This window comes from Streptomyces sp. NPDC039430, from assembly GCF_055639435.1.
Window position 1 is genome coordinate 194473 of sequence record NZ_JBVKAK010000006.1, and the last position, 115343, is coordinate 309815.

The 115343-nt window shown below is 71.1% G+C and carries 88 protein-coding genes, 1 tRNA gene and 1 pseudogene (1 of these 90 running past the window's edge); 40 read left to right on the plus strand and 50 right to left on the minus strand.

The window, feature by feature from the left end; translation table 11 throughout:
• Window positions 1-84 precede the first annotated feature (84 nt).
• Window positions 85-747: a TetR/AcrR family transcriptional regulator gene (locus ACZ7LS_RS17435; RefSeq protein ID WP_382515948.1), complete on the minus strand. Its 663-nt coding sequence runs from the start codon at window positions 745-747 to the stop codon at window positions 85-87.
• A 184-nt stretch (window positions 748-931) separates the two neighbouring features.
• Between ACZ7LS_RS17435 and ACZ7LS_RS17440 the strand changes: the two genes are divergently transcribed.
• From ACZ7LS_RS17440 to ACZ7LS_RS17475, 8 genes are all read left to right on the plus strand, one after another.
• Complete coding sequence (locus tag ACZ7LS_RS17440) at window positions 932-1294, plus strand: hypothetical protein (protein ID WP_382877777.1); 363 nt, start codon at window positions 932-934, stop codon at window positions 1292-1294.
• 114 nt (window positions 1295-1408) lie between these two features.
• Window positions 1409-2035, plus strand: coding sequence for an SRPBCC family protein (locus ACZ7LS_RS17445; RefSeq protein ID WP_382515942.1), 627 nt, complete (start codon window positions 1409-1411; stop codon window positions 2033-2035).
• Window positions 2036-2597: 562 nt separating this feature from the next.
• Window positions 2598-5036, plus strand: coding sequence for a sensor histidine kinase (locus ACZ7LS_RS17450; RefSeq protein ID WP_385132627.1), 2439 nt, complete (start codon window positions 2598-2600; stop codon window positions 5034-5036).
• Window positions 5033-5437, plus strand: a complete 405-nt coding sequence (locus ACZ7LS_RS17455; RefSeq protein ID WP_382877782.1) for a roadblock/LC7 domain-containing protein — start codon at window positions 5033-5035, stop codon at window positions 5435-5437. Before ACZ7LS_RS17450 ends, ACZ7LS_RS17455 begins: the two co-directional genes overlap by 4 nt.
• Before the next feature lie 64 nt (window positions 5438-5501).
• The gene (locus ACZ7LS_RS17460) at window positions 5502-6704 is read left to right on the plus strand and encodes an ABC transporter substrate-binding protein (protein ID WP_382665209.1); all 1203 of its coding nucleotides are present in this window, start codon (window positions 5502-5504) and stop codon (window positions 6702-6704) included.
• Between the two features lies 1 nt (window position 6705).
• A complete protein-coding gene (locus ACZ7LS_RS17465) occupies window positions 6706-8766 on the plus strand; it encodes a branched-chain amino acid ABC transporter permease (protein ID WP_385132630.1) in 2061 nt (686 codons plus the stop codon).
• The gene (locus ACZ7LS_RS17470; protein ID WP_385132633.1) at window positions 8763-9689 is read left to right on the plus strand and encodes an ABC transporter ATP-binding protein; all 927 of its coding nucleotides are present in this window, start codon (window positions 8763-8765) and stop codon (window positions 9687-9689) included. The genes ACZ7LS_RS17465 and ACZ7LS_RS17470 overlap by 4 nt, the downstream gene beginning before the upstream one ends.
• Before the next feature lie 10 nt (window positions 9690-9699).
• Window positions 9700-10428 carry an ABC transporter ATP-binding protein gene (locus ACZ7LS_RS17475; protein ID WP_382515929.1) on the plus strand — a complete coding sequence of 243 codons (729 nt, stop codon included), beginning with the start codon at window positions 9700-9702 and terminating at the stop codon, window positions 10426-10428.
• A 76-nt stretch (window positions 10429-10504) separates the two neighbouring features.
• Here the strand turns inward: ACZ7LS_RS17475 and ACZ7LS_RS17480 are convergent, their stop codons facing one another.
• From ACZ7LS_RS17480 to ACZ7LS_RS17520, 9 genes are all read right to left on the minus strand, one after another.
• The gene (locus tag ACZ7LS_RS17480; RefSeq protein WP_385132635.1) at window positions 10505-11722 is read right to left on the minus strand and encodes an FAD-dependent monooxygenase; all 1218 of its coding nucleotides are present in this window, start codon (window positions 11720-11722) and stop codon (window positions 10505-10507) included.
• A gap of 173 nt (window positions 11723-11895) precedes the next feature.
• Entirely contained in the window at window positions 11896-14871 is a 2976-nt protein-coding gene (locus tag ACZ7LS_RS17485) for a glycoside hydrolase family 2 TIM barrel-domain containing protein (protein WP_382515923.1), read from the minus strand.
• Between the two features lie 59 nt (window positions 14872-14930).
• A complete protein-coding gene (locus ACZ7LS_RS17490; protein WP_385132638.1) occupies window positions 14931-17660 on the minus strand; it encodes a glycoside hydrolase family 38 N-terminal domain-containing protein in 2730 nt (909 codons plus the stop codon).
• 84 nt (window positions 17661-17744) lie between these two features.
• Window positions 17745-18551 (minus strand): carbohydrate ABC transporter permease, encoded by an 807-nt coding sequence (locus ACZ7LS_RS17495; protein ID WP_382665276.1) that lies wholly within the window; start codon window positions 18549-18551, stop codon window positions 17745-17747.
• Between the two features lie 47 nt (window positions 18552-18598).
• Window positions 18599-19564, minus strand: coding sequence for a carbohydrate ABC transporter permease (locus ACZ7LS_RS17500; protein ID WP_382515918.1), 966 nt, complete (start codon window positions 19562-19564; stop codon window positions 18599-18601).
• 7 nt (window positions 19565-19571) lie between these two features.
• The gene (locus ACZ7LS_RS17505; protein ID WP_382515915.1) at window positions 19572-20906 is read right to left on the minus strand and encodes an ABC transporter substrate-binding protein; all 1335 of its coding nucleotides are present in this window, start codon (window positions 20904-20906) and stop codon (window positions 19572-19574) included.
• Window positions 20907-21120: 214 nt separating this feature from the next.
• Entirely contained in the window at window positions 21121-22125 is a 1005-nt protein-coding gene (locus tag ACZ7LS_RS17510; protein WP_382515913.1) for a LacI family DNA-binding transcriptional regulator, read from the minus strand.
• Window positions 22126-22359: 234 nt separating this feature from the next.
• Window positions 22360-22791 carry a PPOX class F420-dependent oxidoreductase gene (locus ACZ7LS_RS17515; protein WP_385132642.1) on the minus strand — a complete coding sequence of 144 codons (432 nt, stop codon included), beginning with the start codon at window positions 22789-22791 and terminating at the stop codon, window positions 22360-22362.
• A 102-nt stretch (window positions 22792-22893) separates the two neighbouring features.
• Entirely contained in the window at window positions 22894-24324 is a 1431-nt protein-coding gene (locus ACZ7LS_RS17520) for a tannase/feruloyl esterase family alpha/beta hydrolase (protein WP_385132645.1), read from the minus strand.
• 350 nt (window positions 24325-24674) lie between these two features.
• On the opposite strand from ACZ7LS_RS17520, the gene ACZ7LS_RS17525 reads away from it, so the two are divergent.
• Window positions 24675-25328 (plus strand): cutinase family protein, encoded by a 654-nt coding sequence (locus ACZ7LS_RS17525; RefSeq protein ID WP_382515904.1) that lies wholly within the window; start codon window positions 24675-24677, stop codon window positions 25326-25328.
• 73 nt (window positions 25329-25401) lie between these two features.
• Here ACZ7LS_RS17525 and ACZ7LS_RS17530 read toward each other — a convergent pair whose 3' ends face one another.
• The 4 genes from ACZ7LS_RS17530 to ACZ7LS_RS17545 form a co-directional block, all read right to left on the minus strand.
• Entirely contained in the window at window positions 25402-26331 is a 930-nt protein-coding gene (locus ACZ7LS_RS17530) for a LysR family transcriptional regulator (protein WP_385132648.1), read from the minus strand.
• Window positions 26332-26537: 206 nt separating this feature from the next.
• A complete protein-coding gene (locus ACZ7LS_RS17535; protein ID WP_385132651.1) occupies window positions 26538-27299 on the minus strand; it encodes an SDR family NAD(P)-dependent oxidoreductase in 762 nt (253 codons plus the stop codon).
• Entirely contained in the window at window positions 27296-28183 is an 888-nt protein-coding gene (locus tag ACZ7LS_RS17540; RefSeq protein WP_385132653.1) for an SMP-30/gluconolactonase/LRE family protein, read from the minus strand. The genes ACZ7LS_RS17535 and ACZ7LS_RS17540 overlap by 4 nt, the downstream gene beginning before the upstream one ends.
• Entirely contained in the window at window positions 28180-29709 is a 1530-nt protein-coding gene (locus ACZ7LS_RS17545) for a UxaA family hydrolase (RefSeq protein WP_385132656.1), read from the minus strand. Before ACZ7LS_RS17545 ends, ACZ7LS_RS17540 begins: the two co-directional genes overlap by 4 nt.
• 360 nt (window positions 29710-30069) lie before the next feature.
• Here ACZ7LS_RS17545 and ACZ7LS_RS17550 point away from each other — a divergent pair, with 360 nt between their 5' ends.
• On the plus strand, window positions 30070-31626 hold the full coding sequence (locus ACZ7LS_RS17550; protein ID WP_382875624.1) for a ricin-type beta-trefoil lectin domain protein: 1557 nt from the start codon (window positions 30070-30072) through the stop codon (window positions 31624-31626).
• On the plus strand, window positions 31623-31778 hold the full coding sequence (locus ACZ7LS_RS17555; protein WP_382665222.1) for a hypothetical protein: 156 nt from the start codon (window positions 31623-31625) through the stop codon (window positions 31776-31778). The genes ACZ7LS_RS17550 and ACZ7LS_RS17555 overlap by 4 nt, the downstream gene beginning before the upstream one ends.
• Here ACZ7LS_RS17555 and ACZ7LS_RS17560 read toward each other — a convergent pair.
• Window positions 31771-32361, minus strand: a complete 591-nt coding sequence (locus tag ACZ7LS_RS17560; RefSeq protein WP_382969018.1) for a hypothetical protein — start codon at window positions 32359-32361, stop codon at window positions 31771-31773. The two genes, ACZ7LS_RS17555 and ACZ7LS_RS17560, sit on opposite strands and share 8 nt — an antisense overlap.
• A gap of 263 nt (window positions 32362-32624) precedes the next feature.
• Window positions 32625-33086 carry a hypothetical protein gene (locus ACZ7LS_RS17565; RefSeq protein ID WP_385132661.1) on the minus strand — a complete coding sequence of 154 codons (462 nt, stop codon included), beginning with the start codon at window positions 33084-33086 and terminating at the stop codon, window positions 32625-32627.
• Between the two features lie 229 nt (window positions 33087-33315).
• Between ACZ7LS_RS17565 and ACZ7LS_RS17570 the strand changes: the two genes are divergently transcribed.
• From ACZ7LS_RS17570 to gap, 5 genes are all read left to right on the plus strand, one after another.
• Window positions 33316-36192 carry a CHAT domain-containing protein gene (locus tag ACZ7LS_RS17570; protein WP_385132664.1) on the plus strand — a complete coding sequence of 959 codons (2877 nt, stop codon included), beginning with the start codon at window positions 33316-33318 and terminating at the stop codon, window positions 36190-36192.
• 31 nt (window positions 36193-36223) lie between these two features.
• On the plus strand, window positions 36224-36682 hold the full coding sequence (locus tag ACZ7LS_RS17575; protein ID WP_385132667.1) for a hypothetical protein: 459 nt from the start codon (window positions 36224-36226) through the stop codon (window positions 36680-36682).
• Complete coding sequence (locus tag ACZ7LS_RS17580; protein WP_385132670.1) at window positions 36682-37548, plus strand: hypothetical protein; 867 nt, start codon at window positions 36682-36684, stop codon at window positions 37546-37548. The genes ACZ7LS_RS17575 and ACZ7LS_RS17580 overlap by 1 nt, the downstream gene beginning before the upstream one ends.
• Window positions 37549-37740: 192 nt before the next feature.
• Entirely contained in the window at window positions 37741-38697 is a 957-nt protein-coding gene (locus ACZ7LS_RS17585; protein WP_382969012.1) for a GlxA family transcriptional regulator, read from the plus strand.
• Window positions 38698-38804: 107 nt separating this feature from the next.
• The gene (gene gap / locus ACZ7LS_RS17590) at window positions 38805-39803 is read left to right on the plus strand and encodes a type I glyceraldehyde-3-phosphate dehydrogenase (RefSeq protein ID WP_382515868.1); all 999 of its coding nucleotides are present in this window, start codon (window positions 38805-38807) and stop codon (window positions 39801-39803) included.
• 46 nt (window positions 39804-39849) lie between these two features.
• Here the strand turns inward: gap and ACZ7LS_RS17595 are convergent.
• The 6 genes and pseudogenes from ACZ7LS_RS17595 to aztB form a co-directional block, all read right to left on the minus strand.
• Window positions 39850-39930, minus strand: a pseudogene (locus tag ACZ7LS_RS17595) (ATP-binding protein); the annotation flags it as partial.
• A 66-nt stretch (window positions 39931-39996) separates the two neighbouring features.
• Window positions 39997-42888, minus strand: coding sequence for a golvesin C-terminal-like domain-containing protein (locus ACZ7LS_RS17600; protein ID WP_385132674.1), 2892 nt, complete (start codon window positions 42886-42888; stop codon window positions 39997-39999).
• Window positions 42889-43110: 222 nt separating this feature from the next.
• Complete coding sequence (gene aztD / locus ACZ7LS_RS17605) at window positions 43111-44304, minus strand: zinc metallochaperone AztD (protein WP_385132677.1); 1194 nt, start codon at window positions 44302-44304, stop codon at window positions 43111-43113.
• On the minus strand, window positions 44301-45293 hold the full coding sequence (aztC, locus tag ACZ7LS_RS17610; protein WP_385132679.1) for a zinc ABC transporter substrate-binding protein AztC: 993 nt from the start codon (window positions 45291-45293) through the stop codon (window positions 44301-44303). The genes aztD and aztC overlap by 4 nt, the downstream gene beginning before the upstream one ends.
• Entirely contained in the window at window positions 45290-46513 is a 1224-nt protein-coding gene (locus tag ACZ7LS_RS17615) for a hypothetical protein (protein WP_385132682.1), read from the minus strand. Before ACZ7LS_RS17615 ends, aztC begins: the two co-directional genes overlap by 4 nt.
• On the minus strand, window positions 46510-47397 hold the full coding sequence (aztB, locus tag ACZ7LS_RS17620) for a zinc ABC transporter permease AztB (protein ID WP_385132684.1): 888 nt from the start codon (window positions 47395-47397) through the stop codon (window positions 46510-46512). The genes ACZ7LS_RS17615 and aztB overlap by 4 nt, the downstream gene beginning before the upstream one ends.
• Window positions 47398-47447: 50 nt before the next feature.
• Between aztB and aztA the strand changes: the two genes are divergently transcribed.
• From aztA to ACZ7LS_RS17635, 3 genes are all read left to right on the plus strand, one after another.
• Window positions 47448-48152 (plus strand): zinc ABC transporter ATP-binding protein AztA, encoded by a 705-nt coding sequence (gene aztA / locus ACZ7LS_RS17625; protein ID WP_385132687.1) that lies wholly within the window; start codon window positions 47448-47450, stop codon window positions 48150-48152.
• Window positions 48153-48356: 204 nt separating this feature from the next.
• A complete protein-coding gene (locus ACZ7LS_RS17630; RefSeq protein WP_382877496.1) occupies window positions 48357-49484 on the plus strand; it encodes a glycoside hydrolase family 43 protein in 1128 nt (375 codons plus the stop codon).
• Between the two features lie 76 nt (window positions 49485-49560).
• A complete protein-coding gene (locus ACZ7LS_RS17635) occupies window positions 49561-50325 on the plus strand; it encodes an IclR family transcriptional regulator domain-containing protein (RefSeq protein ID WP_385132690.1) in 765 nt (254 codons plus the stop codon).
• A gap of 495 nt (window positions 50326-50820) precedes the next feature.
• Here the strand turns inward: ACZ7LS_RS17635 and ACZ7LS_RS17640 are convergent.
• A tRNA-Pro gene (locus ACZ7LS_RS17640) sits at window positions 50821-50897 on the minus strand.
• 108 nt (window positions 50898-51005) lie between these two features.
• Here ACZ7LS_RS17640 and ACZ7LS_RS17645 point away from each other — a divergent pair.
• Window positions 51006-51488 carry a DUF309 domain-containing protein gene (locus tag ACZ7LS_RS17645; RefSeq protein ID WP_382515842.1) on the plus strand — a complete coding sequence of 161 codons (483 nt, stop codon included), beginning with the start codon at window positions 51006-51008 and terminating at the stop codon, window positions 51486-51488.
• On the opposite strand, the gene ACZ7LS_RS17650 is transcribed toward ACZ7LS_RS17645, so the two are convergent.
• From ACZ7LS_RS17650 to ACZ7LS_RS17660, 3 genes are read right to left on the minus strand one after another with little or no spacing between them, the layout of a single operon-like run.
• A complete protein-coding gene (locus tag ACZ7LS_RS17650) occupies window positions 51478-52182 on the minus strand; it encodes a LutC/YkgG family protein (RefSeq protein WP_385132693.1) in 705 nt (234 codons plus the stop codon). The two genes, ACZ7LS_RS17645 and ACZ7LS_RS17650, sit on opposite strands and share 11 nt — an antisense overlap.
• The gene (locus ACZ7LS_RS17655; RefSeq protein WP_385132696.1) at window positions 52179-53618 is read right to left on the minus strand and encodes a LutB/LldF family L-lactate oxidation iron-sulfur protein; all 1440 of its coding nucleotides are present in this window, start codon (window positions 53616-53618) and stop codon (window positions 52179-52181) included. Before ACZ7LS_RS17655 ends, ACZ7LS_RS17650 begins: the two co-directional genes overlap by 4 nt.
• Entirely contained in the window at window positions 53615-54334 is a 720-nt protein-coding gene (locus ACZ7LS_RS17660; RefSeq protein WP_382515834.1) for a (Fe-S)-binding protein, read from the minus strand. Before ACZ7LS_RS17660 ends, ACZ7LS_RS17655 begins: the two co-directional genes overlap by 4 nt.
• A gap of 132 nt (window positions 54335-54466) precedes the next feature.
• Here ACZ7LS_RS17660 and cobF point away from each other — a divergent pair, with 132 nt between their 5' ends.
• On the plus strand, window positions 54467-55372 hold the full coding sequence (gene cobF / locus ACZ7LS_RS17665) for a precorrin-6A synthase (deacetylating) (RefSeq protein ID WP_385132698.1): 906 nt from the start codon (window positions 54467-54469) through the stop codon (window positions 55370-55372).
• Between the two features lie 119 nt (window positions 55373-55491).
• Here cobF and ACZ7LS_RS17670 read toward each other — a convergent pair whose 3' ends face one another.
• Window positions 55492-58830: a family 78 glycoside hydrolase catalytic domain gene (locus ACZ7LS_RS17670; RefSeq protein ID WP_385341597.1), complete on the minus strand. Its 3339-nt coding sequence runs from the start codon at window positions 58828-58830 to the stop codon at window positions 55492-55494.
• Between the two features lie 303 nt (window positions 58831-59133).
• On the opposite strand from ACZ7LS_RS17670, the gene ACZ7LS_RS17675 reads away from it, so the two are divergent.
• Window positions 59134-61503, plus strand: coding sequence for a discoidin domain-containing protein (locus tag ACZ7LS_RS17675; RefSeq protein ID WP_382515826.1), 2370 nt, complete (start codon window positions 59134-59136; stop codon window positions 61501-61503).
• A gap of 67 nt (window positions 61504-61570) precedes the next feature.
• Here the strand turns inward: ACZ7LS_RS17675 and ACZ7LS_RS17680 are convergent, their stop codons facing one another.
• The 6 genes from ACZ7LS_RS17680 to ACZ7LS_RS17705 all read right to left on the minus strand — a co-directional run bounded on the left by ACZ7LS_RS17680 (window position 61571) and on the right by ACZ7LS_RS17705 (window position 66452).
• Window positions 61571-62419, minus strand: coding sequence for a cupin domain-containing protein (locus ACZ7LS_RS17680; RefSeq protein ID WP_385132704.1), 849 nt, complete (start codon window positions 62417-62419; stop codon window positions 61571-61573).
• Window positions 62416-63396: a DUF6807 domain-containing protein gene (locus ACZ7LS_RS17685; protein ID WP_382665238.1), complete on the minus strand. Its 981-nt coding sequence runs from the start codon at window positions 63394-63396 to the stop codon at window positions 62416-62418. The genes ACZ7LS_RS17680 and ACZ7LS_RS17685 overlap by 4 nt, the downstream gene beginning before the upstream one ends.
• The gene (locus tag ACZ7LS_RS17690) at window positions 63393-64658 is read right to left on the minus strand and encodes a Gfo/Idh/MocA family protein (protein WP_385132706.1); all 1266 of its coding nucleotides are present in this window, start codon (window positions 64656-64658) and stop codon (window positions 63393-63395) included. Before ACZ7LS_RS17690 ends, ACZ7LS_RS17685 begins: the two co-directional genes overlap by 4 nt.
• A gap of 182 nt (window positions 64659-64840) precedes the next feature.
• On the minus strand, window positions 64841-65260 hold the full coding sequence (locus tag ACZ7LS_RS17695; RefSeq protein WP_382515815.1) for an ATP-binding protein: 420 nt from the start codon (window positions 65258-65260) through the stop codon (window positions 64841-64843).
• Between the two features lie 131 nt (window positions 65261-65391).
• Window positions 65392-65727, minus strand: coding sequence for an STAS domain-containing protein (locus ACZ7LS_RS17700; RefSeq protein ID WP_382515812.1), 336 nt, complete (start codon window positions 65725-65727; stop codon window positions 65392-65394).
• A 206-nt stretch (window positions 65728-65933) separates the two neighbouring features.
• Window positions 65934-66452 carry a MarR family winged helix-turn-helix transcriptional regulator gene (locus tag ACZ7LS_RS17705; RefSeq protein ID WP_382881995.1) on the minus strand — a complete coding sequence of 173 codons (519 nt, stop codon included), beginning with the start codon at window positions 66450-66452 and terminating at the stop codon, window positions 65934-65936.
• Between the two features lie 135 nt (window positions 66453-66587).
• Between ACZ7LS_RS17705 and ACZ7LS_RS17710 the strand changes: the two genes are divergently transcribed.
• Entirely contained in the window at window positions 66588-67718 is a 1131-nt protein-coding gene (locus ACZ7LS_RS17710; protein WP_382515807.1) for a PP2C family protein-serine/threonine phosphatase, read from the plus strand.
• Between the two features lie 69 nt (window positions 67719-67787).
• On the opposite strand, the gene ACZ7LS_RS17715 is transcribed toward ACZ7LS_RS17710, so the two are convergent.
• The 4 genes from ACZ7LS_RS17715 to ACZ7LS_RS17730 form a co-directional block, all read right to left on the minus strand.
• Window positions 67788-68246, minus strand: a complete 459-nt coding sequence (locus ACZ7LS_RS17715) for an ATP-binding protein (RefSeq protein WP_382515804.1) — start codon at window positions 68244-68246, stop codon at window positions 67788-67790.
• A 100-nt stretch (window positions 68247-68346) separates the two neighbouring features.
• Window positions 68347-68808, minus strand: coding sequence for a response regulator (locus ACZ7LS_RS17720; protein ID WP_382515801.1), 462 nt, complete (start codon window positions 68806-68808; stop codon window positions 68347-68349).
• Window positions 68805-70526 (minus strand): sensor histidine kinase, encoded by a 1722-nt coding sequence (locus tag ACZ7LS_RS17725; RefSeq protein WP_382665243.1) that lies wholly within the window; start codon window positions 70524-70526, stop codon window positions 68805-68807. The genes ACZ7LS_RS17720 and ACZ7LS_RS17725 overlap by 4 nt, the downstream gene beginning before the upstream one ends.
• Entirely contained in the window at window positions 70520-71953 is a 1434-nt protein-coding gene (locus ACZ7LS_RS17730; protein WP_382665244.1) for a PP2C family protein-serine/threonine phosphatase, read from the minus strand. Before ACZ7LS_RS17730 ends, ACZ7LS_RS17725 begins: the two co-directional genes overlap by 7 nt.
• 156 nt (window positions 71954-72109) lie before the next feature.
• On the opposite strand from ACZ7LS_RS17730, the gene ACZ7LS_RS17735 reads away from it, so the two are divergent.
• Window positions 72110-72415, plus strand: a complete 306-nt coding sequence (locus tag ACZ7LS_RS17735) for an STAS domain-containing protein (protein WP_382515793.1) — start codon at window positions 72110-72112, stop codon at window positions 72413-72415.
• Between the two features lie 9 nt (window positions 72416-72424).
• Here the strand turns inward: ACZ7LS_RS17735 and nhaA are convergent, their stop codons facing one another.
• Together nhaA and ACZ7LS_RS17745 are read right to left on the minus strand one after the other, a co-directional pair.
• On the minus strand, window positions 72425-74260 hold the full coding sequence (gene nhaA, locus ACZ7LS_RS17740) for a Na+/H+ antiporter NhaA (protein ID WP_385132801.1): 1836 nt from the start codon (window positions 74258-74260) through the stop codon (window positions 72425-72427).
• Between the two features lie 117 nt (window positions 74261-74377).
• Window positions 74378-75091 (minus strand): GntR family transcriptional regulator, encoded by a 714-nt coding sequence (locus tag ACZ7LS_RS17745; protein WP_382515790.1) that lies wholly within the window; start codon window positions 75089-75091, stop codon window positions 74378-74380.
• A 103-nt stretch (window positions 75092-75194) separates the two neighbouring features.
• Between ACZ7LS_RS17745 and ACZ7LS_RS17750 the strand changes: the two genes are divergently transcribed.
• From ACZ7LS_RS17750 to ACZ7LS_RS17815, 14 genes are all read left to right on the plus strand, one after another.
• Window positions 75195-76529, plus strand: coding sequence for an MFS transporter (locus ACZ7LS_RS17750; protein ID WP_385132712.1), 1335 nt, complete (start codon window positions 75195-75197; stop codon window positions 76527-76529).
• 1 nt (window position 76530) lies between these two features.
• On the plus strand, window positions 76531-77895 hold the full coding sequence (locus ACZ7LS_RS17755) for an acyclic terpene utilization AtuA family protein (RefSeq protein ID WP_385132714.1): 1365 nt from the start codon (window positions 76531-76533) through the stop codon (window positions 77893-77895).
• A gap of 2 nt (window positions 77896-77897) precedes the next feature.
• Window positions 77898-78224, plus strand: coding sequence for a DUF4387 domain-containing protein (locus ACZ7LS_RS17760; RefSeq protein ID WP_382515783.1), 327 nt, complete (start codon window positions 77898-77900; stop codon window positions 78222-78224).
• A gap of 151 nt (window positions 78225-78375) precedes the next feature.
• Entirely contained in the window at window positions 78376-80655 is a 2280-nt protein-coding gene (locus tag ACZ7LS_RS17765) for an MMPL family transporter (RefSeq protein ID WP_385132718.1), read from the plus strand.
• Window positions 80652-81353: a response regulator transcription factor gene (locus ACZ7LS_RS17770; RefSeq protein ID WP_385132721.1), complete on the plus strand. Its 702-nt coding sequence runs from the start codon at window positions 80652-80654 to the stop codon at window positions 81351-81353. Before ACZ7LS_RS17765 ends, ACZ7LS_RS17770 begins: the two co-directional genes overlap by 4 nt.
• The gene (locus tag ACZ7LS_RS17775) at window positions 81350-82801 is read left to right on the plus strand and encodes a sensor histidine kinase (protein WP_382515775.1); all 1452 of its coding nucleotides are present in this window, start codon (window positions 81350-81352) and stop codon (window positions 82799-82801) included. The genes ACZ7LS_RS17770 and ACZ7LS_RS17775 overlap by 4 nt, the downstream gene beginning before the upstream one ends.
• A gap of 112 nt (window positions 82802-82913) precedes the next feature.
• Complete coding sequence (locus tag ACZ7LS_RS17780; RefSeq protein ID WP_385132724.1) at window positions 82914-84119, plus strand: CaiB/BaiF CoA transferase family protein; 1206 nt, start codon at window positions 82914-82916, stop codon at window positions 84117-84119.
• Between the two features lie 204 nt (window positions 84120-84323).
• Window positions 84324-84458, plus strand: a complete 135-nt coding sequence (locus tag ACZ7LS_RS17785; RefSeq protein WP_382515769.1) for a Dickkopf N-terminal cysteine-rich domain-containing protein — start codon at window positions 84324-84326, stop codon at window positions 84456-84458.
• A 290-nt stretch (window positions 84459-84748) separates the two neighbouring features.
• Window positions 84749-85009, plus strand: a complete 261-nt coding sequence (locus tag ACZ7LS_RS17790) for a hypothetical protein (protein ID WP_382515766.1) — start codon at window positions 84749-84751, stop codon at window positions 85007-85009.
• Window positions 85003-86478: a hypothetical protein gene (locus ACZ7LS_RS17795; protein ID WP_385132727.1), complete on the plus strand. Its 1476-nt coding sequence runs from the start codon at window positions 85003-85005 to the stop codon at window positions 86476-86478. Before ACZ7LS_RS17790 ends, ACZ7LS_RS17795 begins: the two co-directional genes overlap by 7 nt.
• Window positions 86479-86550: 72 nt before the next feature.
• Window positions 86551-86826, plus strand: a complete 276-nt coding sequence (gene adfB, locus ACZ7LS_RS17800; RefSeq protein WP_382515761.1) for an actinodefensin-associated protein B — start codon at window positions 86551-86553, stop codon at window positions 86824-86826.
• A gap of 75 nt (window positions 86827-86901) precedes the next feature.
• Window positions 86902-87720, plus strand: a complete 819-nt coding sequence (locus ACZ7LS_RS17805; protein ID WP_385132729.1) for a hypothetical protein — start codon at window positions 86902-86904, stop codon at window positions 87718-87720.
• Entirely contained in the window at window positions 87710-90187 is a 2478-nt protein-coding gene (locus ACZ7LS_RS17810) for a S9 family peptidase (protein WP_385132732.1), read from the plus strand. The genes ACZ7LS_RS17805 and ACZ7LS_RS17810 overlap by 11 nt, the downstream gene beginning before the upstream one ends.
• Before the next feature lie 3 nt (window positions 90188-90190).
• Window positions 90191-92092: an ABC transporter ATP-binding protein gene (locus tag ACZ7LS_RS17815; RefSeq protein ID WP_385132735.1), complete on the plus strand. Its 1902-nt coding sequence runs from the start codon at window positions 90191-90193 to the stop codon at window positions 92090-92092.
• Here ACZ7LS_RS17815 and ACZ7LS_RS17820 read toward each other — a convergent pair.
• From ACZ7LS_RS17820 to ACZ7LS_RS17835, 4 genes are all read right to left on the minus strand, one after another.
• A complete protein-coding gene (locus ACZ7LS_RS17820) occupies window positions 92043-93029 on the minus strand; it encodes a hypothetical protein (RefSeq protein WP_382515749.1) in 987 nt (328 codons plus the stop codon). The genes ACZ7LS_RS17815 and ACZ7LS_RS17820 overlap by 50 nt on opposite strands.
• A 268-nt stretch (window positions 93030-93297) precedes the next feature.
• On the minus strand, window positions 93298-94002 hold the full coding sequence (locus ACZ7LS_RS17825; RefSeq protein WP_385132738.1) for an RES family NAD+ phosphorylase: 705 nt from the start codon (window positions 94000-94002) through the stop codon (window positions 93298-93300).
• A gap of 1 nt (window position 94003) precedes the next feature.
• Entirely contained in the window at window positions 94004-94741 is a 738-nt protein-coding gene (locus tag ACZ7LS_RS17830; RefSeq protein ID WP_385132740.1) for a hypothetical protein, read from the minus strand.
• A 41-nt stretch (window positions 94742-94782) separates the two neighbouring features.
• Window positions 94783-98862 (minus strand): CHAT domain-containing protein, encoded by a 4080-nt coding sequence (locus ACZ7LS_RS17835; RefSeq protein WP_385132743.1) that lies wholly within the window; start codon window positions 98860-98862, stop codon window positions 94783-94785.
• A 501-nt stretch (window positions 98863-99363) separates the two neighbouring features.
• Between ACZ7LS_RS17835 and ACZ7LS_RS17840 the strand changes: the two genes are divergently transcribed.
• The gene (locus tag ACZ7LS_RS17840) at window positions 99364-100767 is read left to right on the plus strand and encodes a cytochrome P450 family protein (RefSeq protein ID WP_385132746.1); all 1404 of its coding nucleotides are present in this window, start codon (window positions 99364-99366) and stop codon (window positions 100765-100767) included.
• Between the two features lie 156 nt (window positions 100768-100923).
• On the opposite strand, the gene ACZ7LS_RS17845 is transcribed toward ACZ7LS_RS17840, so the two are convergent.
• The 3 genes from ACZ7LS_RS17845 to ACZ7LS_RS17855 all read right to left on the minus strand — a co-directional run bounded on the left by ACZ7LS_RS17845 (window position 100924) and on the right by ACZ7LS_RS17855 (window position 103444).
• Window positions 100924-101190, minus strand: a complete 267-nt coding sequence (locus ACZ7LS_RS17845) for a hypothetical protein (RefSeq protein WP_382515736.1) — start codon at window positions 101188-101190, stop codon at window positions 100924-100926.
• Window positions 101191-101338: 148 nt separating this feature from the next.
• On the minus strand, window positions 101339-102541 hold the full coding sequence (locus tag ACZ7LS_RS17850; RefSeq protein ID WP_385132749.1) for a cytochrome P450: 1203 nt from the start codon (window positions 102539-102541) through the stop codon (window positions 101339-101341).
• A gap of 150 nt (window positions 102542-102691) precedes the next feature.
• Window positions 102692-103444 carry an SDR family NAD(P)-dependent oxidoreductase gene (locus ACZ7LS_RS17855; protein ID WP_382515730.1) on the minus strand — a complete coding sequence of 251 codons (753 nt, stop codon included), beginning with the start codon at window positions 103442-103444 and terminating at the stop codon, window positions 102692-102694.
• A gap of 288 nt (window positions 103445-103732) precedes the next feature.
• Here ACZ7LS_RS17855 and ACZ7LS_RS17860 point away from each other — a divergent pair, with 288 nt between their 5' ends.
• A complete protein-coding gene (locus ACZ7LS_RS17860; RefSeq protein ID WP_385132752.1) occupies window positions 103733-105166 on the plus strand; it encodes a M20/M25/M40 family metallo-hydrolase in 1434 nt (477 codons plus the stop codon).
• A gap of 345 nt (window positions 105167-105511) precedes the next feature.
• Here ACZ7LS_RS17860 and ACZ7LS_RS17865 read toward each other — a convergent pair whose 3' ends face one another.
• The 4 genes from ACZ7LS_RS17865 to ACZ7LS_RS17880 form a co-directional block, all read right to left on the minus strand.
• A complete protein-coding gene (locus tag ACZ7LS_RS17865) occupies window positions 105512-105961 on the minus strand; it encodes a hypothetical protein (RefSeq protein ID WP_382515724.1) in 450 nt (149 codons plus the stop codon).
• A 7-nt stretch (window positions 105962-105968) separates the two neighbouring features.
• Window positions 105969-112889: a polymorphic toxin-type HINT domain-containing protein gene (locus ACZ7LS_RS17870; RefSeq protein ID WP_471064871.1), complete on the minus strand. Its 6921-nt coding sequence runs from the start codon at window positions 112887-112889 to the stop codon at window positions 105969-105971.
• Window positions 112890-113009: 120 nt separating this feature from the next.
• On the minus strand, window positions 113010-113942 hold the full coding sequence (locus ACZ7LS_RS17875; RefSeq protein WP_385132758.1) for a LamG domain-containing protein: 933 nt from the start codon (window positions 113940-113942) through the stop codon (window positions 113010-113012).
• 339 nt (window positions 113943-114281) lie between these two features.
• Window positions 114282-115343, minus strand: the 3' portion of a protein-coding gene (locus tag ACZ7LS_RS17880) for a DUF418 domain-containing protein (RefSeq protein WP_385132760.1). Its footprint extends 126 nt past the window's final position; 1062 of the gene's 1188 nt are visible here — the last part of the coding sequence; its start codon lies off the right edge, out of view — the gene reads right to left on this strand; the stop codon is at window positions 114282-114284.

Genomic DNA, 115343 nt, shown 5'->3' on the forward strand with positions numbered 1-115343 from the left:
CCGCACCTCCCCCACCCCCCCCCCCCCCCCCCCGCCCCCCCCCCCCCCCCCCCCCCCCCCCCCCCCCCCCGCCTGCCGTACGGCTCACGCCCGGTGTGCCGCCAGGGCGTCCAGTTCGGCCGCGTAGAACAGGGCGGGGTCGAAGCCCATTCCGGTGAAGTGGCCGGCGAGTTCCAGGGACAGGACGCCGTGCAGCCGGGTCCAGAACGTGAGGGCCAGCTGAAGGACCGGGGGCGGGGCCGGGTGTCCGCCTGCCCAGGCCCGGTGGTCTTCCAGGTGCGTGCTGAACGGTGTCGTGGGGGTGTCCGGGGCGAGCGCCAGGCACGCGTCGAGCAGTGTTGTCATGATCTCGTTGGAGATACCGGTGATGTCCTCGGGCGCGTGGTAGCCGGGGACGGGGGTGCCGTAGATGAGGAGATACCGCTGCGGGTCCTCCAGGGCCCAGCCGCGCAGAACGTGGGCCAGTCCGGCCAGTCCGGCCGGATCGGCACCGGAGGCGGCGGCCGTGCGGAGGGCGTCGGCGAGGCTTCGGTACGCGTCCCGGATGAGTTCGGTGATCAGCTCGTCCCGGCCGGCGAAGTAGCGGTAGAGCGCGGGTCCGCTCATGCCCATCCGCTTGGCGATCGCGTTGAGGGAGAGCGCGGACGCTCCCGCCGTCGCGATCTGCTCCCAGGCGCGCTCCTTGACCTCAGCGCGCACCTGGGCGCGATAGCGCTCGCGGGGGGTCTCCGTGTCTGGTTTCGCCATGTCCGCCACCTTCCCCAGCCTTATGGCTATAAGTTCACGATTTCGTTAGAGGCTATCACGCACCCTGTTGACCTGCCGGTTCGCGTTGCGTTATAACTTCTAACGAACGCACGGACTTCTAACTCAGTGCGGAGTGCGCGGTCCGGCCGCGCGACCACGCACACCACCGGATGAGGAGAACGCCATGACCACCACGATCGCGTCACACCCCGCCCGCACAGGCCGGCGCGTTCCGCTGCCGGTGACCGTCTCGGCCTGGGCGGTCCCCGTCATGATCGTCGGTCAGTTCGCCCTCATCTCGGGCATCCCGGTCGTGATCGCACTGGTCGGCGCGCTCCGCCGGGTCCCCGACCGGGCGGTGCGCCGGGCGGCCACGCTGGTCGCCGTCACGTTCGCGATCCCGCTCACCGTATGGCTGACGCGGCCCGACGGGGCGCCGAGCCTGTCCAAGGACATGCACCCCGGGTTCGCCGGGCTCATCGTCGCCGCGTCCGCCGTCCTCCTGGTGACCCTCCACCGAGCCCGCCGGCGCCTTCCCGCACGGTGACACCACCCACCCGGTGACACCACCGCCCGGATCGCCGCTCGTCTCCCGCTCAGCCGCCCGCCTCCCGCTCACTTCACACACCACGCTCACCCAGCGATCACCGAGGAGATCACCATGTCCCGAATCCGCAGCACCGGCGTCCGCGCCGCCCTGTTCACCGTCCCGCTCGTCGTCGCCGGTGTGCTCGGCACCGCCGCCGCGCCCGCCGTGGCCACCCCGCACCCCGGCAAGCCCCTCACCTGCCGCGGAGAGGGCGTCGACCCCGAGGCCCTCGTCCGCGCCAGGACCGAGACGGTGATCAACGCGCCGCTGAGCACGATCTGGAAGCTGCAGACCGACGTGGAGAGCTGGCCGTCCTGGCAGCCCCACGTCGAGACCGTGGAACGCCTCGGCCACGGCCCGTTCCGGAAGGGTTCGGCGTTCCGCTGGACGACCCCGATACCCCCCAATCCCGCGACTCCCGCCACCAGCCTGGAGATCACCTCGACCGTCGAGCAGCTCAAGCGCGATTCGTGCATCCGCTGGACCGGTCCCGCTATCGGCGAGGGACTGCGCATCGACGGTGTCCACGTATGGAACTTCACCAAGGTCAAGGGCGGCGTCCTCGTGCGCACCGAAGAGACCCACACCGGGGCTCAGGTCGAGGCGGACGTGCCCACCGCGACCAAGATCCTCGCCGACGGCCTCGAAGGATGGCTGGACGACCTGAAGACCGCCGCCGAGGCCCGCGCCTGCCACTAGACCCTGCCCGGTCGCACTGAACCACGCACCGGACCAGGACCGCGCCGCCGTCCTCCTCAGCCCTGCGCGAGGAGGGCGGCGGCACGGCGTTCCGGCCGGCGCCGCAGACGTAATGGGTGATCAGATCTAACCATTCCACAACGAAGAGCGAAAATCTGATGGACCGTCACATCAACTCGCCCTGGCCGCCCCTTGGACATTCCGCCGGCCGTCGGTCACCCGGGAGGAAAGCGCCGGTACGCTGGTGAAGCGCTGAACCGCCGAGCCGATTCGGTCATTCCGATTGACCTCAGGGGGGACTCCTCCCCGGACACGCGTGACCCGGTTGGATCGTTCCCAGACTGCCGGGCGCGCGCGAATTTCCCCGATGCGCGCGCCCGTTGGCGTGCGCTACGGCTTAGGATCGGGCCGCGCAACTGGGGCCTCCTCCGCCTCATCCGCAACGATGCGCCACTGCCCCACCGACCTAGCAGCGCCCCCCACCGACACCCCGCCACAACCCGTTAACAGGTATCAGCGTGTCACCGATGCTCAGTACCGGTTCCGGCGATGGAGCCGCGCAGTGAAAATCAATCGTCGCCTCGCCCTGCTCGTCACCGCGCCTCTCACCGTGGCCGTCGCCTTCTCGGGCCTGGCCCTCGCGCCCGCGACCAACCAGGCGCTCCAGGCCAACCGGCTGACCGAAATGGTCGAAGTGGCCTCCACGGCAGGCGAGTTGACCCACCAGTTGCAGCGCGAGCGGATGGCAGCCACCGCGCTGGTCTCCCAACAGGGCGATACGGAGGCGTTCCAGGAAAGATCGCAAACGACGGATACGGGCATCGCCGCGTTCCGCGACCAGATCGCGCGGCTGTCCGAGGTGCCCGGCAGCGCACAGGGCGCGCTGGACCGTATCGAGCGCTTCTTCGACGAAATGCCGTCCCTGCGCGCCCAGGTGCGCTCGGGCGACATCACCATCTCCGCGCTCGCCTTCGGCTACCGGATCGTGATCGCCGACCTCAACGGCTACCGCGAGGGCATCGCGCAGGCCGACGGCGTCGACGCCGACATCGCGGACCGGATCCGCGCCGCCGCCGCTCTCTCCGAGGCGGCCGAGCACACGGCCCAGCAGCAGGTCACGGTGTTGCGGGCGCAGGCCGCCGGCGGCTTCACGACGGCCTCGCAGCGTACGTTCGACGCCGGCCGGCTGGGGTACACCGAGTCGATCAACGTCCTGTTCGACCTCGGCCCCGGCCAATGGCGGACCTGGCTGGAGCGCACCCTCTCCGGCGCGAAGGCGCTGGAGGCCCGACGGCTTGAGGACGAGATCGGGCGTACGGGAACGAGCAAGGGCATCGACGTCACCCCGAAGGAGTGGCAGAAGGCTTCGCAGGACCGTCTGACGCTGCTGCGCTCGGTGGAGAGGCGGATCGACGAATCCGTCTTCTCGACGGTCTCCGACGCGCGCACCACGCTCTTCTGGATATCCGGGGCCGAGGTCGCCCTGGTGCTGCTGACCCTGGTCGGCGCCGTCATCGTGGCCATTCGCCTGGGTCGCGTGATGATCCGCCGGCTGCGTGATCTGCGCAACGCCGCGCACGAGGTCGCCCACACCGGGCTGCCCGCCGTGATGAGCGAACTGTCCCAGCCCGGCGCACTGAGCGGCGCGACACCCGAGCAGGTCGCCCGCGCGACCGGCAACCCGATCAGGACCACGGGCGAGGACGAGATCGGCGAGGTCGGTGAGGCCTTCAACGCCGTCCACCACGAAGCCGTCCGGCTGGCCGCTCAACAGGCCCACATCCATGAGCAGTTCGCGGATACGCTGGTCGGAGTCGCCCGCAGGGGCGCGCAGTTGACCACCGTCATGGTGTCCGAGCTGGACGCGGTGCAGCGCGACGAGGCCGATCCCGCGCGGATGAAGACCCTCTTCGCGCTCGACCACCTCGCCATCCGCATGGAGCGCAACACCAACAGCCTGCTGGTGCTCGGTGGGTTCGGGCAGGCCCGGGTGCGCTCGCAGGACGTCGACTGCTCCACCGTCATCATGGCCGCGGCCCAGCAGATCGAGCGGTTCGACCGCGTGTCGCTCGGTGTCGTCGAATCGGAGATCGGCATCGCCGCCCGCGCCGTGCACGACGTGGCGCACATCCTGGCGGAACTCCTCGACAACGCGACCCGGTTCTCACCCCCCGACAAGCAGGTCGGCGTCGCCGTATGGCGGCTGTGGGACCGGGCCGTCGTGCAGATCGTCGACGAGGGAGTGGGGATCACCGCGGAACGCCGCGCCGCCTGCAACGCCGCGCTGCGCGAGCCGCGGTCGGGCATCGGAGACATCCGGTCCATGGGTCTGCACGTGGTGGCGCGGCTCGCCGCGCGTCACGGCATCACGGTCGAGCTGTGCGACTCGTCGGGTCCCGGCACCATCGCCGAGGTCGCACTGCCCGCGAGCGTGCTGGCCCCGGCCCCTCGGAAGGCCGCACCGCCGCCGCGTGGCACGCTCGGCGAGGACCGTGACCACGGCAGCCGTGACCACGGCAGTCGTGGCAACGGTGTGCGCTACAAGGCGCCTCGTCCGGCCACACAGCCCGACCGGCCCGGCCGGACGCCGCGCACGGCCCAGGACGCGGGCGACCGGGTCGCACCGCCCGGTGACACCAACGGAGCGGGCGGGTTCCGGGGTGGCGCTTCCGGCGCCGGCGCCGGCACGCGCGAGCGGGAGCGCGGCACCGCGCCCGCCCGGCGGCCCCTGCGCGACGAGCCGGTCTCACGCATCGCCGGAGTCAGCTCCTCCGGACTGCCCGTGCGACAGCGCAACGCGCCCCCGCAGCGGGCCGGTTCGGGCAAACGGGACGGCACCGAACAGCGTCCCGGCGCCGCCACGCCCAGACCCTCGCCCCGCCGCCGGGACTCCCGGCAGGTCTCCGACGTCCTGGCGGCCTACGCCCAGGGCATCAACAGGAGCACCAACCAGCGCCGGCGTTCCACCACCGACGACGACACCGAACGGAGCGAGAAATGACCTCACCCGCCGACCTGAGCTGGATCCTGAGCGACTTCGCCGGGCGTATCCCGGAAGTCACGCAGGCGATAGCCGTGTCTGTGGACGGACTCGCGCTGGCGTACACCGGTGTGGACCGGGACGACGCCGACCGGCTGGCCGCCATCGCCTCCGGCGTCGTCAACCTGCTGTCCGCCGCCGCCCAGTTGACGAACACCGATCCCGTCGAGCACAGCCTCACGGCGATGGAGGGCGGCTACATGTTCTCGATGGCCGTCTCCAGCGGCGCGTCCCTGCTGGTGACCACCACCAGGGACGCGGACATCGGTGAGGTCAGCTACATGATGTCCGAACTGATCAACCAGGTCGGCGACTCGCTGTCTCCCCAGGTCCGCGAGCCGAGCACCGATCACGCGCGCTGATCACCTGGCCGTTCCCGCACGACCGGACCACCCGCTCTGCCCGTTCCTACCGATGAGAGTCCTTATGTTCTTCGACCTGTCCCTTTCGCGCCGCCGCAGACTGCGGCCGGTCGGCGCTGCCGCCCTCGCCCTCGGTCTGGCGGCCGTCACCGGGTGCAGCGGTGACAGCGGCGCCGGCGACGACACCGTGAAGGTCGGCCTGGTGGCTTCCCTGTCCGGCACGTACAAGCCGGTCGGCACCGACCTGCGGGCCGGCTTCGAGCTGTACCTGGACACCCACGGCAACAAGCTGGGCGGACGCGAGGTCGAGCTCATCGTCGCGGACGAGGGCGACGGTCCGCCGACCGCCGTTCCCGCGGCCACCAAGCTGGTCAAGAAGGACAAGGTCGACGCGCTGACCGGCTTCGTCGGCGGAGGCTCGGTCAACGCGGTGCTGCCGCTGGTCAACCAGGCCAAGATCCCCTTCCTGGGGTCGAACGGCCGGCCGCCCGTCAAGGACCTCGAATACGTGTGGACGACGAGCTTCCTGTCCGACGAGCCGGGCAAGGCCATCGCCCCGTACGTCAAGGAGAAGGTCGACGGACCGGTCTACGCGATCGGGCCCGACTACCAGGGCGGCTACGACGAACTGCGCGGCTTCACCGAGGAGTTCAAGCGGCAGGGGGGCAAGCTCGCCAACCCCGACGGGAAGACCGCCTGGACGCCGTTCCCGAAGACCACCAACTTCATGCCGTACTTCGCCGAGATCGCGAAGACGGACGCCAAGGCGGTGTACTGCTTCTACGCCGGCAAGGCCGCGATCGACTTCGCCAAGCAGTACGCGCAGTCCGACATAGCCGACCTGCCGCTGTACACGGCCTTCGTCACCGAGGGCAGTGTGCTCCAGGCGCAGGGCGACGCGGCGAAGGACATCTACTCGGTCCTGAACTACGCGCCCGACCTCGACAACGCGGCCAACCGTAAGTTCGCCGCCGACTGGACGGCCAAGCACGACACGCAGCCCACCACGTACGCGATGGCGTCGTACGACGCGGCCGCCGTGCTGGACCAGGCGATCGCCGATGCCGCGAAGGGCGGTGACGTGACGCCGGGGACCATCAACAAAGCCATCGCGGACCTGGGGCAGATCGACAGCCCGCGCGGCGCCTGGGAGTTCGGCGACAAGGCGCACTCGCCGGTGCAGAACTGGTATCTGCGTCAGGTGCGGCCGGACGGCAACCAGCTGGCCAACGTCATGGTCCAGGACCTGGCGACGCTCGGCGGCTGACATGGAACTCCTCGATGCCCACCTCATGCCGGCGGTGGACGGTGTGGCCTACGGGCTGCTGCTGTTCGTGGTCGCCGCCGGCCTGAGTCTCGCCTTCGGCACCGCGGGCGTGCTGAACCTGTCGCATGGCACCCTGTACGCCATCGGCGCCTACACGGGCGCCGAGCTGAGCGACGGAACCTGGGGCGGCCTCGTCCTCGGGCTGGCCGCCGGGACCGCGGCGGCGTGCCTCGCGGGAGCGGGGCTGTCCGCCGCGACGGTTCCGCTCGCCCGGCGTGGGCATCTCGCGCAGGCACTGCTGACGTTCGGGCTCGCCCTGGTCGGCGGTGATCTGCTCATCCAGTTCTTCGGGGCGGACGAGCTTCCGGTACGCGTCCCCGAGGCGCTCGACTCCTCGGTGACGCTGCTGGGCCACCGGTACCCCGCGTACCGGCTCTGCTTCATCGTGATGGCCGTGCTGCTCGCCGCGTTCGGCACGTGGGCGCTGACCAGGACCCGCGTGGGCGCGACGGTACGGGCCGCCGCCGACGATCCGCAGATGCTCGCGGCCACCGGCCACAACCCCCGGGCGGTGCACACCGGCGTCCTCGCGGCGGCGGGTGCGCTGGCCGGTGCGGCGGGCGTGCTCGGGGCGCCGATCATCGGTCCCGGGCCCGGCACGTCCGAGAACGTACTGATGCTGTCCCTCGTGGTGGTCGTGCTCGGCGGGCTGCGCTCGCTGTGGGCGACGTTCTTCGCGGCGATCGCCGTGGGCGAGGTCCAGACGCTGGGCGTCTCGGTGGCACCGGACCTGGCACCGTACCTGCTCTTCGCCGCGATGGCGGCGGTGCTCGTGCTCCGCTCCCGGTTCGCGGAACCGGCGGCCGCACACGGCCCGGAGGGTCCGTCCTCGGATCCGGTGGCCCGGCTCCGCCGCCATCTCGCCGCGCGGTCGCCGCGACCGCGGCCTCGCGGCGCGGCGGCAGCGACGGCGACGGCGACGCCCGGCAGGGGCGGGGGCGCGCTTCCGGAGATCCGGTGGCTCCCGCGCGGGGCCGCGTGGCGGCGGGCCGCCCCGTTGCTCGTGACACTCGCGGTACTGATCGCGTTGCCGTGGCTGCTCGATTCGTACAGCATCTCGCTGGCCGGTTCGGCCCTGGCCCTGGGGCTGCTCGCGGTCAGTGTCACCATCCTCACCGGCTACGCGGGGCTGCCCACCCTCGGGCAGACCGCGCCGTTCGCCGTCGGCGCGTACGCCACCGCGAACCTCGCCCAGGCCGGGTGGACCATGGGCCCGGTCCAGATCGTCCTCTCGGCCCTCGCGGCCGCGGTCTTCTCCGCGGTGACGGGGCCCGCCGTGATCCGGGCCCGTGGCACGACCGTGCTGATGATCACGCTCGCCGTCGGCGAGCTGACGGGCGCGGTCATCAACCAGTTCAAGTCCGTCACCGGCGGCGCGGACGGTCTCGTCGGCTTCCCGTCCACACAGGCCCTGTGGGGCGGAGAGGGGATGTCCGGGGAGAGCGAGGTCTACACCTACGCGCTCGTCGTCGCCGTCATCGCCGTCACCGTCACCCTGCTCGTGCTGCGCTCCCCCGCCGGGAAGCTGCTGACCGGCACCCGCGGCGCCGAGGCGCGGATGCGTGCCTCGGGACACCCGGTGGGGCGCTACCTGCTGGTGGCGCACATCTGCGCCGGGGCGCTGGCCGGTGTCGGCGGCTCGCTGATGGTCACCGTCCAGCAGTACCTCTCCCCCGCCGACGTCGGCTTCGAGATCGCCGCGTTCGCGCTGCTCGCGGCCGTCATCGGCGGTACGACGTCCGTGATCGGCGCCCTGATGGGCGCCGGGCTCATCGTCATCACACGGGACTGGGTCGCCAGTTCGTGGCCCGGCCATGGACCGCTGCTGCTCGGCGTGCTGTTCGTCGCCGCCGTGTACCTGCTGCCCCGTGGCCTGGCAGGGCTGCGCGGCGGATCCGGGCGGGGCGGGCCGGCTCCCGGCGGGTCCGGGCCCGACGACCGGCCGCCGGCCTCGTCCACGTCCGCGCACACCCCGACCCCCGCCGGGAAGGTCTCCCCATGACGCCCACACCGACCGCCGCGTCGGCATCCCCGGTGCTGGACCTCACGCGTCTCACCCGCAGGTACGGCAGTCTCACCGCCGTCGACGACGTCAGCCTGCGGCTCCCCGCGGGCGCCCGGCACGCCGTCATCGGTCCCAACGGCGCGGGCAAGACCACCCTGCTCAACCTGATCGCGGGCACCGACCGGCCCGACCAGGGCACCATCGTCCTGAACGGCACGGACATCACGCGTACGGCCACCGCAAGGCGCAGCCGGCTCGGCATCGCACGCAGCTTCCAACAGCCTTCGGTGATATCCGAGTTGACGGTGCTGGACAACGTCGTACTGGCCGGCTGGCCGCATCATCCGAAGCGCCGCGGCGCCTGGCGCAGCCCGTCCCGCTACCGGCTGCACACGGAGTCCGCCGGCCGCCATCTGGAGGCGGTCGGCCTCGCGGACATCGCCCATCGGCCGGCCTCCACGCTCTCCCACGGGCAGCGCCGCATGCTCGATCTCGCCGCCGCGCTGGCGGGCGAGCCGCGCCTGCTGCTCCTGGACGAGCCGGCGGCCGGGCTGACCGACGGCGACATCGGCCGGCTGCTCGGCGTCCTCGGGGGTCTGCCGGAGAGCGTCGCGATCATCCTGGTCGAGCACCATGTCGAGGTCGTCGCCCAACTCGCCTCGACGGTGACGGTGTTGGCCGCCGGACGGGTGCTGGTCACCGGCCCGACCCAGGAGGCGCTCGCACACCCCGAGGTCCGCGACGCGTACCACACCACCGGCACGACGGCGGACAGGACCACGGCCGGTGCCGCGCGGCCCACCACCGCAGCGTCCACCGCCGCCGCGTCCACCGCAGCGTCCACCGCCGCCGCTTCCACCGCCAGCGCGTCCGCCACCGATCCGTCCGACACCGGCCCGTCCGCCGACGCGAGAGGGTGACCGACCCCCGATGCTCGAACTCACCGGCCTGACCGCGGGCTACCACGGCGGCACCGTCCTCCACGGACTCGACCTGTCGGTGCCCGCCGGCACGGTCCACGCCATCGTCGGCCACAACGGCGCCGGCAAGACCACGCTCGTCCACACCGTCGCCGGGCTGATGCGCCCCGGTGCCGGCGTCGTACGGCTCGACGGCCGGGATGTGACAGGGCAGCCCGCACACCGGATCGCCCGCGCCGGCATCGGCCTCGTACCGCAGGGCCGCCGTGTGTTCGCCGGGCTCACCGTCGCCGAACACCTGCGGCTGTCCTACCGTCCGCCGCGCCGGGGCGACACCACGCGCCCCAGCGTGTGGACCCCCGCGCGCGTCCTGGAACTGCTGCCCAGGCTGGGCGAGCGCCGGGGCAACCGGGGGACGGATCTGTCCGGCGGCGAACAGCAGATGCTGGCACTGGCCCGCGCGCTGCTCGGCTCCCCGAAGGTACTGCTGCTCGACGAGCCGACCGAGGGCCTCGCGCCCGTACTCGTCCAGCAGGTCTACGAGTTGGTGACCACGCTGGCGGACGAGGGCCTCGCCGTCGTGCTGGTCTCCCCCAGCCCGGCCCAGGCTGCCGAGTGCGCCCGTACGCTCACGGTCCTCACCTCGGGACGGACGACGCTGCGGCTGGACGGCGCGGACGCCCGTGCCGATGCCACCGCGCTGTACGCCGCGCTGGAACTCGCGCCGACGGCCGGCTGAGACACGGGCGGCGCCCGCCCGGGGGCGGTGACCGGCACACGGTCACCGCCCTCCTCGCGCTCCGGGGCCCCCGGGGCTACTCGGTCTTGATGCTGTGGCCGCCGAAGCCACTGCTCCGGTCGGAGCCCCTGTTCTGGTCCTGCCACCACACGTCGAACTCCGGCTGCCCCATGGCTGACCAGTCCGGTGTGTTCTCGACCTGCGCGCCGCCCATCCGGCGGGCGAGGGCGACCATCGCCGCCCCGACGGCGCGGCGACCGGCGTCGTACCTCTCCAGGACTTCCCGCCAATCGCTCCCGGCCACCCAGGCGGCCTCCAGGGCGGTGGCGTCCTGGAGCGCCTTCACACTGCCGCCGCCGATGTGGGGCCGGGCGACGCTGGCGGCGTCGCCGACGAGCACCATCCGTCCCGAGGTGTACCGCGGCACCTCCAGGTCGTAGATGGGCTGGATGAAGGTGGTCTCGGGAGGCGTACGGAGCACCCTGAGGGCCCAGTACGGCGGGAAGGTGTCGGCCACCAGGGCGCGCAGACGCGCGATGAGCTCCGAGTGCAGACGGCCCGGCGGCAGGGAGGTCGGGGTCAGCAGGTCGGGGTGGAGGCCGTCGGTCCGCGGGGGCCTGGTGTAGAGGACCCAGTTGAGCCGGTGCCCGCCGACGCCGTCCGGGATGCGGTAGATCATGCAGTGCCCGCCGGGGAAGACGACGTTGTGCGCGTCCCGGCCGTCCGAGGGAAGGCCGTCGACGTCCGACGACGTACCGCGCCAGCCGATGTAACCGGCGTACGTCGCGCCGGCGCCGGGGAACATAGCCTCGCGGACGACGGAACGGTACCCGTCGGCGCCGATCACGACGTCGAAGCGCTCCTGGTATCCGTCCGCGAGGCGCAGTGTCACGCCGTCGGTGTCCGGCTCCACGCCGGTGACCATCGCGCCGGACCGGTAGGAGACCTCCTCGGGCACCCGGCGGCGCAACTCGCTCCACAGGGAACCCCAGTTGTAGGCGCGGAAGGGGAACGGCTGCTCGCCGACGGCCCGGCCGTGGTCCGCCTCGCCGTCGCGCACGCTCCACACCCGCCGGGTCAGTGGCGCCCAGGGCATCTCGGGGGCCACATAACCGGCGCGCCTCAGCTCCTCGTACCGGTCGTCGTGGAGGGCGATCCCCACTCCCCTGTCACGGAGTCGGGCGTCGGCTCGCTCGAAGACGGTGATCTTCCCGGCTCCGCCGCGCGACGCGGCCAACGCCGTGGCACACCCCGCTATGCTGCCGCCGACCACAGCGACGCTGCCTCCACGCATGACTGGCTCTCCACTCACTTGGTGTCCCGGTCACCGTTCCGGCCACTGTTCCGGCCGCTGTCGCGTCGGCGTGACCGGCCGGAAATCCGCTTGCACTGGCGCTCGTTGTCCCTTGATCCGCGTGGGACCTGGACGGAATCCTATCGAGCATGCGGCCAGTGCCCGGCCCGGAATCACCCTGCTGTGATGCGGAGCCTGACGGTGCGGGATTCGGGGCGAAGCGCGAATTCAGGCCATACGTCCGGTCCGCAGGCCCGTGAGCCGAGCCCGTGCTGGGCCGCGTCGATGATCAGGTGACTCGTCGTCGACTCGGGGAGTTCGAAGGGGTGTCGGGCCCGTGCGATCTGCTGTGGGGTGTGGCGGCTGAGTGTGAAGCCGGGGCGCCGGCCACGGGTGTCCGGAAGTGTCGTGATGTGCAGCACTTCGGTGCCGGCGCTCGTCAGCGCCAGCTCCCGCAGCCGTGAGCGGTGCCCCGTCTCCTGCGGGCGCGCGTAGTCCACGGAGAGCTCGCGGACGGTCGAGGAGAACCGGCCGGTGCGTGCGGCGCGGAGACTGTCGGGATAGGACTCGAACGGGCCGAGCCCGAACCACTCGGCGCCGTCCACGGGAGCCTCGCCGTCGGGCAGCTCGAAATGGATCCCGATCCGCGGCCACACCGTCAGCCATCCGCTCGACGGCTCTGTCTCCACGCGCAGTTCGAGTGCGTCGCCCACGAGCGACCAGACCGTCTCCATGAGCACGGACGAGGCGGAGTTCGCCGCGGCGACTCTGGTGAGAGTGCGCAGGGCCGTCGCGGTCCGCTCCACGGACAGACGACGCGTGATCAGCCGGTCGAGACCGTCGCGACGCCACAGTTCGGCGTTGGACACCCCGGCGACTCCGGCGTCACTCTCCCCGACGTCCTCCGACGCGCCTTCGTCGTTGTCGGTCGGGGCACGGAACAGTTCCAGGCGCGGGCCGGCCACGGCGCGGCCGGCGAGACGTACGAGGGCCCCCTCGGTGAACTCGGCGATTCCGAGCGTCAGTGTGCCGTCGCTCGGCCGCCAGCCGGTTTCGGGCCGGACAGCGGTCGTGGGACGGCGCGTCGTGCGGTCCAGTTGCGCGGTCGCGATCACATGCCCGGCGCCCGCCCAAGCGGTCCCCGCCGCCAGTACGGCGTCCACGGTGAGCCAGGTTTCCGCGTCTCGCGCCACCGGGATCCGGGGCAGCGGCACACGCGCCGACCCGCCCGCCGCGATGACGGGAACCTCCATGTCCCCCTCGTCCACGGGCCTCCCGTCGTGCTCGACGCGCCAGCGGAAGCGCAGGTCGGACGTGTCGGCTGAGTGCCGCAGACTGGTCAGCGCGAGCTCGTCGCCGTCGAAGGCGAAGCGGACCGGCTGCGCGACCGCCTTGAACTCGTGGAGGCTCGGGGTCGGGACGTCGTCGCTCAGCAGCATGCCGTCCATCACGAAGTTGCCGTCGTGCACGGCCTCTCCGAAGTCGCCGCCGTACGCGTAGTAGGGCGTGCCGTCCGGGGCCGTCGTCAGGATGCCGTGGTCGCGCCATTCCCAGACGAAGCCGCCGTGCAGCCGGGGGTGCTCGTGCACGAGCGCCTCGTACTGGTCGAGCGCTCCCGGCCCGTTGCCCATCGCGTGGGCGTACTCGCAGAGCAGGAACGGCTTGGTGCGCTGCCGGGCGCCCTGCGCGGGCGTGCAGTTCAGCAGCGGCGCGCGTGAGCCGTCGGTGCCGATCTGCTCGGTCTCGGTCACCGACGCGTACATCCGGGAGTAGATGTCGGTGTACTCGCCGGCGTGGTCGCCCTCGTAGTGCACGGGGCGTCCGGTGTCACGGGCATGGACCCACGCCGACATCGCGGCGAGGTTGCTGCCGGTCCCCGCTTCGTTGCCGAGCGACCAGATCACGATGCTGGGATGGTTCTTGTCCCGTTCGACGGTGCGCTCGACGCGGTCGAGAAACGCGGCACGCCACGCCGGGTCGTCGCTCGGATTGCCGGTCCAGTCGAGGTGGTCGAAGCCGTGCGTCTCCAGATCGCATTCGAGGACGACCCAGAATCCGAGTTCGTCGGCGAGATCGAGCAGCCGTGGATGCGGCGGGTAGTGGCTGGTGCGGATCGCGTTCACGTTGAACCGCTTCATCCGGGCCAGGTCTTCGCGGGCGTGCTCCTCGTCGAAGACGCGTCCGCGCTCGGGGTGGGTCTCGTGGCGGTTCATCCCGTGGAAGACGACGCGGCGGCCGTTGACCAGGAACTGGTCACCGGCAATCTCGACCGTGCGGAATCCCACCCGCAGGACGACGCTCTCCGCGGCCGTCGACACGGTGGCGTCGTACAGGCGTGGCCGCTCGGCCGACCAGGGCTCCACGCCCTCGACATCGAGCGGGGCCACGTCGGCCGCCGTCGCCCAGACCTGCTCGACGCCGAGTTCGGGGAGGCGAAGGGTGACCGGGAACGCGGCCGCGTCGGCGGTGATCTCCGGCTCGATCCGTCCGCGCCCCTGCTCGAACCCGGTGCGCAGCCAGACGTCCTCGATGCCTCCGGCGGGCCGCGCGATCAGGGTGACGTCGCGGAAGATTCCCGGCAGCCACCACTGGTCCTGGTCTTCGAGATAGCTGCCCGCCGACCACTGGTGCACGCGTACGGCGACGACGTTGCCACCCGGGCGCACCGACGAGGTCACATCGAATTCGTGGGCGAGCCGGCTGCCGGCGGCGACGCCGATCTCGTCGCCGTTCACCCAGACTTTGAAGAGGGACTCGACACCGTCGAACCGCAGCACGACACGCTCGGCCTCCGACCAGTCGGCGGGCACCTCGAAGTGGCGGCGGTAGTCGCCGGTGGGGTTCTCGTCCGGGACGTGGGGCGGGTCGATCGGGAACGGGAACTGCACGTTCGTATAGATCGGCCGGCCGTGGGCCCCGTCGTCCTGGAGCACCCAGTGGGAGGGCACCGGGATGCTGCCCCAGCGGCTGTCGTCGAAGCCTTCTGCCGCGAAATCCGCTGCCAGCGCCGCCGTGGGCGACAGACGGAAACGCCAGTGCCCGTTCAGCGAACGAGTGGGGGCGTCGGAGTGCAGCCACGAGCGCGCCGAGCGCAGCGCGCCACGCCCTGGTGTGGTGTCCGATACGTACGCGGGAAGCGGGGAGTGCACGAGGTCACAACTCTCTCTTGATGACGAAAGGGGTCCGAACGCCGGGCGCGAGCGGTTGCCTACCGGACCACGACTGTTCTGATCTCCCATGGGCCGAGGGCGAGTTCCAGTCCGTCCGTGACCGGTGTCGCGGAGAGCGGCCGGCCGAGCAGGTCGACCGTGGTGGCTTCGGTGAACGCGCCGGTCACGCGGGCGGCCGAGTCCGTGTCGCTCATCGCCGCCAACCGCACCTCGGTGCCGGAACCGTGCTCGCCCTCGACCCGGCGGATGCTCGATACGAGGATGTCCGCGCCCTCCACGCGCAGGCCGGCCGCGTCGGGCGGCAGTGGGCCTCCGGCGGGCGCGGTCCCGCGGGCGACCAGCACGTCGTTGCGGAAGTCCTCGGCGAGAGCGATCGCGTTCGCGCCCTGCCAGCCGGCCGACGAGGGGACGACGGCGAAGCGGTTCTCGACGCGCATGCCGAGATCCTGCGCGCCGGGTGCGGGGATCTCGCTCGCGGCGGGCTCGTCGCGGAGCGGATGGATGTTGACGCTGATGGAGCCGATCGCGCGCAGCAGCGTGAGGGCGATATCGGAGCCGTCGCCGACGAGTTCGTACTCGGTCGCGTGGTCGACGAGTACGTTGGCGGCGCCGGCCGACACGAACGAACTCGCGGGGAAGGTCGGGAGCGGATATTCGCCCCAGCCGCCCTCGGCGGTGAGCCCGCGTTCGGTGACGGCGAACTGCCCGGCGGACGCGGACACGGTCACCGGCTCGGGCAGGGGTACGTGGAAGCGCAGCCGGTGGTCGGCCGACTGGTTCAGGAACGATGTGGAGACCCGTACGAACGGCTCGCCCGCCCGCACCTCCACGAGTGTCTCCACCGGGGTCGGCACGGTCCGGCTGTCGCGCAGGTCGCGCTCGTCGGAGGAGAGCGCGGCGGGCCACTCGTACACGCGCGTGACACGTGTCCTCGCGCGCAGCGGGCCGTCCTCCAGGAGTTCGACGGTGACCTCGGTGGGCTCGGACACGAGCACGTCCTGGGCCGGCGGGGCGTAGTTGTAGCTGTCGCCGCGGTCGCCGCCGTCGACGAGGCGGCCGGCCCCGCGCAGCACGGTGCCGTCGGACCCGGTCACGTCGAGGGTGCCGTCGGCGGCGATCGCGACCCCGACCAGTCCGTTCGAGAGCGTGCGGTCCGTCGCGGACGCGGGTGCGGACGTCGTCGGCCGCGCGGGGGTCGGGTCGCCCGGTTCGACGCGGAATCCCGCGAGTCCCGAGGCGGGTACGTGTACGGGCACGAGCGCGGTCGCGCGAGCCTCCTCCAGCGTCAGCACCCGCCATTCACCCGGCTGCGCGGCGGCCGCGGCGGCGACCTCCCGGCGCAGGATCAGCAGGTCGAACGGTCCGCTGGACGGCACCTCGGCGAGATGGAAGACGAGCGATCCCGGGGTGAGTTCATAGTGGTCGATGAGACGGCCGAAGAGCTCGCGGCGGTGGATGCGGCGCAGCACACGTTCGAGCTGCGAGGCGTCCATGCGCTCGTCGCTGAGCACGGTCGGGGCCTCGGAAACCAGCTGCACGGGATGCGCCGAGCCGTCGGCCGCGGTCGCGACCAGGACGCTTCCGGCGGGCGGGGCCGCGACGTCCACCTCGACCAGCGCCGTGCGCGGGAACGGCAGCGGGTTGGCGACCAGATAGGCGTCACTCGGCATCCGGTCGGCGGGCACTGCGAGGGCCGCGTCCCGCACCGCCCGCGCGGTCTGCGCGGCTTCGGCGAGACGTGCTTCGACCTGATCGGAGGTCTCGTCGGTACCGGAGCCGACGACCGAGTCGTGCGCGGTCGACTCGATGATCTTGTGCCATGCCAGCGAGAGGAACGGCGAGTCGTCGCGCCGGGTCCACAGCGCGTTCAGCCGCTCGGCGTGGTCGATGGTGCGCTCGGCGACGGCCATCCGCTGCTTGAGCCCGAGCCGCACGGAGAGCACGCCCGGGAGGATGTTGCCGCGCACATGGCTGCGCAGTTCGCCGGTGACGACGGCGGAGACCTCGTCGCGCGCGTGCCCGCGGATGTACTCGTCGAGCGTCGCGATGGTGATGGCGCGCTCGTCGCCGGACGCGCGCCGCAGCCAGGAGGCGAGCCGCGGGTCGGGCGCGTTGTGGTCGGTGCCGGCCATCGCGAGCACGGGGTCGTCACCCCACCGGTCGGCCGTCATCTCCGCGTACTCGCCGAGCGCGCGCCCGATCTGGTCGGGCACCAGCAGGACGTCGAGACCGTTGTCATAGCCGTCGAAGAGGAACTCCGTACGCACCTCGGAGCCGTCGGGAGCGCGCCAGCGGAAGGCGTGACCGTCGACAGAGCCGGGCACGCCGCGCCACAGCGCCGCGTGCTCGATTCCGGCGCGCGCCAGGATCTGCGGCATCTGCGCGACATGGCCGAACATGTCCGGCAGATAGCCGATGGGCATCGAGCCGCCGAGTTCCGCCGCGGCCGCCCATCCCATCTGCAGATTGCGGACGATGGTCTCGCCGGAGCAGAGGAACTCGTCGAGCAGGATGAGCCAGGGCCCGATGGCGAGCTGACCGCCGGCGACCAGGGCCGCGACTCGGTCGCGGTTCTCCGGCCGCATCTCCAGGTAGTCCTCGATCGCGGCCATCTGCCCGTCGACGGTGAACCGGAAGTCCGGATTCGCCTCGGCCGTCTCCAGCACCGTGTCCAGCGCGGCGACCAGCCGGTGCCGGAAAACCTGGAAAGGCTCATACCATTCCCGGTCCCAGTGGAAATGGGGCACGAAGACGGCGGAGTTTCGCATAGCGGGAGAGGCTTTCTGTTGGCGGGGGCATGGGTGAGCGGGGAGAGCGTCGCTACGGGGCTACGGCGCTACGGCGCTACGGCGCTACTTGAGGGAGCCGGAGGCGAGCCCGGTGCGCCAGAACCGCTGGAGGAGGATGAAGACGATGATCACGGGCACGATCGACACCAACGAGCCGGTGATCACGGATTCCTGGAGGAGCGGGGCACGGGCGGTCTGGCCGTTCCACTCGTAGAGACCGAGTGTGATCGGGAAGAGAGACTCCTTCTGCAGCATCACCATCGGCAGGAAGAAGTTGTTCCAGATGGCGACGAACTGGAACAGGAAGATGGTCACCAGCGACGGCCCCATCAGCTTGAACGCCACCGAGAAGAACGTACGGAACTCGCCCGCGCCGTCGATGCGCGCCGATTCGAGGATCTCCTCGGGGACGGCCGCGGCGGCGAAGATACGGGCGAGGTAGACACCGAACGGGCTGACGATGCTGGGCAGGAACACCGCGAGGTAGGTGTTGACGATCCCGGTCGCCGAGAACAGGAGGAACAGCGGAAGCGCGAGCGCGGTGGTGGGCACGAGCACACCGCCGAGAACGACGGAGAACAGGAACTCACGGCCCCGGAACCTGAACTTGGCGAGCGCGTAGCCGCACAGCGCGGAGATCAGTGTGCCGACGGCCGCGCCGAGCACCGCGTAGATGACGCTGTTCAGGGCCCATCGCCCGAAGATGCCGTCGCTGCGGCCGAACAGGGTACCCAGATTGCTGAACAGGTTGAAGTCCGAGAACGCCAGCCCGTTGGTGGAGGCGAGGTCTCCTTGCGGCTTCGTCGCCGCGACGATCAGAAAGTAGATCGGCAGCAGGAAGTAGATCACCAGGAGGAACATCAGGGACATGGCGGCCGTACGGCTGACGCGGCTCTCCCGGATCAGGGTCTGGTTGCTCACAATCCGGCCTTCTTCGAAGTCAGTCGCATGAATCCGAAACTCAAGACGAAGGTGATGACGGCGATGACCACGGAAATCGCCGCTGCCTGCTGGTAGTTGTTCCCGGAGGCCACGGCATACGCGAGCATGTTCGGTGTGTACGTGCTCGATATGTTCGAGGAGATCTGGCGCAGCACGGCCGGCTCGGCGTAGAGCTGGAGCGTGCCGATGATCGAGAACACCGTGGTGAGGATGATCGACGGGGCGATGATCGGGACCTTGATCTGCCACGCGATCGTCCAGTTGCTCGCACCGTCGAGCTTGGCGGCTTCGTAGAGCTCCTGGGGGATCGACTGGAGCGCCGAGTACATGATCAGCATGTTGTAGCCGGTCCAGAGCCAGGTGGAGACGTTCGCCGCCGACCACAGCACAGCACCGGGGCCGAGGAAGTCGGGCTGGAGGCCGATGTTCTTCAGCAGGTCGACGATGGGGCTGAGCTGCGGCGAGTAGAGGTACGACCACATGATCGCGGCGATGACACCGGGCACGGCGTACGGCATGAACGCCGCGATACGGAAGAACGACTTGAGCCTCAGCAGGGGGGTGTCGAGCAGCAGCGCCATGATCAGCGCGACGAACAGCATGACCGGCACCTGCACGATGCCGAACAGTGCGATGCGCCCGATGCTGGCCCTGAACTCGGCGTTCTGGAACACCTGCACGTACTGCTCGAAGCCGCCGAAGGTCGTGTACGACGTGCCGAACTGGCCGCCGGTGCGGCGCACGACCAGGAAGCTCTGCCAGATCGCGTAGCCGACCGGTACCAGGTAGAACAGCACGAACGGAAGGAAGAACGGGGTCAGGAACGCGGCGATGGTGCCCGCGCGGGGGCCGACGCTGTGACGCCGGGGGCCGGCGCCCTGACGGCGGCGGCCCCCCGTGGCCGCCACCGCGCGGGTCTCGCGAGTCGCGATATCAGTCATGCCCCGGTCACTTGCCCGCTGTAGCCGGGATCGCCTGATCCTTCATCGACTTCAGCGCGGCCGCCTGGGCGGCCGAGAGCGCGTCGGTGAGCGTGCCGCTGCCGGCTGTCGCCTTGGCCATCGCGTCCTGGAGCGCCAGGTTCACCGTCTTCTGGGTGGGGCCCCAGGAGAAGCCGGTGTCGATCTTCTTGGACGAGTCGGCGAAGACGTCGAAGATCTTCTCGTTGTTGTAGTACGGGACGCCCTGCGAGAGTGCGGGGAGCTGCAGACCCGCGGTGGCCGCCGGGTAGAGGCCGCCGAGCTTGTTCTCCAGCGCGAGGGCTTCCGGGTCGGTGTTCAGCCAGGAGTTGAACTTGACCGACTCGTACAGGTGCTTGCCGCCCTTCATGAACGCGACGGTGGATCCGCCCCAGTTGCCGGACGCGGTGCTCGAACCCCAGGTCGGCATCGGGACGATCGACCACTTGCCGGCCTGGTCGGGGAGGTTGTCGCGGAACATGCTGTAGCCCCAGGAGGCGCCGACGTAGCTGGCGATCTGGTTCTTCTGGTAGGCGGCGTACATCTGGGTCGAGCCGTTGGCGAGGTCGGTGCGCACGAGCTTGGCGGCGACCAGCTTCTGCCAGTACTCGGCGACCTGCTTGCTCTGCTCGGAGGCGACGGTGACCTGCCACTTGTCACCGGAGTACGTGTACATATTGGCGTTGTTCTGCCAGAGGAGCCCGTTGAACCACTCGGCGTTCTTCGGGTCGAAGAACGTCATGCTGATGCTGGGGTCCGCCGTGCGCAGCTTCTCGGCGGCCGCCGCGTACTCGTCCCAGGTCTTCGGGATCTCGATGCCGTGCTGTTTGAAGATGTCGCTTCGTACGTAGAGGGCCATCGGGCCGGTGTCCTGCGGGAAGGCGAACACGCCGGTGTCCCCGAAGCTGGTCTGCGACCAGGTCCACGGCACGAACTTCGACTTGGCCGCGGGGGCCGCCGAGCAGGCCGAGGCGTCCTCGAAGGCGTTCTGGGTGCGCAGGCTGGGCAGTTGGTCGTAACCGACCTGAGCGAGATCCGGCGCCTTGCCCGCCTTGAGGGCGTTGCCGAGGGTGCCGTACTGGTCGTTGGAGATGTTCTTCGTCTGAACCTGGATGTCCGGGTTCTTCTTGTTCCACAGGGCGACGACCTGCTCCATGCCCGGCACGGTGTTCCAGTACTGGAGGGTGACTTTGCCCTTGGCGGGCGCGCAGGAGGCCGCGGACGCGTCCCCCGACGGAGCGGGTGACGAACACCCGGCGAGTACGGCGATGCCGGCTGCCGCGGCGACGACGGCGAGGCGGATGCGCGTGACGGTGTTGCTCATACTTTCCTTACCAGAGAACGACTAGCGACGGCGCTGGACGGGTCGACGTTGACACCTCGGGCGAGATGCCTTACTGGTCGGAACGGTCGGGGCTTGGCGAGCCCGTCTCCGTGAGCGCTCCCGTGAACGTTCACGGGAGCTCTGAATTGTTCGGAAGTGTGCGCTCCGGTGCGATCTCATGTCAAGACTTTCGGTCATGCACGAGTCCGGCAGGTTAAGCGGAGCCGCCCAACCGCAGCTCGGCCCGGACGACGAGCTCGTCGTCCGCGAGCGGGTCCACCCCGGTCAGCAGCCGTGCGGCCTGATCGATGGCGAGCGCGCCGAGCCTCCGTGTGTCGAGGGCGACGCTGGAGAGCGGGGGCTCGACGAGGGCGCCGAGCTGCAGACCGTCGAAGCCGATCACGGCGAGGTCCCCCGGGACGCTCCTGCCGAGCCGGCGCGCCTCGCGCAGGACGCCGATCGCGATGATGTCGTTGAAGGTGAGGACCGCGGTGACATCGGGATGGGCGGCGAGCAGGGTGGTGAGCGCCGCGCCGCCACCGTCGGCCGACTGGTCCGCGCCGACGACCCTGCCCGCGTCGATCCCGTACGCCGCGGCGGCCTTCGTGAACCACTCGCGCCGGATGCTCGGCTCGGCGCGGCCGTCGTGGTCGAGCATGCCGATGCGCTTGTGGCCCGCGGCGACCAGGTGCGCGATCGCGGCGTGGACGCCCTCCTCGCCGTCGATCCTGATCGAGCTGAACCGCGCGCTGTGGTGCTCGCGGCCGATGAGCACCACCGGGACGCCGCGGGTGAACAGTTCCAGCTCGTCCTCGGAGCAGCTGAAGTAGCCGACGACCGCGTCCACCTGCGAGGCGATCACCTGGAGCGTGCCGAGTTCCTCTTCGGCCCTGTCCGCGGTGTCGTATACGACCACGTGCCAGCCGCGGGCCCTGGCCGCCTCCAGAGCGGCCGCGGCGACCTCGGTGAAGAACGGGTTGAGCAGGTCCGGGATCACCAGCCCGATGGTGATGGTGTCCTGCCGGACCAGACCGCGCGCGAACCGGCTCGGCCGGTAGCCGAGCTCGCGGGCGGCGTCGAGCACGCGCTGTTTGGTGGAGACGTCGATCTCGTCCTTGTCGTTGAGTGCCCGCGACACGGTCTGCCGTGACACCCCGACGGACCTGGCGACGTCATTGATCGTGACCTTCCGGGGTTCCGTCCCCGACGACATCACCATCGCGTACCTCCCGGCTGCTCGCGGGTGCCGATGCGCCCGCAGGGCCCGAGTATGCCCGTGCGTGGCGCGGCGGCGCGAGATCGGCCGCCCTTCCGAGCGCGCTGCCGCGCCGGCCGGCACCACTGCCGGGCCACGAAGATCATCCGGGAGCCGCACGCGTGAGCACGGCCGATGGACCGCTGTGCGACCGCCCCCGGTGGCGGTCGCACACCGTCTCCCGCTTCTGCTGTCCCGTCAGCTGATGTCGGCCCCGTACACGTAGTCGACGGTCATCGTGATGAGCACCCTGCGGTCGGAGACCATCACCGACCGGTACTCGTCCCAGTCCGGGTGCTCCCCGGCCGCGGCGCGGTAGTAGGCCACCAGCGCATCGGCCTCGGGCCCGTGCGGGTCGGTCGCCGGCCCGATGAGCGTCGCGACGCCCTCGGCGGTGGCCCAGGACCGGCCGTCGGGACTGGTCACCTCCAGCGTGGCCCGCGGATCCCCGCGCAGGTTCGCGATCTTGGCCGCGCCCGCACGCGTCGACACCTGGATGACGCCCGCCTCCTCGTCGTAGAGGGGCAGGACGGGAGAGAGCTGCGGACGCCCGTCCTTCTTGATGGTCGCGAGAACACCGAGCCGGCTCTTCGCGAGCAGCGCACGCGGGTTGAACGATGCAGTGGTCATGGCAGGATTATCGGCCTTCACCAGACGTGGTGCTCGACCCGGCGGCTGTTCGGGCAGATGCGGGACCGCGCCCGGGGAACCGGGCCCGGCTCTCTCGTCGGGTCATCCGGCGGCGGCCGCCCCGGATGAAGTGGTCCCCAGCGCACAGGAGTTCACGACATCGCCGGAGGCCGGCCTCGGGACGGTACGGCTCGCCGGCGGGGCCGCGCCGCGCTCGACCCACTGTGTCAGCGCCTCGAACGCGCTCCGGTAGCAGGGCAGGACCGGGCGCAGCCGGTCCGGATACGTGTCGTGGAGCCCGTCGACATGGGTGCCGCCCTCGATCGTGTAGTAGCGGTGCAGCCGGGCCCGGCGCTGGTCGTCGATCATGCGCGCGTAGACATCCGAGTCGGTGGCGATCGGCAGCAGCGTGTCCAGTGAGCCCTGGAGCGTGATCATGGGTTTGCCGATTCTGCCGGTCAGCGACACGCGCTCGACGGCCCGGTGGACGGAGCGCGGCCGGGCCGCGTAGTCGTACGAAGCGTCCGAGGCACACGGCGCGAGAATCTCCGCGGTCGTCGAACCGGCCGACGTACCGGGGCAGTCGGGGTCGTACGTGGGGTCGAACTCGGCTCGGTAGACCTTCTGTGTCAGCCCCCAGTAGGCGGTCTGGTGATAGGGCCAGAGGAACTCGCTGCCCGGGGCGAACCCGGCCGCGTACATGTCGTCGGCTCCCGCGCCGCCCGCCCCGTACGCGACAGTCGTCGGCAGATACGTGAGCAGGTTGGGTCCGCCCTCCGTCCAGAGCACGCCCTCCCAGTCCACCCCGCCGTCGTACAGCTCGGGATGGTTCTCCAGCTGCCAGCGGGTCAGATAGCCGCCGTTGGAGGTGCCGGTCATGTACGTACGGCGCGGGGCATGTCCGTACGCGCGCTGGACGGCCTTGCGCGCGGCGCGGGTCAACTCCGTTGTGCGGCTGTTCCATTCGGCGACCGCATCGCCCGGCCGGGTACCGTCCGTGTAGAAGTCGGGGCCGCTGTTCCCCTTGTCGGTGGAGGCGAAGGCATAGCCCTGGGCCAGCACCCAGTCGGAGATCAGCGGGTCCAGCGAGTACTGCTTGCGATTGCCGGGCGCGCCGGTCACCACCAGGCCGCCGTTCCAGCGGTCGGGCAGCCGGATCACGAACTGGGCGTCGTGCTTCCAGCCGTGGGTGGCGTTCAGCCGCGAGGAGTCGGGGAAGTAGCCGTCGATCTGGACACCGGGCACGCCCGAGGGGTTCTTGGTGCCCTTGGCGAAGAGCGGGGACCAGTCGGTGGAGTCGGTGTACCGCGTGCCGGCGAGCGCGGCGGTGGTCATGTCCGGCAGACAGGCCGTGGTCTGGAATTGCGCGCCGGGTACGGAGACACGCTCACGTGCGCCGCAGTGGGACAGCGCCGCACCCACCGCCGTACCGGCCGCCGAGGGCGGTACGGCGGCGGGTGCGGGTGCGGCGCCGGTCGCCGTGACAGCCAGCAGCATGGCGACCGGCACGGCGACACCTGTTCTCACACGCATGGATCTCCTCCGATGGGCTCGCCCCCGGTCGGGTGCGTCATTGCCATGGCGCACATCGTCAGCGCCGTCGGCCGGCCGGGCCATATGGACGGCCCATAGTTCCGGGAGCCGGGAAGTGGAGCGAGCACCCACCAAGCGTGGCCAACGGCGGGAACTCGGTGATCTCCCAACGAGCCCCGGCTTGCGCGGCGTTGGGGCGACCCGTCGGTCGGGCCCCGGCGCGTTTCATCGGAATGTCATCGACCACTGCCACGGTCATCCGGTGACCTCGGCCGACCGCGTACCGCCTCGGAGGTGTTCCGCCTCGGAGAGCGGACGCGGCGGGCCGACTACATGGGGAGAAGATTCGAATGCGAACACGAAGGATCGCGGCCGCGTCAGCCGGTCTGCTGCTGACCACCGGGCTCTCAGTGGCACAGGGGTCCACAGCACAGGCGGCGGCTCCGTGCGAGGGCACCTACACGATCGTTGTCGGGGGCACGGGCAGCTCGTGGAACAACGACGGCTTCTACGGCAACATCCAGCAACACGTCGGGTACCCCACCCAGATTCCCAACGGGGCGAGCGCACGGGCGGGCGTCAATGAGCTGAACCGGCTGGTCCGCGACCAGCGCGCCGCGTGCCCGGGACAGCACGTCAAGATGGCCGGGTACTCCCTGGGCGCCGCGGTGGTGCACATCTGGGTCACCGAGAACTGGCCGACGTTCGACAACGTCAACGCCATTCTCATCGCGGACCCCAAGCGCCAGGGCCCGCCCGGTGCCAACGGCGGATCCGTACCGTTCGGGGGCATCGTCGGCGCTCCGCTCGCCGGTGCCGACAGGTCCTTCGGAAACGTGCCCGTCAAGACGATCTGTCACTGGGACTACGTCTGCGACGAGTCCGCCGGCATCTGGACCTATCCGGGCAACCACGTCAAGAACTACCCGGAGGACTTCAACATGGATCACCACGACGACGGCGCCAACGAGCAGTGGTACAACGGCGCCTGGTATCCCTGGTAACCACGGAAGCCCCGCTGGTACGGATGCTCGCCGGCAGGGCGGCGGCCGGCGCTGTTCGGTGGAACAGCGCCGGTCAGCTCGCGATCGCCTGTACGCCGGGCGGCAGCCGCGCTCGTCCCTGAACATCGAGGAACGCTTTGACGCCGACGGTGTCCGCGCGCCGTCGCGCCCAGAACAGGGCGACTTCCCGGAAGGCGGTCGGGGAGTCGATCGTGCGGATGGCCAGCCCTTCGGTGCTGGTGGTCCGCAGTGCGAGGCGGTTGATGACACCGACGCCGAACGCGGAGCGGACCAACGCGACCAGGGTGGTCGGCTGGTCGGTCAGATACACGATGTCGGCCCGCCCGGATGCCTCGCCGAGCGTGTGGCGCAGATCGAACCCGCCGCCGTCCTCCTCGCTGCCGGCCGGATTGCCGATGAGCGGCCGCTCCCGGATGTCCTCGACGCTGACCGACGACTGCCCGGCGAGGGGGTCGTGTTCGCGCATCACGGCGACGATGTCCTCGCGCCAGATCGCGCGATGGCAGAGCGTCGTCTCGCGCATCTTCGGCAGCAGGGGCCGGAACGCGAGGTCGACGGTCCCGTTGACGGCCATCTCCTCCAGTGTCGAGGCGTTGCCCTCGAACAGGTCGACCGTCATGCCCTGGTACTGCGACTTCAGCTCCCGCAGCACCGCCGGCAGATAGGTCGAGCTGACGCTCGGATAGCTCCCGATACTCACACGCGCGACGAAGCTGTCGAGTGTGCCGCGTGCCGCGTCGACGCCGCGCTGCAACTCCAGCAGGGCCGTCATGGCATGCCCACGGAACAGCCCGCCCGCCTCGGTCAGGCGGATGGGGCGGGCCTTGCGGTCGAAGAGCGTCACCCCGAGGGCGTGTTCGAGCGCGGCGATATGGGCGCTGACCCGCGACTGCGACAGGTGCAGTACGAGGGTGGCCGCACCGAAACCGCCCTTGTCGGCCACCGCGAGAAAGCTGCGCAACCAGGCGGTCTGCAGCGACATGGCATCCCGGGGATCGCGCGGAGGCAGGTCGTCCGTCCCGTACGTCGTCCCCGCCGGATCCGCTGTGCCCCCGAGGCGTTCCGTCCTGGGCTCTTGCACGTGGAGGCCCTCCACTCGCACCGGTTCCGCGGCCTGTGGATCCGTTGCCCGAGCGTAATGGCCCGTGCGGTGACGCCGCTACGGCGCGTCCGCCGAGGCCCGCGCGCTCACGCCGCCGTCATCCCGCCGTCCAGGACGAGGGCGGCTCCGTTGACGAATCGGCCGTCGGGGCCCGCGACGAAGGCGACCATGGCCGCGATCTCCTCCGGCGAGCCCATCCGGCCGTCGGGCTGCCGCTCCGCCATCGCCTCGCGCGCGGCGACCGGGTCCGGCGCGTTCGCCAGGATCTTCCCGATCCACTCGGTCTCCACGGTGCCGGGGCAGATGGCCACGCGGCGAATTCCCTCGCGGGCGTGGTCCACGGCGATCGCGCGGGTGAGTCCCACCAGCCCGGCCCTGGACGCGCAGTACGCCGCGCGGCGGGCCATGCCGACCTGACCCGCCACCGAGGCGATGTTGACGATCACTCCGCCGCGGCGGTCGGGCATCAGCGGCAGCGTCGCCCGCGTGGTGAAGAAGGGCCCGGTGAGATTCACCGTCAGGACGCGGTTCCCGTCCTCGTCGCTCGTCTCCAGCACGGTCACGGCCACGCCGGTCCCGGCCACGTTGACGAGCACCTGCGGGGCGCCGGCCGTCACCGCGATCTCCCGGGTCACCGCGCCGGCCTCCAGCGGATCGCACAGGTCCACGGTGAAGGCGTGCGCCTGCCCGCCGGCCTCCTGGATCCGCGCACACGTCGTGGCCAGGCCGGCGACGTCCAGGTCCAGCAATGCGACATGGTGGCCCTCGCGCGCGAGTCGCACGGCGGTGGCGCGCCCGATGCCCGAGGCGGCGCCGGTGACCACGGCGATCTTCCCGCTGAATCTCATGCCGGCACCTCTCGTGCGGAGTGGAAGCGGGCCGACGGCCGGCCCGGGGTGTCGGCGGTGCGCCGCAGCACCGATCCCGACAGGGGCCAGTCGGCCAGCTGAGCCGCGGTGAGCCCGATCGACGCCGAGGTGATGTACATGGTGCGCAGGCCGGGCCCGCCGAAGACGACGCTCGTCGGGCGCGGGACGGGCACCGGCAGCCGCTCGGCGAGGGCGCCGCGCGGGGTGAAGCGGCTCACGTGGGCGCCGTCCCAGAAGGCGCACCACACCTCGCCGTTCGCGTCCACCCGCAGCCCGTCGGGGATGCCCGGGAGCGACGACGTGTCGACGAAGACCTGACGGTCCGTGGCCGCCCCGGACTCGACGTCGAAGGCGTACCGGTAGATCACGTCGGCGCGGGAGTCCACGAAGTACATCCAGCGCCCGTCCGGCGACCAGTCGATGCCGTTGGGGCAGTAGAAGCCCTCGTCGACCACGGTGTGGACGCCACCGGCGTCCAGCCGGTGGAGCCGGCCCACGGCACGGGTCTCACCGTCCTCCAGCGAACCGGTCCAGAACCGTCCCGCCGGGTCGACCGATCCGTCGTTGAAACGGCAGGCCGGGCGGTCCGCCTCGGGATCGGCGAGGAAGGTACGGTCGCCCGTGCCGGCGTCGAGCAGATGCCAGCCGGTGCGCAGACCGGCCACGAGGACGCGCGGATCGTCGGTGAGACCGAGGCAGCCGACCTGTGCGCCGGTCTCGATCCGCCGCGGCCGGCCGGCGCCGGAGGCCTGGGCGAAAACGACCCCGGCGACGATGTCCACCCAGTACAGGGTGTCGGTGCGCGCGTCCCACAGCGGACCCTCGCCGAGGGTGGCCCGCCCGTTCCAGAACACTGATGTCACACTACGGCTCCCATCCGCCACGGCACGATCTCCTCGGTGCCGAATCCGAGCTCCTCGGACTTGCTGGGCGTCCCCGACGCCATGTCCATCAGGGCCTCGAACAGCAGTGTCCCCTGGCGGAGTTGCTCGTCACTCGACATGGCAGAACCGGCGTCGAAATCGATGTCACCGCGCATCCGGTCGTACAGCCCGGCCGTGGTGCTGATCTTGAGGCAGGGAGCGGGCCTCGATCCGAAGACCGACCCGCGTCCGGTCGTGAACGCCAGCAGGTTCGCCCCGCCCGCGACCATGCCGGTCGCCGAGACCGGGTCGTATCCGGGGGTGTCCATGAGGGTGAGACCTGGTGCCGTGACCGGCTCCGCGTAGGCGACGACGTCGTTGAGCGGGCTCGTACCGCCCTTGAGGACCGCGCCCAGCGACTTCTCCCAGATGGTGGTGATGCCGTCGGCCCGGTTGCCCACGGACGGGTTGTTGTCCAGCTCCGCGTCGTTGCGTGCCGTGTACGCCTGCCACCAGGCGATCAGTTCGTCGATACGGCGGCCGACGGGTGGTGTGGCGGCCCGCCTGCGCAGCAGGTGCTCGGCGCCGTAGATCTCGGGGGTCTCACCGAGGACGACCCGGCCACCGGCGGCGACCAGGAGATCGGCCGCCACCCCGAGAGTCGGGTTGGCGGTCAGGCCCGAGTACGCGTCGCTCCCGCCGCACTGCAGGCCGAGCGTCAGCTCCGCGACCGGAATGGGCATCCGCTCGACGCCCGCGGTCCGCGCGGCCATCGCCTCGACGCGGTCCAGCGCGGCATTGACGGTGGCGGCCGTCCCGCCCAGGTCCTGGATGACGAGCGTCTCGACGGCGAGGGCGTCGCCGAAGATGTTCCCTGGCTGGTTGATCTCGCAGCCCCGGCTGACCATCAGGACCCCGGCGACGTTCGCGTGCCCGGCGTAGCCGCGCAGGGTGCGGCGCAGGATGTCGTCACCGGCGGTGCCCTCGGCCATGCCGCAGCCCAGGTCGTGGGCGAGGGCGATGACCCCGTCCAGACTCGGCGCGGTGACGCGGGCGTCGGCGGTGTGCGCGATCATGCGGGCGACCGTCGACGAACAGTTGACGGTCGGAAGCACGGCGATGTAGTTGCGGGTCGCCGCCCGGCCGTCCGCGCGGCGGTAGCCGAGGAAATGGTCACGCGTCGGGGCGGCCGGCGGGGTCCACACCGGCGGCCGGGCGGGAGGAGCCGCGACACCGACGCTGTGCGGCCCGACGCCGAGGTTGTGCAGGTGTACGTGGGCGCCGGGCGGGATGTCCCGCAGCGCCACGCCGATCACCTCTCCGTACTTGTGCACCGGCGCGCTCTCCGCGACGGCCCGCACGGCGGCCTTGTGGCCCGCCGGGATGTCGTCGGTCACGGCGACCGTCCCGCCGGAGACCCGGATCAGCGTTCCACGCGCGACGTCGTCGCGTACGAGTCCGACGTCGTCCGCTCCGTCGCGCGGGACCAGCGGCACAACGGCCCCGGTCGGTGTCGGCGCGGTCATACGGGATCCGACGGACGCGGAGACTGAGGGGGCATCGCCATGCGGCCCAACCCAGAACGGGCGGCGCCGTACGGCGAAGCGCGAGTAGCAGGACGACGTCATCCGGAATCCGGATGACCACGGGCGGCGAGGGCCCGGCGTCCACGTGAGCCGGCCGCGGCCGGACGCGACCGCTTCGCGACCGGGCGGTGGATCCGGACCGGTCCCGGCTATCCGCCACACGGATCGACGCGTTCCGAAATACGCGATCGACGCCCTCGGGAAGCGCCGCTACGTTCATGTCCACGTTGTTAACGGCGCGTTGCCCTCCACGTCGGGCCGCGTCCGGCCATTCTCGCGCGCCAAGCCGGAGAGGAAGCCATGCCACGCCCCCACCCCACCGCACCCCCGCCTGCCCGCGCCCGCCTCGGCCGCCGTGTCGGCACCTGGATGCTGGCCGTACTGGCCGTGCTGGTCCTGGTGCCGCTCAAGACGGTGTCCGACGCGTCACCGGCCGCCGCCGACACCCGACTCGCCCCCGGCCAGTTCCAGGGCGTGCACTGGTCCCGCCTCGGAGACAACTTCACCTTCGACCGGCTGGTGCTGCAGGGGCTGTCACCGAACGACGACTACAACTCCGCCAGGACCAAGGCCGACGGGATGTTCGCCGCGTTCCAGAGCACCCTGGGCGCCAACACCGTCCGGCTGCCGATGAATCCCGCCACCGCGAGCTGGAACACGTACAACGCCGTCATCGACGCCGCGACCGCCAGAGGCTTCAAGGTCGTCCTGTCCTACTGGTCGGAGGACGGCAGCAACAGGATCACGGACAGCTACCTGCCCACGTGGAACCGGATGTGGGACACCGTCATAGCCAGATACCTGGCCAACCCGCTGGTCTACTTCGACCCGATGAACGAGCCCGTCGGCTTCACCACCGCCGAGTGGCTGAACTTCGCGGCCAATTGGATCACCCGCGCGAGTGCGGCCGGCCTCCCGAGGGACCGGATGTTCATCGAGGGCGCGCAGATCGACGGAGGCGGCTGGGGATCCGACCTGAGGCCGCTGTGCGACGACTCCCGCTTCAACGGGGTCTACCTCGCGATGCACCGCTACGCCTTTCCTTATGAGGCGCGGACCTACGCGTACTGGGTCAACGACATCAAGACCCTCATGGGCAATTGCACCGACCGCACCGTCATCGAGGAGTTCGGCGCCGACGCGGACAACGGCATCGACTACGACGCCACCCCCAGCGCCACGACCCCCAAGGAAGTCGCGTTCCTGCGCGCCATCACCGACGTCATCCACGACTACGGCCTGGGCGCGATCTGGTGCCACGGAATCGGCGGGCGGACCACGAGTCCGGACCACGACTCGCTGAACATCCTCCGGCTCTTCAGCGCGTTCGGCGGCGGCACCCAGAATCTGCCGCTGTGGGAGCCGAACCCCACGGCCGTCAACCGCCTCCTGTACGCCTTCGGCACCTCCCGTTCGAGCACGACCCGGCTGCGCAACGTCGGCTACGACGCGTGTCTCGACGTCCCCGGCGCGTCCCAGGCCAACGATGTCCGGCTCCAGGTCGCGGGCTGCGGGAGCGGCGGCAACCAACGGTGGACCCGGAAGTCCAACGGACAGATCAGCGTCTACGACGGGACGAAATGCCTGGACGCGTTCGGCTTCGGCAAGACCAACGGCACGCCTGTCGTCAGCCATGACTGCACAGGCAACTCCAACCAGCGGTGGTACTTCTTCTCCGACGGGACGGTCCGCGGAGCCGACTCCCGCCTCTGTCTGGACGCCGACCTGGCCGGCCGCCAGAACGTCCAGCTCTGGTCCTGCGGGAACGGCGACAACCAGAAGTGGCGGCCCTTCCAAGGCGTGCCGAGGAGCCTCGCCGGACACACGCGGGCCGGTCACGGACAACGTGAACCGTGACCGGCGGCATCGATCCGGCCTCCGGACTCGCCGGAGCGGGCGCGGGCATGGGCGGCAGCCCGTTGCCGCTGGACATCGTCGGCGCCGTCGTCCTCGGCGGCACCAGTCCGTTCGGCGGGCGAGGCAGCGTGCTGCGCGGCGTACTCAGCTGACCATGATCGGCCCGGCGGTGGCGATGCACTTGGTCTGGTCGGCGGCCACGGCCGCGCAGCCGTTGCCCGGGGTGGCCGTGTAGCCGGCCGGGGTGAAGATGATGACGTTGCTGTTCAGACCCCACGCGCCCGGGGGCACATTGACCCTGCCGACGGTCTCGGCGATCGTGCCGGTGATGTCGTACGTGCTGCCCGGGTAGTAGGAGATGTCGCTGCCCCATACGTACGAGTGGCTGACGCCGTACATCCGTACGACGACGCCGCACACCACAACGGACCGCCAGGAGAGCTGATGCGGCTGGGTGGGCGGGTGTCCGATGCCGTTGGGCGTGGTGACCTCGCAGGTGTACGACCCGCCACTCACGTTGTTGGTGAAGGTGACGATCGCGTTGCCTTCGGCGGCAGCCGCCGAGGGCGCCGTCGCGGAGGAGGCCGCGCGCTCGGCCGGCTCGGCAGCCTGAGCCGCGCCGGAGCCGGCCACGAGAGAGGACGCGGCGACGCCCAGCGCGGCGATGGCAGTGCCTATGGTGCGGTGAATCGAACGGGGGAGCACGGGCATACCGACCCTTCGTTGGCGCGACATCGCAGGCAGCGTTCCGGTGCTTCGGCCGTCTCGGTCGACGGCCAGAGAAATGGTGGCTTCCAACGGGCAGGCCGGTCAAGGGTTTGAACGTTCCAATCCACTGTTCGAACGTTCCAATCGCCCCTCGGACCGACCCTGTGGAAGCAACTCCCACCGATGGTAGGGGCGTTCGTACGGCCTCTTCAGTGCACGCTGGCGTGCGCGAGACCCGCGAGGCGCACGTTTCCTTCAGCGGCGGCGAGCGGGCCGCGCCCAGCGAGATGTCATCGAGGCGTACGCCGCGTACGCCGCTGCGGATTCGTCCCGGGGCCGATCGTGGCGGCGCGCAGCGCGGACCACTGCAGGACGGCGAAGCCGGCGACGGTCAGCGCCTGCACCGGGATCCAGACGGCGCCGGCCGTGGTCGGCTCCAGCCAGAGCGACAGCGCGGCGACGCTGAGGACGGCCCACAGCAGATTCGAGCCGACGACAAGCTTCACGGGCAGCCGCGGCGGCCGGCGACGGGTCGCGAGAAAGCCGACTCCGGCCCCGAACAGAGCGAGAAACACGCCCAGTCCGAGCAGGACGCTGTCGTCGACCCCGAGCAGCCGTCCGAGCGGTCCCGATACCGCGGCGTACGCCAGTCCGTTGACACCGGTGACGACGGCGTCGAGCGCGAGGAACCGGCGCAGCGTCGTCTGCGGTTCGGTGGTGCGGGAGATGCCGGCGAGCAGAGTTGCGGACATGGCGAATCAGCCTCCATCGAGGTCATACGGGCTGGTCGGAAGCCGGTACCCGGATGGAGTGCGCCATCCGGGTTCCGGTACCGCAAGCGTGCCGGGCGAAGCGGGGGGCGTCGATTACGCGCGAGGTAATGGGCTCGTCGTGCGGCACAAAGGACCCGCGCGGCACCGCTCCGGTCGTATCCTCTGTGCGATGTGACAGGGGATACGGCGCGTCGCCGTGTGGGGGCCTGTGACGGCTGTCGCGCTGGCGGGCGGTGGTGCGTGGGGGCACTGGCTGGTGGGACACCGGAGCTTCCGGTTCGGCCCGCACGATCAGCCTGTCCACGACGCGGAGCGCAACGCGGTCTACCGTCCCGATCTCGGCGGCTGGTTCGATCTCGACTCGGCCACCCTGTCCTCGTTCACGCCCGACTCACCCCTGCTGGCCTACTCGATGCCGTTCGTCGGCGCGGTCTCCAGCGCGTTCTTCGCTCTGTCGGCGGTCTGGGCCATCGGGCACCGGCGGATGCTGGGGCAGGTCTGGCTCGGCTACCTCCGGCGGCCGGTCACGATGCTGCCCCGGTACTTCCTGCTCATCGGTATCTGGGTGGCCGCCCTGACGGTGCTGGCGGTCATGAGATGGGACCAGCTGGAGACGATTCTGACGAGCGACACACCGACCGCGGTGTTCCTCGGGGCGGTCGTCGGCCAGTTGCTGCTCCCGTTCTTCCTGGTCTACCTCCCGTGGCAGGCGGACAGGCTGCTGGGACTGGCCGGCATCTATGTCCCCGACCGGCTCGTCCGCTCCCGCCGCGGCCGTGGTGCCGCCACCAAGCAGGACGCGCTGCGCGGGAGAGCCGACCAGGCCGAGCGGTTCCGCCTGTCCACGTCCCGCGACTTCTCCGCCCTGGCCTGGTCGTTGAAGGCCGACGCGCTGCTCGGCCTGATGACCGAGCGCGGCAACGACACGGACGTGCTGGAGGAGGCGCTGCGGGACGGTCCGGCGGCGCTGGGTGCTCCGCGCCACGCCCTCGACCGGGCCTTCGCCGTGATGGACCGGCCGGGCCTCAAGAACGTGGTGGCGCGGGCGTTCATGCTCCGCTACGAGTGGACCGGAACGGTGGTGAGCCTCGAACGGGCCATCGCCGTCCTCACCCCCTTGGCGGCTTGGCCCCGTCCCTGGTTCTGGTTCACCACCGCCCGGTGGCGGGACATCTGCCTGAATCTGGCCCGTGCGCTGACGTACCGTCACGAGCTGCGCGGGGATACGGCGGATCTGGAGCGGGCATTGGCTCTCGTCCAGCGAGTGGGCCGCCGCTTTCCGTCCAGGGTGCCTCATCGCCTTCTGGAGCTGCAGTTCCTGCGCTACCTGGAGACGAAGGATCCGGCGGCGCTGACCGCCGCCGTCGAGGCGGGTCTGCGCGCCGCCCCCGACCCGCGGCTGGTCCGGGCGCTGGTGGAGAGGTTCCGGCTCGACGGCGACCGGGAAGACCTCGCCAGGGCGCGAGCGCTGGCCGACCGGCTCCTGGAGGAGAACGGTCCCGGCGCCCCCGCGCACGCCGCCTGCCTCACCGCCCGCGCCCAGGCGCTCGCCGCGTCGGGCGAGGCGGACGCGGCGGCGGAATCCCTGCGAGAGGCGTCCGCCGGGTCGTCCTCCCCCCTCCAGGTACGGCTGGCCGCGGCCACCGACCTCGGTGACCTCGGTGCCGGGGGCCCGCTGTCCACGGAGGGTTACGGGCTCGCCGTCGAACTCCTGCCTCAGCTGGCCTGGATCGGACTGCGCCGCGACGACCAGCGGTGGCTGCTCAGCCGCTGGCAGGGGGTGCCCACGGCCGCCGCCGCGGCCGCGATCGCCGCGGGGCAGGTGAAGACGGCGATCGAGATCCTCGACCACGGGCGTGCCGTGATGTGGGGGCAGCTCGCCCGCCTCCGGGACGGCGCCGAGACCGTGCGCGCCGCCGATCCCGCGTCGGCACGCCGCCTCGACGAGATCCGCGCCGAACTCGACATGCCCGAGGAGGCCGAGTGGCGGTTCGACGACGCGGGCGCCGACGTGGAACGCCGCGTCAGGCTGGGGAAGGAGTGGGACGAGCTGTCGGCGCGCCTCGGTCTGACCGGGCGGCACACCTACGCGGAGCTGTCCCGGGCGGCCGCCGGTGGGCCCGTGGTGGTCGTCAACGCCAGTCCGCTGCGGTGCGACGCGGTGGTCCTGCTCCCGGACGACGAGCCGGTCCTGGTGCCGCTCGACAGGCTGGACCACGCCGAACTCGTCGCCTGGGCACGGCAGTCGGCGGACCCCGACGGCCGGCATCAGGCGATGCTCAACGTCATCGCCCCACGGCTGTGGGACGACCTCGCCGTTCCCGTGCTGCGCGCCGTGGCACCGCACCTCGGCCGGACGCGGCGGATCTGGTGGTGTCCGACGGGGCCGCTGGCCGCCCTGCCCCTCCACGCGGCGGGGCACCACTCCCGGCCCGGCGGCCCCGCCCTGCTGGACGAGGTGATCTCCTCCTACACCCCCACCGTCAGCGCCCTGCTGCGGTCGGCCGCACGGGTGGTGACTCCGCGTGGGGGCCTCGCCGTCGCGGTGCGTCAGACCCCGGGCAGGTCGGAGCTGCCCGCCGTCGACGAGGAGACCGAGGAGTTCCTCCGCTGCTTCCCCGGCGCGCCGGTGCTGCGCGCGGCGCGCGCCGACGACGTTCTCGCACGGCTGCGCGACGCCCACTGGGTACATGTCGCCTGCCATGCCGACGCCTCAGGACTCGCCGTCACCGACGGCGTCGTCTCCCTGGAACAACTCGCCGATCTGCGCCTGGACGGTGCCGAGTTCTGCTACTTGTCGGCCTGCAGCACCGCCGCGCCCGACCCGCGTGCCTACGACGAAGCGGTCCACATGGCCGCGCTTCTCCATCTGCAGACATTCGTGCACGTGGTCGGCACCCTGTGGGAGATCGACAGCGACAGGGCCCTCCACGCGGCCCGGGAGGTGTACCGGACGCTGACCGAAGGGGGCGCACCCGACGGTACGCGGTCCGCGCGGGCCGTCCACGCCGCGGCGCTGTCCCTGCGCCGGCTGGCCCCGGACGACGTCGACGTCTGGTCGTCGCTGCTGCACATCGGACCGTAGAACCGCACATCGGACACCAAGGAGTGGAACAGTGCCCTTTTCCGCACGACGCCTGCCCTGGCGGCGTCAGCCGCGCCGGGCGGCCCCCGGTTCCGGCGACCCACGCGCGGCCGCCGCCACCGAATCCGTCGCCGAATCCGTCACCGAGTCCGTCACCGACGAGCGAGCCGCCCTGCAGTGGCTGTGCGCCAACCTGCCCGGACTCAGGAGCAAGGCCGACAGCTTCGGGTGGCGGTCCGAGCTCGAACGGGAGCTGACCGAGGTCCGCGCGGGCAAGGCCGCCACCGAGGCGTTGCGCGAGCTCCGGCTCCGCCGCGACGGAACCCGCGGCTCCGGACTTCCCGCCGATGACACCTGGCAGGAACGGCCCGCCGTCGAACGGTTCCGGTGCCCGCGCGGCCGCTGCCCCGCCCGGGGGCGGAACGCCGACGCCACCGAACCTCGCTGCCACATCGAGAACGCTCCGATGGCGGCCGAGGACGGCGGCTGATGGACGGCATCCTCTCCGATCTCGCCAAACGCGTCGCCGATCGGTGGTTCGCCTTCCTCGTCCTGCCCGGCGTGCCGTTCACCGCGCTCGCGATCGTCGCCTGGGCGATGACCCCGGCCGGCGCGGGCCACGCGCTCGATCTCGACTACCTGGTACGGCGTCTGGACACGCTCGGCGCCACCGCCCGCACCGCCAAGGGCGCCGTCATCGGCTGCCTGCTGGTCGCCGGTGTCACTGTCGTGGCCGTGCTCGTGAGGGAACTGAGCACGGCCGTGAACCGGCTCTGGCTGGGCAGATCGGCCGTCCTGTGCCGGATCATGCGCCCGGGACTCCGGCGCCGCCGCCGGCTCGCCCTCGACAGCGCCCGGCGCGGCGCCTACGCCGTCCCCGAGCGCTATCTGCCCCACCGCGCCACCTGGATCGGTGACCGCTTCGCCCTCGTGGACGAACGCGTGGCCGTCCAGTACGGCGTGTCCCTCTCCCGGGCGTGGCCGCGCCTGTGGCAGCTGCGTGACGACCGGATCACCAAGGTCGTCTCCGCCGCCTGGGACGACTACGCAGCCGCCACCGTGCGCGTCGCCTGGGCCGTGCCGTACCTGGCCGTCTCGCTCTTCTGGTGGCCGGCCTGCCCGGTGGCCCTCGCCCTGGCACTCCTGGGCTGGGCCCAGGGGCGCCGCGCCGCGGATGATTTCTGCCTCAGCTGCGAAGCGGCCGTCGACATGCAGATCCGGCGCCTGGCACACGTCGTGGGCGTCCCCCTGCCCCACCAGCGCGTGACCGTGACCGAGGGCCGGCGGATCGACGGCATCCTCGCCAAGGGGGCCTATCTGCCCCGGCCGGACGCGGACCTGCCGCGGGGCGGGTGACGACGCCGCGGGCGGGCGAAGGCTCGCCACCGGGCTCGCGCGGGGCGGGCGCCCTTTCCGCCGCGTCCCGCCCAGGCCCTCTCGTGTGGATCCTGCCGGGCTCGCGTGCCCCGGCACCGCTCCCTGATCCGGCCTGATCCACACGAAAGACCCTGGCGGACACACCTCCGCACCCCACGTATCCTCGTCCTCGTGCCAGCCTCACCCCTGCGTCACGTCGCCGTCCTCGTGCTCGAAGGGGCGAAACCGCTCGACGTCGGCATTCCCGCGCAGGTGTTCACGACCCGCGCGAGCATGCCGTACGAGGTGCGGGTGTGCGGCGCCGCGCCCGGTCTCGTGACCGGCGGCGACGGCCTGTCGTACTCCGTCGCCCACGGCATCGAAACGCTCGCGTGGGCCGACATCGTGTTCGTTCCCGGCTACCGGCATCCGGACCGTGAGGACCCGCCGCGGGCCGTCGTCGACGCGCTGATCGCCGCCCACCGCCGGGGCGCGCGGCTCGCCGCCATCTCGACGGGCGCCTTCGCGCTCGCCGCCACGGGCCTGCTCGACGGGAAGCGCGCCACGACGCACTGGCATTACACACGGGCGCTCGCGGCGAAACGTCCGCTCGTGCGGGTCGACGCGAACGTGCTGTTCGTCGACGAGGGCAGCGTGCTGACGTCGGCCGGCGCCGCCTCGGGCATCGACCTGTGTCTGCACATTCTGCGCGGCGATCTGGGGGTGTCCGCGTCGAACCACGCGGCGCGGCGTCTGGTGGCGGCCCCCTACCGCAGCGGCGGTCAGGCGCAGTACGTGCCGCGCAGTGTGCCCGAGTCGCTCGGCGAGCGGTTCGCCGCCACCCGGGAGTGGGCACTGCACCGGCTCGGCGAGCCCCTCACCCTCGACATGCTCGCCCGGCACGCGGCGGTGTCACCGCGCACGTTCTCGCGGCGCTTCGTCGAGGACACCGGGTACACCCCGATGCAGTGGGTCATGCGGGCACGCATCGACATGGCCCGTGAGCTGCTGGAGCGTTCGCAGCGGGGCATCGAGCGGATCGCCGCCGACGTCGGGCTCGGCACCGGCGCCAATCTGCGGCTGCACTTCCAGCGCATTCTCGACACGACGCCGAGCGAGTACCGGCGCACCTTCACCCAGGGGCAGTAGCCCGGCGGCACCACCTGGCGTGATCCTTTTGGACCGTGGCGACCACGCCGCTGTCACCGGCGGAGGCCGCGCGAGAGCCTGATGGCGAACTCGAAGGGACACCACTCATGACGCGTATCGCCATCAACGGATTCGGCCGCATCGGACGCAATGTGCTGCGCGCACTGCTCGAACGTGGCAGCGACCTGGAGGTCGTCGCCGTCAACGACCTCACTGAGCCCGCCACCCTCGCGCGGCTGCTCGCCTATGACACGACGGCGGGCCGGCTCGGCCGCCCCGTGACGGTCGACGGGGACACCCTCGTCGTCGACGGCCGTCGTATCACCGTGCTCGCCGAGCGCGAACCGGCGCGGCTGCCGTGGGCCGGGCTCGGCGTCGATGTCGTACTTGAGGCGACCGGCCGGTTCACGTCGGCCGCGGCCGCCCGCGCCCACCTCGACGCGGGCGCGACAAAGGTACTCATCAGCGCGCCGGCGGACGGCGCCGATGTCACACTCGCGTTCGGGGTCAACACCGACGCGTACGACCCGGCCGCGCACACGATCGTCTCGAACGCCTCGTGCACGACCAACGCGCTCGCCCCGCTGGCCGCGGTGCTCGACGGGCTCGCCGGCATCGAGCACGGCTTCATGACGACGGTGCACGCCTATACGCAGGAGCAGAACCTCCAGGACGGTCCGCACCGCGACGCCCGCCGGGCCCGCGCGGCCGCTGTCAACATCGTGCCGACCACGACAGGCGCCGCCAAGGCGATCGGCCTCGTGCTGCCGAACCTCGACGGCAAGCTGTCGGGCGACTCGATCCGCGTGCCGGTCCCCGTGGGATCGATCGTCGAACTCAACACCACCGTCGCCCGTGACGTGACACGCGAGGAGGTGCTGGCGGCGTACCGCGCCGCGGCGGAGGGGTCGCTCGCGGGCGTACTCGAATACTCGGAGGACCCGCTCGTGTCGTCCGACATCACGGGCAACCCGGCCTCGTCGATCTTCGACTCGGCTCTCACCCGCGTCGACGGCCGTCATGTCAAGGTGGTCGCCTGGTACGACAACGAGTGGGGCTTCTCGAACCGCGTGATCGACACGCTCGAACTCCTCGCCGCCGGCTGACCGGTGTCGCCCGGCGGCCGGCTCACCCCTTGACGGCCTCCGCGATCCGCAGGGCGGCCTGGTCGGCGTGGCGGACGAAGTGGCGTACCGGAACGGCGTGTTGGGCGAGGCCCGTACTGATCTCGCGGCGGCCGGGAAAGGCGGCCGCCCCACCGGATTCCTTCGGTGGGGCGGCCGTTTCCCACACCGTCCGTTACCTGATGAGCCGTACGGCGTCGGCGACGACGAATCCGTCGCCGGCGTCGGAGAGTTCCACGGTGGCTTCCCGGCCGGCGGTGAACGAGTAGCTGCCCAACGACACCCACTGACCGCCACGTACCCGTTGGTCGATACGCACGGTGCTGTCGCCGTCGGCGTGGTGGACGACGTAGGGCGCGTTGGAGGCACGGTTGGCGTGTGCCGCGTACCAGACGGACACGTCGTACGTCCCGTCGGCCGGCACGTCCAGCCGCCAGCGCACCACCGAGCTCCCCGTACCCGCGGGATGGGTCCGGTAGTTCGAGCCGTAATACCCGGCGGCACCCGACGCGTTGTTCCACGTGCCCGACACCACTTCGTAGTGCGCGGCGTCGTCGTTGTCCGCGACGAGACCGTGGTACGTGGTGCGTACCGCGTCGGCGACGACGTATCCGTCGGCCGCGTCGGAGAGTTCGACGGTGGCCGGCCGGCCGGCGGTGAACAGGTAGCTGCCCAGTGAGACCCACTGACCGCCGCGTTCACTTTGGTCGACGCGCACGGTGGTGGAGCCCTGGGCGTGGTGGACGACGTAGGGCGCGTTGGAGGCACGGTTGGCGTGTGCCGCGTACCAGACGGACACGTCGTACGTCCCGTCGGCCGGCACGTCCAGCCGCCAGCGCACCACCGAGTTCCCCGTACCCGCGGGATGGGTCCGGTAGTTCGAGCCGTAGTACCCGGCGGTGCCGGTCGCGTTGTTCCACTCTCCGGAGACCGTTTCGTACGTGGACGAGTCGTTGTCCGCGACGGCGCCCCGGTAGGCGAGGCGGATGGCGTCGGCGGCGACGGTCCCGTCAGCGGCGTCCGAGAGTTCGACCGTGCCCCCACCGCCCGCGGTGAACGCGAAATCACCGAGTCGTACCCATCGGCCCCCGCCGGAGCGCTGGTCCACCTCGACCGTCTCCTGGCCTTCGGCGTGGCGGATCGCGTAGGAGGCGTTGGACGCCCGGCCTGTGCCGGGCGGGTACCAGGCGGAGACCTCGTACACACCGCTCATCGGAACGTCCGGCCGGAACCGTACGGTGGCGGTGCCGGTCCCCGCGGCATGCGTGCGGTGGCTCTGCCCGTACTCCCCCGGCGCCTTCTCCACCCTGGTCCAACTGCCCGACACCACCTCGGAACCGGCGGCGGAGTCATTGTCCGCGACCGCCTTCGGGGGGTCGGCGGGGTGCCCGCCCGAGGTCAGGAACAACTGGTCGGCGGTGATGACGCTGCCACCGCCGCGCCCCTGGCCCGCCAGGGTGAACCGGATCGAGTGCCGCCCGGCTGTCAGCGGGGCCGTTCCCAGCCGGTAGAGCTGATAGCCCTCACCCACCGTCATGGTCGGGTCGACGAGCCCCTGACCGAGTGCTGTGCCGTCGACGCTCGTACGTATCTGTCCCCGGTCGGCTCCGCGGTGCAGCCGTACGGCCACCTCGTAGGTGCCCGCCGCGGCGACGTCGAACGGGACATCGACGTAGCGGCCCACCGCCGGGGCCGGGTAGCGCAGCGTCCTGCCGCCCCGCGCGTTGGCGTCGGACACGGCCGGCGCCGCCGCACCCGTGTCGGTGCGGGCTTCCGCGGTGGCCAGTTCGTACGCCTGCTGGGAGAGCCCGGGACCGGTGGCGAGGCTGTCCCGTCCCCGGGTCAGCCACTCAAGGTCGAACCGGGCGACCGAGATCCGCTCGGGAAAGCCGGCGTCCTCGCCGTCCCGGCCGTAGACCAGCAGGATCGTGCCGTCCGACAACCGGGCGAGATCGGAGTAGTAGGACATACCCGGGTTGATCACCCGGCTGTACCGGTAGCCCGCTCCCCCGTCGTACGAGACCGAGACGGTCATGTTCTCCCGGGCCGACGCGTCCGGCCCGCTGAACAGGACCCGGTCGACCGGGCCGCGGCTGTACTGGAGCACGCTCGCGTCCACCGAGACGAACTGTCCGGTCGAGCCGTCGATCGCGGGCGCGGACCAGTTCGCGCCCCGGTCCGTACTGGTCGCGGTGACGCGGTAGCGGGTGCCGCCCGAGCCCCACCGCCCGTTGAGGACCACGGACCCGTCGCCGCGTTCGTAGACACGGCTCTCATTGACCGGGTACGCGACGGACATCGGTACCGGGGCGCTTCGCCGCCAGGAGCCGGGGTCGCCGTGGGCGTCGCTGTACAGCATCTCGATGCCGTAATTGCGGTCCGGGTCGGGGGCGCGGTGCTGGACGGGCATCAGCAGCCGGCCGTCGCGGAGCTGTATCCCGTGGCCGGGCACCGGGCTGTTGAGCGTCCAGCCGTGCGGGTTCGACGCGAACAGCGGGGTCAGATCCTCGGGGGCCGACCAACTGGCCCCGGCGTCGTCGCTTCGCTTGACGAAGATGCCTCCACCGGATCCCTTGTAGAACAGGCAGACCCGGCCCGTCCGCTCGTCGACCACCGGCGTCGGGTTGCCCCAGCTCTGGCCCGTCTGCCTCGGAACCACGGGCACACCGGCCGACCAGGTACGCCCTCCGTCCACACTGCGGCGGACCAGGAGATCCTTCTCCCCGCCGTCGCCCACCGTGAACCGGCCCTCGGTGAAGGTGAGCACCACGTCGTCGGGCAATGCCTGCCCGTTGCCCGCGGGCGGCACGATTCCCGCGGGAACGACCGCCAGGCCCTGCACATGGAAGCTGGCGTACGCGTCGTCGTCCGTCGAGTCCCAGAGCTCGGACTCGGCGAACGAGCCCGTATCGGCGCCCGTATCGGCGCCCGTGCCGACGCGCGCGTCGGCAGGGGCCGCGACCGCGTCCACGCCCTGTCCCACGCGCCCCGCCGGCGCCCCTGCCGCTCCGCTCTCCGCCGCTGTCGCCACCGGCGCCGCCAGGGCCACCGACACGAACAGACTCATCCCCATGATTCGAAGCATCGTTCTTCGGAACCGGCGCTTCATTCCTTGCCCCCTCGCGACATACGCCCATCGCCGACGCGTTCGCGCCCGTCGCCATGAGCGTCCCCACCCGACCGGAAGGCGTCGAGCCACCGCCGATTATGTCGCGCGGCGACGCGCCGGACGGGAGCAGCCGGCTCCGCCTTTCGGGATGCCGGAGCCGGCCGCCGGCCGCGTCATCGCTCAGTGCTTGACGCCGCTGATCTCATTGGGTGCCGCGGGCAGGGTGACGGAGGCGAGTTCCCTGCCCGTCTCGATGTCGATGGCGTGGATCTTCCTGGTCGCGGGGTCGGTGACGTACGCGGTGTGTTCACGGACGAAGAGGGCGGGGCGCGGCTGCTGCCAGTCCAGCGGCTCCTGCCAGGCGCCGGTGACCGGGATCGTCCTGGTGACCTTGGCGGCCTCGGGGTCGATCACATGAATCCCGCCGTCGGTGCCGAGGACGAGTCCTTCGCCGTGCGGGCCCCGGGCCAGGGAGCGGAAGGTGTAGCTGGTGCCGAGGTCGAGCAGTCGCAGCTTTCCGGTCGTGGTGTTGATCAGCGAGACCTGCTGGGGACGCTCAAGTTCGGCGTCCTTGTCCTTCTTGAAGTCACCGAGGACGACCGGGGACCGGTCGGACCCGGCCTGGTTGCCGATCCGGCCGTAGGCCGTGGGGCTCTTCACCTTGGTGATGGCGCCGTTCCTGTAGATGAGGACACCGTCCTCGCAGCCGACGACGACCGCTTCGTCCTTGGCGGTGGCCTCTCCGTGGACGCCCGCGCAACCCTCGTTGCGGGTGACCTCCTTGCGGTCCTTGTCGAGGACGACGATGCCGGTGCGCTTCTCCTCGGTGCCCAGCGTGCTGACCAGTTGGCCGTTCTCCAGTTCGATGGCGACGCCGTGATGGGGTGCCGCGGAGGTGTACGTGGTGGTGGCGGGCCTGCCCTTGGCGAGGTCGTGGGGGTCGAAGACGGTGACCTGTCCGGTGCCGTCGCTGAACAGGACGGTCTTGTCCGCGTGCCGTACGACGTGGCCGGGCTTGGGCCCCTTGAACTCGATGTCGGTGAGCCGCTGGTTGACGGCGTCCATGACACGGAAGCCCTCCGCGGTGGAGAGCATGACGTGACGGTCGTCCCCGACGGGGTTGACGCGGTTGAAGCCGGCCAGGGGTATGTCCTTGACGACCTTGAGGGTCTGGCCGTCGAGGATGTGGAGGCCGCCCTCGTAGGTGGTGACGAGCGGGTTGGCGACCGGCCGCGCCGCGGCGCCGGAGGTGCTCCGGTCCTGCTCGGCCGCCGGCGGGCCGGCGGTGTCGGTGCCGCAGGCGGTCAGGGCGAGGGCGGTGGCGATCAGGAGGGTGATGCCCGCCGCGGCGCGGGGGCGTGTGGTGGTGGTCATGGGGTTTTCCTTTCGGTGCCCGCTGTTGGGCGGGCGGTGGTGGACGCGCCGAGGCCGTCGGCTATGGCCGCGGTGTTGGCGCGCATCATTTCCAGGTAGGAGGCGGCGCCCTTGCCCCGTTCCGTCAGGGATTCGGAGAACAGGGGCAGGACGCGTACGTCCACGTCGCTTTCCTGTTTGAGGACCTGGGCGAGACGGTCGGGCTGGGAGGAGTCGGCGAAGATCGCCGGCACCCCCGCCGTTTCGATCGCCGTGGCCAGGGACTTGAGATCCGAAGCGCTGGGTGAGGCGAGGGTGGTCCCGCTGGGGATGACGGCTCCGATGACGCGGAAGCCGAAGCGCCGCGCGAGGTAGCCGAAGACATGATGGTTGGTCACCAGGTTGCGTTTGTTCGCCGGTATCGCGGCGAAGCGGCCGCTCATCCAGGTGGAGAGGCCGGCGAGCCGCGTGTCGTAACGTGCGGCGTTGGCACGGACGGTGGCGGCGTCGGCACCGTCGACGTGCTCGGTCACCTGGTCGGCAATGAGCCGGACCGCGGCGCGTACGCGTGTGGGGTCGGTCCAGAAGTGCGGATCGGGCCGGCCGGCCATGTCGTCCGACGCGTACGTGAGCGGGCCGACGCCGTCACCGACGGCGAGCGCGGGTACGCCCGCCTCCCGCGCGGCTTCGACGTGGCGCAGGATGTTCTCCTCCAGTCCGAGCCCGTTGTAGACGATCAGATCGGCTTGTTCGACCGTCGCCGCCTGCGGTGCGGAGATGCCGAAGGAGTGGGGGTCGGCGCCGGGCTTCATCAGGACGGTGACCTCGGCCTGGTCACCGACGATCTCCCGGGTGATGTCACCGAGGATGTTGGTGGTGACCACGACACCGGGACGCTCCGCGTCGATGGCGGGGGCGCAGGCCGTGAGTCCGAGGAGCACCGCGCCGACCAGGGCGAGGACGGTGGCCGGGGTGACGGTGTGCCACCGGGCTTCGGTGCGGTGCGTCATCGCCCGGTCTCCACCATGTACGCCGGGGTGGCATCGAGGGAGAAGGTGCGGGCCCGGCGCAGCCGGTCGTTGAAGTCGATCTCGTACACCTTCCGTCCGGCCGGGTCGTTGACGTACGCACGACTGGTGTCCACCTCGATGACCGGCGCCGGGCCGTCGGTGATCGGTGGCAGCAGCGGGGTGCGGGCCGTCCGCTCGCCGGTGGCCAGGTCGTAGGCGCTCAGGCTTCCGTCGGTGCCGAGGGCGAGCAGCGGACTTCCCTCCCCGGCCGTGTTCACGGCGGCGACCGGGCCGGTCTCGATCCGTTTCCAGGTCCGCTTGGTCACATCGAGGACCCAGGCCGCCTCCGGCCCGGCCTCGGCGGTGAGGGTGGTGCTCCCGGCCCGGTGGCGGAACTCGGCAGCCCGCTCGGCCGGTGCCACAGCCGCCCCGTAGGGGATCTTCCGCGCGCTGAACGCGCCGCCGCTCTCGCCGACCAGCAGGGCGCCGTCGGCACAGCCCAGGACCACGCCACGGCGAGTGGGCGCCGTACCGCGCGGTTCGGGACAGGTCTCGCCCGGCGAGGCCACCAGGCCGCCGGTCCTGTCGCGGATCTCGACGCGGTCGCGGGCGGCCCCGGCGCCGGGTACGACGAGGTGCTCCTCGTAGGGCACTACGGGGGCAGTGGCGCCGGGCAGCGCCCGGCCCGCCAGCAGCACCCGGCCCGCGCCGGGGTGTGCTTGCTCCAGCGCCTCGCGGTCGAACAGGCGAACAGAACCGTCACCGAAGGACAGGGCGGTGATCCCGGGGTCGGAGTGGGCGCGAACCGGTCCGGGGCCGCTGACGGCACCGGCCGGGCGGATGGGCGCACGGTAGTAGTGCACGTGGTCGCCGTGGTCCACCGTCCACGCACCGCCGTCGACGATCTCGGCTCCGGTGCCGGTGGCCAGGTAGGCGAAGCGTCCGTCGGTGGTGATGCCCCGCACGGGCCCGACCCGCCGCAGGGGCGTGACAGCCCCGGTGATCAGGTCGAGTACGCGTACCGTGCCGGTGGCCGCGTCGGCCATGACCAGCCGGGACTGCTGCTCGGCGGCCTCCTGCGCGCCTTCGACATAGCCGTGCGGTACCGGCTCCTTCGTCTCCTCCCCGGCCGGCTCCGGCTGCTTGCCGCCGGAGCACCCCGAGGCGAGCAGGCAGGCGGCGAGGACCACCGCGGTGGAGGTTTTCCTGAGGTCGGTCACGAGGGCACCTTGTCCGTGCGCGGCCCCGGCCGCGCTATGAGGGTGAACGCGAGCCGGGACAGCCGCGGGCGGCTGTTGACATGTCCGGCGGCGAGGTGGGAGAGCAGGAACTGCAGAACGGCGATGGCGGAGATGGTCGCTCCGGCCGCGGTCCCCGCGTGCCAGGACACCAGCAGCCCCAGGAACACCGCGGCCGAGCCGAGCACCGCCGCGCCGATCATGATCACGGGGATCCGGCGCGCCCACGGCAGCACCGTCGCCGGCGGGGCGATGAGCAGACCGAAGACGAGCAGGGTGCCCACGATGTGGAACGAGGCGACGATCGCGAGCGTCAGCAGCCCCAGCAGGACGGCGTGCGCCGCCTTCGGCCGCAGGCCCAGCGTGTGCGCCTTCCGCTCGTCGAACGCCAGGGCGACGAAGGGCCGGTAGCCCAGTACCGAGATCACCAGGGCAAGGGCGAGAGCTGCCCCGAGCAGGACGAGGTCGCCCTGGCGTACGGCGAGCACATCGCCGAACAGGAACCCGGTCAGGTCCACCGCGAAGGACTGCGAACGGGAGACGATGATCACTCCCAGCGACAGCATCCCGACGAACAGCAGCCCGATGCTGGTGTCCTGGGAGAGCCGGGGCGATCTGCCGACCATCGTGACGCCCGTGGCCATGACGACCGCGCTCACCGCCGCCCCGGCCAGCGGATTGCCCCCCAGCAGGGAGGCGAGGGCGATGCCGGGCAGCATTCCGTGCGACATCGCGTCACCGAGGAACGCCATCCCCCGCAGAACCACCCACGTACCGGCGAGAGCGCAGATCAGCGACACCAGTACGCCGCCCCACAGAGCACGTTGCACGAAGGCCCCCTCGAAGGGGCCCATCAACCATTCCATGAAGCGGGACCCTATAATGAAAATGATTATCAATACAAAGGAGGTTCGTCATGACGGATCCGGAGCAGGTGCCGCGGGTCTCGCTCAGAGGTGTCTCGGCGGGGTACGCGCGCACCACCGTCCTGTCCCAACTCGACCTCGACATAGCGCCCTTGACGGTTACGGCGGTGCTGGGGCCGAACGGGTCGGGCAAGTCGACGCTGCTGGGACTCCTGGCCGGCGTGATTCAGGCGACATCGGGGACGGTGGTCCACCGCACGAGCGTGCGGCCGGCGTTCGTCACGCAGCGCGGCGCGGTGGCCGACGCCCTGCCGCTCACGGTGCGGGAGACCGTGGCCATGGGACGCTGGGGCCGGCTCGGCCTCTTCCGGCGCCCCTCCGCGGAGGACCGCGGGGCGGTGGAGTCGGGCATGGAGCGGCTGGACGTCGCCGGCCTGGCGGAACGGCAGTTGAGCGAGCTGTCGGGGGGCCAGCGCCAGCGCGTCCTGGTCGCCCAGGGTCTGGCGCAGGGCGCCGATCTCCTGCTGCTCGACGAGCCGGCCGCCGCTCTCGACGGCCCGGCCCGCGAAAAGATCACGCGGGTCCTCGACGAGATGGCGGCCGAGGGGGTGACGGTTGTTCAGGCCACACACGACGTCACCGCGGCCCGCCGGGCAGGACGCTGTCTGCTGCTCGACGGCGGCCGAATCGTGGCGGCGGGCCCTCCTCCCGAGGTGTTGCCGACGTCCTCGGCGCTGCCCTCGCGCAGCCGGTGACGACGGCACCGGCGTCCGGAGCACGACGTACCGTCCCCTCGGCCACTTCGCCCGCATGGCGGCGACTGGCTCCGGTGTCGCGAACGCCTCACTTCGCGGCTTCGGCGGAGGAGCCCGGACCGTTTGCCCTCTTGACGGCCACTCACCTCATGGTGATTAGCTGAAGACCTGCCACCTGTCGTGGACATGATCAGGAGGAACCTGATGTCCCCTGCGCGATGGCTCGCCGGCATCGTTCCGCTCGGACTCACCGGCACGCTTGCCCTCGGACTCGTCGGCGTACTTGTCCTCGGGCACGTGACCACCGCCGCACCCGCCGAAGCCGTCACCGCGGTGACGGACGACCAGCCGTCGACGCTCGGCCGCCCCCTCGTCGGCGGCGCGGATCCGAGCGTCATCAAGGCCGGCGACCTCTACGTCTCCGCCAAGTCCGTGGACGGCGGCATCGCGGTGCGGTCGGCGTCCACCCTGGAGGGGGTCGCCACCGCACCCAAGCACCAGGTGTGGCAGGACACCGGCAACCTCGGCGAGGTCTGGGCCCCGGAGATCGTGCACCACGACGGTCACTACCGCATCTACTTCGCCGCCGGCACCGGTGCCGCCCACCGGATGTACCACATCAGCTCGGCCAGTCCGGACACCGGCTACTCCGCCGCCACCAAGGTCGCGCTGCCCGACGACAAATGGGCCATCGACGGGGTGCCGTTCACCTTCGGCGGCCAGCGCTGGTTCGTGTGGTCCGGCTGGTCCGGCGACACCAACGTCGAGCAGAACCTGTACATCGCCCGGATGAGCGGTCCCACCACGGCCACCGGCGGCCGTTACGTCATATCGCAGCCGCGCGAGCCGTGGGAACGGGTCGTGGGCAACCCCTACATCAACGAGGCGCCCCAGCCGATCGCCGACCCCAGCGGGCAGTTGCACATCGTGTACTCCGCGAACGGCAGCTGGAGCAGCCAGTACTGCATCGCCGATCTGCGGCTGCGGGCCGGCGGCGACCCGGCATACGTGTGGGACTGGTACAAGAGCAACGGCTGTCTGTTCGGCTCGCACGCCCCGACCATGATGGCGGGCTGGGACCCCACGCTGAACGTCGACGGCCCCGGCCACCACACGTTCGTCCTGCCGCGCGGCGACATCGCCGCCGGCCCGCCGTCCGGCAACCGGTTCCCGACCATGTTCCACGCGGTCGCCAAGGGCACACCGTATTCATGGGCCAACCGCTACTGGTACACCGGCACGGCCGTCTGGTGGGGCAACACCACGTACCGCCGGGCCAACGTCCCCGGCGCCACCAGCACCGTCGGGTACAGCCTCAAGTTCTTCGAGTGAGAACCCATCCGGGCTCGTCGCGACCGCCTCCGCGAACCGTCGGTGCGCTGCCACCGGCCACGCCTGTCGCTGTCCGATGTCCCTCGCGAGGAGGAGCCCCCATGTTCGACCTGCCCGCACTCTCCCGACGCCGCTTCCTCGGAGCGGCAGGCGCGATCGGACTCACCGGTGCGTTCGGGGCCGGGACGGCGGGCACCGCCCCGGCGGCGGACGGCAACAGCGTCGTACCCATCAACTGGCCGGACCTGGGCTCCTACTCAGGGGCGGACGCCGCCGGACCCCGAGTGACAGCCGTCCTCGCCGGGAGCGCCCGTTATCTGATCGGCCCCTGGTACGCCGCCACCTACACCCACTACCTTCCCGACGGCCATATCGACCTCAAGGGAACCGACGAGCGGGCTGTCCGGCTGCCCGCCATGGCCGCGGTCGCCGCCACCACGGCCCTGGTCACGGACACGTACGACCCCAGGACGCTCTCGGCCGCGAACGCCACCATCCGGACGAACGCCGCGCCCAGTGGTTGCGCGAGGCGCACCTCAAGCCGTTCACCGACCGCACCGTCACCAGCGCGGCCCCTCTCGCCTCGGTCCTGGAGCAGGTGGCGCACGACGGCTTCGCGCTGGTGGACCACGAGTTGGAGGAGGGGCTGCGCTCGGTCGCCGTCCCGCTCCTGGGACGCGATGGGCGGGTGATCGCCGCGGCCAATGTCTCCCTCCAAGCCGGCCGTACCTCCGCCGACGAGGCGCGCGAGACCGTCCTGCCCGCCCTGCGGGCCGCGGCCAGGCGGATCAGTGCCGATGCCGCGCTGATCTCCGAGGTACATCTGCTGCCCTTCGTCTGAGGCCGGCTCGGCCGGTGATCTCGGCCGTTGCCGCTGGGGCACGGTCGGAGTCGCGCGCCATAACGGACTGCACGGGGTACTTCCTCTCGGTGTCGGAGCGGGCCACCGTCCAGATGCTGCTCGACAAGATCGCCGCCGGAGTCCCGGGGGCGACGGCTCGGTATCAGCACGGAGATTCTGGTGGTGTCCCGGGCGGGAAGAGACGGTCCCGCCCGCTGTCGGAGTAGTCGCGGCCTGTGGCCACGCACAACTGCCGGAACCACGCGCCGGGGCTCACGACATAGGACTGGCGCCAGCCAGTGGAATCCGTCGAAACCGGACCTCGCCACCCGCTACGCGCGCCTCGGCCGGGCCCGCGCCGTCGCCGCCGAGGTCCTGGCCGAGCGACGCGCCAAGCTGCTGACCGCTGGACCGGCTGGTCCCCAACTGGTCCCCAAGAACGACGAAAAGGCGGTACCGGATCTCTCCGATACCGCCTGCGACCCGCGAAAACGCTGGTCGGGACGACAGGATTTGAACCTGCGACCCCTTGACCCCCAGTCAAGTGCGCTACCAAGCTGCGCCACGTCCCGATATGTGGCCCCGGTGGGGGAGGAAAATCCCCCGGTCGGCCACACACGAGAACATTACCTCACTCCGAACGGCGAGAAGACGCGCCCCGTCCGCGCGACAATCGGCGTATGAAGGAGAACCGGCGGGATCGTGACGACGAGGGGCGGGCGCGGAGTGCGCGGCCGCGGGATGGGCTGGGGCGACCGTTGGCGTATGGGGTTCCTGGCGTGGAGCGGGGGCCCGAGGGCGTGGTGCGTACGCCCGGGGAGACGCTTTCGGAGGCGCAGCGGCTGCTCGACGCGGGGAAGCCGTTCCATGCGCACGAGGTGTTCGAGGACGCGTGGAAGTCGGGGCCCGACGCGGAGCGGGCGCTGTGGAAGGGGATGGCTCAGCTGGCGGTCGGGCTGACGCACGCCGCCCGGGGCAATGCGACCGGTGGGGCGAGGCTGCTGTTGCGGGGCGCGGAGGCGATCGCCCCGTTCCGTGGCCCGTACGGTATCGATGTGCCCGGACTGACCTCCTGGGCGCGGGAGTTGGCGGTGCGGGTGGCGGGCGGGGAAGAGGTGGACGCGGCCCGCGAGGCTCCTCGGCTGACGTCGCTCACTCACTGAGCAGGATGACTTCGAGCGTGCGCGGACCGTGTACGCCCTCCACCCGGTCGAGTTCGATGTCGCTGGTCGCGGACGGTCCTGAGATCCAGGTCAGCGGACGGGTGGGGTCGAGCCGGGGCATGGCCTGCGGTACGGAACCGACCACCTGGTCGGCGGTGCGTACGACGCAGATGTGATGGTCGGGGATGAGTGTGATGCGGCGCCTTCCCTGGTCGGGGGCCGCGTCCAGGACCAGTGTGCCGGTCTCCGCGATGGCCAGGGCGCAGCCCGTGATCACACTGTCCACGACGTCGAGTTCCCGCGCCGTGGAGCTGGGATCGTCCTCGAACCTGATCAGATCGGTGCCCACCGAGGAGAGCGCGGAGAGCCACAGGGCCGGGAGGAGCGGAGGTACGAGGACGGTACGGGCGCCGCGTTCGGCCAGGAGGCGCGCGATGAGCGCGGGCAGTTCCTCGCTGTCGGTCCGGTGGACGAGCGCGCGGTAGTCGGCGAGGTTCTCGGCGAGCAGGTCGATGACGCGTTCGTCGGGGGTGTGCGTGTCCAGGTAGTCCCGGGCGGGTTCCGGGGCGTCGGGGGCGTCCGCGACGGCGGCGCGGATCCTGGCGAGGATCCGCTCCCGGGATCCGCCGCCCCTGCCGGTGCCCGGAGCCGCGCCCCTGCCGGTGCCCGATGCCGCGTCCGCGCCGGTGCTCATGTTCCTGTGTCCTTACGGTTGTCGTGGTGCTTCTTCCACCAGTCGCGGAACGACTCCGGTGGCAGCTCCGGCAGATCGCGCGCGTCGGTCCACGCCCCCGCTCCCGGGAGTTTCGAGGGATGCAGCCGGCGCGTCCGCGACGCGGCCCGCTCCCCCGCCGCCATCACACGCGGATGGTCGAAGACCCAGCCCGCCGCCTTCATCGCGGCCCTCTCCAGCCGGTGACCCTTGCCGCCCTGGTCCGCGACCCGCTCGCGGAGATGGACCAGTACCTCGGGGATGTCGATGGCGACGGGACACACGTCGTAGCAGGCCCCGCAGAGGGAGGAGGCGTACGGCAGCGACGCGTCGATCTCGCTTCCGGTGCCCCGTAGTTGAGGGCTGAGGATCGCCCCGATCGGGCCCGGGTAGACCGAGCCGTACGCGTGTCCGCCCGCCCGCTCGTACACCGGGCAGACGTTCAGGCAGGCCGAGCAGCGGATGCAGCGCAGCGCCTGGCGGCCGACCTCGTCGGCCAGTGTGTCCGTACGGCCGTTGTCCAGCAGCACCAGATGGAAGGTGCTCGGGCCGTCCGCGTCGTGCGTGCCGGTCCACATGCTGGTGTACGGATTCATCCGTTCCGCCGTCGAGGAGCGCGGCAGCGTCTGGAGGAAGACCTCCAGATCCCGCCAGCTCGGCACCACCTTCTCGATGCCCACCACGGAGATCAGCGTCTCGGGGAGCGTCAGGCACATGCGTCCGTTGCCCTCCGACTCGAAGACCACGAGCGTGCCGGTCTCGGCGACCATGAAGTTCGCCCCCGAGATGCCGACCTTGGCGCGCAGGAACTTCTCCCTCAGGTGCAGCCGTGCGGCCTCGGCGAGCTCGCCGGGGGTGTCGGAGAGACCGTCGGGCGCCGGCCGGCCCCAGGCGCCCATCCGGTCGCGGAAGATGTCCCGGATCTCGCCGCGGTTCCGGTGGATCGCCGGGACGAGGATGTGGGACGGCCGGTCGTCGCCGAGCTGGACGATCAGCTCGGCGAGGTCGGTCTCGTACGCGGAGATGCCCTCGGCCTCCAGCGCCTCGTTGAGCCCGATCTCCTGGGTGGCCATCGATTTGACCTTGACGACCTCGGTCTCGCCGGTCGCCTTCACCAGCTCCGCCACGATCCGGTTCGCCTCGCCGGCGTCGGCCGCCCAGTGCACCACTCCGCCCGCCGCCGTGACCGACTCCTCCAGCCGCACGAGATAGCGGTCCAGATGGCGCAGCGTGTGGTCCTTGATCCGCTTGCCCGCCTCCCGCAGCAGTGCCCAGTCGTCCAGCTCCGCGACGGCCTTGGCGCGCTTGTCGCGGATGGTGTGGGTGGCGTGCCGGAGGTTGCCGCGCAGCGTCTCGTTGCCGACGGCCTCCTTCGCCGCCACCGGAAACGCCGGCATCCCCAGATACGTACCGCTCATGACCAGGGCTCCTCTTCCGTCGACGCCAGAATCTCCGCGAGATGCACGGGGCGCAGCGGGGCGCCCTCGCGGCTCACGATCCCGCCGAGATGCATCAGACAGGAGTTGTCCGCTCCGCAGAGCACCTCGGCCCCGGTGGAGACCGCGTTGCTCACCTTGTCCTGGCCCATCGCGGCCGAAACATCGGAGTTCTTGACGGCGAAGGTGCCGCCGAAGCCACAGCACTCGTCCGCGCCCGGCAGCTCCCGCAGCTCCAGTCCCCGTACCGACTCCAGCAGCTTTCGCGGCCGCTCTCCCAGGCCCAGCAGCCGCAGGCCGTGGCAGGAGGGGTGGTAGGTGACGGTGTGCGGGAAGTGCGCGCCCACGTCCGTCACGCCGACCACGTCGACGAGGAACTCGGTCAGCTCGAACGTTCGTGCGGCGAGGTCGGCGGCGGCCTCGTCGCCGATCCTGGGGTAGTGGTGGCGGACCATGGCCGCGCAGGATCCGGACGGTGTCACGACGTAGTCGTAACCCTCGAAGGCCCGGGTCATCCGCCGTACCAGCGGCTCGGTCTCACGCCGGTAGCCGGTGTTGAACTGAGGCTGGCCGCAGCACGTCTGCGCCTCGGGAAAGTCGACTTCGACGCCCAGACGTTCGAGGAGCCGTACGGTCGCGATACCAGTGGCCGGATAGACGGCGTCGTTGACGCAGGTGACGAAAAGGGCGGCGCGCATGGGCGGAGCATATGTCGGGCGTGAGGGTGCGCGGAAGCCCCTCGGAGAGGGTGATGGATCATCAGACATCCGATGGATATGACCTTCCTTCCTCTGTATGGCGACCACGGGGTATGGGGCAGACTCGGCAGGGTGAGAAAGATCTATGTCATCGGTATCGGCGCGGGCGACCCCGACCAGCTGACCGTCCAGGCGGTCAAGGCGCTCCGGCGCGTGGATGTCTTCTTCCTGCTCGACAAGGGCGCCCGGAAGTCGGATCTGATCGGGCTCCGGCACGAGATCCTCCGCCGCCATGCCGGGGAGCCGGCGGGCGAGCCCGGCGACGGGTCCGCGGGCGAGTACCGCGACGGGCCCCCGGGTGGGACCGGCCACGGCACGGGCTATCGGCTCGTCGAGGTCCGCGACCCGGAGCGGGAGCGCGCGGCCGACGGTGCCGGCTACCCCGGGACCGTCGACGACTGGCGGAGCCGGCGCGCCGCGCTCTGTGAGCGCGCGATCATCGATGAGCTGGCCGACGGCAAGGGTCCCGACGGGGACGAAGGGCCGGGCCCTGGCGGCACCGGGGCGTTCCTCGTCTGGGGCGATCCCTCCCTGTACGACTCGACGCTCGCCATCCTGGAAGAGATCCTGGCGCGCGGCTTGGTCCGGTTCGAGTACGAGGTGATCCCCGGCATCAGCAGTGTCTCCGCGCTGGCGGCCAGGCACCGCGTCGGACTGAACCGCGTGGGCGGCCCCGTACAGATCACCACCGGTCGCCGGCTCGCCGAGGGCTGGCCGGACGGCGTGGACGATGTCGTGGTGATGCTGGACGCGCACGAGTCCTTCCGGCACCATCTGGCGGCCGATCCGGTCATCCACTGGGGCGCCTACGTGGGGACGGACGACGAGATCCTCGTCTCCGGACGGCTCTCCGAAGTGGCGGACCGGATCGGGGAGTTGCGGTCCGGGGCACGCGCACGGAAGGGCTGGATCATGGACACGTATCTGCTGCGCCGGGACCCGGGCCTGTCCGACGGATCGCCGTCGGACAGGCCCTGAGGACCACCACGGCCGGACCGCTACGCCCGGCCGTGGTGAAACGTTCAAAGGCACACCCCCGCGCAGGTCCGCCGCACACCGGCGCGCAGGTCCGCCGCACACCCCCGCGCAGGCCGCCCTCAGCTCCGCCCCACGAAGTCCCAGGCACCCTGCCCCGCCCGGTACACCACGAAGCCCGGCTCCGTGCGGAGATACTCCGCGCCGCGCGGCGCCTTCACCAGCTCGGGGCGCTCGGCGGGCACATGGATCTCCGCCGTCGCGCCGACCGGCACGCGCACCGAGAGCCGCAGATCACGGCCTATCGCGGACCAGTCCACCGAGGCCGTGCCGCGTACCGTACGGATCGAGGTGCGCGCCCACGTGACGCCGGTCCGGCCGTCGGGCCGTACGGTGAACGTCCGGTACCCCGCGTCCCCGGGACGCAGTCCCGCCACGTTCTCGTACAGCCACTGGACGACTGTGCCCTGGAAGTAGTGGTCGCGCGAGCGCGAGTCGACGGGCCACATCTCCCACATGGTGTCGGCGCCGTTGTCGAACCAGTAGCCCCAGCTCGGGTACGTACGCTGGGTGGCGATGGCGTGCGCCACCTCGGGGCGGCCGTGCGCGCACAGGACACGCAGCAGCACGCTCGTGCCCAGGGCACCGGTGTTGAGGTGGTCGCCACGGGCGGCGATGTCGGCGACGAGACTGTCGAGCACCGACGCGCGGGCGCCGCTCGGGACCAGGCCGAAGGCGAGCGGCAGGGCGTTGGAGGTCTGCCGGTAGCCGGGGTCCTTCGCGGTCCGGTAGTGGCCCGACGCGGGGTCCAGGAAGGCGGCGTTGAAGGCGTCCTTCAGCCCGGCCGCGGCCGTACGGTAGCGGTCCGCGGCCTCGCCGTGGCCCAGTAGTTCGCCCAGTTCGGCCGTCTGCGTCAGCGCGCGGTGCAGATACGCCGTCGCCGTGAGCCGGGTGTCCTCGGGCGGGTTGCCGCCGTACCCCGGCGGCAGATAGTCGCCGAGAGCCGTGATGGCGAGTCCGTCCTCCAGCCGGTCCAACTCCCAGTCCAGATAGGCGGTCAGGGTGGACCAGTGCTCGCGCGCCACCCGGTCGTCGCCGTAGATCCGGTACATCTCCCGTATCAGGAACGGGTATACGGTCGTCCATTCCGGGGAGGGCCCGAGGTCGCCGTAGCCCCAGCCGCCGCTGGGCACGATCACCGGCAGCTGCCCGTCCGGGTTCTGACTGTCCGCCAGGTCTCCGAGCCACTTCGTCAGGAAGCGGTGGACTCCGAAGGCGTACGCCATGATGGGCGCGCCGAGCTGCGCGTCGCCCGTCCAGCCGTTCTTCTCGTACATGGGGGTGTCGGTCGGTATGCCGTGCAGGTTGTTGAGGAGGGTGCGGCGCATCGCCCGGTCGAGCTGTCCGTAGAAGGGCTCCGAGCAGTCGAACGAGCTGACCTCGGCCACTTTCGTATGGACGACCCGGCCCAGCACATCGGCGGGGCGCGGGCGGCTCGGCAATCCGCTGACCTGGACATAGCGGAAGCCCTTGTACGAGAACGACGGCTCCCAGACCTCGGCGCCCCCGGGCTCACCCCCGCCGGACCCGCTGCCCCCGGACCCCACGCCGCCCGCGCCGCCCGCGCAGATGTACTCGTCGCGCTGGAAACGTCCCGGCACATGCCCGGTCTCGGCGTGGACGCTGCCGTCCGCCTTGAGCTTCTCGCCATGGACGAGCTGGACGACGGTCCCGGCCGGGGCCCGTACGGTCAGCCGGGTCCACCCCGCCGTCGTACGGCCCATGTCGACGACATACACCCCGGGCCGCAGCTCGGTGATCGCGGTGGGGGTGAGGGTCTCGATGATCTCGATGGGGTCGTGCGGCTGCGCGCGCAGCGTGCCCCTGGGCGCGGCCTGGGGGTTCGGGGAGCGCCAGGAGCTGTCGTCGAAACCGGGCATGGTCCAGCCCTCGGGAGCCAGCCGGGCATCGTATGTCTCGCCCGCGTAGAGCGAGTTGGTGAGGGTGGGGCCCTCGGTGATACGCCAGTCGGTGTCGGAGACGACGGTGGTGCGGGAGCCGTCGGGGTGCTCGGCCTCCAGCCGGCACAGCAGCCGGGGTTCGCCGTGCCACGGCGGCTGGTGCCAGTTCCATACATTGGGAGTGGTCATGCCGTAGAAGCCGCGGCCCAGGGTCACCCCGATCGCGTTGGCACCGCGCCGCAGCAGCGAGGTCACGTCATGGACGGCGTACAGCACGGTCTCGTCGTAGTCCGTGAAGGCCGGGTCGAGCACCTGACCGCCGATCCGCTTCCCGTTCAACTCGGCTGTGTAGTAAGCGAGTCCGCTGATGTAGAGCCGGGCGCGGCTGACCGGTCCTGATACGGTGAACTCGCGGCGCAGCAGGGGCGCGGGCGCCTCGGGGGCGGCGATCGACACACCGGTTCCCCACGGGCCCTGTCCGTAGGGGGCCAGTACGGCCGCCGCGGTCCAGCCGCTGTCGTCGAAGTCCGGCTGCTCCCAGCCCTGTTGAGCGGTTCCGGCGGCGCGCCAGCCGGCGCCGGTGACCAGCTCGTGGCGGGTGCCCCCGACGGTCTCGACGAGCAGCCGTACGAGCAGCCCCGCCGGGTTGACGGAGGCCGCGCCGCGATTGGCCGCGAGGGCGGCGAGGACGATCCGGCCGCCGGTGGCGGACCGTACGGCCTCGGTGACGTCGGCCATCTGTCCGGTGCGCCAGCCGTCCACCTGCTCAGGCGCGTGGAGGACCTGCCGGCCGTCGAGATGGAGGGTGAAATCGTCGTCGGCCGTGGCGAGGAGGGTCGCCCGCGCGACGTCCGTACCCCGCGTGCCCGGCGGCAGTGCGAGTGCGCCGCGGAACCACCGGGCGCCCACGGGCGCGCCGCCGGTGGTCGCCCCCTCGGTCCAGATCCAGGACGCGCCGTCGAAGCCGGGTGGTTCCGGCGCCTGGTCGGCGCCGATCCAGCGGGCCTGCCACGGTTCGGCGCCGAGCGCGGTCTCCCACCAGCCGGCCGTGCTCCACGGTGAGACGCGTCCGTCGCCGTCCCAGACACGGACCTGCCAGTGGCAGCGGGTACGGGGCGGCAGCCCGGGGCCCGCGTAGGGCACGGCGACGGTGCGGTCGGAGGCCACGCGGCCGGTGTCCCAGAGGAGTTGGCGGCCGGCCGCGAGAGCGCGCGGATCGTTCGCGGCCCGGATCTGATAGGCACTCTGGCGGGCGCCCCGGGCGTCCGACGCGCCGCTCAGCTCCCAGGACAGCAGCGGGGCCGCGACATCGGTACCGAGGAGCCGCTCGGTGTATTCGACCGTGGCGGTGGCGACACGGAGCCCGGCCCGCCGCCCGCCCGTTCCCGACGAGCCGCCGGACGGCGCGCCCGCGGCCGGGGAGGCGGCGGCGAGCCCCGCGATCCCCACTCCGGCGCCCGCCACGGAGGTGTGCAGAAGACCTCGGCGTGTCCAGCCCATGCCCATCGCGGCTCCCCTTGAATTGAAACGTTTCATGCCCTGCCGGGCATCGTAGGGCCCACCGCGTCCGCGCTACAAGAGGTGTGCGCGGGACCCCTGGGGCAGGCGGGCCGCGAGACAGCCCCGCACCACCGCGCACCACTCCGGCGTCGCCCGGCCGCCGACATCCGCCCCAGCCCCGAGCGCCCACCGGGTCGAGGATTTTTGCGTTGGTCTCCAAAATTTGCGCGGAATCATAGACTTCTTGTAAGCCAACTTCTAACCTTTTCGCGTCCGCAGAGTCCCCACGAGCCGCAAGGACGTATGTCTGTGACACTCCCCACCGGACCCCCACGAGGCCGCCTGCTCCGGCGCGGCATCTCCGCATCCCTTTCCCTCGCACTCGCCGTGGCCGGGACGGCCGCGGCGGTGGTGCTCTCCACCGCGCCCGCCGCCCAGGCCGCGGCGGTCCCCGCCCCCTCCCCCGTCAATGTCCCCGGCCGCGGCGCCACGGTGCCGTTCAAGGAACAGGAAGCCGAGTACGCCGCCACCAACGGCTCCCTGATCGGCCCCAACCGCCTGTACGGCACGCTGCCCTCGGAAGCCTCGGGCCGGCAGGCCGTGACGCTCGACGCGGTCGGTGAGTATGTGGAGTTCACCCTCACCGCCCCGGCGAACGCGATGTCGTTCCGCTACTCGCTGCCGGACAACGCGGCGGGTACCGGCCGGGACGCGACCATCGATCTACGGGTCAACGGCACGTCCCTCAAGAGCGTGCCGGTGACCTCCAAGTACGGCTGGTACTACGGCGGTTATCCGTTCAACAACAACCCGGGCGACACGAACCCGCACCACTTCTACGACGAGACCCGCACCATGTTCGGGTCGACGCTGCCGGCCGGTGCGAAGGTCCGGCTCCAGGTCTCCTCGACCGCCGCGTCCCCCACGTTCACCATCGACCTCGCCGACTTCGAGCAGGTGGCCGCGCCGATCGGCAAGCCCTCGGGCGCCCTCGACGTGGTGAGCGACTTCGGCGCGGACCCGAGCGGTGCCGCCGACTCGACGGCCAAGATCCAGGCGGCGGTCGACGCGGGCCGTACGCAGGGCAGGGAGGTCTACATACCGCAGGGCACCTTCCAGGTGCGCGACCACATCATCGTCGACAAGGTCACCCTGCGCGGCGCGGGTCCCTGGTACAGCGTGCTGACCGGGCGTGACCCGTCCGACCGCAGCAAGGCCGTCGGTGTCTACGGCAAGTACGCCAACGCGGGCGGCAGCAGCAATGTCACCCTCAAGGACTTCGCCATCATGGGCGACATCCGTGAGCGCGTGGACAACGACCAGGTCAACGCCATCGGCGGCGCCATGTCCAACTCGGTCGTCGACAACGTCTGGATGCAGCACACCAAGTGCGGCGCCTGGATGGACGGCCCGATGGACAACTTCACCATCAAGAACAGCCGCATCCTCGACCAGACCGCGGACGGCGTCAACTTCCACATCGGCGTGACCAACTCGACGGTCACCAACACCTTTGTGCGCAACACCGGTGACGACGGGCTGGCCATGTGGGCCGAGAACGTCCCGAACGTGAAGAACAAGTTCACGTTCAACACCGTGATCCTGCCGATCCTGGCGAACAACATCGTCACGTACGGCGGCAGGGACATCACCATCTCCGACAACGTCATGTCGGACACCATCACCAACGGCGGCGGGCTGCATATCGCCAACCGCTATCCCGGCGTCAACTCCGGTCAGGGCACGGCGGTCTCCGGCACCACCACCGCCGCGCGCAACACCCTGATCCGGGCCGGGAACAATGACTACAACTGGCGCTTCGGCGTCGGCGCGATCTGGTTCAGCGGTCTCAACGAGCCGATCAACGCCACCATCAACATCACCGACAGCGAGGTCCTGGACAGCTCCTACGCCGCCATCCATCTGATCGAGGGCGCGACGAACGGGCTGCGCTTCAACAACATCCGGATCGACGGCGCCGGTACGTACGCGCTCCAGATCCAGGCGCCGGGCACCGCCTCCTTCACCAATGTGACCGCCACCCATATCGCGCAGTCCAACCCGATCCACAACTGTGTGGGCAGCGGTTTCCAGATCACGCAGGGCGCCGGGAACTCGGGCTGGTACGCCAACCCGCCCGCGTGCACGGGTACGTGGCCCGACCCGGTGTGGACCAACGGCGGTGTGCCCGGCGGTCCCACCAACCCGCCGACCGACCCGCCCACCGACCCGCCCACCGACCCGCCGACGGACCCGGGCAATCTCGCGCAGGGCCGTCCGGTCACCGAGTCCGGGCACGCCGAGGTGTACGGCGCGGCCAACGCGGTCGACGGCAACCCCAACTCCTACTGGGAGAGCACCAACAACGCCTTCCCGCAGACGATCACCGTCGACCTCGGCGCGCCGAAGGCGGTCAAGCGGGTGGTGCTGAAGCTGCCTCCGTCGTCGGCGTGGACGACCCGCACCCAGACGCTCAGTGTGTCGGGGAGCACCAACAACTCCACGTACAGCACGCTGAAGCCGTCGGCGGGCTACACGTTCAACCCGTCGAGCGGTAACACCGCGACGGTCACGCTGGACGGGACCCCGACCCGCTATCTGCGGCTGACGGTCACGGGCAACACCGGCTGGCCGGCGGCGCAGCTCTCCGAACTGGAGGCATACACCAGCTGAGCCGCGGACAACGCACGGACCGCCCGGCCGGGTTCTCCCGGCCGGGCGGTCTCGCGTACGGCTCGCGTCAGGAGCCACCGCCCCGGCCGCCGCCGTCCGGGTCGCCGCTGTCCGCCGCACCGCCGCCCAGCCCGCTGCCGTCCGGGTCGCCGGTGTCCGAGTCGCCGGTGTCCGGGGCACTGCCGTCCGGGGCGTGGATGTCGTACGTGTTCAGCCGCCCGCACATGCCGAACCTGCCGTGAGCCGCCGGGAGCCGGGCGTGCAGACCCGCCTCGGTCAGATGCGTGGCGTCACCGGCGGCCAGCCGGTCGAGCTGGGCCCCGGTCTGCCGGGCCGCCTCGGCCGCGCCCGCCTCCCAGCGCGCCCGCCACTCCGCCACTCGGGGCCGTACGAGCGCGGCGGCCGACCGCTGGAAGTCGAGCAGGGGCCGCCGGTCGCCCGCCTCCCACGCCGTGCGCAGCTCCACGAACCCCTCGATCGCGAGATCACGCCGACGGCGCGCGGCGGCGGCCTGCTCGGGCTCCGGCGCGTCCGGGATGCGCACGGCCCGCGCGTAGGTGTCCGGGTCGGTGAGGTACTGGGGCGGCAGTGTCAGTACGGCGTCCCCGGCCTCGGGCAGACCGTTGTTCTGCATCAGGACGACGATCCGCAGCCCGTCCTCGTTGACGAGCCGGTGGATGGTGCCGGGCGTGAACCACACCAGCGCCCCCGGCGCCAGCGGCGTGGTGTCGAGGCCCGCGGGGCTGAGCGTCTGTACGGCGCCCCGGCCCTCGGTCACCACATACGCCTCGGAGCAGGTGAGATGCAGATGCGGGGTGCCACCGCACACTCCGTCGGCGGACTCCCAGTCGTACACGCTCAGATGCGAGACCGCGACCGCCCCGGGGAGTCCGGAGAACCCGGTCGCCCGGCTCACCACGACTGCCGCTCAAGGTACGTGGCGATGTCGTCGCGCTCCCAGCGGCCGTCGGCCACGATCACCCGCCAGCGCCGGGTGAGTGTGTCGCCCGGCCGGAGGACCAGTTCCTCGTAGAAGGCCCAGGAGGCGGCGACCGCCGCGAACGGATCGCTGCGCACGAACCAGTGCGCGGGGTGCTGTCCGCCGGCCCCGGTGTGATCGTTCTCCGGCGCGTGCGCGAAGACGAGGGTGGCGTGTCCGTCGATGCCGTCGAACTCACCGCTGTACGCGACCCACGGGGCCTGGGTCCCCATCAGCTCCTCGCCCTCCATCCCGGGGCCGAGCAGCCGCCCGCCGCGGAAGGCCCGCGGCCCGCGCCAGAAGAGACCGGTGTAGCCGGCCAGTTCGCGCCCCTCGGTGGTGGGGCTGCCGAGGCGCAGCGGCTCGTCGCGCCGGTTGGTGATGACGCCTGACCAGGTCAGTGTCCACGCGCCGGCCGCGGTGTCGACGTCATGGATCTCGATACGGCGTGACTCGTCGGCCCACGCGTCACCGTCGTGGTTGCGCCACACCAGCCGCTCGGCGATCACGGCGCGCCCCGCGTCGGCGGACACCTCGTCGAAGCCCTCGTGGCTCATCGAGCCGACGCGCTCCGGCAGCGCCAGGTAACCCTCGCCGTGTACGTACGAGTTGCCGCCCCACAGGTTCTGGCCCGACAGATGGGAGGCGGTGAGCTGAAGTCCCTTGTGCCAGCGGTGGTCGTTGGGCCGGTAGCCGGTGACCACGCCGCCCGACAGCGTGCGCAGCGGATGCAGATACGGCTTGGCGGCCTCCCACGCCGCCTCGGGCCGGTAGACGTAGCTGAGCAGGGCGATCCCACCGGACCGCAGCTCGATCCGGTCACCGTGCGTGTGGGACAGCAGCAGTCCGGGGCCGGTGCGTACCGCCGCCGTGCCCGGGGCGGCCCAGGTGTCCTGCGTTGGTGAAATGGTCATACGGGGATCTCCGTCGCGGGGGCAGGGCGCGGCGGTGCCCAGCCGGGAACGCCGCCGTGCAGGGCCGTGTGGAAGGGGTCGCCGGGGACGATCTCGCCGGCCCTGACGGTCGTGTCGGTGAACGCCGACTTGTAGAGCGCGGTGATCAGTTCGAGGCTGGTGCGGCCATCGGCCCCGCTGGCGCGCGGCCGGCGTCCGGCCCGCAGATCGGCGACGAGGGAACGGAGCTGCGCCAGATGCGAGCTGGGCACGTCCTCGCCCGGGTCGCGCCAGCGCGCCAGTTCCACGGCGTCCACATCGGGGGCCGGGGTGATCCTCCAGTCGTCGTTGGTGTATCCGTACAGATGCGTCAGCTCGACGGTGGCGCGCTCGCAGTCGATGCGGATACGGCTGACCTCGTCGGGGCTGAGCACGCTGTTGACGACGGTGGCCAGCGCCCCGTTCCCGAAGCGTACGAGCGCCGTGGAGACGTCCTCGGTCTCGACGTCGTGCACCAGGCGGCCCGCCATGGCGCGTACTTCGGTCCAGGGCCCGAGCAGTTCGAGCAGCAGATCCATCTGGTGGATGCCATGGCCCATCGCGGGGCCGCCGCCCTCGCCTGCCCAGTTGCCGCGCCACGGCACGGCGTAGTAGGCGGTGTCGCGGTACCAGGTGGTCTGGCAGTGGGCGACCAGCGGGCGGCCCATCGCACGGTCGGCGATCAGGGAGCGGACATGGCGGGCGCCGGAGCCGAACCGGTGCTGGAAGACGATCGAGGCGTACGGTCCGCCGCCGCCCCCGCCTTCCTCGGCCGCGTCGGTCGCGTCGGGCTTCGAGGACGCTTTCCCCTCGGCCGCCTTCCTCTCAGCCGCCTGCTTCTCGGCCTCCTCGATGGCGTCGAACTCGGCGAGCGAGGGGCACGGGGGCTTCTCGCACCACACCCAGGCGCCGGCGCGCAGCGCGGCCACGGTCTGCTCGCGGTGGAAGACGGGGGGCGTACAGATCGTGACCAGGTCGGGGCGCTGCTCGTCGAGCATGCGGTCGAGATCGGTGTACGGACGCGGGGCGCCGGGGCCGCCGCCCTCGGCGCAGAACGCCCGTACGGCCTCCTCGTCGATGTCGAAAGCGGCGACGATCTCGATCTCGTCGCAAAGAGCGCGCAGGGCAGGGAGGTGCGCGCCCCTGGCTATCCCGCCCGTGCCGATGACGGCGGCGCGGATCCGCCGGTCCGTCAGGGCGCGTGTCGGCTCGCGTATCTGGTCGCGCGGAGACGTCGCGAACACCCCCTATTCGCACTGCGGATCCTGTGCGCCACCGGATCCTTCGCGCACTCTTCGCACACTCGGACGCCGGGACAGCAAGCGCTTTCCACAAGAAACGTAGGATGGCCGTACAACGATGTCAACGGGTGCGGCCCGCCCCGGCAGGGGCGGGCAGCACCGGACCCGCCCCTGCCGGACAGCGCCTAGGCAGACCGCCTGGCGAGCACTGCCAGGATCGCCTTGCCGCCACCCGCGCGGGGCCGTACGGACACCTGCTCCGCCAGTCGTTGGACCATCGGCCAGCCGAACCCACCGCTCCGGCCGGTGAGGTCCGGCGTGCGGTCAAGCGGCGGAGCGGGGCTCGGATCGTTCACCACGATCTGGAGGCTGCCGCGATCCGCGCGCAGTTGCAAAGAGGTCACCGCCCCCGCGTGACGCAGAGCATTGGTGACCAGTTCGGAGACCACCAGCACCAGGTTCTGGGAGGTGTGCGGGGACGGCGCCGGGCTCAGACCGGCGATGAACCCGTACGTCACGTCCCTCGCCTCGGCCGCCACTTCGGGCTGACAGGACCACTCGATATGATCAAGGGACTGGTCGTCGTGTGTCAGCGGGTGGTACATCTGGCTCACCCCGTCGGTTGGGCTTGTCTCGCGGCCATCTCCCGACATCGTTTACCCCAGCAATCGGCAGCGAAGAGCCCGAGAGCGTCTTTCTTCGTACGGGGGCCGTCAGCGCCTTGGCCCGGGGGCCGTCAGCCCGCCGGGTCGGTCACCGCGAGGGCGTCCTCGACCGTTTCGTACACGGGCAGCGCCTGCTCCAGCCCGATGATGTCGAACAGCCGCCGCACGAAAGCGGAGGGCTGGGCCAGCCGCAGCCGCGCGCCCAGCTCGGCACGGGCCTGGAGCAACACGTTCACCGTGGTGGAGTCGGCGAAGTCGACGCGGGACAGATCAACGACGACGGGCCCCGTCACCGTCCGGCCCGCCTCCCCCAGCGCGGGGGCGAGTGGGGCGATGCTCTCCAGGTCGAGATCACCACGGAGGGCGAGAACGATGGCGTCACCGACCTGTCTCGCGGTCATTCGCATGGTCTGACCTGCACTGTGCGGAGGTTGCACGGAGATCCTTCGGGTGCCTGACGGAGGGGCGGAAGAGCACCTCGCGAGAGACACAATAGAAGTGATAGTTGCCATTTGACAACATTCCCTGTCGAGCAACAATCTGTTCACTGTTTCCACACAACACCCGAGCACGGGACTCAGGTGTCCCAGCCAGGAAGTGGGCCTGAATGAAGCTACGCGCTCTCCGCCACATGGCTCCGTCCGGAAGAATCGGCGGGTGCGCCGTCCACGGCTCCCAGACGCTCGTCCGCCGCCACGCGGAAGGCCGCCAGGCCCGCCGTGAGCGTCATGATGTCCGAGGGATCCATCTGCTCCAGCACGAGTCCGACCTCACGGATACGGAAGGCGCGGTACTCGTCCAACACCTGGTGACCCTGGCGGCTCAGCCTCAGCTCGACCTCACGCCGGCTCGTCGGGCTGGGCGAACGGACCACAAGACCCATGGCCTCCATCCGGTCACAGAGCCTGCTCAACGAGGAAGGACGCGAGCCGAGGACCTCTCCCAGCGTGCGCAGATTCGCGCCCTCACGCTTTTCGATGACGAGAAGGGCCCGTAGCTGGGAAGGCGAGACCGGTCCGGAAGGCGCCGCCTCCTGACCACGCCCCCACAGCACCTCAAGCAGTTCCGACGCGGCGCAGGCGGCCTCGGCAACCTGTTCGCTCGGGTACGGCTGACCGGTGAAACGGGACATCGATCCACCCTTTCATCCGGGATGGCCCTTTGTCAGCCCGGACGGATCCGCCCCTGGAAGAAGAAGGCCTGAACGACAGTGACTCTACTCGCGGATGTGGAAAGAGCGGTCCGCTCGGCGGCGCCGCATGCTCTGTTGGACGCGCTCCGCGGCGCCCTCGCCACGTCATACGGCGCGACATCCGTACAGCTCTATCTCGCGGACTACGGACTCACGGTGCTCCAGCGGGTCGACGCGGTCACCGGCCACGCCGCACCGGGGTCACCGTCACCGACGCTGTCACCGGACAACTCCCCGGAGGGCCGGGCCTTCGGCAGCCAGGAGCCGCGCGAGCGGCAGGTGCGGCACGGGGACGCGGTGGATCACCATCTGCCGGTCACCGTCCGTGGCGAGCGGCTCGGCATTCTCACGGTCCGGCTGCCGGGCGACCGGTCCACCCCGGACACCGTGGAGGATCTGGCGCAGGTGGCCGAGCTGCTCGGCCACGAGCTGCTGGTGGCCGAGCGGGACACCGATCTCTACCAGCGGGCGCGCCGGACGGCCCGGCTGACGCTGGCGGCCGAGATGCAGTGGGAGCTGCTCCCGGCGCGGGCCTGTACCGCGCGGGAGTACGCCATCGGCGCGCAGCTGGAGCCCGCCTACGCCATCCACGGTGACAACTTCGACTGGGCGGCGGACGCCGACGAGCTGACGCTCGCGGTGACCAATGGAATGGGCGAGGGGATCCAGGCGTCCCTGCTCACCAATCTCGCCGTCAACGCCCTGCGCAATGCCCGCCGGGCCGGGATCGGAATCGCGGACCAGGCGTCGCTGGCGGACCAGGCGCTGTACGAGCAGCACCGGGGCGCGTCGTACGTCTCCACGCTGCTGCTCCGGTTCGAGCTCGCCACGGGACGGGTCGAGGCGGTGGACGCCGGTTCGCCGCAGCTGTGGCGGCAGCGGGGCAAGACCGTGGAGCGCGTCGCGCTCGACGCGCAGCTGCCTCTCGGCATGTTCGAGGAGTCGGACTATGTGGCGCAGACGTTCCAGGTGATGCCGGGTGACCGGCTGCTGTTCGTCAGTGACGGGGTGTACGCGGTGGAATCGCCACAGGGAGAGGTCTACGGGGAACGGGCACTGGCGCGGGCGATCAGCTCGACCAGTCTGCTGCCCGCGGCGATGGTGCCGCGCGCGGTGCTCCGGGAGCTGGCCGCCTACCGCGAGGCCGAGTCGACGGACGACGCGCTGGTGCTCTGCCTGGACTGGTTCGGCAGGGCGGAGGAGTAGCGGGGCGGGAGAACGGGGGACGGGTCGAGAACGGGGGACGGGTCGAGAACGGGGAACGGGCCGCGCGGGTCAGGTCGACACCCGGCGGCGCTCCAGGTCGAACGCGGCCTGGACGCGCTTGCCGACCGGGACCCGCTCGGCGCTGAGGCGGTCGGCCAGCGCGTGGACGATCTCCAGACCGTGTCCCCCCAGCCGGCCGGGGTCCTGCTCGTAGCGGTGCGGGAGGGTCGTGCTGCTGTCGTACACCGTGACGAGCACCTGCTGGTCCGTGCCCTCCAGCTCCAGCAGATACGGCCCATGGCTGTGCCGCTCGGCGTTGGTGACCAGCTCGCTGACGACGAGCAGCAGATCCCCTGTGGTGCGCTCGCCGAGCGCGGCGAACCACTCCGCCTCCAGCTGCTGCAGAAAGCGGACGGCGAGCAGCCTGGCCGCGGCGATACAGCCGGGCTCGCCGCTGAATTCAGCAGCCTTGCGCAGTGGCCGCACGGAATCCGTGAATGCGGCACCGTTGATGGACCGTTCGTTCATAGCTCTTCCCCGCGCACCTGTGAGGGCGGTCGGGGCCCCCTTCTGGATTCCCTTATGCCCCCACACGCCGTCGGTATGCTCACCGGTTCCGTGAAGGCTGTCACGTACGTCCGGGCAGCCGCACCACGCTCACGAAGAACTCGTCGATCTGCCGGACCGCCGCGATGAACTGATCCAGGTCGACCGGCTTGGTCACATACGCGTTGGCGTGCAGTTTGTAGCTGCGGAGGATGTCCTCCTCGGCGGAGGACGTGGTCAGTACGACGACGGGGATGTGCGCGAGGTCGGGATCCGTCTTGATCCGCTCCAGCACCTGGCGTCCGTCGTACTTCGGCAGATTGAGGTCGAGCAGGACGAGATCCGGCCGTGGCGCGTTCTCGTGTCCACCGCGCCGGTACAGGAAGTCGAGGGCCTCCTCCCCGTCGCGTGCCACGTGGAGGTTGTTGCGGATCTTGTTGTCCTCGAATGCCTCACGGGTCATCAGCTCGTCGCCCGCGTCGTCCTCCACGAGGAGGACCTCGATCGGCTGTACGGAGGCGTGCGGTCCGCTCGTGGTGTTCATGAGGTGGCTCCCGGTGGGGTGGTCGCTGGTACGTCGCCGTCACCGGCCCGCTCGTCCGCGGACAGCTCGGGGTTCCGTGACTCTTTCCGTTCTCCTTCGGGGCTCGGCTCCTCCGGCTTCTCCGTCCCCGTTGTCACCGGTTCCCCGGATTCGCCGGTTCCTTCGACGACGGGCAGCGTGAAAGCGATACGCGTGCCCTCCTCCGGCCCCGGATCCAGCCGGATCCGGCCGCCGTGGAACTCGACGATCTTGCGCGAGAGCGCGAGACCGATGCCGGTTCCCTCGTACTCGTCCCTGGCGTGGAGCCGCTGGAAGATGACGAAGACCTTCTCGGCGAACTCGGGCGCGACACCGATGCCGTTGTCCGAGACGGTCAGCTGCCACATGTCGCCGTCGCGTGCGCATCCGATGGTGATCCGGGGGGGTACGTCGGGCCTGCGGAACTTGATCGCGTTGCCCACCAGGTTCTGCCAGAGCATGGTGAGTGTGGTCGGATCGCCGGTCACCTCGGGCAGCGGGCCGTCCCGTACGACCGTGACGTCCTCCTCCTCGATCGCCAGGGCCAGATTGGCCAGCGCGCGGTCCAGGGACGCGTCGAGCCGCACGGTCCGCCACGTGTCATGGACCCGTCCCACCCGGGAGAAGGTGAGCAGATCGTTGATCAGCACCTGCATGCGCTTGGCGCCGTCGACCGCGAAGTCGATGTACTGCTTGCCGCGGCCGTCCAGCTGATCGCCGTAGCGCTTCTCCAGCAGCTGGCAGAAGGAGGCGACCTTCCGCAGCGGCTCCTGGAGGTCGTGCGAGGCGACATACGCGAACTGCTCCAGCTCGGAGTTCGAGCGGCGCAGTTCCTCGGCCTGTTCCGCGAGCAGGGCCTCTCGCGTGCGCGTCGCGGCGATCTCGTCGGCCAGGCGCGCGCGCATGTCCTCGACTGCGGCGCCCACGGCACGGAGATCGGAGGGGCCTCCGACCTGGATGCGCCGGTCGAACGCCCCGTCGCGTACGCCGTCGGACGCGGTCCGCAGGGCGTTCAGCGGCCGGCCGACCATGTGGTGCAGTACGAGGGCGAGGCCCACCACCGCCAGGACGAAGACGGCCAGGATCGCGGCGAACACGGCGTCGCGCAGCGAACGGGCGTCGTTGAGCTCCGCCCGCGCCTGGTCCCTGGCCGTGTCGAGATGGCTCTGCTGTATGGCGAAGAGATCACGCAGTTCGTCGAACCGTTCCTTGCTCCGCGTCACCCGGTCCGCGGAGGCCGCCTCGGCGCCCCGTGTCCGTACGGACGCGATGAGCGGTTCGGCCGCCTCGCGCCGCCACCTTTCCGCGGCGTGGGTGATGCGGGCGAGGTCCGCGTTCAGCCGGGAGTCGGACGCCAGGATGGAGTCGATACGCCGGGTGAACGTCCGCTCGTCCCGGCGGCCCTGCTCGTACGGCGTGAGGAAGGACGGATCGGCGGTCAGCGCGAAGCCGCGCACGCCGGTCTCCTGGTCCAGCAGGGACTTCTGCAGCTGGAACGCGGTGGAGCGGGCGGGCTGGATATGGTCGACGATCTCATTGGTGCGGTCGTTCGTCCTGGACAGCAGTACCCCGCCGATGAAGGTGCAGCCGCACACCACCAGCACCAGGGCCGCCAGAATCAGCCGCATCCAGCCCTGCACCGACAGCCGGGCGCTCGTATCACGCCATACCGGGGGCCGGCGGGGGGTCGTACTCACCATGTCGTACTCGCTCTCCCTGTTTCGCCCCAGCCCAGGTGGAGGACGGCCACATCGTCCGCGAGCCCGCCGTACGGGGCCGCGCCCTCGGCGGCCTCCTCGATCAGTGTGTCCACGAAGGCGTTCGCCGGCAGCGCGCTGTGCCGCCCGGCCAGTGCGAGCAGGCCGTCCTCCCCGAGCCTGGTCGAGGGACCCGTACGCCCTTCGAACAGGCCGTCGGTGAAGACCACCACCTGGCCGCCGGGCGGCAGCGGAAGCGCGGTCTCGGTCCAGCTTCCCGTGCCCGGCAGCAGTCCGAGCGCCATGCCGACGGGCGGCTCCTCCCAGCGGACCTCGCCTCGATGCCGTACGAGCAGACCGGGGTGGCCCGCGCGCACGACCCGCACCTCACGGCCACCGGGCGGGAAGACGAGGGAGGTGACCGTGGTGAAGAGATGGTGGTCGGACCGTTCGGCGACGAGGATCTCCTCCAGAAGCGGGACCAGGTCCTGCGGCTCGGTCCCGCACAGTACGGCCGTACGCCAGGCGACCCGCAGACAGACCCCGAGGGCCGCTTCCGCCGCGCCGTGCCCCGAAACGTCCCCTATCACCGCGTGCACCGTGCCGTCCTCGGTCTGGACGACGTCGTAGAAGTCACCGCTCAGCAGACCGTGGGCACGTCCGGGCTCGTACCGGGCGATCACCTCGAAGTCGTCTCCGCGCAGCAGCGGAACGGGCAGCAGCCCGCGTTCGAGCCGGGCGTTCTCCTTGGCCATCAGCTCGTTCGCGCGCAGTGCGGCGGTCGCCTGTTCGACCTGCTTGCGCTGGAGGGCGTAGCGGACGGCCCTGCCCAGCGCCTCCGGGTCGATCCGCCCCTTGACGAGATAGTCCTGCGCGCCGGTGGCCACGGCCGCGAGCCCCGTTTCGCCCTCGGCCATGCCGGTGAGAACCACGATGGCGGCGTCCGGGGACGTGCGGAGGATACGGGTGACGGCATCGACGCCGTGCACGTCGGGCAGATGCAGATCGAGCAGGACGCAGACGGGGGTGGTGCGGCCGGCGAGGAAGCGCTGTCCCTCGGCCAGTGACTGGCACCAGGTGAAAGAGGAGTCGAGATCGCTGTCGGTGAGCATCTCCTCGACGAGCAGCGCGTCGCCCGCGTCGTCCTCCACGAGCAGGATCTCCGCGTCGACGGACCAGAGGGAGTCGCGTGCGACGGCGGCGGCGCTCTGTGACACGTCGGGGGGCGGCGGGGGCGTGGAGACTATCCCGGCGGTACGACGGCCCCGCGCGGTACGCGCGGTACGCGCCGACAGGCCCACGGGCAACTCGACCACACTCCACCCCCTCACCCGGCGACGCCGTTCGACCAGCGCCGTTCCGGCGGGAAGCATATGCGACAACCGGCGGGCCGATCCGCGCCGCACCTCCGCGGTGGTGTGCTGCTCCATGGACAAACGCCAGGTCAGGACAGGTTCACTCGCGGATGGATCGATCCCGCCTGGAAAGGATTGCGCCCCGCGCTCCGGGGGAGGACCGTTGCGTACGACCACGGTGCTGGGCCGCAGTGCCGAGAATCACCTCGCCAGGACGCCCGGTATGCCCCTATGACCTCTTCTCCTCCTGATCCGCTGACCATCATCGTCACCACCCCCCGGTCCGACACGGTCGAGGTCAGGCTCGACGGCGCGATGGACGACGAGACCTCGTACGAAGTGGTGGACACCGTACGGCAGCTGCTGCGTACCCACCGGGGCGTGAGCCGGCTGGAGCTGCACTGCGACCCCGCCATGACGGGCGACTCCACGAGTCTGGCCGCGCTGCTGATCATCAGACGTCTCGCGGAGGCCGATGACGTACGCCTCATCCTTACCGGGCGTCAGCCGCCGGCCGGCGAGGGCGGGCCCGGCTGACCGGCCGGGTCAGGGAGGCCCGGCCAGGACGGACCGGGCCTTCGCGGCGCGTACGGCGGCGGTGAGGGCGTCGATGTCGTACGCGCCCTGGTGGCGTCGTCCGTTGACGAAGAACGTGGGAGTGCCCGACACACCGCTGGTATCGGCGCTCTCGACATCCTCGGCGACCCGCGCGGACCCCTTGTGCGACCGCAAATCCCGGTGGAACCGGCCGGTGTCCAGCCCGAGCTCCTCCGCGTAGCCGAGCAGATCGGCGGGGCGCAGCGCGTCCTGGCGGCCGAGCAGCAGATCGTGCATCTCCCAGAAGGCGCCCTGTTCCGCCGCTGCCGCGGCGGCCTCCGCGGCGAGCTGGGCGTTCGGGTGGACGTCGTTGAGCGGGAGATGCCGCCAGACGTACCGGACGTCCCCGAAATCGGCGAGCAGTTCGCGGATGACCGGCTCGGCCAGCCCGCAGTACGGGCATTCGAAATCGCCGTACTCGACCACGGTCACCGGTGCCTCGCGGGGTCCGCGCACATGGTCGCGGTCCGGGTCCACCGGTTCGGAGAGATCGACGATCTCCTCGGCGCTGCCGAGCAGGGCCCGGATCCGGCGCTGCCGTGGCAGCGCTCCGATGACGCGCGTGACGAGCCAGGTGGCGGCGAACGCGCAGATCACCGCGGCGAGAATGCCGATCTTGGCCTGCTCCAGCTGTTCGCTGTCGAAGGCGAGGGTGGCGATCAGCAGCGAGACCGTGAAGCCGACACCGGCGAGGGTGCCGCCTGCGGCGATGGCGCCCCAGCCGACCGGCGGGCGCAGCCGGCCGTGGCTCAGCCGGGTCGTCAGCAGTGAGGCGCCGAGGATGCCGAGGGGCTTGCCCAGTACGAAGCCGCACAGGATGCCGAGGGTGATCGGCGACTCGAAGGCCCGCGCCAGCTGGGTTCCGTCGAGGGTGATACCGGCGTTGGCGAGCGCGAACACGGGCACGATCACATAGCTCGTCCAGGGGTGGTACATCCGCTGGAGCCGTTCGTTCGGAGAGATCGCCGAGGCGATCCCGAGCCGCGCCGTCCGTTCCAGCTCCGGTGTCGGCTGTTCGCGGAAGAGCCGGAACAGTCCGCTCGCCCGCTCCAGATCGCTGCGCGAGGCGGGGTACGCGAACGTCACCAGTCCCATCGCCAGACCGGTGACGACCGGGTCGACCCCGGACTCCAGCATCGCCACCCAGATGGCCACCGCCAGCACGCCGTACACCACGCCCCGGCGCACGCCCCAGGTGCGCAGCAGCAGGACGAGCCCGAAGATCAGCACGGCCACGATCAGCGCGGTCATATGGACGCGTCCGCTGTAGGCGACCGCGATCACGGCGAGCGCCACGAAGTCGTCCACGACGGCGACGGTCAGGATGAAGACCCGCAGCCCGCGCGGCAGCCGCCTGCCGAAGACGGCGAGCATGCCCAGCGCGAACGCCGTGTCCGTGGACATGGCGGCGCCCCAGCCGTGCACCGAGGCGTGTCCGGCGTTGAAGGCGAGGAAGATGGCGACCGGTACGAGCATGCCGCTGACGCCGGCGAGCATCGGGAGCGTGACCCGTTTCCGTTCGCGCAGTTCCCCCATGTCGAACTCGCGGCGGGCCTCCAGGCCGACGACGAAGAAGAACAGCGTCATGAGTCCGCTGTTCACCCACTCGCGCAGCCCCAGCGAGATCCCCGCGGAGCCGATTCGGACCGAGAGCGCCGTCCGCCAGAACGCCTCGTACGTACCCGGACCGGTGTTGGCCCAGACGAGCGCGGCGAGGGCCGCGGCGAGCAGGACGGCCGCGCTGCCCGTCTCCGTGCGCAGGAAGTCGCGCAACGGGGTGCGCATCTCGTCGCCGCGTTCGGTCTGGCCGGAGAGATTCGAGGGCGCCGGGTCCACAGTCACCTCGCCATTCTCCTGCGGCCCCGGCGCGACGGCCCGCCGGGAAAGCGGGGCCCGCCCGGCTCAGTCCCGCGGCGCGCGCAGGCCGGCCAGGGCCGTCGCCACATGGTGCTGCGCCAGCTCTTCGGCGGCCGCGCTGTCGTGGGCGCGCAGTGCCTGGACGAGACGGCGGTGCTGGAGGTAGCGGTCCTGCGCGCCGAACTCCGCGCTGTCCAGCCGCTCCAGGGTGCGTTCGACGCGCTCCTGCGGGGTGAAGACCCGGGTCCGGGCGAGCAGCCCGGTCAGTACGGGGTTGCCGCACGCCTTCTCAAGCGCGGCGTCGAAGGAGCGCAGGACAGCCATCAGCGCGCGTACCTGTGACGCGACGGAGAGCCCCGCTCCATGGCGCTGGTCGATCGTGACCGCGATCTCGTCGGCCTCGTCCAGCAGGGCGTCCAGGCCGTCCAGTTGCGCGTCGGTCGCCTTCGTGGCGGCGAAGCGCGCCACGAGGCCGCGCAGCGCGGCCTCGACCTCGGAGATCTCCTCGGGCGTGGAGGGGGCGATCTCCGCGACGCGGAGAGTGCGTGGCCCGGTCCGCTCGACGAGACGGTCCTGCTCAAGCCGGCGCAGCGCTTCCCGTACGGGTGTGGGGCTGACGGACAGCATGGCGGCGAGGCCGCGCTCCGTGATGCGCGCCCCCCGCTCCAGCTCCCCCACCGCGATGGCGTCCCGCAGAGCGGCGTACGCGCGGTCGGCCAGTGTTTCGTTCTTCAGCTCGCCGAGGACCTTGACCACCATGCCCGCGATGCTACACGATCCCGGCATCGCACATAGCAAAATTAACCTCTGCGCAACTTGCTATAGCATCGATCCATGAGATCAACCCTCTCCGGGAGCTTTCATGCCGAGCCGCACCCCTCCCGTCTCCCTCACCGGCCGGACACCCTTCAGCTGGCGGGTACCCGCCCTGATATCACTGGCCGTCTTCGCCCAGGAGTCCACCTGGAACTTCTATGACGCGCAGGTACCGCCCCTGCTCAGGAATCATGTCTCCAGCGCGGCCCTGATCGGGCTGCTGATGGGCCTGGACAACGTCCTCGGCATCTTCGTCCAGCCGTGGATGGGCAGCCGGTCCGACCGCACCCGCACCCGATGGGGCCGGCGGATCCCCTACATCGTGGCCGGGACGCCGGTCGCGGCCGTGCTGTTCATGGCCCTTCCGTTCACCACCTCGTTCCCGGCGCTGGTGACGGTGATGTTCCTGTACGCGCTGGTCGCCAACAGCTACAAACCCGTGGCCGAGGCGCTGATGCCGGACTTCGTCGCCGCCGAACACCGCAGCAAGGCCAACGCGCTCACCAGAATCGCGGCCAGTCTGACGATCGTCGTCTCCTCGCTGGTGAGCGTCCTGCTCGTGGACCACGATCTGAAGCTGGCGTTCGCGGTCCCGGCGCTGCTGATGATCGCGGCCGTCGGCGTTCTCGTACTGACCGTCAAGGAACGGCGCGCGCCCGCCTATCAGGAAGCGGTCGCGGACAGCGCCGCGCCTGACGGCCCGCCATCGGCCCGGCTGCGCGATGTGCTGGGCGAGTTGCTGCGCGACCGCGACCGCAGCCGGGTGTGGATGCTCACCGTCGTGTTCCTCGTGGCCGGTGCCTGGGCCGCCTCACGGGCCCTGATGACCCCGTACGGCACGGAGGTCCTCGGGCTCACCAAGGGCCGGGCCGGCGGGCTCGGGCTGCCGGGCGGGATCGCGTTCATCATCGCGGCGTTTCCCGTCGCCCTGCTCGCGGGACGGGTGGGCCGGCTCCGGCTCATCCGCTGGGGACTGGTGCTGTTCATCGCCGCGATGGTGCTGGGCGTCGTGGTCCGTACACCGCTCGGGACGAGCGCGGCCGTCGTGCTCGGGGCCGTCGGCTACGCCACGTTCTCGGTCAACGCCGTCGTCGTGCTGTGGGATCTCGCCCCGTCCCGCAGGGTCCTGGGTACCTACACGGCGCTGTACGGCGTCGGCAACGCCACCGGCTCCGCTCTCGGCCCGGCCCTGGTCGGCTTGCTCGTCGACCTGACCGGCTGGGCGTATCTCCTGCTCGATGTCGCGATCGTCGCGGCGCTGGCGCTCTTCGCCCTCACCCGAATCAGCCGCATCGGCCGTACCGGCCATGAGCGCGCGGCCCCGGACGCCCCGGACGTTCCCGCCTCGTCACCTCCCCCTTCTCCGACAGAGAGCCACTGACATGGAATTCCGTATCCTCGCGCCCACCGGAGTCCTCGGCGCGGGTTTCGACGCGGACGCCTTCCGGCGCGGCGTCGCCGCCCGTCCGCAGGTGATCGCCTGTGACGCCGGGTCGACCGACAGCGGACCCGCGGCCCTCGGATCCGGGGTGCCGAAGCTGTCGGCAGAGGCGGTCGTACGCGATCTGCGGCTGCTGCTGAAAGCCCGTCAGGAGCTGGGCGTGCCGCTGATCATCGGCTCGTGCGGGACCAGCGGGCGCGACACCGGTGTGGACTGGACCGCCGGGCTGCTGCGCCGGATCGCCGCCGAGGAGGGCCTGCGCTTCACCCTCGGCCTGATCTACTCCGACCAGCCGGCGGACCGTCTCCAGGAGCTGTGGGACGCCGGACGGATCCGTGCCCTGCCGCACGCGCCCGCCGTCGACCGCGACACCTTCGGGCTGGGGCCCGTCGTCGCCATGATGGGCGTCGAGCCCATCCAGCGGGCGCTGCGCGAGGGGTGCGACGTGATCCTCGCCGGACGGGCCAGTGACACCGCGCTGTTCGCCGCGTATCCCCATCTGCACGGCGCCGCCCCCGGGCCGGCCTGGCACGCGGCCAAGACCGTCGAATGCGGCGCCGCCTGTGCCGTACCGCCGTCCGCCAACGGGCTGCTGGTCCGTCTCCGTGACGATCACTTCGAAGTCGAGACGCTGCTGCCCGGCACCCGGCTCACACCGCGCTCGGTCGCCGCTCACACCCTGTACGAGAACGCCGACCCGTATCTGATCACCGAACCGTCCGGGGTCCTGGACACCACCCATGCCCGCTACACGGCCGTCGACGAGCGCACCGTACGGGTCGCCGGGGCGCTCTACCACCCGTCGCCGGAGTACACCGTCAAGCTGGAGGGCGCCCAACTGGTCGGCCATCAGACCGTGATGATCGGCGGGATCCGCGACAAGGTCGTCATCGACCGGCTCCCCGAGCTGCTGCCCCTGGCCCGCGCCTACTTCGACGCCAAGATCCTGGACGTGTTCGTCGGCCGGATCGACCCGGCCGACGTCGACATCGACTACCGGCTCTACGGCGCCGGGGCGGTCCTCGGCGCGCGGGAGCCCGCGGTCCTGGCCCCCGCCGAACTCGGCGTGCTGATCACGGTGACCGCACCGGACCAGAGCACCGCGCACGCGGTGAGCACCTTCGTCGCGCACGCCAGTTCCCATCTGCCCATTCCCGAGTACGACGGAATGGTCAGCACCATCGCCTACCCGTTCTCGCCGCCCGAGATGGACCGGGGGCCGCTGTACCGCTTCACCCTCAACCATGTCGCGGTCGGGGTCGGCCCCACCGAACTGTTCCGCACCACGACCGAGGAGATCGGATAACGATGGCCACCCTGCTCGACTACTGCTCCCTGGTCCGCTCCAAGAACGCCGGACCGTTCACCCTCACCTTCGACTTCATGTGCCACGACGAGCACACCTACCGGTCGCTGGTGGCTCTCGACGTGCTCACCACCGCGCTGTTCGCCGACCTGTTCGGCACCGACGCCTCAGAGGTCCGGGTCATCGCGCACCCGCTCGCCCTCGCCGTCAAGGTGTCGCTGCCGAGGCCCACCGTCCAGGGCAGCACGCACGACTCGGACTGCTACGCCGGTCAGCAGTACGCGCCGCTGATGGCGATGAAGCTGCCGGATCCCGGCCGTCCGGTGTGACGCCGGCTGTGACGGCCGGGCGCGACGGCCACGACCGTCAAGCAATCGTCAGGCTGCGGTGAGGGGTGCCGTCAACCGGCCGTCCTTTGATGAGGACGTCTTCTGCTGAGGACGTCCTCCCCCTCCCCACCCCCGGAAAGAGGCTGTGACCATGGCTTCCCTGCTCCATCGTTGGGGCGCGTTCGCGGCGCGCAACTGCCGTGCCGTGCCGGCCGCGTGGCTGTTCCTCATCGCCGCGACAGCGGCCCTGGGGCTCACGTTCTCCGGCACCTTCGAGTCGAGCTCGGACATCCCCGGCTCCACCGCGCAGAGCGCGCTGGAGAGGATGGACCGCCACTTCGGCGCCTCCGGCCGGCAGTCCGCGCGGATCGTCTTCGAAGCGCCCGCGGGCACCTCGCTGGAGACCCCGGCGAAGGCCGACGCCCTCCAGCGCACACTCACCGCCGCCGCGACCGTCCCCGGGGTGGCCTCGGTCAGCGATCCGGCCCGTACGGGGACCGTCTCCGAGGACGGGCGGACGGCCGTGGCCCAGGTCGAGTTCTCGGTGCCGAAGGACACCGACGTCGGTGCGGCGCGGCTGAACGCGCTGGAGGACACCGCCGCGGGCAGTCGCGCCGCCGGAATCGACGTGGTCTTCGGCGGCGACGCCTACAAGCGGTCCAGCGCTCCGGTCGGACCGATGGAGGGGGCCGGTGTGCTGGTCGCGCTGGCCGTCCTCGCCGTCACGTTCGGGTCGCTGCTCGCGGCGGGCATGCCCCTGATCACCGCCCTGGCCTCGGTCGTGGCCAGTATGGCGGGGCTGATGGGGCTGTCCTCCGTGGCCGGGATCTCGGACAAGGCGCCCACGCTGGCGGTGATGCTGGGGCTGGCCGTGGGCATCGACTACGCCCTGTTCATCGTCTCGCGCCACCGTACGGAACTGGCCCGGGGCCGCGGCGTCCAGGAGGCGGCGGCCCACGCCACCGCGACGGCCGGCGGCGCCGTGGCCTTCGCCGGGCTGACCGTGATCATCGCGCTGGCCGGTCTGACGGTCGCCGGGGTACCGGTGCTCACCTCCATGGGCCTCAGCGCCGCGGCGGCGGTGGCCGTCGCGGTCGCCATGTCGCTGGGGCTGCTGCCGGCTCTGCTGGCGCTGGCCGGCGAACGGCTCCGGCCCGGCCCCCGCTCGCGGGCCGCGCAAAGGATCCGGCACGCCGCCGCTCCCGGCGGCCGGCCCACGGCGGGCGCCCGCTGGGTCGGGGCCGTCGTACGCCGTCCCTGGCCGGCGGTGGTCACGGTCACCCTGGGGCTCGCGGTCCTCGCGCTCCCCGCCACGCGCCTCCAGCTGGCCCTGAGCGACGACGGCGGCGAACCGCGCGGCACGGCGGCGCGCCAGAGCTACGACCGGATCAGCGAGGCGTTCGGCCCCGGTGCCAACGGTCCCCTGGTGGTCCTGGTGACCGGCGCGCCCTCCGGCACGCTGAAGCCGACCGGTGCCGACGTCGCCGAACAGATCGCCGCCGTACCGGGCATCGCGAGCGTCGGCCCCGCCGACTACTCACCCGACGGCGCCGCCGCGCGGGTGCGGGTCATCCCGGAGACCGGCCCCCGCGATCCGGCCACCGGCGAACTGGTCACCCGGCTCCAGGAGCGCACCGCTCCGATCGCCGCCCGGACGGGCAGCGACATCGCGGTGACCGGCCAGACGGCCGTCAGTATCGAGGTCTCCGCCAAACTCAGCGGCGCGCTGCTGCCGTTCGGGGCCGTGGTGGCCGGACTCTCGCTGCTGCTCCTGATGGCCGCCTTCCGCTCCCTCGCCATTCCCGTCAAGGCCACGATCGGCTTCCTGCTGTCGGTGGGCGCCTCGTTCGGCGTGATCGTCGCCGTATTCCAGTGGGGGTGGCTCGCCGACACCCTCGGGGTGCCCGCGACGGGGCCGGTCGCCAGCTTCGTCCCGATCATCGTGATGGCCGTACTGTTCGGTCTGGCCATGGACTACGAGGTCTTCCTCGTCTCGGCCGTCCGCGAGGAGTACGTCAGGACCCGGCGGGCGCGCGCGGCCATCACCGGCGGGGCCCGGCACGCCTCCCGGGTGGTCACCGCCGCCGCGCTGATCATGGTCGCGGTCTTCGCGAGCTTCCTGTTCACCCATGACGCCACGATCATGCCGATCGCCCTCGCGCTGGCCGTCGGCGTACTCATCGACGCCTTCGCCGTACGGATGACGCTGGTCCCGGCCGTGCTGGCGCTGCTCGGCGACCGCGCCTGGTGGCTGCCCCGCCGTCTGAACGCCTGGCTGCCCGATCTCGATGTCGAGGGCGCGCGGCTCGACGACGCGGCGCCGGGAACGGCCGTACCGCGGCTTCGCCCGGTGGCCGAACCGGCGTTCCCGGTACCGGACCACACCGCCGCCCAGGACGTACCGGCCCTCACCCAGGACGTCTCGCCATGAGCACCCCGGACACGGTCCTCGTCGTGGACGACGACGCCGGCATCCGCGATCTGCTGACCTCGGCCCTGCGCTACGCGGGCTTCGACGTCCACCTCGCCCGCGATGTGCCCGAGGCCCTGGCCGGGCTCTCCCGGCACGCTCCCGACGCCATCGTCCTCGACGTGGGCCTGCCCGGGGGCGGGGACGGCTTCGACGTCCTCCAGCTGATCCGTTCGCGCGGAGTCACCACCCCGGTGCTGTTCCTGACCTCCAGGGACGCCGTCGAGGACCGTGTCCGGGGCCTGCGCCTCGGTGGCGACGACTACGTCACCAAACCCTTCAGCGTGGTGGAGGTCGGGGCCCGCCTCCAGGCCCTCATCCGCCGCTCGCGCGGCACCGCGAGCGCCGTCGACGACGGCATCCTGCGCTACGCCGATCTCGAACTCGACGCGCGCCGGTACACCGTCCACCGCGCCGGCGACCGGGTCGACCTGTCCCCCACCGAATTCCGGCTGCTGCGCTTCCTCCTCAGCCACCCCGGGCATGTGATGACCAGATCCCAGATCCTCGAAGCCGTCTGGCAGTACGACTTCGGCGGTGACTCCGTCGTCGTCGAGCGCTTCATCTCCAACCTGCGGCGCAAACTCGACCAGGGGCGTGAACCGCTGCTGCACACCGTCCGCGGTATCGGTTACAGCCTGCGCCGCCCCGCCGGATGAAGAGACCCGCGTGGCTCCCCACGCTCGCGTCCCGGCGGCCGGCCACCCTTCGCGGGCGGCTCCTCGTCGGCGTCATCGTCCTGCTGGCCGCCGGGCTCGTCGGCAACTCCACCGTCAGCGCCCTGACGCTGCGCGACTATCTGCGGCACCGCGCGGAAGTCACCCTGAGCGAAGCCGGCGACCGCGTCCACCGGATGCTGGACGGACAGCCCCAGACGGTCAACGGCGGGCAACTGGCCGCCCTCGTCGAGCCGATCCTCGGCATCACGGTCATCAGCGTCGACGGCACCGTGGCCGTGCAGGCCGGGACAGGCGTCCCCGGCACGATCAACGAGCTGACAGCGGGACGGCTCGACCAGACCGTCTCCTTCACCGACACCGAAACCCTCCCCGACCTGATCGCCCTGCGCATCCCCACCGCCGGACTGACCGTCGACACGGGCGAACAGCGGGTGGCGGCCTCCGCCGTCATCCTCACCATGAGAACGGACATCGACCGGATCACCGTCGCGGACTTCGTCTCGGGGCAGGCCACCACCGTCGGTCTCACGCTGGTCCTGGGCGGCGCCACCGCGCTGCTCATCCTGAAGATCGGGCTGCGCCCTCTGGGCCGGATGGCCGACACCGCGGACGCCATCGCGTCCGGAGCCCTGGACCAACGGCTCCCCACGCACGGGAAACACACCGAGACGGCCCGTCTGGCCATCGCCGTCAACCACGCGTTCGACGCCCAGGCCCGCGCGGAGAGCAACATCCGCGCCTTCGCCGCCGACGCCTCCCACGAGCTGCGCACCCCGCTGGCCACCATCTCCGGCTGGCTGGACCTCTACCACCAGGGCGGTCTGACCACCGGTGCCGAGCTGAACCGGGCGCTGGAACGGGTCGACGGCGAGGTCGGCAGAATGCGGCTCCTCGTCGAGGAGTTGTCGCTGCTCGCCCGTCTCGACGCCGGCCGGCCGCTGGAGACAGGGGAGGTGGACCTGCGGAGCCTCGCCACCGATGTCGTCCAGGACGCCGGTGTCGTCGCCCCGGACCGGGCCATTCACCTCCACGCGCCCCTGCCGGTCCTGGTCACCGGTGACCGGCCCCGGCTCCAGCAGGTCCTGCACAACCTCGTCGGCAACGCGATCCAGCACACCCCGCCCGGCAGCGCCATCCATGTCGCCGTCGGGCGGACCGGATCCCGCGCGACCATCGATGTCGTCGACCGGGGCCCCGGTATCCCGCCGGAGGACCTCGCGCGGGTCTTCGACCGCTTCTGGCGGGCGGACCCCGGCCGGGGCCGCGCCCACGGCGGCTCAGGACTCGGGCTGGCCATCGTTCGCGCCATCGTCCACGCCCACCACGGAAGTGTGGACGTCAGGTCCCGGGCCGGTGCCGGCACGACCGTCACGGTCACACTGCCCGTCACCTCGCCCGCGGCCGACACGGCCCACGTCTCCGTGTGAGGCGGAATCACGGGAGAAAACGGGACGGAGGAGGACGATCGTAGGGTCTCCCCGCCCCCGGGGCGGATCCACGCGGGCGGCCACCGCCCGGCCTCGTTCGAAAGGACCTCCCGTGCTCCCACTGGACGGCATCACCGTGATCTCTGTCGAGCAGGCGGTCGCCGCGCCGTTCGCCACCCGTCAGCTCGCCGACCTGGGCGCCCGGGTCATCAAGGTGGAGCGGCCGGGGACCGGCGACTTCGCCCGTGGCTACGACGAGACGGTCCGGGGCATGTCCAGCCACTTCGTCTGGCTCAACCGCGGCAAGGAGTCCATCGCGCTCGATCTGAAGCGGCCCGAGGACGCCTCCGTGCTCCGGCGGCTCATCGGCCGGGCCGATGTGTTCGTACAGAACCTCGCCCCGGGCGCGGCGGGCCGGCTGGGCCTGGACGCCACGACGCTCGCCGGCGCCCACCCCCGGCTCGTCGTGTGCGCCATCTCCGGCTACGGAACCGGCGGCCCCTACACGGACCGGAAGGCGTACGACCTGCTGGTGCAGTGCGAGTCCGGGGCGATGTCGATGACGGGCACGGCGGAGGTGCCGGCGAAGATCGGTATCCCGGTCGCCGACATCGCCGCCGCGATGTACGCGTACAGCGGCATCCTCACGGCGCTCTACGAACGCGAACGCACCGGCCGGGGAAGCGCCCTCGAAGTGTCGATGCTGGAGGCGCTCGGCGAGTGGATGGGGTACCCCGGCTACTTCACCCGCTACGGCGGCGCGCAGCCGCCGCGTTCGGGCGCCGAGCACGCCGCCATCGCCCCCTACGGTCCGTACGCGACGCGCGACGGCGTACGCGTCTTCCTCGGTGTCCAGAACGAGCGCGAGTGGGAGGACTTCTGCGCGCGGGTCCTGGACGCGCCCCGCCTCGCCTCCGACCCGCGGTTCGCGCGGAACTCCCTGCGGGTGGAGAACCGCGACGCGCTGCGCACCCGCATCGAGGAACGCTTCGCCGCCCTGAGCGCCGACGAGGCCGAGCGGCGTCTCGAAGCGGCCCGCATCGCCCATGCCCGGCTGCGCGACGTGGCGGAGTTCGCGGAGCACCCGCAGCTCGCCGCCCGGAACCGCTGGCGCGTGGTGGACTCGCCCGTGGGCCCGCTCGACGCGCTCCTGCCGCCCGTCACCGTCGCGGGCAGGGAGCCCAGGATGGGGCGCGTACCGGCCCTGGACGCGGACCGCGAGCGCATCCTGGCCGAGCTCAACTCGGCGGCGACACGCCAGGGCGCCACCCAGGGCGCCACCCAGGACGCCTCTCAGGCCGTCTCTCAGGGCGCCTGACGCGAGGTATTCCTTTCAACTCCCTTGAAATGTTTGCGAAATACTTCTTCCCGTGCGGTGGACACGGAATGCAAAAAGCGCCTTGAACCCGCTGGACGACTATGGTTCCGTCTTTTCCGACTGGCCGACCAGTCATCCAAGAAACCGAAGTTGGGAGAGGTCATGTCTGTGACGTCACTTTCCGAACGGCTTTCCGGAAACGGCTTGCAGCAGCACGTGCACAGCGAGACGACCGCCGTCGAAGAGGCCTGCGTTCCGCGCTACGAGTCCTGTGCCTGGGACTCGCAGTGCTGCCACGGCCTGATCTGCGAATGGTTCCACTGCTACCTGCAGGGCTGATGCCCGGCCGCGGCTGATGCCCGGCCGCGGGTGAGCGGTGCCTCCGCCGGGCCGGCGCGCGCCGAGAGGTGTCGCGTACGGCCCCGGCGGGGGCGGCAGGGCCCGTTTTCTCCAATCCTTCGACCGAGAAGAAACCGGGGGCGACTGACATCATGTGGAAACTCTGGAAATCCGCTCGGGCGGCACGGGAATTCCTGGAGTCGTCCCGGCGCGAGGGCGGCGCCTACTCGCTCGACTGGCCTCCCGTGCGGGGCCGGGTCAGGAATTCATCGCGAGGAGCCGCGCGCGCCGTGGCCCGTCTGCGGATGGCCGAGCGGCTTTCCGTCGGATTCCTCGACCCGGTGGAGGACGCGCTGTTCATCACGGCGGGGCTGCGCGGCCTCGGTTACCGGGCCTCGTTCCATCTGGGCAGGGAGACGGCGCCGTTGGTGGCCCCCGGCGGGTTCTACGCGTGGGCGCAGTGCGGCGGCACGGTCCTGACGACCTCGCTGCCCGTACGGGAGGAGTACACCGAGGTGCTCCGCACCGGTGAGGAGGCGACGGCATGCTGAACACAGTGGCCGTGACCGATGGGGAGTGGTGTCCGCTGAGCCGGGACGAGCCCCGCGGACCCGCCGTCTACTACCGCGTCCGCCACGGCGGTCTGGAGTGGAGCCACGACCCGGCCGACTTCCTGACCGGCGGGGAGCGGCCCGTACCCGAGCCGGGCACGCTGCTGGCGCTGGTGCACGGCCTGGCCCCGCCGCCGGACGCCACCCCGCTGCCGGGGGTACGCCGGCTGGCGCTGGGGACGCGGGTACGTGTCGACGCCGGGGGCGTCACCGTCAGCCGGCGACGGCCCGTACTGCCCACCGGGACCACGGATCTCACCTGGGCGGTCGCCGAAGTGCTGCGCGGACTGCCCGAGGCGTACGGGCCCGAGGGGTACGGGATCGCCTACAGCGGCGGACTGTCGTCGGCCTTTCTCGCGGTGGCCGCTCTTTCGGCGGGGCACCGCCCGCGCTTGCTGCACGCGGACCTCGGTCTGCCGGGACGGCGCCATGTCCCACCCCCTGTAGGCGATTTGACCGTGCGTCATATCCCGGTCGATGTGTTCGAGCTACTGGATCACCACAGCGTCCCCACCGGAGGGCTGATGCCACCGCTGCCGGACCTGGAGTTCCCGCGCCGGCTCACCGCCCGGCTGGCCGGCGTCGCGGGCGGCGGCCCCCTCGTCGCGGGCACGCTCCTGGAGGACCTGGTCTCGGCCAGGCTGCCGGAGGCCGGCAGGGGACCACGCGACTGGCGCCTGCTGACGTGCGAGCCCTTCCATCTCGTGGGCACGCTGCCGTCGTTGAGCGAGGCGACCGCCCTGCTGGAGCAGGGTGTCGTCCACAACGCGGCCGACGGCGCGGGAAACGGGGCGGGGGCGGGGACCGGGCACGGCGGCCAGGACGCCCAGTCCGTCGACGGGCCGCCACCCCCGCCCCCGCTGGGCCGACGGGATCTGCCCGGCATGACACCCAAGGGACGGGTGGCGCTCCAGACCGTCCAGCAGGCGTCGTTGTCGGTGTGGAAGGACCATCTGGACTTCCTGGGGCCTCTGTTGGGACGGGCCGACGCGGGGATGACCGAGCGCGTACCCGGCGACCACGAGGGGCTCGTACTCCCCGCGCTCGACCCGGGCGTCCTCGGAGCGGTGGAGACGCTGCCGACGGACCGTCTCGGCCGCATCGCGGGCGGCGTCTTCCGTAACCACCAGCCGCTCGTCCGGGCCGTGGCCGGGCACCGGGTACGCGGACTGCGACGCGCCTCGTCCTCCTTCGATCTGCGCCTCGCCGCCGCTGCCTACCTGCACCGCGAGAGCGACAAGATCATCGCCGAACTGGAGCGCGCGTGCGCGCTGGCCGACCTCGGGCTGATCGATGTGGCGGTCGTGAGCGGCCTGCTCCGCGAAGGGCCCGGCCGGGCCGATCACGCGCTGCCACTGCTCAGGCTGCTGTGGATCGACCAGTGGCTGCTGCATTCGACCCCTGGCTGACGGGCCGTGCCCGAAGAGCACCCCTAGTCGACGGGCCGTGCCCGAAGGACCACGACTGAAGGGCTGACCACCATGGCCACGACACCCCCTCCCGCGCCGTCCGTTCCGCCGTACCTCTCCGTCGCTCTCGCGCCGGGCGTCCGGCTGACCGGGCTGCCGTTCGGCGGCGCCGTGCTCATCAACGAGCGCACCCTCGCGCTCGCCGAGTGCGCCGAACACGACGCCGGACTCCTCCAACGCCTCCTGGCGAAGGGCCGGTTCGACGCGGACGACCCCGACGTGCCGCGCCTGGCGCGCCATCTCCTGGAGACCCGGTGGCTGGTCGTCACCGGCGCCCCGGCCGCATGACCGCGTGACGGCGTAGCCGAACGACCGTGTGACCGAACGACCGTGTGACCGAACGACGATGTGAAGTGAGGTTCCATGTCCTCCCGACTTCCGCAGGCCGCTCTCGCCGCACAGGCCGCACTCGCCGCGCTGGCCGGTCCGCTGCTGGCCGGCGGCGCCGCGAAGGTCCTCACGCCCGCCGACCGGCTGGCCTGGCCCTACCGCTCCGCCGCGCTGCGCGCCCCGCACGGCCCGCGTCTGGCCGGCGGCGCCGAGCTGGGCGCGGCAGCCGCCCTGGTGCTGCTGCCGGGCCGGGCGGCGCCCGCCGCCGCGCTGGTGACGTACGGCGCGCTGACCGTCGTGGCCCAGTCACTGCGCGGCCAACGCTGCGCCTGTTTCGGCGCGGCCCGGCTGGCCACGGTCGGCCGGTCGCACGTCGGCGCCAACGCGCTCGCCGCCACGGCCGCGGCGGTCCTGATGACCGCGGACCTCCCCGCACGGCCCCGGCTGCGCGGTGTCGCCGCCGTGGCCGCGGCGGCCGTGACCGCCACCGCCGTACTCGTCGCCGACCGGCGCCGCGCCACGGCCGAGGCGGCGGCGGAGCGGGCGGTGGAGCACTCCGCCGAGCCGGTCGACGGCGTACAGCTGTACGTCTCGGACAACTGTCCCGCCTGCCGGGCGCTGAAGCAGCTCCTGGGCACGATGGAGCCGGTGCGCCGGGCCCGGGTCGAGACCACGGTGGTGAGCAGCGGCAGCGAACTTCCTCCGGAGATGGCCGACATGTCCGTGCCCTGTGCCACGGCGCTCGACGCGGCGGGCCGGCCGGTACGGGCCCCGGTGTCCGGCATCGGTGCGGTGAAGGCGCTCATCGACACCATCACGATCACCTCTTCGGAACCGGCACATGCCGCCTGAGCCGCTTTCCGTGGTGGACGTACGGCCCCGGGCCGTGGATGTGCGGCCCCGGGCGGTGGACGTACGGCCTGGGCCGCGTACCGCGACCATCCCCGGCGCCACGGGCGACGGCGAAGCGGACACCGTGGAGATGCGGCCCGATCTGACGGCGTACGCGCTGCTCAGCGCCCCTGCCCGACCCTCCCTGTCCGACTACGGCCCCGCGACGGTCCACTGGCGGAATCTGTCGGTGGACCCCGACCTCACCGGCCTCGCGCCGAGCCGTTCCCGGCACGCGCGGATCGCGCTGGGGCGTGACGGCGATCGGCGGCTGTGGTCGCTGCCCCTGCGGACGCTGCCGGCGGCGGGACTGGCCTGGCACCCGACGCTCCCGCTGGTCGCGGGCCTGCTTCAGCGGGGCCGTGCGGTGCACCCGTGGACCGCCGACTACGCGGCCCGGCGTGTCATGGTCCACGAGCGGGTACGCGCCGCGCTGTCGCTGACTCCGCACGGGGCCGGTCGCCGCTGCCTCGCGTGGTGCGGTGACGGCGAGCTGGCGCTGCTGACGCCTCCTTCACCGCCGCCCCCGGCGCACCCGACGCGAGCACCGGCGCCCGGTGCGGCTGAGGTTCGGGGGCCGGTGGTGTGCGAGGCGTCGGGGCCCGGCCATGTCGTCTTCCTGCCCGGCCTCGCCGAGCTGGCGGGCCTCGCCGCCGTCACCGTCTCCGTACTGAACCCGGCCACGGGCGCCCTCCGCGTCCTGGACGCTCCCGCGCCCCTGCTCGTCGGCGGGCTGGAGCCGTCACCGACCGGTCGGCGCCTGCTCGTCGACCAGGTTGTCGGCACGGACGATTCCGTCCGGCAGACGGATGACGCGCTGCGCTGGTCGCGGGCCGTCGTACGGACGGACCTCGCGGTCTCCGACGGGTGGTCGGAGGTGCCGCGGACGGCGTGCTGGTCCGGGATCGGGGGCGGGAACAGGGACGGCCATGGGGGCGGCGACAGGGACGACACGATCGCCGTCGGCGCGCCGGTCCGGGGCGGGACGGTCATCGATCTGCGCACACTCCAGCCGGAGTCAGGGCCGGAGTCAGGGCCGGAGTCAGGGCCAGGGCCGGGGTCGGAGTCAGGGCCGGGGTCGGGGCCGTCCGGCCGTCCGGCCACGCGGCTGACGGTCTCTCACGATCCCGGGGAGGCACCGCTGTGGTGGCGGTGTCTCGCCTCGGACGATGAGCCCCTGGTCATCAGCCGCCACCGTCACGGCCTTCGGCTGACCACCCGGCACACCACGCGCCGCGTACCCCTCCCACCGGAGATCCCGTGCCCCGGCGGCCGGACGCGCCTGGGCCCCTGGGCCGCCGCGTACGCCGGCGCCGACGGCGTCGACGTAATCGTCCTGGAGTACGCGGCCGACGGGCGTGCGGGCCTGCTCGTCGTCGACCCCGGGCGGGGAACGGCGCGCGGGGTGCCCGTTCCCCCCGTACGCGAGGAGGACGACGGCTCGCCCGTACGCTGCTGGGCCGCCGTGCTGGACGGTCGGCCGCAGCTCACCGTCCAGCACGGGAGCCGCCTCGGTCTCCGCCGGTACGCGCTGCGCGGGGACCGTCTCGAACCTGTCGGCGGCCCGTGGCCTCTCCCCGCGCGGCACGTACGCCGCGACCGGCCCATGTCCACGCCCGGTACCGCGCTCTTCCCGGTGTCCGAGCCCGACGGCCCCCGTCTGCTGCCCGTCACGCCAGGCGTCGACGGGCCGCAACTGCTCTGGATCCATGCCCGCGAGTACGGAAGTCCACCGACGCCGGCGTACGCGCATCCGTCGCTGAGCGGCACCGAAGCGCCCACAGCCGTACTCGACCTCCCGCTGCGCTGGCCCGCCGACGTCCGCCCGGCCGACCTCCACCAGCAGATCACCGGCGCGGTCGACGCCGCCACGCACGCGCTGCGCGAGGAGCTGGGTCGTACGGGGCCGGTCGTCGTGGGCGGCCACAGCTTCGCCGCCACCCTCGCCCTCTACGCGCTCGCGCACCGCCCCGGGCTGGCCGGCGCCATCGCCCACAGCGGCGCTTACAACCGGACGCTCACCCCGGACGGTTTCCAGTACGAACGGCGCACCTACTGGCAGGCGCCGGATGTCTACCGGGCCTTCAGCGCCCTGGACTTCGCCGAGCGCCTGGACCGGCCGGTACTGCTCGTGCACGGCTGCGAGGACACGAACCCGGCCACCCCGCCCGACCAGGCGGTGGCCCTGTACCGGGCCGTCGTCGCCACGGGCGGCCACGCGCGGCTCCTGTTGCTGCCGTACGAAGGGCACACCTTCCGCCACCGGGAGAGCCTCGACACCGTCGCCCGCGAGCACGATGCCTGGCTGCTCGCGCGCTCCGCCCCCGCCTCGCGCAGCCGTAGTCGTCGCCATGGCGACGGCCGTGGCTCCGGCTGTGGCCCCAGCGCTGACCGGCGCCGTACGACGGACACTTCGGAAAGGACCTGACCGATGGCAGAGCAGCCGGACCGGATCCGCACGGCCGATCTGATGCGGTCCTGCGCGTACATCGTGCGCGTCGCGTGGCAGGCGGACCGGCTGCGGCTGACCGGCGTCTTCCTGGTCCAACTCCTCACCGCCACCGGGCTCGCCGCCCTGATCCTGGTGCTGCGGGGGACGCTGGGGCAGGCGTTCTCGCTGAACGGCGAGGGGTCCCGGGCCGACGACCGGCTGATCCCCGCGCTGTCCGCGCTGGTCCTGCTCGCCTCGGTGGGCGGCATCCTGCGCACGGTCAGCAGTGGCTGGCAGCGGCTGCTGACGGTGAAGGTCGACCGGCACATCATGGCGAGGGTGCTGGCGGGCTCGGCGCGCGCGGAGCTGGCGCGGTTCGAGGATCCGGCCTTCCACGACCGGTTGCAGCGCGCGGTGTTCGCGTCGCGCTCCCAGCCGGTGATGGTGGTGACCGCGCTGATCGGAGCGGTACAGGCGCTGCTGAGCATGGTGGCCGTCGGCACGGCCTTCGCCGTCATGACCTGGTGGCTGCTGCCGTTCACCGCGCTGTCGGTCCTGCCCGTGCTCAGAGCGGCCCGCGACGAACGCGACGCCGACTACCGGCTGCACGGTCAACTGGCCGAGGGGCGGCGCGTCCGCGAGTATCTGGAGCGTCTTCTCGTCGGGCGCGACGAGGCCAAGGAGATCCGCTCCCTGGATCTGGGCAGGACGCTCCAGGACCGCTGGGACGGCCACTACGTGGCGGAGATCTCCAGTACGGCCACGATGCAGCGCCGGCACACCCGCCGCAAGGTCGTGGCCCGGGTGCTCGGTGATCTCGTCTTCCTCGCGGTCATCTGCGCCATGTGGGGGATGGTGCGCGGTGGTGGAGTCGCGCTGCCGACCGCGCTGGCCGCGCTGGGGGCGCTGCTGTTGCTCGCCACGCGGATGCAGATGCTCGGCTATCTCTTCAACAACATCGGTGCGGCGGCGCTGTATGTGAAGGACATCCGTGTCTTCACCGACGCCGACAGCGACGCGCGTACCTCCAGGGCCACGGAGCCGGACCGGACCGCCCCCGCCCTCTTCGCGTCGCTGCGCACCGAGCACCTCGCCTTCACCTACCCCGGCTCGTCCCGCCCCGCCCTCAGCGATGTCTCGGTCGAGTTGCGGGCGGGCGAGATCGTCGCGCTGGTGGGTGCCAACGGATCGGGAAAGACCACCCTCGCCAAGATCCTGGCCGGCCTCTACCAGCCCGATGACGGCGCGCTCCTGCGTGACGGTCTGCCGGTACCCGACCCGGCGCGGCTGCGCGCCACGACCGCGATGGTCTTCCAGGACTTCGTCCGCTACCGGCTCTCGGCCACCGACAACATCGCCTTCGGCCGCCCGCACGACGCCCCGGACCGGTCGGCCGTGGCCCGCGCCGCGAAGAGCTCGGGCGCGGCGGACGTGATCGGTGAACTGCCGCTCGGCTACGACACCGTACTGAGCAAGGAGTTCACCGCGGGCGCCGATCTCTCGCTGGGCCAGTGGCAGCGGCTGGCACTGGCCCGCGCCTTCTACCGGGACTCCCCCTTCGTGATCCTCGACGAACCGACCGCCTCGCTCGATCCGCAGGCCGAGGCCGATCTGTTCGCACGGATCCGCACGCTCTTCGCGGACCGCACGGTACTGGTGATCTCGCACCGTTTCTCCAATGTCCGCGGCGCCGACCGGATCTACGTCATGGACGGGGGGCGGATCATCGAGGAGGGCGGCCACGACGAGCTGGAGGCGGCGGGCGGCACCTACGCCCGGCTGTTCCGTCTCCAGGCGGAGGCGTACCGGATCGGGGAGGAGCGGAACGGGGAGGAGCGGAACACCGGAGACATCAGCCCGCCAGCGCGCCGAGCAGCCGCTGCCCCCGGCGTGTCAGCCTGACCCGTACCTGCTGGCCCTGTCGCCTGCGCCGGATGAGGCCCGCCGCCTCCAGCTGCTTGCAGTGATGCGTCACCGCTCCGGGCGCGCATCCGAGCAGGGCACTGACCTCGCCCATCGTGGGCCCGCGATGCGCCTGCCGCAGCAACCGGGCCCGCATGCGGCCCAGTACGGCCTCCAGCGGATCCGTACGTACCCGCTCCGCGCGCCCGCGCCCGGCGCACAACTCCCGCAGGCCGGGGAGGGGGTAGCCGATCCAGGCACACTCCTCCCGGCCGAGTCCGACCACGGAGGCGGAGCTGCCGGACACCAGCGGCACCAGCAACAGCCGTCGTTCGCGCAGCTCGCACTCCCCCGGCGAACGGTCCGGCAGCCGCAGCAGGCCCGGCGCGTAGCCGACTCGGGGGCTGAGGTCGCCGAAGACGCCGGCCAGCGTGCCCGTGACGGACGCGATCCCGATCCGCTCCGCCTCCAGGTCGAGCAGTTCCCGCGAACGCCTCCAGACGGGCGCGAACACGGTCCAGACGCTCAGCATCACCTGGACATACGCGCGGACGAACGGCCCCGGCCGGTCCGCCACCCGCCGCCATCCGACCGGAACCCCCTCGGGGAAGCCCGCCGCCAGATCACCGGCCAGCCGCTCCGGCGCGAGCGCCTCCATCCGGTCCAGCTGCGCCCGTACCCCCGACCGGTCGAGAGGCAGCGGCGACAGGCAGTCCGGAAGCCACAGGCTGCCTCCCCCGCACGCCGGCCGCAGCACCTGCGCGGCGTCCGCCGGGCACGCGGCGCGTACGGCCGACCGCACCGCGGCCGGCACCCCCTGGCCGGCCACCCCCAGGGCATCGGTCACCAGCGACATCAAGGTGGGCAACGGCTGGTAGCCCACCGAAACCCTCAGATCGTCCACTCGCCCCAGCCACAGCACCGACTGACACCCCACGCGCGCTCACCGTCTTCATGGTCGCCCGGCCCCCGTCGCACGCGTCCGCACCCCCGTGGCGGACGGGGCCCCCGGACCGCGGCACAGCGCGGGCCGGCGACTCGACAAAAGGTCCGGAGGGTTCATCCGTACCAGACGGAGATTGTTCGGAATCCGCGCGCGGGAGCCGTACAAAAAGAAGCGAACAAAGCGAACAACAACAAGCGGACAGGGGAGCGGACCCAGGGAAGGAGACAGAGGGAAGGGGACAGAAGGAGAAGGAAGGGGACTACAGCGGGCTGACGGCGCAGGCACCGTCCCGCGAACCGCCGACGGGAGGCGTGACGGGCGGGAAGATCACCGCCCGCAGGGGCGCCAGCAGTTCGTTGACGCGCGCGATCCCCTCGGGTGTTCCCAGCGGGAGCGGCGGGGTCGCCGAGGGTTTCAGCGCGTCGGGGGCGCGGCGGTCGCCGAAGAACATCAGGGACTCCAGGGGGCGGTTGCGGCGCGCCTGCCAGCGCAGGCCCTGGGCCCAGGGGGCGCTGTCGCGCAAGTACCGGGCCCAGCGGCGGGTGAAGGCGTACTGCGGGCCGTCGGCCTCGACGAGCCAGCCGTCCTGGCACACGGCGGCCAGTTCCACCGCCGAGCACAGCGACACCACCCGCAGATCCTCGGTGACTTCCAGCGCGGACAGGGTCCGCTCGGCGACCTCGTGGCCGAGGATCACCCGTACCCCGAGCCTCAGGTCGAAGTCCCGGTCGCGCAGCAGCACTTCGGCGAGTGCCGTCGCCGGGTCGGGTGCGGCGTACAGGAACGGGTACGGGCTCTCGGTGACGCCGTCGAAGCGGGAGCCGCCGAAATAGGGGTCCGCGGGACGGGGGTTGAACTCCGTCACCGCGCGGGTGGATTTATGGACCCGCCACAGCACGGTTCCGGCGGGGACGGTGTGCGCGTGGGGGAAGACCGGTACGTCCGGCAGGGCCTGCGCGGTCATGTCAGTCCTCCCCCAGGGTCGCGCCGGCGCAGGCCACCAGGTCGTCGTCGCGGTCCGCGCCCAGCAGGTCCGCGGGCGGGTCCCCCAGCCAGACGTTCGTGGCCAGCCACCAGGCGGTCACGCCCCACGGGTCGCGGTCGGCTCCGAGCAACTGGTTGACCCGTACGACCACCTCCCGGGGCCGGCCCGAGGGCTCGAACTGGAAGCGGGGGACGGCCGTCGCCCCGCCGGGAGCGTCCAGCCGGATGAGGTCGGGCGCCGCCCCGTGCCGCCCCAGGGCGCGTGCCTCGTCGTCGCTGAGTACGGGTGTGGCCGCGAGTACGCGCCGCCGGACGAGGTCCATGAGCGCGGCGGGTCCGGGGGCGGCGGTGGCAACGCTGGCGGCGTCCGTCGTAGGGACGTCCGTCGTAGGGACGTCCGTCGTAGGGACGTCCTCGGGTTCGAAGGAGAGACCCGCGAGGGACAGGATGGCGGCCGCCTCGGCGTCGATGGCCGCCCGGTCCAGTACGTCAGGAGCCCGCCAGTTGGCCTGCCGCAGGATCGCCTGCGCCACCGGATGGTCGGGCGGAAGCGCCTCGGCGAGAGCGAGCAGCAGTCGTCTCGCGTACGGTTTCGGATCACTGGCGGCCCGCATCCGGGCCTGGATCGAGGCGACTTCGGCCCGGCCGTCGGCGTCGAGCCGCGCCACCAGTTCGGCCAGGTGGTCCGCCACGATCCTGTTCAGGTCTTCCATGCTCATCGGCGTCAGCTCCGGCTTGAACGGCGTGGGGTGACAGGGGCTCAGCGGCCCTGGTGGGTGTACGCGGCCCAGGCGTAGGCGTGGAGGTGTTCGGGGTCGGACACCTGCGCGGCCATCAGCCGGCTCATTCCCGGGACGGGCGCGCGCTCCGGGTCGAGCATCCACAGTTGCGCGGCGCGCAGGGCGCGCGCGGGGGTGACGCCCTGGGAGAGATGGTGATGGAGCACGGTCATGAGCAGGCCACTGGGCCGGTCGGGAACGTTCCAGCGCGAGCCGACGACACCGGCCGCTCCCGCGGTGAGGAAGGCCGTGGCGAGAGTGAGCGCCTCGTCGTGGTCGCGCTCGCTCAGATCGCTGAGACAGGCGTTGAGTACGACCAGGCCGCCGGGGCTGCCGGGGCGACGGCCCGCGGCCCGTTCGAGCACCCGGGAGATCGGGAGCGTCAGTCCCGTCCGCGCGGCACGTTCGCTCTCCCTGGTCTCACCGAAGAGCAGGGCCGAATCGAGCGGGACCTCTCGGGTGTCGGCGTGGCAGCCGAGATGGAGGAGGGAGGCCCCCGGCTCTCCCCGGCCGGGCAGACAGGCAAGTACGCGCTCGGGCAGTCGGGCGTGCTCCTCCGCCGTCTCCGTCTCGGCGCCGAGGACGCGGGCCCGGGGGTAGTGCGCGTCGCGGATGCCCTCCGCCTCCAGGACCGGCCACAGGAGGTCGCCGCTGGGGTCGAGCACGATGACGGGGTCGTCGGCGGGCGGCAGTTGGTCCCGTCCGGCCGCCTCCGCGAACTGCCTGCCGCTGGCCGCGTACGACACCACGGCGTCCTGGATCACATACCGGTACCCGGTCGCGTCGCCGGGGCCGGAGCCCGTGCCTGCGTCTGTGCCTGCGTCCGCGCCTGTGCCTGCGTCCGTGCCGGCGGCGCGGGCGGTGGTACGGGCGGGGGTACGAGCGGCGTGCCAGGTGACCACCCCGAGGGTGGAGCAGGGCACGAGCACCAGATGCGGCGTCCGGTCACGTTCACGGTCCCGCTTCAGGTCCCAGGTCGCGATCTCGTCCAGCACCGGTCCCATGGCCGCCGGATACGCCCAGTCACAGAGGCGTTCCAGCGCCGCCCGCCAGTCGGTGCCGGCGCTTTCGCGCGCGGCGCCGCGGGCCCGGGAGAAGGCCGCGCGGGCGGAGATGTACGAGCGGAGCGGAGCGCAGGCCCGCTGTGCCAGTCCGGGAAGGGGTACGTGCACGACGCGGCCGTCCGTGTCGACCAGCAGCGCGGCGCCGGGGCCGTCGTCGTCCTCGGGCCCGTCCAGGAGATAGACCAGCGCGTCGGCGTCCACCTCGGCGAGGGACTTCCCGAGCGCCTCGGGGGTGGGCGCTTTGTGCAGGCTGTGCCGGCCGTCGTGTTCCGCGAGCACGCCCAGTGCCTCCCGCCGCAGCTCGCTGGGGATCTCACCGCCGGGCATGCCCTGTTCGAGGAGCAGCCGCACCGTACTGCGCAGGCTCTCGGTCACGACGGCGTCCCGATCCGGCGCGCCCCCGGAATCCGACCCGGATTCGGGCGCGGAGGCCGGGGGCGCGGAGGCCGGGGGCGCGGAGGCCGGGGGCGCGGAGGCCGGGGGCGCGGAGGCCGGGGAAGTGGGAGAGACGGGAGAGACGGGAGAGGCCGGAGAAGCAGGAGAGACCGGAGACGCCACGGGAGGCGCCGCAGGCAGCACCGGCGCCGGGCTGTCGAGTACCCGCTCGCGCCAGCGGTCGGCGAGGTCCGCCCGCCCGGCCGCCACCAGCCGGTCCGGTACGTCGGTCGCGGTGGTCGAGGCCCGCAGTACGAGCGCCCGTCCGAGTTCGAGCGCCTCCACGGCCGTGTGCGGATGCCCGTCCGCCAGGCTCCAGTGCGCGACGCGTACGGCCCTGCGCGCCGCGCCCCTGGCCGGGAGCAGTCCGTGGTGGGCGCCGCGCTGGAGCATCACCTCCGCGGCCACGGTCCGGATCACGGCGAGACCCGCGTCGACCGCCGCGGAGGAATCGCCCGCCGCGGGATCACCGCGCCGCCGGTATCCGTCGGCGAGGCCGTCCAGTACGGCCACGACCGCGATGGGCGGTGTATCGGGGCCCATCCGCTCCCGGGCACGTTCCAGGCCGAGCAGCGCCGTCGCCAGTACCTCCGGGTCGTCGTTGAGCAGGTTCAGCATCAGCCGGGCCGAGCCGACACCGGCGTGTCCCAGGAGGCGTATGTCCGCGGGGAGCTGCGACTCGTCCGCCATGACCCCTTCCAGCAGGGATGTCCCACGCCGCAGTTCGGCGGTGTCCCCGCGCACCGCCCCTCGCACCACGGCGGCCAGCCCGCCGAACGTGTCCGCCATCGGCCGGAGCCAGAAGACGGAGAAGTCGTCACCGAGCGCCGTCTCGTCCAGCAGGTCCAGCGCGGCGGGCAGTGCGTCCCAGTCCTGGTTCGTCACCGCTTGTCTGAGCGCGCCGAAGGCCGCGGAGATGTGCACGGGCCACAGACCCGCGCCGTCGTTCCCCACGATGCTCCGGAGTTCGGTCAGTGCCTCCGCCGCGCCGTCGCCCTCCTCATTGGCGCGCAGCCCCAGGGCGAGGGCCCGGAAGGTCTCCCCGAACTTCTGATAACTGGCGGGGCGCTTCAGGGGCCGGTGCGCGACCGCCGCGCCGATGGCGTGGTCCAGGAAGATCCGTCCCGTCTCGGAGTCCTGACGGGTGCCGTACCGCAGATAGTGGAAGTCGAGCGCGCCTCCCAGCATCGCCAAGGCGGCCGGGGCGACGGCGTGTTCCGCCGGGATCAGTTCGGTGGCCCGCCGCAGATGTGCCAGGGCGCGCCGGCTGTCCTCCGTCTCGCCGGAGATCGCGGCCCGGAGCATCAGCGAACCGCCCACCTCCAGATGGGCGACGCCGGGGTGGGAGTCGTCCGGGCCGAGCCCGGACGTACGCTCCAGCATCTCGTCCGCGGCGTCCAGTGCTTCGGACAGGCCGTTCAATGTCACGGCACGGGGAGCGGGCGCGCCGTCGGGGCGCCAGCGCAGCAGCGCACCCACCCCGGCCACGATCGACTCGTCCACCAGCTCCGGGGAGCGGTGCCGCAGCGCCTCCAGGAACTGCCGTGAGCCGAGCATGTCCAGTACGGAGTCGTACCACGGGCTGTCGGCGGTGATCTCCGCCCTCGCCCTGGCCAGGACGGCGGACGCGGCCTCCAGATCCTCGTCGCTGCCCGAGTCCGTCGCCCGCTCCAGGTACTCCTGTGCCAGTTCGCCGAGCAACGCGTCCCGCAGGATGTGTCCAGGAGGAAGGGTGTCGATCGCCGCCTCCAGCGCGGGGCCGGTCTCACCGGGCGCGCCGTCTGTGTGGCGGGACACTTCCAGGGCGGCCAGTTGCGCGAAGGACTCGAACTCGGTCCGGTTCTCGGCGCCCTTGGGCATCAGCCCCACACCCTGCTGGAACAGGGGCAGGGACCTCATCAGCGACAGTGGGTCGAAGCGCTGTCCGAGCACCATGCGCAGCACCGGTACCAGACCGAGCATGAGCTTCACCGAGCCACGGACGGAGTCCGGCCACCGCGGGCAGGTGCTGCTGTACTGGAGATAGCCGATCGACTCGTCGAGATGGGCGGCGAGCCGCGCCCGCACGGCGGGATCGCTGGGCGGAGCCTGCGTCCATCGCCGGACGGTCTCGAAGTCGGCGGGGCCGCCGAGTCTCAACTGCCGGGGCAGCGCGGGGAAGAAGAGCATCCAGCCGACCCACAGCTGGGCGTAGTCGTGGTCCCAGGTGCCCGGCCTGGCGGTGTTGAGGACACGCCGGAACACTGTCAGCGCGATCTCCCGTTCCTCGTCCTCACCACCGAACCGGACATGCCGGATCATCAGCACACTGCCGAGCCGGACGTCCAGGCGCAGGCGCCGGGGGTCGTCGAGGGGCAGCTCCCGGTCGGCCTCCAGCAGAACGTCCCGCGCTTCCCGCACGACCAGTTGGCTGACCTTCTTCTCCCGTACGCGGTCGGGTGCGAGAGGATCGGCGCCTGGCGTACGGTCTCCGAGCCGCAGGAAGCGGTCGGCCAACGCGATGCCCCAGTCGGCGAGTTGGCGCGCCCGCTCGACCGGGTCCAACGTGTGGATCTCCGTCATCGCGATCCTCCTTGCCGGTCGTCGCTGACATACCGTCAATGGCTCTTCACCGTAACGCCGTTGCGCGCGCCACGGGCGGTGTTGCCGCCCGTCGCCCGCACCTTCGGGGCGGTGTCACCGCCACTCTGCGCCACGGGGAGGCCGTAGGGAGGCGAGCACCGGATGACAACCGGAAGACAACCGGAACGCGACCGGCGACCAACCGGAAAGGGCCGGTCCAGACCCTTTCCGGCCCTGATCCCGGCCCCGGCCTCCGGCCCCCTGCCCAGCCCTGGCCACGGCCCCGGTCCGTCCGGGCCCATTTGTTGTCCAAGCCTTTGACATTGCCGGGCTTGGCAAGCGGAGCCCGCCGGAGCACCGTGTAACGCGACTGGGCGGCCGGGAACGATCACACTGAACCGGGTTCGCGTACTTGCAAGTTGAGGGCTGCGCAGTTCGCCGCGCCGCCAGTCGACCCTCGGTGCGGTGGGCCGCACCGAGGGAAGAGTGGAAGAGACCGGCGTGGAACGAGCAAGCGGGGGTTACCCCTCGGACATCACCCTGGAGTCACTGGTACCGGAGCCCCTGCTCGGGCGTGCGTATCAGGACCGCCCGGAGGACGTGCACGAGCGCTTACGACGCCGGCACGGCGCGGTGGCTCCCGTGGATCTGCTGGGGGTACCCGTCTGGCTGGTGCTGAATTACGCGGAGGCGCTGCACATACTCCAGAACGACGCGATGTGGCCCAAGGGCATGCAGCACTGGCGTGCCCGCAACGAAGGCCGCGTACCGGCCGACTGGCCGGTCGCTCCCGCGCTGGAGGCCGACAACACGATGGCGCGCGGCGGCGCCGATCACGCCCAGTACAGGGCCGCGTGGGACGCGGCGCTGAAACCCTTCCAGGACCCGGGTCATCCACGGACCCGCCGGCTCAAGGACAACATCCGCCGGACCGCGAACGAACTCGTCGGGCTCCTCGCGCAGGAGGGCAGGTCCGGTGTGGCGGATCTGGCGGCGCGGTTCTCCCGGCCGCTGCCCCTGATGGTGGCCGGCGAACTGCTGGGCGTTTCCGGGTCCCAGAGCGAGCGGACCCTCGTGGACATCTGGCGGATCCTGGACGCCGGTCCGGATTCGGCCGTGGCCTCCGCGCGTGTACACACCGCCATGGCCGGGCTCGCCGAGGAGAAGCGCCGTCGGCCCGGCGAGGACTTCCCCTCCTACATGCTGGCCGCTCAGCCCCGGCTGACGTCCTCGGCGCTGGCCCATGAACTCACCATGCTCATGGGGATGATCTCCGACCACGCGGGCATCCTCATCGCGAACGCCGTCGTGGAGATCATCACCGGCGACGGCCGCGCACGCGCCAGCCTGTCGGCGGGCATGATCCGCGAGACCGTCAACCATGTCGTCCTCCGGAAGCCTCCGTTGGCCAACTTCATGCCCCGGTTCCCGCTCAGGGACCAGCGGCTGGGCGCGTACATCATCCGGGCGGGCGAGCCGGTGTGGATCGCCACCGCCGCCACGCACGCGGACCTGCGGTCGGCGGCCGGTACGTCGGCGGACCGGGCGACCAGTACGCGCGCGCATCTCTCCTGGGGAGCGGGACCGCGCCAGTGCCCGGCCCCGGCCCGTGAACTCGCGACCACCATCACCACGCTGGCCCTTGAGTGCCTGTTCGAACACTTCGCGACGCTGGAACTGGCCGTACCGGCGGACCAACTCCTCTGGCGCTCCTCGCCGTTCGTCCGGGGCCTGCGTTCCCTGCCCATCAGATACGAGCTCAGGACGGACTACGAGATCCCCTCCCCCGACCGGGCGGCGGCCGACGAGCGGGCGGCGGGCGAGGAGCAGCCCGCCCGCGCCTCCACGCTGCGCCGGCTCCTCGCGGGCACGGTCACCGGGACGGTGGACCCGTACTCCTTCTAGACCAGCGGCACTGGCAGCGGCACCGACAGCGGCACCGGCCAGTGGGCGCTGGGCAGAGGCGCCGGGCGGGATCCTGGACAAGGGCACTGGACAGCGGCGGGCAGGGGCGGCAAACAGTGGCGGGCAGGGGCGGGCAGGGGCGGCGGGCAGGGCGGGTCAGCGGGTGTCGCCCCGCCACTCCCACCTCCGCGGATCGGCCGGGCCGGGACCGTACAGCGCGCGCCCGCCAGGTCCGTACGCGCCGATCTCGGTGGCCAGCGCGGCGCCTTCCCGCAACTGGCCCGCCGTCCAGCCGGTGACATCGAGGAGCAGGCCGTCCAGCGGGCCGGCGACCAGCTCCCGGTAGACATGGCCGGGCCGGGGCCCCGGGTCGGGGTCGTCGTGGTCGGCGCCGTACACCCGCCGCCGTATCAGTTCGTCCATGACAGCCAGCGTCCCACCCACCACTGACACTCCGCGGACGAGCCGGTACGAGACCGGCTTGCCGGAACCCGCCATCTGCCGGTCGCGACCAGCCGGTCCTGAGGCCCGCACGCCGCCTCTCTCCCCCGCGTACGCCGTACGGCGGGCCTCAGACCTTGACCGGCAGCGATTCCAGTCCGCGGATCACGAAGTTCGGCTTGCGTACGGGCTCGGCGGCCAGACGCAGGCCGGGGGCCAGCTCCAGCACCGCGGCCATGGAAGCGGCCAGTTCGATACGGGCCAAGGGCGCGCCGATGCAGTAGTGGATGCCCGCGCTGAACGATATGTGCGGGTTGTCCCGGCGGGACAGGTCCAGACCGTCCGGGTCGGCGAAGACCGCCGGGTCCCGGTTGGCGGAGCCGAAGAGCAGGGCGACCTCGGCCCCGCGCGGCACGGTGGTACCGCCGATCTCGACCGGGTCGAGCACCCAGCGCTCGAAGAGCTGGAGCGGCGTGTCGTAGCGCATCAGCTCCTCGACGGCGGTGGGCAGCAGGGACCTGTCCGCGCGCAGGGCGGCGAGCTGCGCGGGATGCCGGAACAGCGCGTACCAGCCGTTGACGGTGGCGTTGACGGTCGCCTCGTGCCCGGCGTTCAGCAGCAGCGCGCAGGTGGCGACCATCTCGGCCTCGGTCAGCTTCTCGCCGTGGTCGTGAGCGGCGATGAGCCCCGAGATCAGGTCCTCGCCGGGCTTCTCGCGCCGTACGGAGACGAGTTCACGCAGATACGCCGAGAACTCCTGGGAGGCGACGACCGCGCGGCGGGCGGTCTCCTCCGACGGGTTCAGCTCGTACATGCCGACGATCGCCGCCGACCACGGCCGCAGCAGCGGCCGGTCCGACTCGGGGACCCCGAGCATCTCGGCGATGACGGCGACCGGCAGCGGCTCCGCGACGGCCTCCAGCAGGTCGCCCCCGCCCCGCCGCACGAGCCCGTCCACCAGCTCGGCGGCGAGCCGCCGCACGTACGGCTTGAGCTGTTCGACCGTACGCGGAGTGAAGGCCTTCGCCACCAGCCGCCGGATCCGGGTGTGGTCCGGTGGCTCCAGCTCCAGCATGCCGTGGTCGTTCAGCTCGTGGAACGGTTCGCGGCCGGGCGGCGGAGCGGTCTTCCCGAACTCCTCGTGACTGAACCGGTGCCCGTAGGAACGCCCGAGCCGCCGGTCCCTGAGCAGCGCCGACACGTCCGCGTGGTGCGGGACGAGCCATTGGTCGCTGGGCTCGTAGTAGTGCACCCGGCCGCGGGCCCGCAATGCGGCGTAGGCGGGGTAGGGGTCGGCGAGGAACGCGGTCGACCGGGGGGCGAAGTCAGACATTCCAGGAAGGTATCCGGCGGCGGGGGCGAAGACCAGTACGCTCCCGGCTGCGACGGCCGGCCCCAGCCTCACAACGCACAGTTGGACTGCCGGACTGCCGGGACCGCCGGACTGCCGGACTGCCGGAGGACAGGAGGACAGTCGGGCCGCTCAGACGGCGCTGCGACCGCCGTCGAGCGGCAGCCGGGCGCCGTGGATGTAGCGGGCCTCGTCACTGGCCAGGAAGACGACGGCGTCCGCCACCTCGGACGGTTCCGCCGGCCGGTTCGCGGGCGTTCCGTCGGTCATGGCCTTGAGCGTGCCCCGGTCGCCGATCCGGGCGGTGAGGGGCGTGTGCGTCGGGCCCGGGCTGACGGAGTTGACGCGGACACCCCGCGGTCCGTACTCGGCGGCCCAGTCCTGGGTGAGCTTCTCCAGCGCCGCCTTGGTGGACCCGTAGAGGGCGCTGCCCGCGAAGCCGAACTTGGCGACCGTACTGCCGATGTTGATGACGGCGCCGGTGCCGCGTCGGGCCATGGCCTCACCGATGACCCCGGTCAGGAAGAACGGGGCCTTGACGTTGAGGGCGTACAGCCGGTCGAAGTCGCTCTCGCTCACGGCTCCGGTGGCGGAGGGGGTCCGTGTGGTCCCGGCGTTGTTGACGAGGATGTCGATCCGGCCGCCGAGCACGTCCGTCGCCTCTTCCGCGAGCGCGAGTGCGGTGGCGGCGCCATGGAGATCGGCGGCGATGAAGTCGGCGCGTCCCCCGGCGGCCCGGATCGCCGCGACCACGCGCTCGCCGCGGTCGCGGTCGCGGCCGGACACCACGACATGGGCCCCCTCCCGGGCCAGAGCTTCGGCGACGGCCTCGCCGATGCCGCTGGTGGACCCGGTCACCAGAGCGGTCCTGTCCTTGAGTCGCATGTCAGTGCCTCCTTGAAGCGATTAATGGACTGCGGGGTCCACCTTGGCAACAAAAAAATGGACTGTCGAGTCCATTCATCACGAGGCGGCGGCCACACCCTCACGCGACGCCCCTCGCCCCCGAGCCGGGCCGGCCCGCTCCCCGGCGCACACCACCGGAACGACACGCTCGCTACGGCCGGTTGCGCCGTGGTGGGTGTGATTGTGGCTTGCCGACCTTGTGCACGGTTGGCCTGTCCATGACCATGGAGCGCCGGATCACCGACGCAGCCGTGGAAGGAACTCGCCATGTCGCAGCACTCCCCCGGGATACCTCGAAGGACCGCCCTGTCCGCCACCGTCGCGACCGCCGTGGTGGGGGTTCCGGCGCTGGCGTCGACGGCCTCGGCGGTCCCCTCGGCCGCGACGACCGGGCGGGGGGCCGGAGACCGTCCCGTCACCGCCCAGTCCCCCGACCGCGAGTTGCGGGAACTGCTCAAGGAGATCGACCGCGACCGGATCGAGGCGACCGTACGCCGGCTCGCCGCGTTCGGCACGCGGCACACCCTGTCCTCCCAGGACGACCCCGAGCGCGGGATCGGCGCCGCCCGGGACTGGATCCACGCCGAGCTGAAGCGGTACGCCGAGGCGTCCGGCGGCCGGATGACCGTCGAACTCCAGTCGTACGTACAGGAGCCCGCCTCACGGATCCCGGTGGCGACCCGCATCACCAACGTCGTCGCGACACTGCGCGGTTCGGTCGACCCCGGCCGTATCCATGTCGTCTCCGGGCACTACGACTCGCGCGCGACGGACGTCATGGACGCGGTGAGCGACGCGCCGGGCGCCGACGACGACGCCTCCGGCGTGGCGGTGGCGATGGAACTGGCCCGTGTGATGGCGAGACGGCGGCCCGCCGCGACCATCGTCTTCGCCGCCGTGGCCGGTGAGGAACAGGGGCTGTACGGGGCCGCGCACATGGCGGGGCGGTTCAAGGCGGCGGGAGCCGATGTCCGGGCCATGTTCACCAATGACATCGTCGGCAGCTCCCGGGCCGACGACGGCACCCGCGACCCGTACACCGTACGGCTCTTCGCCGAGGGCGTGCCCACCTCCGAGACCCCGCAGGAGGCCGCCACCCGCCGGTCGATCGGCGGCGAGAACGACTCGGCGACCCGCCAGCTCGCCCGCTTCGTCCGGGACGTCGCGAGCAACGACGCCACGGGTATGGACGTCCGCGTGGTCTACCGCCGCGACCGCTATCTTCGCGGTGGTGACCACATCCCCTTCCTCGAACGCGGCTACAGCGCGGCCCGGTTCACCGAACCGGCCGAGGACTTCGCGCACCAGCACCAGGACGTCCGGGTGGAGGACGGCCGGCAGTACGGCGATCTGCCGGAGTTCTGCGACTTCGGCTACATCGCCCGCGTGGCGCGCGTCAATGGCGCGGTCCTGTGGACCCTGGCCCAGGCCCCCGGGGCGCCGCGCGGGGTGAAGATCGTCACCAGCTCGCTGACCAACGCCACCGAGCTGGTGTGGGAGCGGGGGACCGAACCCGATCTGGCCGGTTACGAGGTGGTGTGGCGCGAGACGACCGAGCCGGAGTGGACCCATGTGATCAGGGCGGGTGACGCGACGCGTCACACCGTGGACCTGTCCAAGGACAACGTCTTCTTCGGCGTCCGCGCGGTGAACCGCGCCGGCCACCGCAGCCCGGTCACCTTCCCAGCCCCGCAGGGCTGACCGACCCTCTCCGCCGCGTTGCCCCGGGGGGACCCCGGGGACACTCTTCCGTTCCAGTGGTCGTCGCCACACTCCAGGCCGCGCATGGAGAAACGGCCGGACCGATCCAGGGTGGCGGGCTCCTGCTCTCTCAGAACAGGAGCCCGTCTCCTCGCAACGAGGTACCTGCGCGAGGACGAGCGCACCACGTAGCAGACCGGCTGCAAGGCCCGACGACAGCGACGAACCACCCCTCGTCGGAGCCGCCGTCCGCTGACGTTGCCGTCAACTACTGCCGTCAGACCGCGCAGAAGCCCCGCCAGGACGTACCTGACGGGGCTTCAAATTTGCACCTGCGCGCGGGATCTATCGCCTCCAGGCGGACTCACGGAACCGCCGTACCTGAGAGGTGCTCGTCGACCACTCAGAGATGCGGTTTCCATCCTCGTCGACCGACGATCGAGCCTCTACGTACCGCCACGGCTCCTGCGGGTTGAACTGTTCGTGGAGTTCGTCCAGGAAGATGATCGAGTTCTGCACGTAGACCTCTTCCCCGTCTCGATACATCGGCCAACAGGAGATGAAGTTACTGGCCGCCGGATCGGTGATTGAGGCGATGAGGCAGGAGGTCGAATTCTCGGCCTCTTCTAGCTTCCTCAGCGCACCATCCCAGCTTCGGAGGTAGTCATCCACCGTCCAGAAACTCAGGTCCATCAGGAACGTCTCCGTGAACTCGCCGACCCTGATCCTGCCGACTGCCTTGGAGGGCAGCGAACTCGTACCCTCTGAGGTCGGGTAATCGATCACCTCGATCACGAAGTCGTCATTCCTTGAGGTAGTTGAGATCTGGGTCATAGGTTCCGATCCGTTGTCCCTTGCGATTAAACATCTTCCAGCCATCCGACACGTTATGCCCGTCAACATCAGGCGTGATGTAGTTCTTCCCATTGGAGAAGACCACCTGGCCGTGCGAATTGAACGGGGCCTTTTGTGCAGGAATTCTCGTTCTGTATCCCAGAGCCCCGGCCCGATCCCCTACGGTTCCCGCGTACAGCTCTCGGTTCTGCTGACTCCGTGCAGCCACCGAGTCCGGATGGTACGGATCACCCTTGAGCGCAGGGGAAGAGGTGTTTCCCTCAGGAAGATCACAGTTGCTGTTGTGAACGAGTACCGGTGTGGCCGCTGCCAGCACATAGTACGTGTGAAGGTCGGCGATCGTGAGGTTGTGGACCGTCGCTTGCTGGGTCCAGCGGTTTACTGCCGTGATCTGGATGCGTGTTCCGGCGCTGGTTTGAAGCCACTGTCCCGCGTGCAGATCGGTGGCATCAACCCATTCACGCAGCTCCGGGACCCAGAATGGGTGCCCGTTCGTCGCGGTTACCGAAGTGGTCGAGTCGCCCTTCTGCTCGCTGTCTACGCGGAAGGTGATCTTAACCAGGTTCTTGAGCCCCTCGCCCTTGATTTCGGCCGTGACCGTCTTCGCCTTGGTCTCGCCGGTTTCGGGGTCGGTGGCGAGTACCTTGTCGCCGATCTTCAGCTCTTCGATCGGCTTGGAGGTTCCATCCGCGAGGAGTACTTCGGTACCGGGGACGAAGCTGTTGCACGGGCCGCTCAGCCGGTTGCCGCCGAGGCCGCGTCCTCCTCCGGTGCCCGCGACCGCTGACATAGCGGCGCCGGCCGCGAGGGCGCCGCTCAGTGAGGAGACTGTCTCAGGACAGTGGCCTTCGATGCGCCCGCAGACGTTGTATTTGGCGAGGTCGACGACGCGTTGGCCGGTGTTGAATGCCTCTTCGTCAATGGGGTTGGTGTTGTATCCGGCGATGTCGCCGATGCTCCATCCCCCGCCTTGCAGGGTTTGCCGGAGTTCCTTCTTGAATTTCTGCGCCTGATCCCAGTCGGCCGGTACGTGGACTCCGGGGAGGGCCATCTGGTAGCCAGGAATGAGTGAGGGGCCGCTCGGGGCGTCGTTCCAGCCGCTGTTGACCCACCAGCCGTCGTCGTAGCTGTCGCCGTCGCAGCCGTTGCATCCCCAGGATGGGTCGTTGAGCGGTTTGCCCCCGCTCTTCTTGGTCGGGGTGTTGTTGCCGTACTGGGTTCCGCCACCGCACTCGATCGGTGTTGCGCAGGCCATGAGGCCGCTGGGGTCGCTCATGGTGACGGGGCTGTTGTCGGCGTAGGAGTAGCCGTTCAACTGCTGGGGGTTCGTCGTGTCCATGAGGGGGTCGACGGAGATGAAGCGGCCTGTGCCGGGGTCGTATTCGCGGGCGCCGAGGTGGGTGAGGCCGGTGGCTGTGTCGTTGGTGCCGCCGACGAAGCTCTTGGTTCCGGGCCAGGTGGCTGGTTCCGTGCCGCGTGGGCTGCCGAAGGGCAGGGTGCGGCGCTGGGTGAGTTTCTGGCTGTCGGAGGTGATGGCGAGCTGGCCGGTGCCCTGGTGGTCGGCGAGGGTGAAGGAGATGGCGCCGTTGTTGTCCTGGACGGCCTGGTTGCCGCTGCCGAGATCGACGTAGCGGGTGGCTTTCGGGGTGCTGGTGCCCTTGGGCACGGTGATCTCGGTGTGGCCCAGGTAGAGCGTGGTCTCGGTGGGGGTGCGGGCGATCAGGCGGTTGCCATCGGCGTCGTAGAGGTACGTGGTGGTCTTGCTGCCGCTTCCGTCCGGCTCGGTGACCTTGGCGAGTTGTCCTTCGGCGTCCCAGGTGAGGGTCTGGGTGTCTCCGGACACGGTGCGGGTGGCGGTGTTTCCCGTCTCGTCGTAGGTGTAGTTGTCCTGAGAGGTGACGGTGGGGCCGGTGCTGGTGACGGAGGTGAGAGCGTGCGGGCGGGGCTTGCCGGCTTCCGGATAGGTGTAGGTGTTCTTGATGTCCTTGGCGCTGTCGCCCGTGGGGCTGTGCTGGGTCTCTGTGAGCCGGTTGCCGGTCTTGTCGTAGCGGTAGCTGTTCCAGTACGGAGCCGGCCCGCCGATGGCCTGGGCTGCCGGTGCGGTGGAGCAAGTAGTGTCCGGCTCGGTCCATGCTTCGCTCAGGCGTCGCAGGTAGTCGTAGGTGTAGCACTGGTTGTCGGTGCCGGATCGGGAGACGTCCGCGGCGGCGCGGATGTTGCCGATCTGGTCGTACCTGTAGGTGAGGTGCTTGTCGACTCCCGCGATATCCAGCCGGTCGACGCGGGAGGTCGACAGGCGCTGCGTGCCCCATTCGTAGGTGTTGGTGATCTGTGTTTTCGTCCCGCCACTGGTATTGCCCAGTGTGGTGACGAGTGGCTTGCCGGTGAGGCTGTAGCCGGTGGTTGTGCTGTAGCCGTCACCGAGCATGGCCAGGGGGCGTTGGGTGTCCTCGTCGTAGGTGATGCTGTAGCTGCCACCGGGAAGGGCGCCCGCGGCCGAGTAACTCACGGCTCCGACGACGCCGGAGGGCTTGAAGGAGACACCCGTCTGGTAGGTGCCGCCAAGTCCCTGTTCCGTGCTCGGGATGGTGACGGCGCTGCGTACAGTCCGGTAGAGCCGGTCGTACTGGGTGACCTTGTAGGTGTAGGCGTTGCCGCCGTCATAGCGGGTGGCTTCGGCCAGTTGCCCCTTGGCGCCGGTGGCCTTGTCGTACACCCATTTGGCGCGCAGCGGACCGGTCGCGGAGCTCTGGTGCAGTTCCGTCTGCCGGCCGAGGTCGTCGTAGGTGTAGTAGAGGCTGTTGCCGGGGCGGGCGTCGCTGGTGGAGGTGAGTCGGCCGCGGTCGTCATAGGTGCTGGTGGCGATGCCCTTGTCCGGGTCGTCGGCCTTGGTCTGGCGGCCGAGCTGGTCGTAGGTATAGCTCCAGCTGTTGCCGGCCGGATCGGTGAGCTTCTTCAGCGCGCCCTGGCTGGTGTAGGTGTAGGAGGTCGTGTCGTAGGCGGCGTCCGCGGTGCGCTGGTGGTGCTGGCGCAGTTCGGTGGTCTGGCCACGGCCGTCGACGAGAGTGGTGGTGGCGATGCCGCCTTCGGGCGGGATGACCGTGACACGGTCACCGCCGTAGATCGTCCTGGTGGTGCCGAGGACCGTGCCGCCGTCACCATTACCGGCGATGTTCGTGGTGTCGGTTTCCCTGCCCAGTCCGTCGTAGCTGTGGAGCGTCTGGGTTTCCACGCTCAGCGCGTCAGCGGGCTTGAACAGCGCGCCGGCCGTGGCGTCCAGGGTGTAGTAGTCGGCGAACTCCTTGGCGGCCTGGCCGCGTTCGTCGTAGAACACGTCGGTGAGCAGAAGGCCGCCGTCCGGCCCTGCGCGCTGTGTCTGGCGTTCGCGCAGGAATCCGTCGTAGAGCGTATGACCGGTGACCTGATGGCCGCCGCCCACACTGAGCGTGCGGGTGGCGACGGCGACAGGTTTGTTCTCTTCGATCTGGTAGTCGAACTGGAAGTTGGGCAGGTTGTCGCTGGTGGTGGACCGGTCGGCGAGCCAGACCTTGTTCTTCCTGCCGAGGGCGTCGTAGGTGAACTTGGTCTTGTTGCTGTTGGTGTCCGTGACCTCGGTCGGCTGGCCGCGCAGCGGGTCCAGTGTGGTGACCGTCTTCTGTGCGGTGGTGGTGTCGCCGGTCACGGCCGGTGGGGTGACCGTCGTGACAGAGGCAGCGAAACCGGTCGTGGGGCCGTAGGACGTGGTGGTGGTCCGGCCGTCGGCGCGTGCCGTGCGTACCGGGCTGGCCGTTCCCGTCGCGGTCACGTTCGCGGTCAGATCGGTGCTGGTCAGCGGGCGCCCGTAGGTGTCGTAGGTCGCTCCGGACTCAAGATAGGTGGCGGTCGTGCCGTCGTGCTTCTTCAGCACGGCGGTAGAGGTGACATCGCCCTTGGTGGGTGTGGCGCCGTAGGCGAGGCCGTCGTAGGCGGTGCGGACGTCGGAGATGACGTCCTTGGAGCGGTCAGGTGTGGCGTCGCAGGCGACGGCGACGGTCTCGGCACGGGAGGCGAGGTTGAGAAGGCCCCCGGCGGTGTCGGACGCGTAGGTGGTTCGGGTGCACCGGTTGTCGGCGGCTGTGGCGTTGTCGCCGAAGTCGTCGACCTGAACGGGCCGTCCCGCGATCGTGTCGTACGCGGTACTGGCGGATGTGATCCGCCATGTGTTTCCCGCGCCGTTGTCCGTGGAGGCCCAGGTCTTGGTCTGAGCGGTGCCGGTGAAATTGGCCGTGGCCGTTCCCCAGTCGCGTACCTTCTCGGCCGTCTCGTGATGCCAGGGACGGTTCACGCTCTTGGACAGGACTTTGCCGTCAGGGCCGGAGTAGCTGACGGTCTTGTAGGCGAAGCCTGCCGCCGCCTCGTCGTCGGTGAGGGGGTCGCCTTCCCCCGCGTCGAGAGTGACGCTGACGGACTTGGTACCGCCGGAGACGGTCTTGCGGTCGCCGTCCATACCGCGCAGGAAGTATGTATCCCCCTGTGACTTCAGGGCTGCGGCCCCACCCTGCCCGCCGGCCTTCACCCTGACGTGGCCGTACCCACGCCATTGGGACCAGGTCTTGAACTTCTCTTTGGTCAGGCCGTCGTCATCGTCGAAGTGCCAGGCAGCGTCGCCCTTGTATTCGTACGCGGTGACCTGGTCCGGAGCGCCGCCCGTACGGTCGGTGGCGGTGACGGAGGTGATGACGTACTTGTTGAACCACTGCCGCTCGGGATCGTCACTGAAGCTGCCGCCGATGAACTGCGGGAAACAGCGCGTGGTGTTGGTCTCGGGTGTGGGCAGCGCGTTCCAGTCGCAGACCGGCGCCGAATAGTTGACGCTGATCTGCCCGCCGGACTCGTCGGACACATTGGACAGGCGTGCCTTGATAAACGGCGCGTAGCCGTCACCGGTCTTGTCGAGGCGGTTTTCGAGCTGGGTGTAGGCGAAGGTCGTCTTCGGCAACGTGATCGCGGGCGCGGCGCCCTGACCGGTGTGCTGGACGGAGTCGAGCAGCAACTGGTAGTCCGTGTCGGCCATGCCCCAGCGGTGAGCCAGTTTCCAGGAGTCCACCGGGGCGTAACTTCCGTCGCCCTTGAGGACCTCGGTGGTGACGGAGGCCAGGCGTTTACGGGTCCAGAAGGTGGGCGCGAACTTGCCGTCGTCGCAGTCCGTCCCGCTCTCGCAGTTCAGGTCCCAGGGGGTGTCGTACCAGTAGAAGGAGTCGCTGCCGATGGACGAGCAGGTCGTCGCGGCGTTGGGGAGGCATCGTTCGGAGTTTCCGAAGGTGACCTTTGCCAGGGCCTTGGTCCCGTACATCGAGGACGACTTGAGGCCGTATTCGATGCGGTCCAGGTAGCCACCGCGGGTGTAGCGGGTGTCGTCGGCGGCTTTCTGGTTGCGACCGTAGGAGTTCTTCTCCTGGTCGTAGTAGTAGGCGACGGCGTTGCCGTGGGTGTCGACGGCGTAGTCGAGGTTCCACCGCCATGCCTGCTGGCACCACGAGTCGGCGTAGCCAGCGGTGCTGTGGCAGGGCTCGGCGGAGTTGTTGCCGAAGACGGGCGCGGCCCACGCGGAGTCGGTGGTCTCTTTGCCGTCCGCCCAGCCAGGCAGACGGTTGTAGCCGAAGTAGTATCGCGTGCCTTCGGGTGAGGTCAGCCGCCAGTACTCGCCGTCGTTGTCACCGTTGCCACGGTTCGTCGAGGTGAGGCGCGCGATGCGGGTGCCGTCGTCCTTCTTGAGCTTCCACTCGTCGTTCCCGGCGGAGATGAGCTCACCGCTCGTGCCGTTGAACGTGAGGAAGGCGTTGTCGTAGGCCCAGCACAGATCGCCTGGCTTGCTTCCGTCGTCGCTCACGACGCCGTCTTCAGCGCAGGGCTTGTAGCGGCGCTCGATGTACCCCGGCCACAGGTCGAACCCGTCACCGGCCCAGGATGACTGGTTGTTGGTGCTGCCGGTGCGTCCGTCGACCGAACCGGACGAGTACGACAGGCCCACCGAAGGCGTCAGTCCGCCGGGCACACTGGGTACCGGCATGTCGTAGGACCAGGTGAAATCACCCGTGTTGAGGTTGGTGTTCCAAGCGGCGGACGGCGAGAGCGACGTGGCCGTGAAGTCACCTGTTCCTCCGCCCTCCGCGGCGAGCGCCGCGAGGACGGTGGGGGCGCCGTCATGCAGTTCGACGTCACTGGCGGTAAGGGTCTGTTTCTCGGCGTCGTTGACGGTCTTGACCGGCTCACCGACGCGGCAGTGCTTCTTCTGCGGCGTAGTGAGCGCGCACCGCGGCAGCTCGACGAGGGTGAGCCGGGATCCGTAGCCACCACCGAAGAATTCGTCGAAACCGGAGTAGTCCACGGTGGCACCCACCGTGCCCGCAGCCGCTTCATTCCCCGGCTGAAGGGTGAACAGCGGACCGTCGAAACCCGCCTTCGCTGCAGTCTGCCTGCTCAGCAGACGCGCCGTGACATCACCAGCCGCACTGCCACCCTTGTCCGGCTTCGCGCCTGGGCTCAACGCGAGCGGTAGGCCGGCCGCCTTGATCGCCCGCGAGGAGCGCGCCTGCACGGCTTCGGGGAGCGTGACGACAGCGGACCCCGGTGCGGGCCAGGCCGCCTTCGGCGCCCTCCGCGGCGTACGAGGCCCTTTCATCACCTCGCGGGGCTTGACCCTTATGCCGTCGTCGCCCTTGACGGGTTGTTCCATCACGGCGCGGGCGGAAGGTGCTTCCCCGTCGTCGTCGGCGCTCGCAGCCGGAGTTACCGTGGTCTGCAAAAGCGTGCCCACCATCACCGCGGCGGTCGCCAGTGCTATCCGCCTCCGCGGCACGGAGCCGTGTCTGCCCAATCTGCCATTCATCCGCATTCTCGTTCCTCGCAAGGTCAACACAGATCCGCGCCGTTTCGCCGACGGCGGGCGGCTCTCACGTTCGAGCGGGACATCCGCCCAGGCTGCGCTTCAGCTCCGGACGGAATGCCCTCAGCCGCCCGGTACTTGAGTGGGGACGTCGAACCAACTGCCGGCCAGCTTCTCGATCTGCGCGTCGGTCAACGGCCCCTGGAAGGCCCATACGTCATCGACCAGACCGGGGAAATACCCACCGAACGTGCCGTCCTTCTTGGCCCTGCCGACCTGCAGTGCGCCGGGCGCCTGGAACGAGAGCGCGTTCTCCGCCCATGGCACCAAGTCCGCGCACGCCGGATCGCCCGACGAACCATCACCATCCTGGTCGGAACAGGCAACCTCTTCGAGGTTCCCGTTCACGTAGAGCCGCAGTTGCCTGGTGAACCCGTCATAGACCACGGCCAAGTGGTTCCAGTCACGGACGTCGTTGAAGTTTCCGTTGTCCGCCTCGGCGACGGCCGCCGTGTCGGCATCCTGGTCCGGCAGGCTCAGTCGCCATCGGCCGAGCCCCTCGGGATCCGAGGCATCGGGCACGTACCGCACGGCGAATGCGCTGGTTCGACGGCCATCCGCACTTACCAGAGCCCGTTCGCCGGAGGGAGTGGACGAAGCCTGGGCCCAGGCTGTCACCGTGAAACTGCCGGATGTGTCCACCGGCATACGGGCCGTGGCACCGTAGCCGTCGACGCCGTTCAGTTCGACGCCCCCCACATCCACGAATCCGTATCCGGGCCTTGCCCCGCCCCGGAGCGTCATCGTGTTGCCCTCTTCGGAAGCGTCGGAAGTCGTGGCCGGAGTTGCTTCCGTGATGTCCTCGAACTTCCACCGCCCCTTGACCACGGGCCGCTGTTTGAAGAGTTGCTGCACCTCGTCGGCGGAGACCGGGCGGTCGAAGAGCTTCACGTCATCGATCTGGCCGGGGAAGAAGGAACCGGGCCGGCCTTCGTACGATCCGGCCCCGATCTGAACCGGACCGCCCGCGTACCAGGTCTGGGAGACAGCCGCCACGCGGGCAGCGCAAATCCCCCGCAACTCGCCCATCAATCCCCGCCCCAACCTTCACAGAAGCCAGACAACTTCGCAGAGTTAAATGGCTATCGCACAGCGTTGTCAACAGTGATCCATTCCATGAAGAGAAGGCGGCGACAACGACGCACCTGTGCGGCCGGACGAGAGCCTCGGCGTGATCACCGAGCAAGCCGTTGTCGAGTCGGCACAGGACCTCGCCGGCGCTCGCTCACAAAGTGGTCCCTGATGGCGTCGGCCTGCCGCAAGTCGCTCCGGCTTCCCGGCGGGCCGCGACGCGCCATCTCCCGGTTGCTGCTCAGCGCTTCGGACCGCGCGGGATCAGTGCCGCAGGGCCCATTTCTGGACCGACTCCAGCGGGCCCGTCCGGAAGCGCCGCAGCCACAGCGTGGAGCCGGCCATCAGCACGGCGCATACCACCGCCCACAGTCCCATCGCCCACCACGGCCGCCACGACTCGTCGAGCCGGTGCGCGAGACCGAGGCCGATGCCGTACGAGACGAACACGCACAGCACGTTCTGCAGGACGTAGCCGGAGAGCGCGGTCCTGCCGACGCCGGTGAGGCCGGTCAGCAGGGGGCCCGGACGCCGTACCCGCTCCACCAGGGCGCCGATCAGTCCGATGTAGCCGAGCGCCATCAGCGGACCCGCGACATACCGGTCCAGGAAGAAGAGGTCAGGGCCCGCCTGCGAGAGTGCGACGCTGAGCGGGAGTCCGAGGCCCAGGCCCCACGCGAGGAGGCGGGCGCGGATGCGGCGCCCGGTGGCGTCGGAGCCGAACGCGCCCGCGCGGAAGAGCCGTACGCCCAGCAGGAACAGGAAGACGAGCAGGCAGAACGACAGCAGCGGCTCCATACGGAAGTCGAGCGCGTTGTCCAGCCGGAACCGGACCTGTTCGAGGTAGCCGCCGTGCGCGTACAGGTCCACCACCTCGCGCGGCACGGGCGCACCGCCCTGCGCACCGCCCTCCGAGCCGTCCGCCAGGAGACCCGCCGTCAGCAGCCCGATGAGGGTCAGATGCAGCCCCGCCGCCCACCACATCACCCGGCGCCGCGCCGTCGGCGTACGGGTCAGCAGCCAGGCCACGAGCAGCGCGGTGACCGCGTACCCCATCAGGACGTCCCAGGCGAAGACGAGGATGAAGTGCAGCGTCCCCTCGGCGAAGAGGAACAGCGCCCGCCATCGGTACCGGCCCGGCCAGGGCTCACCGCGCCGCTCGGCCGCGCTGTACTGGATGGCCAGGCCCACACCGAACAGGATCGTCAGCAGCGACAGGAACTTGCCGTTGGCCAGCAGCCGCATCGTGCTCTCGGCCGCCGCCGGAAAGGAGTCGAAGGACATCTCGCCCTGCCCGTCGCTGAGGACGGCCCATTCCGCGCCGGG

Bases quoted from the DNA above. Each gene is read 5' to 3' on its own strand.
- ACZ7LS_RS17735 (WP_382515793.1), top strand. From the start codon at position 72,110: ATGACCTCTTCTCCTCCTGATCCGCTGACCATCATCGTCACCACCCCC.
- ACZ7LS_RS17870 (WP_471064871.1), bottom strand. From the start codon at position 112,889: ATGAATGGCAGATTGGGCAGACACGGCTCCGTGCCGCGGAGGCGGATA.
- ACZ7LS_RS17670 (WP_385341597.1), bottom strand. From the start codon at position 58,830: ATGGGCTGGACACGCCGAGGTCTTCTGCACACCTCCGTGGCGGGCGCC.
- ACZ7LS_RS17490 (WP_385132638.1), bottom strand. From the start codon at position 17,660: ATGCGAAACTCCGCCGTCTTCGTGCCCCATTTCCACTGGGACCGGGAA.
- ACZ7LS_RS17810 (WP_385132732.1), top strand. From the start codon at position 87,710: ATGCCGCCTGAGCCGCTTTCCGTGGTGGACGTACGGCCCCGGGCCGTG.
- aztA (WP_385132687.1), top strand. From the start codon at position 47,448: ATGACGGATCCGGAGCAGGTGCCGCGGGTCTCGCTCAGAGGTGTCTCG.
- ACZ7LS_RS17550 (WP_382875624.1), top strand. From the start codon at position 30,070: ATGCCACGCCCCCACCCCACCGCACCCCCGCCTGCCCGCGCCCGCCTC.
- ACZ7LS_RS17515 (WP_385132642.1), bottom strand. From the start codon at position 22,791: ATGACCACTGCATCGTTCAACCCGCGTGCGCTGCTCGCGAAGAGCCGG.
- ACZ7LS_RS17480 (WP_385132635.1), bottom strand. From the start codon at position 11,722: ATGCGTGGAGGCAGCGTCGCTGTGGTCGGCGGCAGCATAGCGGGGTGT.
- ACZ7LS_RS17660 (WP_382515834.1), bottom strand. From the start codon at position 54,334: ATGCGCGCCGCCCTTTTCGTCACCTGCGTCAACGACGCCGTCTATCCG.
- ACZ7LS_RS17465 (WP_385132630.1), top strand. From the start codon at position 6,706: ATGGAACTCCTCGATGCCCACCTCATGCCGGCGGTGGACGGTGTGGCC.
- nhaA (WP_385132801.1), bottom strand. From the start codon at position 74,260: ATGCGCACCCCGTTGCGCGACTTCCTGCGCACGGAGACGGGCAGCGCG.
- ACZ7LS_RS17445 (WP_382515942.1), top strand. From the start codon at position 1,409: ATGTCCCGAATCCGCAGCACCGGCGTCCGCGCCGCCCTGTTCACCGTC.
- ACZ7LS_RS17825 (WP_385132738.1), bottom strand. From the start codon at position 94,002: ATGACCGCGCAGGCCCTGCCGGACGTACCGGTCTTCCCCCACGCGCAC.
- ACZ7LS_RS17765 (WP_385132718.1), top strand. From the start codon at position 78,376: ATGGCTTCCCTGCTCCATCGTTGGGGCGCGTTCGCGGCGCGCAACTGC.
- ACZ7LS_RS17650 (WP_385132693.1), bottom strand. From the start codon at position 52,182: ATGAGCACCGGCGCGGACGCGGCATCGGGCACCGGCAGGGGCGCGGCT.
- ACZ7LS_RS17435 (WP_382515948.1), bottom strand. From the start codon at position 747: ATGGCGAAACCAGACACGGAGACCCCCCGCGAGCGCTATCGCGCCCAG.
- ACZ7LS_RS17630 (WP_382877496.1), top strand. From the start codon at position 48,357: ATGTCCCCTGCGCGATGGCTCGCCGGCATCGTTCCGCTCGGACTCACC.
- ACZ7LS_RS17675 (WP_382515826.1), top strand. From the start codon at position 59,134: ATGTCTGTGACACTCCCCACCGGACCCCCACGAGGCCGCCTGCTCCGG.
- ACZ7LS_RS17560 (WP_382969018.1), bottom strand. From the start codon at position 32,361: ATGTCGCGCCAACGAAGGGTCGGTATGCCCGTGCTCCCCCGTTCGATT.
- ACZ7LS_RS17700 (WP_382515812.1), bottom strand. From the start codon at position 65,727: ATGCGAATGACCGCGAGACAGGTCGGTGACGCCATCGTTCTCGCCCTC.
- ACZ7LS_RS17535 (WP_385132651.1), bottom strand. From the start codon at position 27,299: ATGAGATTCAGCGGGAAGATCGCCGTGGTCACCGGCGCCGCCTCGGGC.
- aztB (WP_385132684.1), bottom strand. From the start codon at position 47,397: ATGGAATGGTTGATGGGCCCCTTCGAGGGGGCCTTCGTGCAACGTGCT.
- ACZ7LS_RS17475 (WP_382515929.1), top strand. From the start codon at position 9,700: ATGCTCGAACTCACCGGCCTGACCGCGGGCTACCACGGCGGCACCGTC.
- gap (WP_382515868.1), top strand. From the start codon at position 38,805: ATGACGCGTATCGCCATCAACGGATTCGGCCGCATCGGACGCAATGTG.
- ACZ7LS_RS17770 (WP_385132721.1), top strand. From the start codon at position 80,652: ATGAGCACCCCGGACACGGTCCTCGTCGTGGACGACGACGCCGGCATC.
- ACZ7LS_RS17470 (WP_385132633.1), top strand. From the start codon at position 8,763: ATGACGCCCACACCGACCGCCGCGTCGGCATCCCCGGTGCTGGACCTC.
- ACZ7LS_RS17635 (WP_385132690.1), top strand. From the start codon at position 49,561: ATGTCCCTCGCGAGGAGGAGCCCCCATGTTCGACCTGCCCGCACTCTC.
- ACZ7LS_RS17530 (WP_385132648.1), bottom strand. From the start codon at position 26,331: ATGTCGCTGCAGACCGCCTGGTTGCGCAGCTTTCTCGCGGTGGCCGAC.
- ACZ7LS_RS17830 (WP_385132740.1), bottom strand. From the start codon at position 94,741: ATGAGCATGGAAGACCTGAACAGGATCGTGGCGGACCACCTGGCCGAA.
- ACZ7LS_RS17725 (WP_382665243.1), bottom strand. From the start codon at position 70,526: ATGGTGAGTACGACCCCCCGCCGGCCCCCGGTATGGCGTGATACGAGC.
- ACZ7LS_RS17655 (WP_385132696.1), bottom strand. From the start codon at position 53,618: ATGAGCGGTACGTATCTGGGGATGCCGGCGTTTCCGGTGGCGGCGAAG.
- ACZ7LS_RS17720 (WP_382515801.1), bottom strand. From the start codon at position 68,808: ATGAACACCACGAGCGGACCGCACGCCTCCGTACAGCCGATCGAGGTC.
- ACZ7LS_RS17750 (WP_385132712.1), top strand. From the start codon at position 75,195: ATGCCGAGCCGCACCCCTCCCGTCTCCCTCACCGGCCGGACACCCTTC.
- ACZ7LS_RS17860 (WP_385132752.1), top strand. From the start codon at position 103,733: ATGTCGCAGCACTCCCCCGGGATACCTCGAAGGACCGCCCTGTCCGCC.
- ACZ7LS_RS17755 (WP_385132714.1), top strand. From the start codon at position 76,531: ATGGAATTCCGTATCCTCGCGCCCACCGGAGTCCTCGGCGCGGGTTTC.
- ACZ7LS_RS17795 (WP_385132727.1), top strand. From the start codon at position 85,003: ATGCTGAACACAGTGGCCGTGACCGATGGGGAGTGGTGTCCGCTGAGC.
- aztC (WP_385132679.1), bottom strand. From the start codon at position 45,293: ATGACGCACCGCACCGAAGCCCGGTGGCACACCGTCACCCCGGCCACC.
- ACZ7LS_RS17495 (WP_382665276.1), bottom strand. From the start codon at position 18,551: ATGTCCCTGATGTTCCTCCTGGTGATCTACTTCCTGCTGCCGATCTAC.
- ACZ7LS_RS17730 (WP_382665244.1), bottom strand. From the start codon at position 71,953: ATGGAGCAGCACACCACCGCGGAGGTGCGGCGCGGATCGGCCCGCCGG.
- ACZ7LS_RS17520 (WP_385132645.1), bottom strand. From the start codon at position 24,324: ATGCGTGTGAGAACAGGTGTCGCCGTGCCGGTCGCCATGCTGCTGGCT.
- ACZ7LS_RS17775 (WP_382515775.1), top strand. From the start codon at position 81,350: ATGAAGAGACCCGCGTGGCTCCCCACGCTCGCGTCCCGGCGGCCGGCC.
- ACZ7LS_RS17500 (WP_382515918.1), bottom strand. From the start codon at position 19,564: ATGACTGATATCGCGACTCGCGAGACCCGCGCGGTGGCGGCCACGGGG.
- ACZ7LS_RS17845 (WP_382515736.1), bottom strand. From the start codon at position 101,190: ATGGACGAACTGATACGGCGGCGGGTGTACGGCGCCGACCACGACGAC.
- ACZ7LS_RS17510 (WP_382515913.1), bottom strand. From the start codon at position 22,125: ATGGTGATGTCGTCGGGGACGGAACCCCGGAAGGTCACGATCAATGAC.
- ACZ7LS_RS17525 (WP_382515904.1), top strand. From the start codon at position 24,675: ATGCGAACACGAAGGATCGCGGCCGCGTCAGCCGGTCTGCTGCTGACC.
- ACZ7LS_RS17705 (WP_382881995.1), bottom strand. From the start codon at position 66,452: ATGTCCCGTTTCACCGGTCAGCCGTACCCGAGCGAACAGGTTGCCGAG.
- ACZ7LS_RS17645 (WP_382515842.1), top strand. From the start codon at position 51,006: ATGAAGGAGAACCGGCGGGATCGTGACGACGAGGGGCGGGCGCGGAGT.
- ACZ7LS_RS17835 (WP_385132743.1), bottom strand. From the start codon at position 98,862: ATGACGGAGATCCACACGTTGGACCCGGTCGAGCGGGCGCGCCAACTC.
- ACZ7LS_RS17460 (WP_382665209.1), top strand. From the start codon at position 5,502: ATGTTCTTCGACCTGTCCCTTTCGCGCCGCCGCAGACTGCGGCCGGTC.
- aztD (WP_385132677.1), bottom strand. From the start codon at position 44,304: ATGACCACCACCACACGCCCCCGCGCCGCGGCGGGCATCACCCTCCTG.
- ACZ7LS_RS17760 (WP_382515783.1), top strand. From the start codon at position 77,898: ATGGCCACCCTGCTCGACTACTGCTCCCTGGTCCGCTCCAAGAACGCC.
- ACZ7LS_RS17505 (WP_382515915.1), bottom strand. From the start codon at position 20,906: ATGAGCAACACCGTCACGCGCATCCGCCTCGCCGTCGTCGCCGCGGCA.
- ACZ7LS_RS17745 (WP_382515790.1), bottom strand. From the start codon at position 75,091: ATGGTGGTCAAGGTCCTCGGCGAGCTGAAGAACGAAACACTGGCCGAC.
- adfB (WP_382515761.1), top strand. From the start codon at position 86,551: ATGGCCACGACACCCCCTCCCGCGCCGTCCGTTCCGCCGTACCTCTCC.
- ACZ7LS_RS17565 (WP_385132661.1), bottom strand. From the start codon at position 33,086: ATGTCCGCAACTCTGCTCGCCGGCATCTCCCGCACCACCGAACCGCAG.
- ACZ7LS_RS17850 (WP_385132749.1), bottom strand. From the start codon at position 102,541: ATGTCTGACTTCGCCCCCCGGTCGACCGCGTTCCTCGCCGACCCCTAC.
- ACZ7LS_RS17455 (WP_382877782.1), top strand. From the start codon at position 5,033: ATGACCTCACCCGCCGACCTGAGCTGGATCCTGAGCGACTTCGCCGGG.
- ACZ7LS_RS17855 (WP_382515730.1), bottom strand. From the start codon at position 103,444: ATGCGACTCAAGGACAGGACCGCTCTGGTGACCGGGTCCACCAGCGGC.
- ACZ7LS_RS17685 (WP_382665238.1), bottom strand. From the start codon at position 63,396: ATGACCATTTCACCAACGCAGGACACCTGGGCCGCCCCGGGCACGGCG.
- ACZ7LS_RS17805 (WP_385132729.1), top strand. From the start codon at position 86,902: ATGTCCTCCCGACTTCCGCAGGCCGCTCTCGCCGCACAGGCCGCACTC.
- ACZ7LS_RS17580 (WP_385132670.1), top strand. From the start codon at position 36,682: ATGGACGGCATCCTCTCCGATCTCGCCAAACGCGTCGCCGATCGGTGG.
- ACZ7LS_RS17815 (WP_385132735.1), top strand. From the start codon at position 90,191: ATGGCAGAGCAGCCGGACCGGATCCGCACGGCCGATCTGATGCGGTCC.
- ACZ7LS_RS17715 (WP_382515804.1), bottom strand. From the start codon at position 68,246: ATGAACGAACGGTCCATCAACGGTGCCGCATTCACGGATTCCGTGCGG.
- ACZ7LS_RS17545 (WP_385132656.1), bottom strand. From the start codon at position 29,709: ATGACCGCGCCGACACCGACCGGGGCCGTTGTGCCGCTGGTCCCGCGC.
- ACZ7LS_RS17440 (WP_382877777.1), top strand. From the start codon at position 932: ATGACCACCACGATCGCGTCACACCCCGCCCGCACAGGCCGGCGCGTT.
- ACZ7LS_RS17695 (WP_382515815.1), bottom strand. From the start codon at position 65,260: ATGTACCACCCGCTGACACACGACGACCAGTCCCTTGATCATATCGAG.
- ACZ7LS_RS17600 (WP_385132674.1), bottom strand. From the start codon at position 42,888: ATGAGTCTGTTCGTGTCGGTGGCCCTGGCGGCGCCGGTGGCGACAGCG.